General features: G+C 42.6%; 114 protein-coding genes (1 of these 114 running past the window's edge). 74 read left to right on the top strand and 40 right to left on the bottom strand.

The genetic code is table 11. The features are described from left to right. From CJD30_RS00570 to rho, 6 genes are all read right to left on the bottom strand, one after another. Positions 1-22: the beginning of a cupin domain-containing protein gene (locus CJD30_RS00570; protein WP_294915250.1), read on the bottom strand. It extends 338 nt beyond the left edge of the window; the window shows 22 of its 360 coding nt (coding positions 1-22); it begins with the start codon at positions 20-22; the stop codon falls past the left edge of the window. A 67-nt stretch (positions 23-89) separates the two neighbouring features. Continuing rightward, positions 90-275 carry a hypothetical protein gene (locus CJD30_RS00565; protein ID WP_294915248.1) on the bottom strand — a complete coding sequence of 62 codons (186 nt, stop codon included), beginning with the start codon at positions 273-275 and terminating at the stop codon, positions 90-92. A gap of 96 nt (positions 276-371) precedes the next feature. After that, positions 372-590, bottom strand: a complete 219-nt coding sequence (locus CJD30_RS00560; protein ID WP_294915244.1) for a cold-shock protein — start codon at positions 588-590, stop codon at positions 372-374. A 189-nt stretch (positions 591-779) separates the two neighbouring features. Beyond that, entirely contained in the window at positions 780-2,435 is a 1,656-nt protein-coding gene (locus CJD30_RS00555; RefSeq protein ID WP_294915240.1) for a DNA polymerase III subunit gamma/tau, read from the bottom strand. 17 nt (positions 2,436-2,452) lie between these two features. Next, positions 2,453-3,241, bottom strand: coding sequence for a glutamate racemase (gene murI, locus CJD30_RS00550; protein ID WP_294915237.1), 789 nt, complete (start codon positions 3,239-3,241; stop codon positions 2,453-2,455). A gap of 104 nt (positions 3,242-3,345) precedes the next feature. Beyond that, positions 3,346-4,671 (bottom strand): transcription termination factor Rho, encoded by a 1,326-nt coding sequence (rho, locus tag CJD30_RS00545; RefSeq protein WP_294915234.1) that lies wholly within the window; start codon positions 4,669-4,671, stop codon positions 3,346-3,348. 212 nt (positions 4,672-4,883) lie between these two features. Between rho and CJD30_RS00540 the strand changes: the two genes are divergently transcribed. Together CJD30_RS00540 and CJD30_RS00535 are read left to right on the top strand one after the other, a co-directional pair. Beyond that, positions 4,884-6,509, top strand: a complete 1,626-nt coding sequence (locus CJD30_RS00540) for a methyl-accepting chemotaxis protein (protein ID WP_294915231.1) — start codon at positions 4,884-4,886, stop codon at positions 6,507-6,509. 86 nt (positions 6,510-6,595) lie between these two features. Beyond that, on the top strand, positions 6,596-7,399 hold the full coding sequence (locus tag CJD30_RS00535) for a formylglycine-generating enzyme family protein (RefSeq protein ID WP_294915228.1): 804 nt from the start codon (positions 6,596-6,598) through the stop codon (positions 7,397-7,399). 1 nt (position 7,400) lies between these two features. On the opposite strand, the gene CJD30_RS00530 is transcribed toward CJD30_RS00535, so the two are convergent. Then, positions 7,401-7,799 (bottom strand): YchJ family metal-binding protein, encoded by a 399-nt coding sequence (locus tag CJD30_RS00530; RefSeq protein WP_294915225.1) that lies wholly within the window; start codon positions 7,797-7,799, stop codon positions 7,401-7,403. 62 nt (positions 7,800-7,861) lie between these two features. Between CJD30_RS00530 and CJD30_RS00525 the strand changes: the two genes are divergently transcribed. After that, on the top strand, positions 7,862-9,169 hold the full coding sequence (locus tag CJD30_RS00525; protein WP_294915222.1) for a DNA recombination protein RmuC: 1,308 nt from the start codon (positions 7,862-7,864) through the stop codon (positions 9,167-9,169). Here CJD30_RS00525 and CJD30_RS00520 read toward each other — a convergent pair. Then, on the bottom strand, positions 9,166-9,714 hold the full coding sequence (locus CJD30_RS00520) for a CDP-alcohol phosphatidyltransferase family protein (protein ID WP_294915220.1): 549 nt from the start codon (positions 9,712-9,714) through the stop codon (positions 9,166-9,168). The two genes, CJD30_RS00525 and CJD30_RS00520, sit on opposite strands and share 4 nt — an antisense overlap. A 139-nt stretch (positions 9,715-9,853) precedes the next feature. Here CJD30_RS00520 and CJD30_RS00515 point away from each other — a divergent pair, with 139 nt between their 5' ends. Genes CJD30_RS00515 through CJD30_RS00445 form a run of 15 tightly spaced genes read left to right on the top strand, consistent with a single transcriptional unit; the run spans position 9,854 to position 26,167 of the window. Continuing rightward, positions 9,854-11,056 (top strand): OprD family outer membrane porin, encoded by a 1,203-nt coding sequence (locus CJD30_RS00515; RefSeq protein WP_294915217.1) that lies wholly within the window; start codon positions 9,854-9,856, stop codon positions 11,054-11,056. Between the two features lie 9 nt (positions 11,057-11,065). Continuing rightward, positions 11,066-11,305, top strand: a complete 240-nt coding sequence (locus CJD30_RS00510; RefSeq protein ID WP_294915214.1) for a FeoA family protein — start codon at positions 11,066-11,068, stop codon at positions 11,303-11,305. Further along, positions 11,295-13,406 (top strand): ferrous iron transport protein B, encoded by a 2,112-nt coding sequence (feoB, locus tag CJD30_RS00505; protein WP_294915211.1) that lies wholly within the window; start codon positions 11,295-11,297, stop codon positions 13,404-13,406. Before CJD30_RS00510 ends, feoB begins: the two co-directional genes overlap by 11 nt. A 34-nt stretch (positions 13,407-13,440) precedes the next feature. Next, on the top strand, positions 13,441-14,103 hold the full coding sequence (locus tag CJD30_RS00500) for a response regulator transcription factor (protein WP_294915209.1): 663 nt from the start codon (positions 13,441-13,443) through the stop codon (positions 14,101-14,103). Beyond that, positions 14,104-15,402: an ArsS family sensor histidine kinase gene (locus CJD30_RS00495; RefSeq protein ID WP_294915206.1), complete on the top strand. Its 1,299-nt coding sequence runs from the start codon at positions 14,104-14,106 to the stop codon at positions 15,400-15,402. Continuing rightward, complete coding sequence (surE, locus tag CJD30_RS00490) at positions 15,403-16,170, top strand: 5'/3'-nucleotidase SurE (RefSeq protein ID WP_294915204.1); 768 nt, start codon at positions 15,403-15,405, stop codon at positions 16,168-16,170. Beyond that, a complete protein-coding gene (locus CJD30_RS00485) occupies positions 16,167-16,805 on the top strand; it encodes a tRNA threonylcarbamoyladenosine dehydratase (protein ID WP_294915202.1) in 639 nt (212 codons plus the stop codon). Before surE ends, CJD30_RS00485 begins: the two co-directional genes overlap by 4 nt. 35 nt (positions 16,806-16,840) lie before the next feature. Further along, positions 16,841-18,595 (top strand): GGDEF domain-containing protein, encoded by a 1,755-nt coding sequence (locus CJD30_RS00480; protein WP_294915200.1) that lies wholly within the window; start codon positions 16,841-16,843, stop codon positions 18,593-18,595. A gap of 51 nt (positions 18,596-18,646) precedes the next feature. Beyond that, positions 18,647-19,144: a transcription elongation factor GreA gene (gene greA, locus CJD30_RS00475; protein WP_294915198.1), complete on the top strand. Its 498-nt coding sequence runs from the start codon at positions 18,647-18,649 to the stop codon at positions 19,142-19,144. After that, positions 19,131-20,144, top strand: a complete 1,014-nt coding sequence (gene argC / locus CJD30_RS00470; RefSeq protein ID WP_294915195.1) for an N-acetyl-gamma-glutamyl-phosphate reductase — start codon at positions 19,131-19,133, stop codon at positions 20,142-20,144. The genes greA and argC overlap by 14 nt, the downstream gene beginning before the upstream one ends. Continuing rightward, positions 20,134-20,877, top strand: coding sequence for a metallophosphoesterase (locus CJD30_RS00465; protein ID WP_294915193.1), 744 nt, complete (start codon positions 20,134-20,136; stop codon positions 20,875-20,877). The genes argC and CJD30_RS00465 overlap by 11 nt, the downstream gene beginning before the upstream one ends. Further along, positions 20,874-21,818 (top strand): chemotaxis protein, encoded by a 945-nt coding sequence (locus CJD30_RS00460; protein ID WP_294915190.1) that lies wholly within the window; start codon positions 20,874-20,876, stop codon positions 21,816-21,818. The genes CJD30_RS00465 and CJD30_RS00460 overlap by 4 nt, the downstream gene beginning before the upstream one ends. Before the next feature lie 10 nt (positions 21,819-21,828). Beyond that, positions 21,829-24,333, top strand: a complete 2,505-nt coding sequence (locus tag CJD30_RS00455) for a chemotaxis protein CheW (RefSeq protein WP_294915188.1) — start codon at positions 21,829-21,831, stop codon at positions 24,331-24,333. Between the two features lie 2 nt (positions 24,334-24,335). Continuing rightward, entirely contained in the window at positions 24,336-24,830 is a 495-nt protein-coding gene (locus CJD30_RS00450) for a chemotaxis protein CheW (protein WP_294915185.1), read from the top strand. A 29-nt stretch (positions 24,831-24,859) separates the two neighbouring features. Beyond that, complete coding sequence (locus CJD30_RS00445) at positions 24,860-26,167, top strand: aminopeptidase P N-terminal domain-containing protein (protein ID WP_294915181.1); 1,308 nt, start codon at positions 24,860-24,862, stop codon at positions 26,165-26,167. Here CJD30_RS00445 and CJD30_RS00440 read toward each other — a convergent pair. After that, complete coding sequence (locus CJD30_RS00440) at positions 26,158-26,583, bottom strand: hypothetical protein (protein WP_294915178.1); 426 nt, start codon at positions 26,581-26,583, stop codon at positions 26,158-26,160. The two genes, CJD30_RS00445 and CJD30_RS00440, sit on opposite strands and share 10 nt — an antisense overlap. Then, positions 26,583-27,062, bottom strand: a complete 480-nt coding sequence (locus tag CJD30_RS00435; RefSeq protein WP_294915176.1) for a hypothetical protein — start codon at positions 27,060-27,062, stop codon at positions 26,583-26,585. The genes CJD30_RS00440 and CJD30_RS00435 overlap by 1 nt, the downstream gene beginning before the upstream one ends. Before the next feature lie 74 nt (positions 27,063-27,136). Here CJD30_RS00435 and CJD30_RS00430 point away from each other — a divergent pair, with 74 nt between their 5' ends. From CJD30_RS00430 to CJD30_RS00420, 3 genes are all read left to right on the top strand, one after another. Next, positions 27,137-27,835: a DUF445 domain-containing protein gene (locus CJD30_RS00430; RefSeq protein WP_294915174.1), complete on the top strand. Its 699-nt coding sequence runs from the start codon at positions 27,137-27,139 to the stop codon at positions 27,833-27,835. A gap of 76 nt (positions 27,836-27,911) precedes the next feature. Then, positions 27,912-30,491 (top strand): AAA family ATPase, encoded by a 2,580-nt coding sequence (locus CJD30_RS00425; RefSeq protein ID WP_294915171.1) that lies wholly within the window; start codon positions 27,912-27,914, stop codon positions 30,489-30,491. 8 nt (positions 30,492-30,499) lie between these two features. Beyond that, entirely contained in the window at positions 30,500-30,853 is a 354-nt protein-coding gene (locus CJD30_RS00420; RefSeq protein ID WP_294915168.1) for a hypothetical protein, read from the top strand. Here CJD30_RS00420 and CJD30_RS00415 read toward each other — a convergent pair. After that, the gene (locus tag CJD30_RS00415) at positions 30,850-31,374 is read right to left on the bottom strand and encodes a hypothetical protein (RefSeq protein WP_294915165.1); all 525 of its coding nucleotides are present in this window, start codon (positions 31,372-31,374) and stop codon (positions 30,850-30,852) included. The two genes, CJD30_RS00420 and CJD30_RS00415, sit on opposite strands and share 4 nt — an antisense overlap. A 144-nt stretch (positions 31,375-31,518) precedes the next feature. Here CJD30_RS00415 and rpmH point away from each other — a divergent pair, with 144 nt between their 5' ends. Genes rpmH through ruvX form a run of 7 tightly spaced genes read left to right on the top strand, consistent with a single transcriptional unit; the run spans position 31,519 to position 36,451 of the window. Then, positions 31,519-31,653 carry a 50S ribosomal protein L34 gene (gene rpmH, locus CJD30_RS00410; RefSeq protein ID WP_013459438.1) on the top strand — a complete coding sequence of 45 codons (135 nt, stop codon included), beginning with the start codon at positions 31,519-31,521 and terminating at the stop codon, positions 31,651-31,653. 11 nt (positions 31,654-31,664) lie between these two features. Beyond that, positions 31,665-32,009, top strand: a complete 345-nt coding sequence (gene rnpA, locus CJD30_RS00405; protein ID WP_294915163.1) for a ribonuclease P protein component — start codon at positions 31,665-31,667, stop codon at positions 32,007-32,009. Continuing rightward, entirely contained in the window at positions 31,987-32,319 is a 333-nt protein-coding gene (gene yidD / locus CJD30_RS00400) for a membrane protein insertion efficiency factor YidD (RefSeq protein ID WP_294915160.1), read from the top strand. Before rnpA ends, yidD begins: the two co-directional genes overlap by 23 nt. Continuing rightward, complete coding sequence (yidC, locus tag CJD30_RS00395; RefSeq protein ID WP_294915158.1) at positions 32,313-33,926, top strand: membrane protein insertase YidC; 1,614 nt, start codon at positions 32,313-32,315, stop codon at positions 33,924-33,926. The genes yidD and yidC overlap by 7 nt, the downstream gene beginning before the upstream one ends. Beyond that, on the top strand, positions 33,913-34,710 hold the full coding sequence (locus tag CJD30_RS00390; protein ID WP_294915155.1) for a Jag N-terminal domain-containing protein: 798 nt from the start codon (positions 33,913-33,915) through the stop codon (positions 34,708-34,710). The genes yidC and CJD30_RS00390 overlap by 14 nt, the downstream gene beginning before the upstream one ends. Next, on the top strand, positions 34,704-36,053 hold the full coding sequence (gene mnmE, locus CJD30_RS00385; RefSeq protein WP_294915734.1) for a tRNA uridine-5-carboxymethylaminomethyl(34) synthesis GTPase MnmE: 1,350 nt from the start codon (positions 34,704-34,706) through the stop codon (positions 36,051-36,053). The genes CJD30_RS00390 and mnmE overlap by 7 nt, the downstream gene beginning before the upstream one ends. Then, a complete protein-coding gene (gene ruvX, locus CJD30_RS00380; RefSeq protein ID WP_294915153.1) occupies positions 36,053-36,451 on the top strand; it encodes a Holliday junction resolvase RuvX in 399 nt (132 codons plus the stop codon). Before mnmE ends, ruvX begins: the two co-directional genes overlap by 1 nt. On the opposite strand, the gene CJD30_RS00375 is transcribed toward ruvX, so the two are convergent. Then, positions 36,436-37,071, bottom strand: coding sequence for a hypothetical protein (locus CJD30_RS00375; RefSeq protein WP_294915151.1), 636 nt, complete (start codon positions 37,069-37,071; stop codon positions 36,436-36,438). The two genes, ruvX and CJD30_RS00375, sit on opposite strands and share 16 nt — an antisense overlap. A gap of 165 nt (positions 37,072-37,236) precedes the next feature. On the opposite strand from CJD30_RS00375, the gene ilvC reads away from it, so the two are divergent. The 3 genes from ilvC (at position 37,237) to CJD30_RS00360 (ending at position 40,201) form a co-directional block, all read left to right on the top strand. After that, the gene (gene ilvC, locus CJD30_RS00370; protein ID WP_294915148.1) at positions 37,237-38,259 is read left to right on the top strand and encodes a ketol-acid reductoisomerase; all 1,023 of its coding nucleotides are present in this window, start codon (positions 37,237-37,239) and stop codon (positions 38,257-38,259) included. A gap of 63 nt (positions 38,260-38,322) precedes the next feature. Beyond that, the gene (locus CJD30_RS00365) at positions 38,323-39,354 is read left to right on the top strand and encodes a divergent polysaccharide deacetylase family protein (protein WP_294915145.1); all 1,032 of its coding nucleotides are present in this window, start codon (positions 38,323-38,325) and stop codon (positions 39,352-39,354) included. Between the two features lie 70 nt (positions 39,355-39,424). Beyond that, positions 39,425-40,201, top strand: coding sequence for a DNA-processing protein DprA (locus CJD30_RS00360; protein WP_294915142.1), 777 nt, complete (start codon positions 39,425-39,427; stop codon positions 40,199-40,201). 10 nt (positions 40,202-40,211) lie between these two features. On the opposite strand, the gene CJD30_RS00355 is transcribed toward CJD30_RS00360, so the two are convergent. From CJD30_RS00355 to hemW, 6 genes are all read right to left on the bottom strand, one after another. Continuing rightward, complete coding sequence (locus CJD30_RS00355) at positions 40,212-40,535, bottom strand: sulfite:cytochrome C oxidoreductase subunit B (RefSeq protein WP_294915138.1); 324 nt, start codon at positions 40,533-40,535, stop codon at positions 40,212-40,214. A 9-nt stretch (positions 40,536-40,544) separates the two neighbouring features. Beyond that, a complete protein-coding gene (locus tag CJD30_RS00350) occupies positions 40,545-41,771 on the bottom strand; it encodes a molybdopterin-dependent oxidoreductase (protein ID WP_294915135.1) in 1,227 nt (408 codons plus the stop codon). Between the two features lie 51 nt (positions 41,772-41,822). Then, entirely contained in the window at positions 41,823-42,848 is a 1,026-nt protein-coding gene (gene queA / locus CJD30_RS00345) for a tRNA preQ1(34) S-adenosylmethionine ribosyltransferase-isomerase QueA (RefSeq protein WP_294915732.1), read from the bottom strand. Next, positions 42,844-43,626, bottom strand: a complete 783-nt coding sequence (gene tatC / locus CJD30_RS00340; RefSeq protein ID WP_294915133.1) for a twin-arginine translocase subunit TatC — start codon at positions 43,624-43,626, stop codon at positions 42,844-42,846. The genes queA and tatC overlap by 5 nt, the downstream gene beginning before the upstream one ends. Then, complete coding sequence (gene tatB / locus CJD30_RS00335) at positions 43,619-44,014, bottom strand: Sec-independent protein translocase protein TatB (protein ID WP_294915130.1); 396 nt, start codon at positions 44,012-44,014, stop codon at positions 43,619-43,621. Before tatB ends, tatC begins: the two co-directional genes overlap by 8 nt. 62 nt (positions 44,015-44,076) lie before the next feature. Next, positions 44,077-45,138 carry a radical SAM family heme chaperone HemW gene (gene hemW / locus CJD30_RS00330; RefSeq protein WP_294915127.1) on the bottom strand — a complete coding sequence of 354 codons (1,062 nt, stop codon included), beginning with the start codon at positions 45,136-45,138 and terminating at the stop codon, positions 44,077-44,079. A 71-nt stretch (positions 45,139-45,209) separates the two neighbouring features. Between hemW and CJD30_RS00325 the strand changes: the two genes are divergently transcribed. The 9 genes from CJD30_RS00325 to CJD30_RS00285 all read left to right on the top strand — a co-directional run bounded on the left by CJD30_RS00325 (position 45,210) and on the right by CJD30_RS00285 (position 52,646). Further along, positions 45,210-45,680 carry an RNA pyrophosphohydrolase gene (locus CJD30_RS00325; protein WP_294915124.1) on the top strand — a complete coding sequence of 157 codons (471 nt, stop codon included), beginning with the start codon at positions 45,210-45,212 and terminating at the stop codon, positions 45,678-45,680. After that, on the top strand, positions 45,680-46,891 hold the full coding sequence (locus CJD30_RS00320) for an aspartate kinase (RefSeq protein WP_294915121.1): 1,212 nt from the start codon (positions 45,680-45,682) through the stop codon (positions 46,889-46,891). The genes CJD30_RS00325 and CJD30_RS00320 overlap by 1 nt, the downstream gene beginning before the upstream one ends. Next, positions 46,892-47,440, top strand: a complete 549-nt coding sequence (locus tag CJD30_RS00315) for a HobA family DNA replication regulator (RefSeq protein WP_294915119.1) — start codon at positions 46,892-46,894, stop codon at positions 47,438-47,440. After that, positions 47,427-48,050 (top strand): DNA polymerase III subunit delta', encoded by a 624-nt coding sequence (locus CJD30_RS00310; protein ID WP_294915116.1) that lies wholly within the window; start codon positions 47,427-47,429, stop codon positions 48,048-48,050. Before CJD30_RS00315 ends, CJD30_RS00310 begins: the two co-directional genes overlap by 14 nt. Then, a complete protein-coding gene (gene folP / locus CJD30_RS00305; RefSeq protein WP_294915113.1) occupies positions 48,040-49,179 on the top strand; it encodes a dihydropteroate synthase in 1,140 nt (379 codons plus the stop codon). Before CJD30_RS00310 ends, folP begins: the two co-directional genes overlap by 11 nt. Positions 49,180-49,181: 2 nt before the next feature. Further along, positions 49,182-50,333, top strand: a complete 1,152-nt coding sequence (locus CJD30_RS00300) for a cation:proton antiporter (protein ID WP_294915110.1) — start codon at positions 49,182-49,184, stop codon at positions 50,331-50,333. A 103-nt stretch (positions 50,334-50,436) separates the two neighbouring features. Beyond that, positions 50,437-51,207: a flagellar motor stator protein MotA gene (gene motA, locus CJD30_RS00295; protein WP_294915107.1), complete on the top strand. Its 771-nt coding sequence runs from the start codon at positions 50,437-50,439 to the stop codon at positions 51,205-51,207. A gap of 12 nt (positions 51,208-51,219) precedes the next feature. Next, positions 51,220-52,068 (top strand): flagellar motor protein MotB, encoded by an 849-nt coding sequence (motB, locus tag CJD30_RS00290; RefSeq protein ID WP_294915104.1) that lies wholly within the window; start codon positions 51,220-51,222, stop codon positions 52,066-52,068. Further along, positions 52,068-52,646: a class I SAM-dependent methyltransferase gene (locus CJD30_RS00285; protein ID WP_294915102.1), complete on the top strand. Its 579-nt coding sequence runs from the start codon at positions 52,068-52,070 to the stop codon at positions 52,644-52,646. Before motB ends, CJD30_RS00285 begins: the two co-directional genes overlap by 1 nt. Positions 52,647-52,659: 13 nt before the next feature. Here the strand turns inward: CJD30_RS00285 and CJD30_RS00280 are convergent, their stop codons facing one another. The 8 genes from CJD30_RS00280 to CJD30_RS00245 form a co-directional block, all read right to left on the bottom strand. Beyond that, the gene (locus tag CJD30_RS00280; protein WP_294915099.1) at positions 52,660-54,135 is read right to left on the bottom strand and encodes an inorganic phosphate transporter; all 1,476 of its coding nucleotides are present in this window, start codon (positions 54,133-54,135) and stop codon (positions 52,660-52,662) included. Between the two features lie 128 nt (positions 54,136-54,263). Continuing rightward, positions 54,264-54,797, bottom strand: coding sequence for a peptidylprolyl isomerase (locus CJD30_RS00275; protein ID WP_294915096.1), 534 nt, complete (start codon positions 54,795-54,797; stop codon positions 54,264-54,266). 33 nt (positions 54,798-54,830) lie between these two features. Further along, complete coding sequence (locus CJD30_RS00270) at positions 54,831-56,279, bottom strand: hypothetical protein (protein WP_294915093.1); 1,449 nt, start codon at positions 56,277-56,279, stop codon at positions 54,831-54,833. Positions 56,280-56,412: 133 nt separating this feature from the next. Then, entirely contained in the window at positions 56,413-56,697 is a 285-nt protein-coding gene (locus tag CJD30_RS00265) for an HU family DNA-binding protein (RefSeq protein ID WP_294915091.1), read from the bottom strand. Between the two features lie 100 nt (positions 56,698-56,797). Further along, a complete protein-coding gene (locus tag CJD30_RS00260; protein ID WP_294915089.1) occupies positions 56,798-57,037 on the bottom strand; it encodes a hypothetical protein in 240 nt (79 codons plus the stop codon). Next, a complete protein-coding gene (locus tag CJD30_RS00255) occupies positions 57,034-57,279 on the bottom strand; it encodes a helix-turn-helix transcriptional regulator (RefSeq protein ID WP_294915087.1) in 246 nt (81 codons plus the stop codon). The genes CJD30_RS00260 and CJD30_RS00255 overlap by 4 nt, the downstream gene beginning before the upstream one ends. Before the next feature lie 308 nt (positions 57,280-57,587). After that, the gene (locus CJD30_RS00250) at positions 57,588-58,253 is read right to left on the bottom strand and encodes a hypothetical protein (protein WP_294915085.1); all 666 of its coding nucleotides are present in this window, start codon (positions 58,251-58,253) and stop codon (positions 57,588-57,590) included. Positions 58,254-58,308: 55 nt separating this feature from the next. Next, positions 58,309-58,965: a hypothetical protein gene (locus tag CJD30_RS00245; protein WP_294915083.1), complete on the bottom strand. Its 657-nt coding sequence runs from the start codon at positions 58,963-58,965 to the stop codon at positions 58,309-58,311. Positions 58,966-59,109: 144 nt separating this feature from the next. Between CJD30_RS00245 and pyk the strand changes: the two genes are divergently transcribed. Both pyk and cmoA read left to right on the top strand, forming a co-directional pair. After that, positions 59,110-60,606, top strand: coding sequence for a pyruvate kinase (gene pyk / locus CJD30_RS00240; RefSeq protein ID WP_294915081.1), 1,497 nt, complete (start codon positions 59,110-59,112; stop codon positions 60,604-60,606). 107 nt (positions 60,607-60,713) lie between these two features. After that, on the top strand, positions 60,714-61,430 hold the full coding sequence (cmoA, locus tag CJD30_RS00235; protein ID WP_294915079.1) for a carboxy-S-adenosyl-L-methionine synthase CmoA: 717 nt from the start codon (positions 60,714-60,716) through the stop codon (positions 61,428-61,430). A 4-nt stretch (positions 61,431-61,434) separates the two neighbouring features. Here cmoA and CJD30_RS00230 read toward each other — a convergent pair whose 3' ends face one another. Together CJD30_RS00230 and nth are read right to left on the bottom strand one after the other, a co-directional pair. Further along, positions 61,435-61,650 (bottom strand): hypothetical protein, encoded by a 216-nt coding sequence (locus CJD30_RS00230; protein ID WP_294915077.1) that lies wholly within the window; start codon positions 61,648-61,650, stop codon positions 61,435-61,437. A 14-nt stretch (positions 61,651-61,664) separates the two neighbouring features. Next, positions 61,665-62,315, bottom strand: a complete 651-nt coding sequence (gene nth, locus CJD30_RS00225) for an endonuclease III (protein WP_294915075.1) — start codon at positions 62,313-62,315, stop codon at positions 61,665-61,667. 108 nt (positions 62,316-62,423) lie between these two features. Here nth and CJD30_RS00220 point away from each other — a divergent pair, with 108 nt between their 5' ends. The 8 genes from CJD30_RS00220 to CJD30_RS00185 all read left to right on the top strand — a co-directional run bounded on the left by CJD30_RS00220 (position 62,424) and on the right by CJD30_RS00185 (position 72,440). After that, a complete protein-coding gene (locus tag CJD30_RS00220) occupies positions 62,424-64,364 on the top strand; it encodes a response regulator (RefSeq protein ID WP_294915073.1) in 1,941 nt (646 codons plus the stop codon). Between the two features lie 9 nt (positions 64,365-64,373). Beyond that, positions 64,374-66,290, top strand: coding sequence for a response regulator (locus tag CJD30_RS00215; RefSeq protein WP_294915071.1), 1,917 nt, complete (start codon positions 64,374-64,376; stop codon positions 66,288-66,290). A 92-nt stretch (positions 66,291-66,382) separates the two neighbouring features. Further along, entirely contained in the window at positions 66,383-67,225 is an 843-nt protein-coding gene (locus CJD30_RS00210) for a peptidyl-prolyl cis-trans isomerase (RefSeq protein WP_294915070.1), read from the top strand. A 204-nt stretch (positions 67,226-67,429) separates the two neighbouring features. Next, positions 67,430-68,863, top strand: a complete 1,434-nt coding sequence (locus CJD30_RS00205; RefSeq protein WP_294915068.1) for an efflux transporter outer membrane subunit — start codon at positions 67,430-67,432, stop codon at positions 68,861-68,863. After that, the gene (locus CJD30_RS00200; protein ID WP_294915065.1) at positions 68,850-70,985 is read left to right on the top strand and encodes an FUSC family protein; all 2,136 of its coding nucleotides are present in this window, start codon (positions 68,850-68,852) and stop codon (positions 70,983-70,985) included. The genes CJD30_RS00205 and CJD30_RS00200 overlap by 14 nt, the downstream gene beginning before the upstream one ends. Beyond that, positions 70,976-71,176, top strand: a complete 201-nt coding sequence (locus CJD30_RS00195; protein WP_294915063.1) for a DUF1656 domain-containing protein — start codon at positions 70,976-70,978, stop codon at positions 71,174-71,176. Before CJD30_RS00200 ends, CJD30_RS00195 begins: the two co-directional genes overlap by 10 nt. Positions 71,177-71,185: 9 nt before the next feature. Then, on the top strand, positions 71,186-72,094 hold the full coding sequence (locus CJD30_RS00190; RefSeq protein ID WP_294915061.1) for an efflux RND transporter periplasmic adaptor subunit: 909 nt from the start codon (positions 71,186-71,188) through the stop codon (positions 72,092-72,094). Between the two features lie 49 nt (positions 72,095-72,143). Further along, on the top strand, positions 72,144-72,440 hold the full coding sequence (locus CJD30_RS00185; RefSeq protein ID WP_294915059.1) for a hypothetical protein: 297 nt from the start codon (positions 72,144-72,146) through the stop codon (positions 72,438-72,440). Positions 72,441-72,484: 44 nt separating this feature from the next. Here the strand turns inward: CJD30_RS00185 and fbaA are convergent, their stop codons facing one another. Next, a complete protein-coding gene (fbaA, locus tag CJD30_RS00180; protein WP_294915057.1) occupies positions 72,485-73,567 on the bottom strand; it encodes a class II fructose-bisphosphate aldolase in 1,083 nt (360 codons plus the stop codon). Between the two features lie 77 nt (positions 73,568-73,644). On the opposite strand from fbaA, the gene CJD30_RS00175 reads away from it, so the two are divergent. The 3 genes from CJD30_RS00175 to CJD30_RS00165 all read left to right on the top strand — a co-directional run bounded on the left by CJD30_RS00175 (position 73,645) and on the right by CJD30_RS00165 (position 76,636). Next, on the top strand, positions 73,645-75,018 hold the full coding sequence (locus CJD30_RS00175; RefSeq protein ID WP_294915055.1) for a M23 family metallopeptidase: 1,374 nt from the start codon (positions 73,645-73,647) through the stop codon (positions 75,016-75,018). Positions 75,019-75,048: 30 nt separating this feature from the next. Then, positions 75,049-75,906 (top strand): HAMP domain-containing protein, encoded by an 858-nt coding sequence (locus tag CJD30_RS00170; protein ID WP_294915052.1) that lies wholly within the window; start codon positions 75,049-75,051, stop codon positions 75,904-75,906. A 172-nt stretch (positions 75,907-76,078) separates the two neighbouring features. Next, positions 76,079-76,636: a methyl-accepting chemotaxis protein gene (locus CJD30_RS00165; protein WP_294915730.1), complete on the top strand. Its 558-nt coding sequence runs from the start codon at positions 76,079-76,081 to the stop codon at positions 76,634-76,636. On the opposite strand, the gene CJD30_RS00160 is transcribed toward CJD30_RS00165, so the two are convergent. Further along, positions 76,626-76,934: a cupin domain-containing protein gene (locus CJD30_RS00160; RefSeq protein WP_294915049.1), complete on the bottom strand. Its 309-nt coding sequence runs from the start codon at positions 76,932-76,934 to the stop codon at positions 76,626-76,628. The two genes, CJD30_RS00165 and CJD30_RS00160, sit on opposite strands and share 11 nt — an antisense overlap. A gap of 62 nt (positions 76,935-76,996) precedes the next feature. On the opposite strand from CJD30_RS00160, the gene CJD30_RS00155 reads away from it, so the two are divergent. The 11 genes from CJD30_RS00155 (at position 76,997) to CJD30_RS00105 (ending at position 88,968) form a co-directional block, all read left to right on the top strand. Next, positions 76,997-77,509, top strand: a complete 513-nt coding sequence (locus CJD30_RS00155) for a shikimate kinase (RefSeq protein ID WP_294915047.1) — start codon at positions 76,997-76,999, stop codon at positions 77,507-77,509. Further along, positions 77,506-77,919, top strand: a complete 414-nt coding sequence (locus CJD30_RS00150; protein ID WP_294915044.1) for a DUF255 domain-containing protein — start codon at positions 77,506-77,508, stop codon at positions 77,917-77,919. Before CJD30_RS00155 ends, CJD30_RS00150 begins: the two co-directional genes overlap by 4 nt. A 13-nt stretch (positions 77,920-77,932) precedes the next feature. After that, a complete protein-coding gene (gene hisD, locus CJD30_RS00145) occupies positions 77,933-79,225 on the top strand; it encodes a histidinol dehydrogenase (protein WP_294915042.1) in 1,293 nt (430 codons plus the stop codon). 233 nt (positions 79,226-79,458) lie between these two features. Then, positions 79,459-80,097, top strand: coding sequence for a 4Fe-4S dicluster domain-containing protein (locus tag CJD30_RS00140; RefSeq protein ID WP_294915040.1), 639 nt, complete (start codon positions 79,459-79,461; stop codon positions 80,095-80,097). Further along, positions 80,097-80,996, top strand: coding sequence for an NrfD/PsrC family molybdoenzyme membrane anchor subunit (nrfD, locus tag CJD30_RS00135; RefSeq protein ID WP_294915038.1), 900 nt, complete (start codon positions 80,097-80,099; stop codon positions 80,994-80,996). The genes CJD30_RS00140 and nrfD overlap by 1 nt, the downstream gene beginning before the upstream one ends. Before the next feature lie 13 nt (positions 80,997-81,009). Further along, positions 81,010-84,399 carry a molybdopterin-dependent oxidoreductase gene (locus CJD30_RS00130; protein WP_294915036.1) on the top strand — a complete coding sequence of 1,130 codons (3,390 nt, stop codon included), beginning with the start codon at positions 81,010-81,012 and terminating at the stop codon, positions 84,397-84,399. Positions 84,400-84,492: 93 nt separating this feature from the next. Further along, positions 84,493-85,104, top strand: coding sequence for a molecular chaperone (locus CJD30_RS00125; RefSeq protein WP_294915034.1), 612 nt, complete (start codon positions 84,493-84,495; stop codon positions 85,102-85,104). A 7-nt stretch (positions 85,105-85,111) separates the two neighbouring features. Then, complete coding sequence (locus CJD30_RS00120) at positions 85,112-86,209, top strand: 4Fe-4S binding protein (RefSeq protein WP_294915031.1); 1,098 nt, start codon at positions 85,112-85,114, stop codon at positions 86,207-86,209. Continuing rightward, positions 86,191-86,646: a hypothetical protein gene (locus tag CJD30_RS00115; RefSeq protein WP_294915029.1), complete on the top strand. Its 456-nt coding sequence runs from the start codon at positions 86,191-86,193 to the stop codon at positions 86,644-86,646. The genes CJD30_RS00120 and CJD30_RS00115 overlap by 19 nt, the downstream gene beginning before the upstream one ends. Next, positions 86,643-87,134 (top strand): hypothetical protein, encoded by a 492-nt coding sequence (locus CJD30_RS00110; protein ID WP_294915028.1) that lies wholly within the window; start codon positions 86,643-86,645, stop codon positions 87,132-87,134. Before CJD30_RS00115 ends, CJD30_RS00110 begins: the two co-directional genes overlap by 4 nt. A 25-nt stretch (positions 87,135-87,159) precedes the next feature. After that, the gene (locus CJD30_RS00105) at positions 87,160-88,968 is read left to right on the top strand and encodes a diguanylate cyclase (protein ID WP_294915026.1); all 1,809 of its coding nucleotides are present in this window, start codon (positions 87,160-87,162) and stop codon (positions 88,966-88,968) included. Between the two features lie 9 nt (positions 88,969-88,977). Here CJD30_RS00105 and CJD30_RS00100 read toward each other — a convergent pair whose 3' ends face one another. From CJD30_RS00100 to CJD30_RS00070, 7 genes are all read right to left on the bottom strand, one after another. Beyond that, positions 88,978-89,658 carry a response regulator gene (locus CJD30_RS00100; protein ID WP_294915024.1) on the bottom strand — a complete coding sequence of 227 codons (681 nt, stop codon included), beginning with the start codon at positions 89,656-89,658 and terminating at the stop codon, positions 88,978-88,980. Beyond that, positions 89,658-90,644, bottom strand: coding sequence for a DUF4118 domain-containing protein (locus tag CJD30_RS00095; RefSeq protein ID WP_294915021.1), 987 nt, complete (start codon positions 90,642-90,644; stop codon positions 89,658-89,660). Before CJD30_RS00095 ends, CJD30_RS00100 begins: the two co-directional genes overlap by 1 nt. A 25-nt stretch (positions 90,645-90,669) precedes the next feature. After that, positions 90,670-92,490: a KUP/HAK/KT family potassium transporter gene (locus tag CJD30_RS00090; RefSeq protein ID WP_294915018.1), complete on the bottom strand. Its 1,821-nt coding sequence runs from the start codon at positions 92,488-92,490 to the stop codon at positions 90,670-90,672. Positions 92,491-92,618: 128 nt separating this feature from the next. Beyond that, on the bottom strand, positions 92,619-93,125 hold the full coding sequence (locus tag CJD30_RS00085; RefSeq protein WP_294915016.1) for a phosphatidylglycerophosphatase A: 507 nt from the start codon (positions 93,123-93,125) through the stop codon (positions 92,619-92,621). Positions 93,126-93,133: 8 nt separating this feature from the next. After that, positions 93,134-94,324: a sulfate adenylyltransferase gene (locus tag CJD30_RS00080; protein ID WP_294915014.1), complete on the bottom strand. Its 1,191-nt coding sequence runs from the start codon at positions 94,322-94,324 to the stop codon at positions 93,134-93,136. Continuing rightward, positions 94,302-95,189: a response regulator gene (locus CJD30_RS00075; RefSeq protein WP_294915012.1), complete on the bottom strand. Its 888-nt coding sequence runs from the start codon at positions 95,187-95,189 to the stop codon at positions 94,302-94,304. Before CJD30_RS00075 ends, CJD30_RS00080 begins: the two co-directional genes overlap by 23 nt. Further along, the gene (locus tag CJD30_RS00070; protein ID WP_294915010.1) at positions 95,186-96,307 is read right to left on the bottom strand and encodes a bifunctional 2-C-methyl-D-erythritol 4-phosphate cytidylyltransferase/2-C-methyl-D-erythritol 2,4-cyclodiphosphate synthase; all 1,122 of its coding nucleotides are present in this window, start codon (positions 96,305-96,307) and stop codon (positions 95,186-95,188) included. The genes CJD30_RS00075 and CJD30_RS00070 overlap by 4 nt, the downstream gene beginning before the upstream one ends. Positions 96,308-96,524: 217 nt before the next feature. Between CJD30_RS00070 and thiC the strand changes: the two genes are divergently transcribed. The 3 genes from thiC (at position 96,525) to CJD30_RS00055 (ending at position 100,994) form a co-directional block, all read left to right on the top strand. Continuing rightward, positions 96,525-97,901, top strand: a complete 1,377-nt coding sequence (thiC, locus tag CJD30_RS00065) for a phosphomethylpyrimidine synthase ThiC (RefSeq protein WP_294915009.1) — start codon at positions 96,525-96,527, stop codon at positions 97,899-97,901. Positions 97,902-97,931: 30 nt separating this feature from the next. Then, positions 97,932-99,095, top strand: a complete 1,164-nt coding sequence (locus tag CJD30_RS00060) for an Mrp/NBP35 family ATP-binding protein (RefSeq protein ID WP_294915007.1) — start codon at positions 97,932-97,934, stop codon at positions 99,093-99,095. 105 nt (positions 99,096-99,200) lie between these two features. After that, on the top strand, positions 99,201-100,994 hold the full coding sequence (locus CJD30_RS00055; RefSeq protein WP_294915005.1) for a GGDEF domain-containing protein: 1,794 nt from the start codon (positions 99,201-99,203) through the stop codon (positions 100,992-100,994). A 79-nt stretch (positions 100,995-101,073) separates the two neighbouring features. Here the strand turns inward: CJD30_RS00055 and CJD30_RS00050 are convergent, their stop codons facing one another. From CJD30_RS00050 to CJD30_RS00040, 3 genes are all read right to left on the bottom strand, one after another. Further along, complete coding sequence (locus CJD30_RS00050; protein WP_294915003.1) at positions 101,074-102,912, bottom strand: GGDEF domain-containing protein; 1,839 nt, start codon at positions 102,910-102,912, stop codon at positions 101,074-101,076. 105 nt (positions 102,913-103,017) lie between these two features. Then, positions 103,018-104,832, bottom strand: a complete 1,815-nt coding sequence (glmS, locus tag CJD30_RS00045) for a glutamine--fructose-6-phosphate transaminase (isomerizing) (protein ID WP_294915001.1) — start codon at positions 104,830-104,832, stop codon at positions 103,018-103,020. Positions 104,833-104,834: 2 nt separating this feature from the next. Further along, positions 104,835-107,342, bottom strand: a complete 2,508-nt coding sequence (locus tag CJD30_RS00040) for a DUF294 nucleotidyltransferase-like domain-containing protein (protein WP_294914998.1) — start codon at positions 107,340-107,342, stop codon at positions 104,835-104,837. 132 nt (positions 107,343-107,474) lie between these two features. Here CJD30_RS00040 and CJD30_RS00035 point away from each other — a divergent pair, with 132 nt between their 5' ends. The 7 genes from CJD30_RS00035 (at position 107,475) to CJD30_RS00005 (ending at position 115,260) form a co-directional block, all read left to right on the top strand. After that, positions 107,475-108,413: a GGDEF domain-containing protein gene (locus CJD30_RS00035; protein WP_294914995.1), complete on the top strand. Its 939-nt coding sequence runs from the start codon at positions 107,475-107,477 to the stop codon at positions 108,411-108,413. A 51-nt stretch (positions 108,414-108,464) separates the two neighbouring features. Next, positions 108,465-109,526 carry an aminofutalosine synthase MqnE gene (gene mqnE, locus CJD30_RS00030; protein ID WP_294914992.1) on the top strand — a complete coding sequence of 354 codons (1,062 nt, stop codon included), beginning with the start codon at positions 108,465-108,467 and terminating at the stop codon, positions 109,524-109,526. Between the two features lie 9 nt (positions 109,527-109,535). After that, complete coding sequence (locus tag CJD30_RS00025) at positions 109,536-110,105, top strand: aminodeoxychorismate/anthranilate synthase component II (protein ID WP_294914990.1); 570 nt, start codon at positions 109,536-109,538, stop codon at positions 110,103-110,105. Next, complete coding sequence (locus tag CJD30_RS00020) at positions 110,102-111,289, top strand: hypothetical protein (protein WP_294914988.1); 1,188 nt, start codon at positions 110,102-110,104, stop codon at positions 111,287-111,289. The genes CJD30_RS00025 and CJD30_RS00020 overlap by 4 nt, the downstream gene beginning before the upstream one ends. Positions 111,290-111,380: 91 nt before the next feature. Beyond that, positions 111,381-112,697 (top strand): ATP citrate lyase citrate-binding domain-containing protein, encoded by a 1,317-nt coding sequence (locus tag CJD30_RS00015; RefSeq protein WP_294914986.1) that lies wholly within the window; start codon positions 111,381-111,383, stop codon positions 112,695-112,697. 10 nt (positions 112,698-112,707) lie between these two features. After that, on the top strand, positions 112,708-114,525 hold the full coding sequence (locus CJD30_RS00010; RefSeq protein WP_294914984.1) for a citrate/2-methylcitrate synthase: 1,818 nt from the start codon (positions 112,708-112,710) through the stop codon (positions 114,523-114,525). A 111-nt stretch (positions 114,526-114,636) separates the two neighbouring features. Further along, positions 114,637-115,260 (top strand): hypothetical protein, encoded by a 624-nt coding sequence (locus tag CJD30_RS00005; protein ID WP_294914982.1) that lies wholly within the window; start codon positions 114,637-114,639, stop codon positions 115,258-115,260. Positions 115,261-115,343: the final 83 nt, after the last annotated feature.

The raw sequence follows: 115,343 nt of genomic DNA, 5'->3' as shown, positions 1-115,343 counted from the left end.
CAAGGTGTTTGTGCAAATACATACGTGCCTCGCAAGGTAAGATGCGTTAGAGTAACACAGAAAAAATATAGGGGAGTTAAAAGGGAAACTCAGTCGCGGAGATTGAGCCATGAAGGAGGATTATCGAAACATAACTCACTTTCGTGCCAGTCGGTTTTTTCATTGCTGCGTGCGTGGAGTTGTCCTGCGATCAGTGTATATTGTAATCCTGTGACGTTACTGGTAAGTTTTTTACCCTCTTTGAGAGCCTTTAAAACAGCTTCTTTGCTTTCCATGGTGTATTCCTTTTAAATCGATTCGGAAAAACACCCAATAGTGTCTTAGTAAAATGATTTTGGGAGAATAGGCAGAAAAATCTGCCTAAGAGGAAGTTATAGAGCGGTAACGTTTTCGGCTTGTGGACCTTTTTCGCCTTGACCGACTTCGTAAGTCACTTTTTGACCCTCTTCAAGGTTAACACGGCCGTAACCTGAACGGTTTACTTGGCGAAAGTGTACGAATACATCTTTACCGCCGTTATCTTGTTGGATAAATCCAAACCCTTTTTCGCTGTTGAACCATTTAACAGTTCCGTTTAGTACTTCTGCCATAATATGAGCCTTTTGGTGGTATACACTCCGAAATCGGAGTGGTCGAAAATATAAAGTGGAGCGTTCTTATGGCAGGTCGTACTGATAACTAAAAGGTCTTCAATAAAAAGCAAACCAAAGATGAGACTCTAAATCATCTTTCTATGGAAGATATTGTAGCTGAATAAAAACTTAATAGCAAGCGGAGGCTCAAACTTTCGACTGTACCGTGATTTTCGTGGCCTCAAAAAGGGTTGCCGCTTTTTCAATCATCGGCTCTTTTAGGATATCGCTTCCGTCAAACTCTTTGTTACTGCTCTCATCGCATTGGCTGACACAGCTTCCGATACCGATTTCCACCTCTTCGATCATGGAATCTGCAGGGATCTCTTCGATAGGATCTATCATGGAAGATTCTTCGGATTCGGATACACTAAACGGTTCTTCCGGAACACGTAGTGCAGGCTCTTCGGCTACTTTCGTACATCCGTTCGATTTGATCTGTGTTGTGAGCCCGTAAATTTCACGGACAAATTGACGGATGATACCGAAACTGTTTTTGAGCAGTTCTTTATCCTCCCCCTCCGCACAGCTCTCCCATGTGAGAGTGTCATTCTCATACGCGATAAAGGTAACGTTGTTTTTAAAACATTCTCCCAATTCGGCACTGCGGTCGCTGATTCGCTCACACAACTGCTCAAACGGTGATTTGACTACAGGTGCAGTAGGGGTGACGTGGATTGTCGGAATTTCTGGCTCTGATACATTCCGAGTTGGTGCCGGCGTTGATGGGTGAAGCGTAACGCGGGATTCGAGCGATTCGATCATATCATCGATCTCTTTGATTTTGAGGGCTTCGATCATTTTAAACAGCGCAAGGCTTACGACAAAACCGCCATCGGCATTGATTGCAAATAGGGTTTTCGCATCGCTGAGTATTCGGAAAAAACGCTCGATTACCAGTGGACTGAAACGATGATCCCCCTCATATAAACGCTCTTTGAGATAGGCGATCAGTTCATCGATCACCATCTCTGACTCATAAGATTCGAGTTCTTGGAGCATTGCGGTCAGTGCATTTCGATCTTTCGCGAAAATGGAATCGAATAGACGACTGATATAATCCGGATCAAGGAGCCCCAACATGTCGGCAACGGTTTTGACATCGACGAACCCTTTCGAGTAGATGATTGCTTGATCGAGGAGAGTGAGGGTGTCACGTAGACTTCCCGAACCGCTGCGCGCCAAAATATCGAGTGCCTCGTTTTGGTACTCGATATTCTCCAAATGGAGAATATGGCTGAGGTGATGGACGATGTTGGGATGGCTAATACGTTTGAAACGAAAGTGCTGGGTACGGCTCAAAATCGTCGGAGGAAGTTTGAGCGGATCGGTAGTCGCGAGGATGAACTTAACGTATTCCGGCGGCTCTTCGAGGGTTTTAAGCAGGGCATTGTGCGCCTCTTTGGTGAGCATGTGGACTTCATCGATGATGAAGATTTTGATGTTGGCACTGGCAGGGCGGTATTTGGTATGTTCGATTAGATCTCGGATATCGTCAATTTTGCGGCTGGATGCGGCGTCCATCTCAATGATATCGATATGGCGACCTTCATTCGCCATGACGCAGTGGCTGCATACGTCACACGGTGCGGAGGTGGGTCCGTTTTCGCAAATGAGCGATTTGGCGAAAATACGTGCGGTAGAGGTTTTCCCCGATCCTCGAAGTCCGGAAAAGAGGTACGCATGAGAGAGACGTTTAGAGTCGAGTGCAAGGGAAAGCGTCTGAGAAATACTCTCCTGACCGATCAGCTCTTCGAAACGTCTCGGACGGTATTTCAGTGCTAAAACTTCGGATGTGCTCATAAAACCTCTTCGCGTTTTTAATTTAAAGAGTTTATCACGGATACCCTAAAATTTTCGCCTAAAATCGTCTCGACCATTGTGGTATCAATCGGACCGGTAGAGAAGAGGTGCAGAGAGGTTTTACCGTGGAATTCATGCCCTTTTTCGCTTAGCAGATAGATCAGTCGTTTGGTCACCCCTTCGGCACTGTCGATGAAGGTGATCGAGCGACGCATTACTCTTTGAATACTCTCTTTGACCAGCGGATAGTGGGTACATCCCAAAACAATGGTATCGACGTTATGATCGCGCATCGGGGATAGCCATGTTTCGAGCATTGAGAGGGTTTTATCGCTCGTTGTTTCTCCCGATTCAATCTGTTGCACAAGACCGGGGCAGGGCTGCTCAAACACCTCTACGTGGTAGTGATTGCTCAGCATCGCGACAAGTGCTTTGTATTTTTCACCCTCGAGTGTTGCTGGGGTGGCTAAAACTCCCACTTTTTTCGTCTCGGAGTGGGAAATGGCCGGTTTAAGACCCGGTTCGGTTCCCACAATAATAAGGTTGCTATAGCGTTCGCGCAGTTCGATAATAGCAGCGGAGGTGGCGGTATTGCATGCGACGACGAGGGCATCGATGTGGTGGTGTTCAACCAGATAGTCTGTGATGTGTATGGAATAGTTTAAAATTTGTTCTTTGGTTTTTTCACCATAGGGGGCATTTGCAGTATCGGCGATGTAGATAATGTTCGCTCCCGGTAATTGAGAGCGCATAGTAGCAACGATCGTGAGACCTCCGAGTCCCGAATCGAATACCCCAATGGTCATGGTATTAATTTATCTCCGGCAGACGTGCCGGTAGCTTCAGGGGGTTGCAAGGGACAAACTTGTCCCTGCTGCTAAAATGGGCTTTGCTCATTTTAGTATTTCCATTATTTGGATTCGGCGTTCATGCTTTCAAGAAATTCGATATTGGATTTGCTTTTGAGCATTGTATTATAGAGGAAGCGGAGCGCTTCAACTTCGTCTTCTTGCTTATGAAGCATAGAACGAAGAACGAATACTTTTTGCAAGATTTCAGGGCCGATGAGAAGCTCTTCTTTACGTGTTCCCGATTTGAGAATATCGATTGCAGGGAAGATACGGCGGTCGGAGATTTTACGGCTGAGGACAATCTCGGAGTTACCGGTCCCTTTGAACTCTTCGAAAATAACTTCATCCATTCGGCTTCCCGTTTCAACAAGCGCAGTCGCAATAATTGTTAAACTCCCGCCGTTTTCGATGTTACGGGCAGCACCGAAGAATCGTTTTGGTTTGTGCAATGCATTGGCATCCACCCCACCCGAGAGGACTTTTCCGCTCGATGGTGTGACGGTATTGTACGCACGGGCAAGACGGGTGATTGAGTCGAGGAGGATCACAACATCTTTACCAAGCTCGACGCGGCGTTTTGCCCGCTCGATCACCATTTCAGCGACTTTGACATGGTTTTTTGCCGGTTCATCAAACGTTGAACTGTACACTTCTCCTTTGACGGAGCGCTCCATATCGGTTACCTCTTCCGGACGCTCATCAACAAGAAGAACCATCAACTCGATTTCAGGATGGTTATTGGTGATACCGTGTGCAATCTCTTTCATAAGTTCAGTTTTCCCTGAACGCGGAGGTGCGACGATCAATCCGCGCTGCCCTTTACCGATCGGAGCGAAAAGATCCATCATACGGCCGGTGAGTTTGGTTGGTTGATACTCGAGTTTGATTTGCTCCAATGCATAGAGTGGTGTGAGGTTTTCAAAGAGTGGACGTTTTTTAGACTCTTCGGGCGGGAGATAGTTGATCGCTTCGACTTTGAGGAGAGCGTAATAACGCTCTTGGTCTTTCGGTGCGCGCACTTGTCCTGTAACAATATCCCCGTTACGAAGAGCAAAGCGGCGGATTTGGGTACTGGATACGTACGCATCGTGCATCGAGTCACTGAAAGATTGATCGACGGCGCGCAAGAAACCATACCCGTCTTGCATGATTTCCAAAATACCGGTAAAGAGGATGAATCCCCCTTGTTGAACCTGTGTTTTGAGAATTTCAAAAATCAAATCTTGGCGTTTTAGTTCATTGGGGTCTTCGATGTTGAGTGACGCAGCAATTTCGAGGAGATCTTCAAGCTTTTTGGTACGGAGTGCTTCAATTGTGAATCCGTCAACTGGTATGTGGGTACGATTTTTCGAGTTATTACGGGGAGTTTTTGAGTTTTCGCTCATGCGGTGAATGCCTTACTATAGAGTGTGGATTAAATCGGCGAGTTTTGGGTGAGATGTCATTGACAGGTCATTTTTTAATAACGACATTATAAACTATCCCTAAGCAGGTTGTCAAGAAAAAGGCAATTTCAGAAAGAATTTAGTAATTATTGGGGAGTATGTAGCCAAGAATATTCTAAGAAGAAAAACTTATATAAAAAGGGTGGCAGTATATGGGCTGGTTGTATCAGATCTCGATTCGTACGATGTTGAAAATTATTTTGGGGATTATCGCTTTTTTCCTCGTTCTAAGCAGTGTGAATATGTATATGAACGCGTCAGAAATGGGCAAAAAACTGGAAGTACAGAGCAAAGAGACGATTCCCCAGGCAATGAACTATATCACTTTGAAAATCGATGTTATCCAGATACAGCAGTGGTTGACCGATATTTCGGCAACACGGGGAGCCAAAGGGTATGATGATGGGTTTAAAGAAGCTGAGAGTTATTATCAAAGCGCAAATGCTCTTTTGGATCAAATGATTGCAGCCGAAAAAAATGACGGTGCCAAAAAAAGGGAGTTGGAGCAGTTCAAACGAGATCTAGCGGAATATTACGTCATCGGGAAAAAAATGGCGGATGCGTATATTGCCGGAGGGCCTGATGCAGGTAATGCATGGATGGGAAAAGTGGATCCGTATGCCGAAAAACTAAGTACCCAATTAAACAGCTGGAGTGATGCACACATCAAAGACGTTGAAAACGGATCGGTTCAACTCTCAAATAATGCCGATTCGGCAAAGAATTCGAATTTTTTATTTTCTTTCTTGGTTTTAGCGGTGGTTGTCGTCGGATTTGGGTTGATCGCTTTGGTATTGGATGAAGTAACTCCGCTTTTGTCTCAAATCAGTCACATTGCAGCACTGAATTTGAGTGAGCCGTTTAAGGCCAAAGGGAATAACGAACTCTCTCGTATTACGGTTCAGATAGAAGATCTCCGGTTAAAACTTAGAAAGTTTATCGGGGAAGCTAAAAATACATCGAATGAAAACGCCTCTGTTGCATTTCAGCTATCATCCTCATCGACTCAAGTCGGAAAAACGGTTGAACAGACGGTTGGTGTCATCAATCAAGTTGCAAATGAGATCGGTGAAATAAACAAAGACACTCAGCATATTATTGAACAAGCCGATCGCAATAAAGGGGAGATCGTTGCCGTCGGCAGCGCTCTGAGCAAAACAGCTTCTAAGATAACCGCGTTGACGACACAGGTAGAAAAAAATTCTCAAACAGAAAATGAGATGGCTGATCGCATCCATCAGCTCAGCAACGACACTAAGCAAGTCAAAGAGATTCTCGAAATCATTTCCGATATCGCCGAGCAGACGAATCTCCTCGCCCTAAACGCAGCGATTGAAGCAGCCCGTGCCGGTGAACATGGTCGAGGCTTTGCGGTAGTTGCCGATGAGGTGCGTAAACTCGCGGAACGAACGCAAAAAAGTTTGGTCGAGATCCAATCCACGATTAATGTCATTGTCCAAGCGATCATTGAAACCAGCGAAGAGATGAATCTAAGCTCTAAAAACATGAACGAACTCGCAAAAATATCGAATGAAGTAGAAGATGAGATTTCACGAGCGTCATCAACAATGATTGTGGCAACCAAAACAACGGAAGAGACAGTTTCGATTCTCGCACATACAGCAGAGATGATTGATGTGATCAACAGTGAAATACATCAGATCAATAAACTAAGCGGTTCCAACGCCCGCAGTGTAGAAGAGATCGCGTCTGCGGCTGAACACTTGAGTGCTATGACCGAAAATCTCAATACCCATATGAATCAGTTTAAAGAGTGAAAATAATAGGTTTGAAATAAGATGTGAACGATTTTTGCTATAAGGTTAGATAGTAAGATAAATAAACATGTTTCAAAAGGTTCATCTTGTTCGATTTTTTAAAAAAGAAAAATGAAGCAGCTTCATCTGCAGAGGCGGTAGAGACTCCCAGAGACTTTACCAATTCGATCGGAATGGAGTTTCTTTATATCGATGCCGGTGAGTTTATCATGGGACGAAATCCCCGCTATAATGAAGGCGGCGATGTTGAGTCTCCTGAACACCCGGTAAAACTGAATGGATTTTGGATTTCGAAATATCCTGTAACGCAGGAGCAGTATTTTAAACTAACCCGCGTCAACCCTTCATTTTTTAAAAACGATAAAGTAGAAGAAGAGAATTCCCGCCGTCATCCGGTAGAGCAGGTGAGCTGGTTTGATGCTAAAGCGTATGTTGAATTGATCAACCGCTATGAGGGTAAGACACGTTTTTATGCTCTCCCTACCGAAGCACAATGGGAATACGTCGCCAAAGCGGGGGGAAATACCCGTTTTACGTTTGGAGATTCCGAAGCACAGCTGGATGATTATGCGATCTATGAATATACCGCAAATATGCGAACGGCAGCGGTCGGGTCGAGACAACCTAACCGTTTAGGTATTTATGATCTGCTCGGAAACGTTTGGGAATGGTGCGAAGACGACTTTTTTGCCAACTATAACGGAGCCCCCAATGATGGCAGTCCCCGTATCGGGGGGGCAGAGGCCGAGTCGTTTAAAGTACGACGAGGCGGGAGCTATAAAACGGGATATATGTGTCTGCGCAGCTCATTTCGGGGATATTCGCGACCCGATTACGCTTCCAATGAAACGGGGTTGCGTCTGGTCATCAACGGGGATCCGTTTAAATAATTTAGCTAAAAAAACCGCTTTCGTAAAGCCATTTATTCTCAGGTTTTAAAAAGCGGCTTTTCTCTTTCAAAATACCGTGATCCAATATCGCTTCAAACGTTACAAACGCTTCGCTATCCCCATCAATAAACTCAATAATCTTCAAGTCGATGAATCGTGTCTGTTTGGAGAAATCAAGGATACTTTCTCTCCAAGCCTCACGTGCATCCGTGTAATCGGGATTATTCGGATGGGTTGTGCTCATAATATACTCTGCCAATCCCAAAGCAAAAGCGCTGTAGCGTGAACGCATGAGCTTTTGAGCATTTGCGGGGTATATCCCTTTATGATAGGGTTGGCAACATTTTTTGTATTTTTCGCCGCTGTGACACGGGCAGGGAGCATTTGCAGATACTTTCATACGTATATCTTACAGAATGCCAACTTTTTTACCTCTTAGCTCTCATGGGTTATAATCACCCTATGATATACGAAATAGCAACAACACTAGGCTTTATCGCCGCCGGAACATTCGGATGGATGTGGAATCAATCCCGTCAAAACTATGCCCTTCTTGAAGCACGTGCATTGCAGCTGCAAGAATACTGCACGCAAGAGCAAACACTCAGATCAAAGATTCAAGCGGATTTAGAGAATGCGCAAAAAGAGTATCATGCACTTGAGCGCGATTATGCGGTACTCCATACCCGTCACGAAGAGTCGTCTCGGGGATTTGAAGAAAAAATCCGTCTTTTGGACGAAGCCAAAGTGCAGATGAAAATGCAGTTTGAACAACTTGCTGCACAGATTTTCGAGCAAAAAGCGAAAACATTCGATGAAGCGCACACCAAAGGATTGGATCTGCTGCTCAAACCGTTTCGTGAGCAGATCGCCCAATTCGCAACCCAAAGCAAAGAGCAATTTATCCACGATGCCAAAGAACGCCAAAGTATCAAAGATGAAATAGTGCGTCTAAAAACCCTCAACGAACGTCTCAGCCAAGATGCGATCAATCTCACCCAAGCGCTCAAGGGGGAGAATAAAACCCAAGGAAACTGGGGAGAAATCGTACTGGAACGTATCCTTGAAGAATCTGGATTGCGTGAGGGGCATGAATATGAGATCCAAAGTACGCTGAGTGATGAAGAGGGGAAAAAATTTCGTCCCGATGTGATTGTTCATCTCCCGCAAAACAAAGACATCATTATCGATTCCAAAGTCTCATTGATTGCTTATGATGCGTTTATCCGTGCCGAGAGTGATGAGGAACGAGCTCATGCGCTCAAACAGCACCTTCTCTCGATCCACAGCCATATCAAAGGGTTGAGCAACAAACGTTACGAGCAGCTTAGCGGTGTACGAACTCTCGATTTTGTATTACTGTTTATGCCGATAGAGGGGGCATTTTTATTGGCATTGGAGCAAGATAATACGTTTTTCAAAACGGCATATGAGCAAAATATCGTTGTGGTTTCTCCCTCTACTTTACTCGTAACGCTCCGTACCATCGAGCATATCTGGCGAAGCGAATATCAAGAGCGTAACGCCAAAGCGATAGCTGAATCGGCTGAAGCGTTGTATGAGAAACTGGTGGCGTTTGTCGAGGATATGGAGAAGATCGGCGAACAGATCGCCCGTACTCAGAAAAGTTATGAGGGGGCGATGAATAAGCTCAGTAGCGGAAAAGGCAATCTCATCCGCCGTGTAGAATCAATGCGAAAGCTGGGATTGAAGCCTAAAAAACTTTTACCATCATCGTTGATCGACGATGGTGAAGAACTTGAGAGTTAAAGGTGAGGAATTTTCACTTTTGAATTGAGCAGTGCGCCGATGAGTATCATCAGCACCAAAACTCCTATCCATCCGATAAATCCTGACCCCAACCATACAAGCCAGAGCAAAATAGCCCCTAGCGGGGTTGGAACACCGACAAAATATTTTGCTACCTCTCCTGCATCTGCATTGATATTGAATTGAATAAGACGGCGTAAACCGCTGATGACATAATAAATGGACGCTATCGATGCGATGATGAGAGGGATTCCCGAAAGATCTGTGTAGACCCCTTGGAAAATGAAAAACGTCGGTACGAGGACAAAGCTGAGAAAATCGGCGAATGAATCAAGCTGAATGCCGAATTCATTTGAAAGACCGTATTTACGAGCCACTTTACCGTCAAAAATGTCAAATGCCCCTCCCATCCATGCGAGGACGACGGCAATGACGAATTTATCTTGGGTAATGAAGTAGGTAGCAAGAAGTCCGCAGGTGATGTTGGCCATCGTGATGAGATTGGCAAGGTTGAAATGACTGGTAGAACGCCAGAGAAATTGCATAAAAGTCCTAGTGGTGTATTATTTGATTTGAAATTATAGCTAAAGCAGAGAAAATGGTCTAATTGAAAAGAGTTATCATTATTAAGGATGGTATAAGTTGATAACGAATATCATTCTGCAGTAACTCAAGGGAAAGACCATGAAAAAAGCAATAGGTATAAGTATCATAGCGCTCAGCGTATTGAGTGGAGCAAGTATCGAAGATGCATTGAGTGCAGGGAAGGTAAGCGGAGAACTTCGTGCAGCCTACATCGGACAAAACAATGCAGTCGATACCGATACGTACGGAACATCATTGGGCGGTCAGTTGAAATATGAGACAGGAAGCTGGAACGATCTCAAAGTAGGGGCGGCACTCTATATTAGTCAAAAGATTGCTTTTGCCACGGGTGATGTGAGTGAGGGTAAAGCAAATAACGATTTGTTTGCGAATAATGCTGGGTCGTATGCGTATTTGGGTGAAGCCTATATCGATTATAGTGCGAATGATTTTAGTGTACGCATCGGGCGTCAGCAAATCGATACACCGCTTGCCGATACGGATGATGTCCGAATGCACCCTAATACGTTTGAAGCCCTCATGGCAACCTATACGGGATTTGAAAAAAATACTCTCATCGGCGGATACGTGAAACGGTTTGCAGGATACGATTCAGGCAATGACATCTCCGAATTTAAACGCCTTGATGGTGTGGATAGCCATGGAACGGCACTCTTTGGCGTCGTGAACGAAAGCGTTGAGAACCTGGCGGTTCAAGCGTGGTATTATAAAATTGATAATATTACAAATGCGATTTATGCAGACGGCGTCTATACGGCCGCGATCGATAAAACACTCCAAATCGAGTTTTCGACACAGTTTTGCTATTTTAGTGAAGAGCAAAACAGCAATATTGAGGGGAACGTATACGGCATCGGTGCAAAAACGACCCTTGGACTGTTGAGTATCGGAGTCGCATACAATATGACAACGAACCCTAATGGGAAAAAAGTGATCAACGGTTTTGGCGGAGGCCCTTATTTTACATCCATGGAAGAGATGACCATCGATAGTATGGAAGATGCCCGCGCATATCAGCTCAATGCGCAGATCGACATGAGTGAGATGGGTATCGAAGGCCTAACACTGGGTGCGATGTATGGAAATTTTAAAAGTACTCCGATGAACTGGAATGTCAAAGAGAGCGATTTTATTGTCGCGTATCAGATCAATGATGCACTCTCAGCGCAGATGAGTTATGCTATGATCAATGATAATAATAAAAATACATTAAACAATGGCTCAAGCGATTACGACGGTGGATATGATCGTCTTTTCTTGCGTCTAAGTTACAACTTTTAAGGATAGTAGATGAAAACGATGACACTCCTCAGTGCTTGTACCAAAGGGGGAAGGGCGACTGTAGCGAAAATCAATGCGGCCGGTGCGCTCAAACAGCGTCTGATTTCATTCGGATTGATGAAAGGAGCAGAGATTATGATGCTCGAGTGCGGTCTTACCAAAAGTACGTTTGAAATAAAAATCGGCAGTGTCAATATCGCATTGCGCAGAGAAGAAGCTGAATTAATAGAGGTAACAAATGTCCACTAAAAAAATAACGGTTGCACTGGTCGGGCAGCCAAACGTCGGGAAGAGCATGCTGATCAATTCGATCGGCAATGCGCGTCTTCATGTTGGAAACTTTACAGGGGTGACGGTTGAAAAAACGGTTGTTACCTTTGATCATGAGGGATATGAATTCAGTGTCGTTGATTTACCCGGAACCTATGCGTTTACAGACTATTCTATCGAAGAGAGAGTTACGCACGATTATTTGTGCAATGAAACGTACGATTTGATTATCAATGTCCTCGATTCCACTAATATGGAGAAAAATCTTCAGTTAACGGCTGAATTGATGACGATGAGCAAAAAAATGGTGATTGCTCTGAACATGTCGGATGAGGCCGATAAAGAGGGGATAGAGATTAACGCACCCTATCTCACTCAGCTTTTAGGCATTCCGTGTGTTCGTGTTTCTGCAGCTGCAAAAACGGGATTGAATGAACTGATGAAATCGGTGATTGAGGCACATGAGACACCGTTGCAAGAGCAAAAACTGGTATTTAGCGAAGCGGTAGAAGAAGAGCTGAAACAAATCGCCGAATATTTGGATCGGCATAAATTCAAAGCATCGATCAGTAACCGTAATATTGCAATCAATTTGTTGCAAAAAGAGAAAAAAACGTATCGCACGTTGCATGACAATCCGATTTGGACAGAGCTGCAGCCGATGTTGATAGAGGCGGATCGTCATGTCTTGCTTCATCACGATACCGATGACATGAAAGAGGCATTGGCGGAGGAGTATCTTTCTTACAATCGCGGAATTATCGCAGAAGCGGTTAAAGTGAAGCCGAAAATACGGCAAGTGAAGACAACGACTGAAAAGATTGACAGTGTTTTGATCCACCCGATTGCGGGGATCCCTATCTTTTTGTTCTTTATGTGGGGGTTGTTTCAGTTAACCTTTGAAATTGGATCGATTCCGATGGATTGGATCGATGCGTTTTTCGGATGGTTCGGTACGTTGGTCGGTTCAACGATTGCGAATGAAGAGATCCGCTCTCTTGTCGTAGATGGTGTCATCAGCGGTGTCGGTGCGGTTGTCCTTTTTGTTCCGAACATTGTGATTTTGTTTGTGGGGATCGCATTGCTCGAGTCAACGGGATATATGTCACGGGTTGCTTTTCTCCTCGATGGATTCTTCCATAAATTTGGGCTTCACGGTCAATCGTTTATTCCATTGGTCTCAGGTTTCGGGTGTTCAATCCCCGCGTATATGTCGGCACGGATCCTGAAAAATGACCGTGATCGCCTTTTGACCTTGTTTGTTATCGGATTTATGAGCTGCGGTGCGCGTTTGCCGGTTTATGTCCTCTTTACCGGGGCATTTTTTGGTCCGGAGATGGCGGGGAACGTATTGTTCGGTATCTATATCTTGGGTGCGATGATCGGTCTGGTAGCGGCAAAAGTACTTAAAATGACGGCGTTCAAAGGTTCGGATGAGCCATTTGTTATGGAGATGCCGAAATATCGCCTCCCATCCGTCAAATTGATTTGGCATACCGTTGTAACGAAGACGATGATGTACCTCAAAAAAGCGGGAACATTCATTGCGGCCGCGTCACTGTTGATCTGGTTTTTGAGTACCTACCCGAAAAATCCGGCTTTGGATGAGGTGTATGCATCAAAAATAGAAGCCGCAGTATCCGAAGAAGAGAAAAAAAGTCTTGAAAATCAGTTGGCAGAAGAACAGTTGTCTCAAAGCTTTTTGGGGAATGTAGGGCATGCGATCGAACCGGTATTCGCACCTTTGGGATTTGATTGGAAAATGGCGGTAGCATTGCAAACCGGATTGGCTGCGAAAGAGGTTGTTGTATCCACGATGGGAGTATTGTATTCTCTTGGAAGCGACGCTACGGAAGAAGATCGCTCCCTAATCAGCACGATCAGCTCGCAAATTCCGTTTGCTTCGGCGGTGGCGTTTGTGATGGTAATTATGACCTACTTGCCGTGTCTGGCCGCATCGGTTGTCTTTACCCGTGAAGCGGGAGGGATCAAATATTTCGCGTATTTATTTGTCTTTACCTCTATCGTAGCGTATACGTTGGCATTTGTCGCCTATCATGCAGTGCTGTGGATGAGTTAGGAAATCATTAACTACACTTCGTTACAATGATGCCATGAATAAAATATTAATGATTGAAGATGATCTAGAGCTTGCCGAGATCCTCACCGAATTTTTAGAACAGTACGAATTTAAAGTGACGACGGAAGACGATCCGTTCAAAGCACTCAGTATCCTCAAATTGGAACCGTTTGATGCGGTCATTTTGGATCTGACATTGCCGGGGATGGATGGGCTGGAGGTATGCGAAGCGATTCGTGCACGTCAAAACATCCCCATCATTATCTCTTCAGCCAGATCGGATGTCACCGATAAAATCAATGCGCTCGAACTCGGAGCCGATGATTACCTCCCTAAACCTTATGATCCGCGAGAGCTCGTATCACGGATCCATTCGGTGCTTCGTCGATACGATGCGGCGTCAGCTGCCGCTTCCGAGAGTGCCTGTGATTTTAAACTCAATGAATCGGCGATGCAAATCAGCTATAAAAATCGCCCTTTAGAGCTAACGAACGCTGAATACGGCATTTTGGCCCATATGATCAAAAAACAGGGGATGGTCGTTTCGCGCGAAGATCTGATTCACAATGTTGCCGCGATCAATGAAGATTCATCTAACAAAAGTATCGATGTCATGATGGGACGGATTCGTAATAAACTCGGCGATAAAGCGCTGATCGAATCGATCCGAGGCATCGGGTATAAATTGCTCAAATAAATGGTAAAGAATAACGCCGTTTTAGCAACCGTCATGTTTGCACTTGTCGTGTCGGTGGCAAGTGTAAGTTTTACGTTCTATCAGCTCTATGAAAACAATCGTGCAAAACATATCGACAGCATTTTTTCCAAACATGCACTTATCAGTCAGATTTATCACTCCTACATCAATAAACAGATTTCTCAACCTATTTTTGAGGCAAATTTGGCGTTTTATGATCTCGAAGAGATCAATCATGAAGCTTCATATACAGCGATCATCCGACAAGGGAAAGTGTTAAAAAGCGATGCGAGTGCGGAAGAGGTAGCCGGGCAATATTCGCTCTCCGACGCATCGTTTGAGATGCATCCTCAGCAACAGATTGTTACCTCAATGATTGAATACCAAGATAACATTTACTTTTGGGTTGAATCGTCACGTCATAATGTTCTTTTGATTGATCGGGCGCTTGCTCCGTACCATCCGGTTAATTTGATGTCGGCATACATAACGCTGATCAGTGTATTGAGCATTGCATTTGTATTGATCATTTACCGGTTGCACCCGCTCCGCCGGCTCCGTAAACAGATCGCCCGTTTCGGGGAAGGGGACATGGGGGTACGATTTGGGATTGACGGCAGTGATGAGATTGCTTTGATAGCTAATGAATTGGAGTCGACGCAAAATAAAATCCGTTCCTTGATTGAATCGCGCACCCTCTTTTTACGCAACATTATGCATGAGCTTAAAACGCCCATCGCCAAAGGGCGTATTGTCGCTACGATGCTGAGTGATGAAAAACAACGCGGACGATTTGAGGGGATTTTCGAGAGATTGGAGTCACTGATCGGTGAATTTGCACTAATCGAAGAGATCACCTCCGGAAATCAATACCACGAAAAAAAAGAGTATCGACTGATTGATATCATCGACGGTGCAATCGATATGGCTATGGTCGAATACGATGCGGTAGAACGTTCTATCGATCCGACGATTAAAATCGAAGTCGATTATCGTTTGTTTGTTACTGCTATCAAAAATTTGATCGACAATGCGATTAAATATTCTCCTGAAAAAAAGATGGAAATTTTGATGGAAGAGGGGGAAATCATCTTTGCCAATGAGGGTGAAGCATTGAAAGAACCATTAAGCTACTATATCGAACCTTTTACCAAAGAGCATCCGACCAAAGACAGTTTTGGGTTGGGACTTTACATTGTCGATGCAATTTTAAAAGAGCATGATTATGTATTGGCATATGAGCGCAGAGAGAGTAAAAATTGTTTTATCTGTGTACCAGTAAAAACCAAAAGGAAATAGATGAAAAAAATTTTGATTACCAATGATGACGGATACGAATCGGCTGGACTTTTGGCACTGGTCGAAGCGCTGGAAGGGCTGGGACAGATTACCGTGGTAGCCCCATCGACTGAAAAATCGGCATGCGGGCATTCCTTGACATTGACGCGACCGCTCAGTTTTATCGGAGTCGGAGATGATTTTTATAAACTTGATGACGGGACGCCAAGCGATTGTGTCTATTTGGCGCTTCATTCGATGTTTGAGGAATCTAAACCCGATTTGCTGATCAGCGGGATCAATAAAGGCTCCAATATGGGAGAAGATATTACCTATTCGGGAACTGCGGCGGCGGCGATGGAAGCGGTACTGCATGACGTTCCCGCTATTGCTATCTCGCAGGTGATGGATTTTACACAGCCCGTCGGTGATTTTGCTTTGGCAAAACGTGCCATCCGCCAACTTGCAGAGAAAATTTTAAGCGGATCTTTTCCGTTGAACGAACGGGAGTTTTTAAATGTCAATGTCCCTTATGAGGTTGATGACCTAGAATTTGAGGTTACGTATGCCGGGCATCGTTATTATGCCAATGATGCCCATCTTCATCGTAACCCTCGCGGAATGGAGTATTACTGGTTAGGGCTTCATCCGCTGGAATACAAACCCAGAGAAAATCGAAAATCGCGATGTGATTTTGAGGCGATTGAGGCGGGAAAAGTCTCTCTTACCCCGATCAAACTCGATATGAGCGCCTATAAATCGATGCAGAAATTGAGAGAATGGCTGTGAGACACGTTCGTACAAAACTCGTTTTTGGAGAAGAGGCGTTTGATAGACTTCAAAATGCAAAAATTTTGCTTTTGGGTGTCGGCGGGGTAGGAAGCTTTTGTTTGGATTGTCTCTATCGCAGCGGTGTCCGTCATATTACGATTGTCGATTTTGATCGCTATGATTCGAGCAACCAAAATCGGCAAATGCATTCCGAACAGCACGAAGGGGAGCTGAAGGTTGAAGCCCTCAAAACCCATTATCCCGAAGTAATCGCCATAGCGGATAAAATCACCCCTGAATGGGTTGAAGAATTTGATTTCGAGCCCTATGATCTGATTCTCGATGCGATTGATGATATGCGTGCCAAACTCGCTTTGATCCAAAAATGTTATCCCAAACTTATTGCTTCGGTCGGTTCGGCCAAACGCCTCGATCCGACCAAAATTGAAGTTCGTTCGATCTGGAAAACTGAGGGAGATCCGTTTGCGTCAAAAATCCGTAATGAACTCCGTAAACGAAAATTCAAAGGCGATTTTAGCTGTATCTGCTCTTCCGAACTTCCGCGCATCAAAGAAAAAGGGAGCTTCGTCGCTGTGACCGGATCGTTCGGTTTGGCAATGTGTTCACTCGCATTACGTCGTATAGGTCTGTAACCTTTTTGTGATGAGGGAGTTTTATACTCTCTTTCATGGAACCTTTGCACCCCCTGTATTATCACTACCTTACTATCTTGGATATCGCGTTTCAGCCGATTGTAGATATCCACTCCGGAAAAATATTTGGTGTCGAAGCACTGTTGCGCGGTACTGAAACTCTCGGTTTTGAATCAATTGCAGCTTTTTTCGATCGGTTGTATGAGGAGAATATCCTCTACACGTTTGATATTCGGCTTCGCGAAAAAGTGCTTGAGAAGTTTTGTACGATCCAAGGATATAAAAATCTCAAACTTTTTTACAACCTCGATAACCGAGTGTTGGAGATGACCGATTTTTCAAAAGGGAATACCTATCGGCTTCTCAACCGTTTTGATCTTGACCCAAAATCGATCGTCTTTGAACTCTCAGAACATAACGAGATTCTCAATATTGATCATTTTACACGCTTGATGCACCACTATAGTGATGAGGGATTTTGTATTGCGATTGATGATTTCGGAATCGGTCAATCGGGATACAAGCTGCTCTATCACTGCACCCCGAATATCCTCAAAATAGATCGGTTCTTTTTGAACGCCATCGATACCGATCCGAAAAAAAAACTGCTGGCGCGCAATATGGTACAGTTGGCAACATTGATGGGATGCCGTGTCGTCGCCGAGGGAGTTGAGAGTGAGCGGGAGCTAGCTGTATGCAAAGAGATCGGGTCACATCTGGTTCAAGGCTATTTTGTTCAGCGGCCGACTACGGATTGCACCCTTATTGCGGAGCATTATCTTGTCCAAACATTGCCATTCAAAGAAGAGAGACGTTCTCCGACCAATCAAAAGATTATTTTGAAACGGCTTGAATCGCTCAAATCGATCATGTTGGGTGATTCGATAGAGACATTGCTGGATATCTTGAATGAAAAAGAGAGTTATCTCGTTCCCGTCGTGGACAATGCGATGCATCCAGTAGGTATTATCCATGAACACAATCTCAAAGCGATTGCATGCTCGCCGTATGGTCGTTCATTGGCGCAAAACCGCTCGTCCAATCTCTCTGCATTGGAGACCTATATCGAGCCGATACCGGTTGTTGATTTGACGATGCCGCTTGAGACGATGATCGAGCTCTTTTCGCTGTCGGAAAATGCTCCTGGGGTATTGATTGTTGAATCTTCCCGTTATATCGGATATTTGAGTGCCAGAGAGATGATCGAAGTGGTACATGAGCGCAATCTCATCCGTGCACGGGATGAAAATCCTCTTACAAGATTACCGGGGAATTTTAGAATCAACGAGTACATCGCGAATGTGATAGCATGTCAAAGCGATGCCGCAGTGATCTATTTTGATTTTGACCATTTCAAACCCTACAACGATTGTTACGGCTTTCGCAACGGTGATCGGGTGATCTTGCTGTTTGCGGAGCTGATGCACAAAGTGTTGTCTCCGGAGTATTTCAAAGGGCACATCGGGGGTGATGATTTTTTTGTCGGAGCCGTTGTGGATGAAAAACATCCGTTTGAAAAAATATGCGAAGAGATTGAGAATCTGATTGTGACATTCAGCGATGCGGTACAGGCATTTTATGAGCTCTCTGATCGTGAGCGCGGATGCATTGTCTCAGAAGATCGAGAGGGAAATATCCGTGAATTTAAACTTCTCGGTGTGAGTGCGGTGGTGATTAAACTGGGGAAAGATTCAACGATAGAATCGGGCGAACATTTACAACGAACGTTTGCGATGGAGAAAAAAACCGCTAAAAAATCGCCCAACCATATGAGCATCATCGGCAATTGAGACGTTAGCTTTGGTATAATGCTCTATTAATACTATATTTCGGAGCAAACAGTGGAACAAAAAGAACCGATGACCAAATACGGGTTTCAAAAATTATCGGACGAATTGAATACCCTAAAAACTATCGATCTTCCGGCCGTAAACGTCGAAATAGACCGTGCCAAAGAGTACGGAGACCTCAAAGAGAACTCAGAATATCATGCAGCCCGTGAAAAACAGGCATTTATCGGAACTCGTATCGCAGAACTCGGGGATATGATTTCGCGTGCACAAATCGTTGATCCGAGTGAACTTGAACATGCCCGTATCAGTTTCGGTTCAACCGTCGTATTGTGCGATTTGGAAAGTGATAAAGAGGTTACCTACACGATTGTCGGAGGGTGTGAGAGCAATCCGGATCGGGGTTTGATTTCGTTTAATTCCCCTTTGGCAAAACAGCTTCTTGGACGGGAAGAGGGGGATGAATTCAGCGCAAAACTCCCCGGCGGAGCGAAAAACTTTGAGGTTATCGAAGTGAAATATCAGGAGATCGTCTTTGAATCGCATTAATGTCGGTATTATCGGTATCAGCGGCTATACGGGGTTAGAGCTGGCAAAAATGCTCATCTCCCATCCGGTTTTTACCCTAACGTATTGCGCCAATACGGAGGGAGAAACAACTCTTGGAGAGTTGCATCCTTCTTTGGTCGGTGTTAGCGATTTGCGAGTGGATAAAGTCGATTTGGATCGCGCTAAAGCGTTATGCGACTTGGTATTTTTGGCACTTCCGCATAAAACAGCAATGCAAACGGCCAAAGGGTTGTTGGAAAGAGGGATTAAAGTCGTTGATCTCTCAGCCGATTATCGCCTCAATCAAGAAAACTATGAAGCGTTTTATTGTGAACATGAGGATTTGGATAATCTCTCTCATGCGGTCTATTCGATTCCCGAACTTCATGGTGATGTGGCCAAAGATGCCAGACTTATCGCAAATCCGGGGTGTCATGTGACGGCATCCTTGATGGCATTGGCTCCCTTTTTAGAGTATATAGATACCACTCATCCGATTTTCATTGATTCAAAAACGGGTGTTTCGGGGGCAGGCAAATCCCCGAGCGCAACGGTGCACTATGTGAGTGTGAATGACAACATCAATTGCTACAACATTATCAAACATCGTCATGCGACCGAGATAGAGCAGCACGCTTCGGCGTTATGTTCTGAGAATGTCAAGGTGACGTTTGTCCCCTCGCTTGTTCCGATGACACGGGGGATGCTCGCGTGTGTCTATGCGACGCTCAAAAATGATTGTGATCCTTTGGATGTCATGAACGCTTTTTATCAAAATAAGCCGTTCGTTCGTGTCCGTAATGCTCCTCCTCATACGAAAATGACATCAGGAACAAACTTTGCGGACGTTTATGCCGCAAAACATGGAAACGCTTTGGTCGCTATGTGTGCGATCGATAATCTGATGCGCGGAGCGAGCTCTCAGGCGTTGGCAAATGCCAATATCATGATGGGGCTGGATGAAACCCTCGGAATCCCTAAAATTTCCTATGTCCCATAATACTCTCAAACCCGGAGCGATTCTCATCGCCGACGCGCACTGTGCACCATGGCGGCGAGATTTTATCGATTTTCTATACGCCCTTGAATCCGGTACTATCGTTACTCCCCAGCTCATCTTGATGGGTGATGTTTTTGATATGCTCTACGGTCCGATACCGCGAACCTATGAGTATAATACCGAAGGACTCGATCTTCTCAATCGCCTTTCCGAGAAAATCCAAATCATCTACTTAGAGGGAAATCATGACTTTTTATTGGGTAGATTATTGCCCAATATTGAGGTTATAGCGCGTGAACATCAACCTCTCATTTTAGATTATCAGGGGAAGAATGTAGCGTTATCTCATGGGGATCAAATCATGGGGATGGGATATGAAATTTATACGGCATTGATTCGAAGCCCCTTTATTTTGGGGATACTTCGTATGATCGATACGATTGGAAACGGTTTTATTGTTTCAAGACTTGAGCGGATGATGAAACGAAAAAAACATTGTCGCCCCATCGAGCATTTTGAAACGCTGATTGAGAACCGTTTGAATGATCTAAAAACAGAGGGTTTTGACGTATTGATTGAAGGTCATTTTCACCAAAATCGCTTTTTTGAAAGCGCCGATTTGCACTACATTAACCTTGCCGCTTTTGCTTGCAATGAAAGATACTTTACTGTACAATCAACCTACAATATGCCATTAGTGTACGAGTCAGTTTTTCGCAAGGAGCCCCTATGAAGGGACAAGGAGAGATATTAAAAGTCGGTAGCAACGAGATGGAGTTGGTCGATTTTCGTATATTCAAACGTGAAAACGGTGAGATATACGAAGGGATATACGGGATTAATGTCGCTAAAGTACGCGAGATTATCCGATTCCCAAAATTGACCGAATTACCGGGCACCCCTCCGTTTATTGAGGGGATTTTCGATTTGCGTGGTGTTGTTATTCCTGTCGTCAATTTGGCTAAATGGATGGGTGTTGATACTCCGGATGAGGTAAGTAATGAATCTCGGGTCATTATTACTGAGTTCAACAATATTCTGATCGGCTTTGTCGTACACGAAGCAAAGCGTATACGCCGAATCAACTGGAAAGATATTGAACCGGCATCCTTCGTTTCGGGTGAGGGCGGTATGGATAGCTCGAAAATCACCGGTGTTACCCGAATTGAAGATGATGCGGTACTATTGATTTTGGATCTTGAGAGCGTTGTTCAAGAGTTGGGATTGTATCAGCCATCAAGCGGAAAAATCGAAGACGGGAAATACCATTTTAGCGGATATGTTTTATTGTTGGATGACAGTTCAACCGCCCGTCGCATTATCAAAGAAGCATTGGAGCAAATGGGATTTGATGTCATCGAAGCGACTGACGGTCAAAAAGGGCTTCAAGTCTTAGAAGATTTATACGCTAAATACGGCGACGATATCGGCTCCAAACTTCGTCTCATCGCATCAGATATCGAAATGCCGTTGATGGACGGATTTCACTTTGCAGCAAACGTCAAAGCTGATCCGCGCTTTAAAATGGTTCCGATTGTCTTTAACTCGTCTATTAGTGACCATTTCAGCGAGATTCGCGGAAAAGAAGCGGGTGGAGAGGCGTATTTGGTTAAATTCGATTCCAATTTATTTTACGATCAAGTAGCACGTGTCGTGCGTGCTCATATTCAATAGGGGTTAAGCTATGGATGAATTTCAAGAGATATTACAGGACTTTTTGGTTGAATCATTCGAACTGATTGAACAGCTTGACCAAGACCTTGTTGAGCTCGAATCACGACCGGATGATTTGGATTTGCTCAATCGTATTTTCCGTGTTGCGCATACCATTAAAGGGGCGAGTTCGTTTTTAAACTTTGACGTTTTGACCCATTTGACTCACCATATGGAAAACTTGCTTAATATGGCGCGTCACGGTGATTTAGTCATCGATGCGGACGTTATGGACGTTATTCTCGAATCGATCGATTTGATGAAAGCACTTTTGGGAAGAATCCGTGATTGTGGTGAAGACAGCGGTCTTGAGGTTGAACCGTGTGTTCTTCGTCTTGACGCCGTAGCCAATGGTACTGCAATCCCTTCATCAGCTCCGGCCGTGGCACCTGCACCGGAACCTGTTCCTGAGCCTGTAGTACAGAATGTTTCTGAAGAAGAAGCGGACTATTCAGGGATGAGTGAAGAGGAAGTTGAAGCGGAAATTGAACGACTGATTGCCGTTCGTCAGGCTGAAGACGCAGCAAAACGGGCGAATAAGGCTCCAAGTGCTTCTTCTGAAGAAGAACCGGATTATTCAGGGATGAGCGAAGAAGAAGTTGAAGCAGAGATTGAGCGTCTGATTGCTATACGACAAGCTGAAGATGCTGCCAAACGTTCGAATAAGGCAGCTACAAACGAGAGCGAAGAGAAAAAACCTGAACCGGTTGCATCTGCTCCGGTTCCTGTCAGTGCTCCTGTTGTTGTGGCAAAACCTGAGCCGATTGCACCAAAAGCAGCGCCGGCTCCGCGAAAAGTTGAGTCAAAAGATGAGGGTGAAGGGCGTGGCGGTGCTTCGGCAGTAGAACAAACAATCCGTGTTGACGTTAAACGTCTTGATCACTTGATGAACTTGATCGGGGAATTGGTTCTCGGTAAAAACCGTTTGATCAAAATTAATGATGATGTTGAAGAGCGCTATGAGGGTGAGGCGTTTTTGGAAGAACTCAACCAAGTTGTTTCTATCGTCTCATTGGTAACGACCGATTTGCAAATCGCCGTTATGAAAACACGTATGCTTCCAATCGGAAAAGTATTCAACAAATTCCCGCGTATGATTCGGGATTTATCGCGTGAATTGAACAAAAAAATCGAACTTGAAATTACCGGTGAAGAGACGGAACTCGATAAATCGATTGTTGAAGAGATCGGTGACCCGTTAGTACACATTATCCGTAACTCGTGTGACCATGGTATCGAAACACCGGAAATCCGTCTCGCAGCAGGCAAAGAAGAGATGGGAACCATCCAGCTCAAAGCGTATCATGAAGGTAACCACATCGTCATTCAAATCATCGATGACGGTAAAGGGCTTGATGCGGAAATGCTGAAACTCAAATCGATTGAAAAAGGGATCATTACCGAAAAAGAAGCTGATACGATGTCTGAGAAAGAGGCATTCGGGCTTATTTTCCGACCGGGATTCTCAACTGCTGCACAAGTAACCAGCGTTTCAGGACGCGGTGTCGGTATGGACGTTGTTAAAACCAATATTGAAAAACTCAACGGCATGATCGATATCGACTCCGAAGTGGGACGCGGAACATCGATGAAATTGAAAATCCCGCTTACGTTGGCGATTATTCAAGCATTGCTTGTCGGTGTTCAAGAAGAGTACTACGCGATTCCTCTTGCATCGGTTCTTGAGACTGTTCGTATCAGCAAAGACGAGATATATACGGTTGAAAACCGCTCCGTTATGCGTTTGCGTGATGAAGTTCTTTCCCTTGTCCATATCGGTGATATTTTTGAAGTCGAACGTGTATTCGACAATAGCGAACATGCATACGTTGTTGTACTCGGTCTTGCTGAGAGCAAAATCGGGCTTATCGTTGATTCATTGGTCGGACAAGAGGAGATCGTTATTAAATCGCTTGGGGAATACCTCAAAGGGATTGACGGAATCGCTGGAGCAACCATTCGCGGTGATGGCGGCGTAACTTTGATTGTTGATGTCGCAGCATTGATGCAGATGGCAAAATCGGTCAAATCGACTGTTGGGCAGGAGAGTGCCGAGAGTAAAAATCGTTCGGGTGCTAAAAATTCCGCAAGCGATTATTGTGTCATGATCGTCGATGACTCAAAAACCGATCGTACGATTATGCGCAAATCGATCGAGCCGATGGGGATCACGATCGTTGAAGCTACAGACGGTGTCGAAGCATTGAATATTTTGAAACAGGGTGATCATAACTTTGATGGAATGCTGATCGATATTGAGATGCCGAGAATGGACGGATATACGCTTGCAGCAGAGATCAAAAAATACAACAAGTATAAAAATCTTGCTTTGATAGCGGTAACATCGCGTACTGGAAAAGCAGACCGAATGCGCGGCGTCGAATCAGGAATGGTTGAATACATCACCAAACCGTACTCTCCTGAGTATCTGATGAGCGTTGTCAAACGTAATATTAAGTTTAACGAGGGGCTATAACCATGAGTGAAAAACTGCAGCAAATTATCAACAAACAGCATAAAACCCTCTCGGGAGATGATGTAAAAATCGATGAAGTGATCCAACTGGTCGGCTTCATCGTGGGTGATGAAGAGTTCTCGGTACCCATTTTGAGCATCCAAGAGATCATTAAGCCGATCTCTTGGACACGTGTACCGCAAACGCCTAATTATATTTTGGGTGTATTCAATCTGCGTGGTGCCGTTATTCCGTTGATCGATTTACGTTCCCGTTTTGGATTGGAGACGATCAAACATACCGAAGAAACCCGTTTTATCGTTATGAAAAACGGAGATGACGTTGCAGGATTTGTAATCGATCGTTTGACTGAAGCGATACGTTTGCCGAAAAAAGATGTTGGACCTGCACCGGATACGATCAATGAAGAAGACAGTATGATTGACGGTGTCGGTAAACAATCGGATCGTATCATTACGATTCTCAAGGTCGATAAACTTTTGGAGAGAAATTTCTAATTTAGCTCCATTTATGGCACAATATCGCCATGATAGAAACACACTTTGCCCACCGCCGGACCCAACTCCTTGATATGATGGAGGAGGGGGTAGCGATTATTACCTCTGCTCCTACTCAAACCCGATCAAACGATACTGAATACCCTTATCGTCAAAACAGCGATTTTTATTATCTTTGCGGATTTAACGAAGATAATGCAATTTTAGTATTGATCAAAACTGCTGAATCAACCAAGTCGATCCTTTTTGTCGAAGCCTATAATGCGGAGCATGCATTATGGAACGGTGATCGCTTGGGAGTTGAGGGCTCACGGGAGCGATTTAACGTTGATGAAGTGTATGATGTGGCTACATACACGGATATGGTCCAAGAGCTTTTGCGAGAACATATCAATCTTTATATTGATCTCTACAGTGAAGACTCCCGATTGAATGAGGCTAAAAGGTCCGCACAATCGCTTCACTCCACACGAGGTATTAAACGTCATATCCGTGCTATTCGTGATGTCACTTTTCTTATCCGAAAATTACGTCTGATAAAATCACCTGAAGAGATCGAGACGATTAAAAAAGCGATTGCACTCACTGCTGAAGCACATCATCAAGCAATGCGAGTATGCAAAAGCGGTATGAAAGAGTACCAGCTTCAAGCTGCAATGAACTATGTGTTTTTACATAGTGGTGCATCTGCTGAAGCATACGGCTCTATCGTAGCAGGAGGCAATAACGCCAATACTTTGCACTACATCGATAACCGCGATGAACTCACGGATGGAGAGTTGGTACTTATCGATGCGGCGTGCGAGTGGGAACTCTATGCCAGCGATATAACCCGTACCTTTCCGGTCAATGGAAAGTTCACTGACACTCAGTGTGAAGTCTATAATGCGGTTTTGGATGTGCAGCTTCGGGTGATCGATGCGATCAAACCGGGAGTAAAACGTGATTGGCTGCAGCATTACAGTGAAGAACTTTTGTGTGATGCGTTAATAAATTTGGGAATTTTGAGCGGTGAGCGTGAAGCTCTTATGGATGCCAAAGAACACAAAAAATACGCTCCGCATGGTATCGGGCATTGGATGGGGCTGGATGTTCACGACCCATGCCCCTATGTCGATGAAGCAGGTGAATCATTAGCATTCGTACCTGGGATGGTGATGACGATTGAACCGGGATTGTACTTTAGAGCTGATGATGAGTCGGTACCAGAATGCTATCGTGGGATCGGTATCCGTATCGAGGATGATATTCTGATTATCGAAGAGGGGTGCGAAAATCTCTCTTCTATAATCGCCAAGAGTGTGGAAGAGATAGAGCGCTGCTGCAATCAGTTGTAGCTATAACTCCATCCGCTTAACCCTTCTTTCGCCTCTTTAAACTCTTCCGAATCCCCTAAAAAGTCAATAATATGAAGCAATACCCATGGGATAGTGTTGGCTTCAGTATCATCGATGATGTGTTTTGGCATAGGGGTTTCTTGTGTCGTATGTGCAAAAGCAATTCGTTCACGATTACTTAATACATGGCTCGTTTGTGTAATCTTATACTCACGGCAAAATTTTTCTAAAATGAGCGGTTTGATCTCTTCTGGAATAGTTTCTGATGTATTTAAAACAATGGTGAAATGGAGTGGGAGCCCTTTGGAGATCAAAGAAGGGGATGCCATTATAATATATTCGACTCCTTCAAGATGCGTTGCGATTTCACTTTGAGAAAGATAGCTGTGAACTTTTAACGGTTGCATTTCTTGCATTAGATTTTTCCTTCGAGGATTTTTGTGATCAGTGACGTCATACCGATATGGAGGTTGTAATTCGTTTTGGGAAAATCGACCATTTCATTTTCGAGATTGACGTTGTAACTGCTTAGATATTTTCCCAATATCTCCAAATCGATCGGTTTATAGGCATCGGTGCTAATTTTGGTACGCACAAGTGTTCCAAGATCGTTGCTTTTAGCTAACGTAAAAGCAAGAATTTTGAGGCTGTAAAGATCACACCAGCGTAAAAAAAGCTCAGAGGTAAGTTTTAGATAGGGATTTCCCTCCGGATCAAAAAGGAGATTTTGCTCTCGTAAAGGGATCAAGACACTTAAAATAGCTTCGCACAGCGGAAGACTTTTTTGCCGCCAAAACGGTGCCTCATCGCTTCGTTCCAATCCCGCAGCTATAGCAGCTAATATCGCGGGTTGATCACCCGATTTGAGGAGTGTATCCATAGAGTGTAAAATCATCTAGTCCCCCTTTTTTTGGATGTAACTTTAACCTTTTTTGTATAATACGCGTATTAACAATAGGAGTCGAATAGATGGATAAAGGATGGTTGACCAATTACGTATCGTTAGGAGTCGTCGCAGCATCTTATACACTGGACGGGACAGTCGGCTCGGTTTTGCGAAGTGCAGGGCTGTTTGCTTTATCGGGTGCTATTACCAATCAGCTTGCGATCCATATGCTTTTTGAAAAAGTCCCTTTTTTGTACGGATCGGGGATCATTTTGGATCGCTTTGAATCGATACGAGAAGCATTAAAAGTACTTATTATGGAGCAATTTTTTACTCCCGAAAAAATAGAAAATTTTGTCCAAATGCAGGAGAAGAGTATAGATCTTTCCCCCATTATCGAACAAACCGATTTTACACCGGCATATGAAGCGTTGGTAAAAAGCGTTATGGAATCACCCATGGGAGGGATGATAGGGATGTTCGGCGGTGAAGCGATCATCGGTAAGCTAAAAGAACCTTTTTTAGAAAAAATCAAAATTTCTACCGTTGAAATAGCACAGAGCGAATCGTTTAACAATGCGCTGAATGAACGTCTTCATCAAGGAAGCGGAGATTTGGTATCGACGATTGAGAGTATCGTAGAGAGCCGATTGGCTGAGCTTACACCGGTTATGGTCAAAGAGATGTTGCATAGCCTGATGAAAGAGCATTTAGGTTGGCTTGTTGTCTGGGGCGGTGTATTTGGAGGCTTAATCGGATTGCTGGGAGCTTTTCTAATCTAAGCAATCTGATTTAAAAGACTTGACATTAACCGACTCAAAGTATTATAATTCTTGTAACTCAATTTAGGAGAATTTTATGTCAGCAAATATTTTTGAAAAACTTACCCACCAAATGACAGAGATGATCGAATCTTCGATCTCTTTAGCGTTACATAACAACAACAGCGAAGTAGAATCTATCCATTTTTTATGGGCGTTGCTTGCGAATAGCAACTCAGCGTTGAATCAGGCTCTGGTAAAAATGGGCGTAGACAAAACGGCTATCGAACTAGACGTTAAAAGTGCTGCAAAAAAACTTTCAAGCGCTTCTAATGTTACCAAAGAAACGATTCGTCTTTCACGAAATTTTCTTCATGCGCTTGAACGCAGTTCGGCTGAAATGGCAGTCAATGGAGATCAGTTTATTGCCATTGATACTTTTTTAATGGGAAATTTGAATCACTCTCCGTTCAAAGAGATTTTAGAAAAATACATTAATGTTTTTGAACTTCGCAAAACGTTTGAAGCAATGCGTGCCGGACAAAAAATTGAATCACAAACCGCCGATGAGACATTGGAATCGCTTTCAAAATACGGAATCGATTTAACCAAAGAAGCAGCGGAAGGGAAACTCTCTCCGGTCATCGGTCGTGATGAAGAGATTGGGCGAATGATGCAAATTCTGATCCGAAAAACGAAAAATAATCCGATTTTGCTGGGGGAACCCGGGGTAGGTAAAACGGCTTTGGTTGAGGGCCTGGCACAACGGATTTATAACAAAGAGGTACCGCTTAGCCTCCAAAACAAACGGGTTATTGCGTTGGACATGAGTGCGTTGATTGCAGGGGCAAAATATCGCGGTGAGTTTGAAGATCGACTTAAAGCGGTCATCGATGAGGTGAAAAAGTCCGCAAATGTTATCCTCTTTATTGATGAGATTCATACGATTGTCGGTGCGGGTGCATCGGAAGGATCTATGGATGCGGCCAATATCCTTAAACCGGCTCTTGCTCGTGGAGAGTTGCATACCATTGGAGCGACGACACTCAAAGAGTACCGTAAGTATTTTGAAAAAGATGCAGCTCTTCAACGCCGTTTTCAACCGGTCAATGTGGATGAACCGAGTGTCAATCAATCATTACAGATTTTGCGCGGGTTAAAAGAGCGTTTGGAAGCGCATCACAATGTGACAATTATCGATTCGGCACTTGTTGCGGCGGCCAAACTCTCCGATCGTTATATCAATGATCGCTTTTTACCCGATAAAGCGATCGACTTGATCGATGAAGCAGCGGCAGAACTCAAAATGCAGATTGAATCGGAGCCGAATGCACTGGCGAGCGTGAAACGTCGTCTTACTCAGCTTCAAGTCGAAAAAGAGGCGTTGAAAATGGAAGAGTCGGTAGCCAACACCAAACGGCTCGAAGAGATTGAACGTGAATTGGCAGATGCGAATGAAGAACGTCGCACTTTGGAATCGCAATTTGCCCATGAAAAAGAGGTTTTTGAACGAGTCGCAAAGATCAAAGCTGAAATAGAAGCCAAACGCCGTGAAGCCGAAAGTGCAAAACAATCTGCTGATTTTAACAAAGCGGCAGAGATCGAATACGGTCAGATTCCAAAGCTTTTCGAAGAAGAAAAAGCGCTCCAAGAGAAATGGAAAGAGATGGTTGCGGTTGGCACCTTGCTCAAAAACAATGTTGATGAAGCCTCGATTGCGGGGATTGTAAGCCGTTGGACAAAAATCCCGGTGAATAAAATGCTCCAAAGCGAAAAAGAGAAAATTCTCCATATCGAAGAGGAACTTAACCGCGATGTTGTAGGACAAGACCGTGCAACACATGCCGTAGCGCGTGCGATCAAACGAAATAAAGCGGGGCTCTCCGATAAAAGCCGTCCGATAGGATCATTTTTGTTCCTCGGGCCTACCGGTGTCGGTAAAACGCAAACGGCAAAAACGCTTGCAAAATTTCTCTTTGACAGCAGTGAATCGATGATTCGTATCGATATGTCCGAATATATGGAAAAACACGCGGTGTCACGTTTAGTCGGTGCTCCTCCGGGATATGTCGGGTTTGATGAGGGGGGACAACTCACTGAAGCGGTGCGCCGTAAACCTTACAGCGTTATTTTATTCGATGAGGTCGAAAAAGCGCATCCCGATGTGTTTAATGTCCTCTTACAGGTACTCGATGATGGTCGTTTGACCGATAACAAAGGGGTGGTAGTCGATTTTACTAATACGATCATTATCTTGACCTCGAATATCGCAAGTGACAAGATTATGGCGCATCACGGCGATCCTCAACTCGAGGAGATGGTACTCGGTGAGTTGAAACAGCACTTCAAACCTGAGTTTTTGAATCGTTTGGATGATGTTGTGGTCTTTAATCCACTGGGTGAAGCTCAAATTCTTAGTATTGTCGATCTCTTCTTTAGAGACATTGCAGCAAAAGTGGAAGAGCGAGACATTACCCTCAGCCTCACAGATGCAGCAAAACGTTATATTGCTCAAGCGGGCTTTGATCCGGTGTATGGAGCGCGTCCATTGAAACGGGCGCTATATGAGATCGTTGAAGACCGTCTTGCCGATTTGATCCTCGGCGGAGAAGTTGATGAGGGTTCATCCGTGACATTTGATGCATCAGGTGAAGAGATTAACGTAACTGTGGCATAATCCGTTTTATGAAAACGATCATAGTATTTTTTATCTTTTTATTGCCGTTGTGGGGATGTACGGGTGATTGTATGACCTGTCATCCTTCTTTATTGAAAAATATTGATGCGGATAAACGGCATAAACCGATGACCATGTGTATCAAATGTCACAGTGCTGATCCGGCTAAAATGGCAGATTGCGGAAGCGATTGTTTTGCATGCCATCCGGTGGCTAAGATCGAAGGGATACGGGTGGCTGAGCATGCGGTAATCCGCGAGTGCCGTGATTGCCACATGAAGCTCAAAGTGAATTTGGATTTACAAAGTGCCCCGAAAGGGCAATCGGTGATGCCGACGTTGCGGGATTTTTTAAAGCCTTAGGCGTAGAGAGGTTCGAATTTTTTATCGAACGCGTCCAGTATTTTTTTTAGAAGCTTTTGGGCTTCATCGATCATTTTTTCGGTTGTCTTGACCTCTTTTGCCGCATTATCGAATAGATGCACAATCCCCTTTTTAGTATCATTTTTGACATTTTCATCACCGTTTTTGAGATTTCCGATCAGTTTTGTCACATCTGAAGCGATTTTATTAACAGGTGTTGTCTGATTTTGATCTTCCAACTCTTTCATAAATTTGTCAATATAGGGTTGCGCTTTTTTCATGAAAGCATTAATCTCTTGTTGATCCTGTTCCGAGATACCGTTACTTTCCATTTTAAAAGAAAATGCTTGCATGGATGAGAAAGAGAACGCTTGTTCTTTTGAATTTGCGGTTGTTTTTTCATCCAATGAAAGGGATTGTTCATTTTGAAAATTTAATGACAAAGTATCACCGCTGCTGGTTTTCATTTGAATGGATAATTCATGAGAACGGTACGCATCGAGTGAAGCAGAGGAGATCATGATAAAGCCTTTTATTACTATTGAATCTTAGTGACAATATCGGACAAGGTTGGAAAAACTTTAACAAGCTTTTATTTAGCTTAACCCTTCTTTAAGTAAGATTTGTCTATTATTGCGTGCTAAAAATTTCTAAAGGGAATGGCTATGAAAAGAACATACCAACCGCATAATACGCCACGTAAACGTACACATGGTTTCCGTGCACGTATGGCGACTAAAAACGGCCGCCGTGTATTGAATGCACGTCGTGCTAAGGGTAGAAAACGATTGGCTGTCTAAATAGCTTTTCGATGTTGAAGCTTCACAGTGAGTTTCAGCGTGTTTATCAGCGCGGCAAGAATGCCCATAGTACTTCTATCGCGTTGTTCTATCTCCCGCTAAAGGGAGAAAAAAAAGTTGGATATACGGCCAGTAAAAAAGTCGGAAATGCAGTAGTGAGAAATCGATGTAAAAGACGCTTGCGAGCGCTTTTCGATGAACTTTCTCCTAATGTACAAGACGGATGGTACGTTTTTGTCGCCAAAAAAGGGTTGTTTGACAACCCTTTTGAAAATGTGCGACGCGACTGCAAATATGTTTTAAAACGGACGGGTGCTATGGCAGGAGCAGGTGATGATAAGAATCTTCTTTCTTAAACTCCTCTGGCTTTATCGGCACTCATTCTCTTTGGTGACGCGAGGTTCGTGTCGTCATTACCCCTCATGTTCAGAATATGCGCTATGGCAGTTTGAACGAAATACACTTCTCCGAGCATTTACTTCCACATTTTTACGTATTTTACGATGTAATCAACTGTTTCCTGGCGGAATAGATTATCCGATAATCAGCAAACCGATATTAAAACCCTCCGAACTCTCGATAAATACGATAAAATACTGGTTCGTTCCATATCAACAGAATTATTTTCTGATAAAAAATTTTAAGTTTAAAGGGTCACAGTGTTAGAAAAGTTTACTCCAAATCAGCGACTTCTCGTTGCAGTCGCTTTATCTTTCGTCTTTTTTATAGGTTATACGACGATTTTTCCTCCAACCGCAGCGACAAAAAGTGAAACAAATAGTACAAAAGTTAATCAAGCCAAAACGACAGAAGTACAGCCGACAGCTTCAAATGCAGTAACAGATGGTAATGCTTCAACTGCTTCTGTTGTGAAGACGGTTTCAACCGATACGCTAACAACAATCACGGCAAAAGAGTTTACACTCAAAATCGATACACTAGGGCGAATCTCTTCGGTTATTCTCAGTAACACCAAACACAATGGAAAAGACGGAAAATTAGCTGAACTGGTTTCATCTGCAGGTGCGAAACCGCTTCAAATCCGTTTCACCGATGCAGCGTTGAATGAAATTGCTGCTAAAACACCGTTTACAAGCGATATGTCAAATATCACTTTGGGTGAAAATGGTAAAGCGACTGTGGTATTGACACAAAATCTTCCACAATTGACACTCACGAAGACCTTGACGTTTTATGCGGACGGTCATTACGATGCAAAAGTTGCTTTGTCTAATGAAAAACGCTATTCACTCTACCTGGGACAACACCCTCAAATCATTGAACAAATGATGACCGTTGTTGGTAATATGGTTTATTCGGGTGATAAACTTACCACAATTTTTCAAGATAAAGATGTAGAAGGGCGTTCACTATTTACCGATGTCCATTTTGTATCGGCATTTGACCAATACTATGCATCAATTATTTATGGATTTGACAAATCGACTCAAGTAACGGTTGAACGCGATACAAACAGTAATCCTGTAACGTATTTGGAAGGGTCTCAAAACTTTACCTTTAACGGATATATCGGACCAAAAGAGCATAAGGCTCTCGAAGCGATCAATCCGGTGTTGGTCAACGCGATTGAGTACGGCTGGTTTACATTTGTAGCGGCACCGATTTTCAAAATTTTGATGTGGCTCCACGGTGCATTAGGAAACTGGGGATGGGCTATTATTGCTTTGACCGTTATTATCCGTATTTTCCTCTACCCTTTGACACACAAAGGGATGGTTTCTATGCAAAAAATCAAAGAGATCGCACCGCGTATCAAAGAGGTTCAAGAGAAATATAAAGGTGACCCTGCACGCATGAATGCGGCAGTGATGGAGATGTATAAAAAACACGGTGCTAACCCGCTTGGCGGATGTTTGCCGTTGTTGCTTCAAATTCCTGTTTTCTTTGCAATTTATCGTGTTCTTTTGAATGCGGTTGAGTTACAAGGTGCACCGTGGATTATGTGGGTACAGGATCTTTCACGTATGGACCCGTATTACATCCTCCCTATTTTGATGGGTGCGACGATGTATTATCAACAAAAAATTACACCGAGCAATTTTACCGATCCGTTGCAGGAAAAAATCTTTAAATTTTTACCGGTTATTTTCACGTTCTTCTTCTTTACATTCCCGGCAGGGCTTGTGTTGTACTGGTTCGTGAACAACTTATTCTCGATCGCACAGCAATACATGGTAAACAAACAGTTCGAAGCAGCCCGTGCGGCACGCCATGAAGCTCATCTCGCGGAAAAGCATCATGAAAAAGATTGAAGCTCCGACATTAGAACAGGCATACGCGCAAGCAGCACGCGAGTTTGAGTGTTCCGTAACAGCGCTTCAGGTAGAAATCGTTCAATTTCCTTCAAAAGGGGTACTTGGACTTTTCAAAAAATCGGCGATTATTATTGCTAATTTACCGCAAAGTGCTGCTCCGGTAACGGAAGTAGAACCTTCATCTTCTGTAAAAGAGGATGGAATCTCTGAACCTGTATCGTATGAGCCAGAAGAGTTGGTTTTGGGCGATGAGTTTTATGAGCAGGCAGACGATTTTGAAGAAGAGAGAGAGTTGGATGATGATATGTATCAACTCTCAGCGCAAGAGTGTGCAGATGAAGTAAAAGAACAAATCAATATTCTCTTTAAAGATATTTGTTTTGATATCAATGAAATCGACGTTAGCGTTTATGATGACAATACGCTTCTCGTTGAGTTTACGGGTCCTGATGCCGCATTGATGATCGGCAAAGAGGGGTATCGCTACAAAGCGTTATCCTATATGCTATTTAACTGGATCAATGCCGTGTATGGAATGCAGTTGCGTTTGGAAATTGCTGAATTTTTGAAAAATCAAGAAGAGTCGATTTCCCGTTATCTGATCAATGTGTGTGAGATTATTGACCAAGAGGGACGTGCACAAACCAAAGTATTGGATGGTGTTTTGGTTCAAATTGCCCTTAAACAGCTTCGTGATCGTTATCCTGATCGATATGTAGCTATCCGCTCTACCCGTGATGGCGGTAAGTTTATCATCATCAACAGTTACCACGAATATTGATGAATGAGACTATCGCTGCCATTGCCACCGCAAATGGTATTGGCTCTATCTCCATTCTCCGCCTTAGCGGAGAATACTCATACGATATTGCATTAAAACTCACCCAAAAATCTCAGCTTCAGCCCCGTTACGCAACCCTTACCTCTTTGCATCATCAGGATGGAACATTGATCGATGAGGCGATCGTCATCTATTTCCAAGCACCACGCAGTTTTACCGGAGAAGAGGTTGTTGAATTTCAATGTCATGGCGGCTATGTCGTTGCCGAGTCAGTATTGCGTGCCGTTCTGAGCGAAGGGGCACGTTTGGCTGAACCGGGAGAGTTTAGCAAGCGTGCATTTTTAAATGGACGGCTAGACCTTACCCAAGCCGAAGCAACTGCTGCGCTTATCGAAGCCAAAAGTGATGATGCCGCTCGGATACTCGCACGGCAGATGAAGGGAGAATTGCGCGGATACGTCGAAGGCATCCGTGATGCTTTGCTCGAAATATTGGCATACTCCGAAGTGGTTATAGATTATGCAGAAGAGGATCTGCCGCAAGATGTTGTGGAACAGATAGAAGTTAAATTAGAAAAGATCAAAGCAACACTTTCCAAGACACTTGAGTCAAGCCGCCGCCGCAGCGGGTTGATGCAAGGGTTCCGAGTCGCTATCATCGGTAAACCAAATGTCGGAAAGAGTTCGCTTCTTAATGCGTTGCTCGATTATGAACGTGCTATCGTTAGCGATATTGCAGGGACGACCCGTGACACGATCGAAGAGCAGGTGCGTATAGGTACCCATCTCATCCGTTTAGTCGATACGGCGGGAATACGCAACGCTCACGATGAGATTGAGAGGATCGGGATTGAGCGCTCCATCGCTGCGATTGAAAATGCCGATGTTGTAATCGCTTTGTTTGACTCTAGCCGAGTGATTGACGATGAGGATCGTTCTATAATCAATTTGATAGAGCGTTATCGTGAGGAAAAACCGTTTATCTGTATCTTGAATAAATCGGATTTGCCTCAGTCATTTGATTCGACAATGATAGAACGCTATACTCCGATTCGTCTGAGCTGCAAACAAGACACCCAATTGCTTGTTGAGACACTGAGTACGTTGATGGATCAGGAAAATGACGGCGAAGAGATGATGCTCATATCAGCGCGTCAGATCAGTGCGACTGAAAAAGCTGTCTATGCTATCAACGAAGCATACGAACCGCTCCATGATGGAGAATTGGAATTCTTTTCATTTCATATCAATAGTGCAATTCGTGCCGTCGCTTCTATCAGCCGACCGTATGAACTTGATGAGATGTTTGATAAAATGTTCGGACAATTTTGTCTGGGGAAATGATGGGCGCAATAATTGCAATCGATTTGGGGCTAAAGCGGATCGGATTAGCGCTCAGTTACGGAAACGGTCTCGTAACGCCGCTCCCGGCCATAGAACGTAAAAACCGCAACCAAGCGGCCAATGACGTCAAAAAAGTATTGAGCGAATATGAGGTGAGTGTAGTGGTTGTCGGTATTCCGATGGGAAGCACCACCGAAGATGAGATGCGCCGTCGTGTAGCTCACTTTATGAATCTCGTCGAATTTAGCGGAGAGATCGCTTATCAAGATGAATCGCACAGTTCTCAAGAAGCCGAAGAGCTGATGCGAGGCGAAATTCGTTACAAGCGTGATGGGCGGATCGACTCCCTCTCAGCAAAAATTATTTTGGAGCGCTATCTCACTCAGCTCAAAAAATAATTTTTAGCTTCCTCTTCATCATCGGTGAGGGTCGTATAGTCCTCATCGTTTTCTAGTTTGTCTTGAATCACACGAACACAGTATTCAAATGCAACTTTACGTGCATGATCAAGATCAAAAAGGAATCCAAGTCCGCTAAATTGGTAAGGTTCATCTTTTTCGATGCAGATCAAAATCCCCTCGCACCGCTCTTCAAAGTGTTCAACGATTTCACGATAACGGATATTGAACTCTGTCGCATTCCATCCGATGTCTTCGAGTATTTTATCGGCGAATTCAGCAATACCATCGCCCGATGTATCATCATACATCGCACGTTTTTGGTTGTATCCGATAATGCTTTGCCATGCACCGAAAGCTTTGATCAGCAATCGATCATCATCCTCCACAATACGGTACGTATTGCCAAGCATTGTACTAATCGGACGGGATCGGTCGGTGCTCAATGGGGAGATCGGAGGGATTGAACCTTCAAAGATACTGATGAGTGAGTCATCGAAAGGTGCATAAACGATTTCGCCGGTATAAGCTATCGCAAACGGTTTCGCCGAATTGGCTGCACGTAAAAAATCATTTTTGTCTACAACGATAATTTCGTTAAAAAGGTTAAACTTTTTCATCCGAACCATCCTAATTTTTGGGTGAATTGTAACACGCGATCGATTATGCACCCTTAGAAGTCGATTTAGGAGAACGATCTAAGGGTGCGCTAATAAATTTTTATGCAAAAGTGGAGTATAATTCGCCAAATTTTAAGCCTATGAGCTTACTCTAAGGACACCTTTATGGCATTGAACGTTTACTACGATAGAGATTGTAATATCGAAATTATCAAAAGCAAAAAAGTGGCAATGATCGGTTTTGGATCACAAGGTCACGCACACGCAGAAAACCTACGCGACAGCGGTGTTGAGGTTGTTATCGGTCTTCGTAAAGAAGGTAGCTCATGGGCTAAAGCAGAAGCAAAAGGCTTCAAAGTAATGACGGTTGCAGAAGCATCTGCATACGCTGATGTAGTTATGATCCTTCTTCCGGATGAAAACCAAGCTGAAATCTATAAAAATGAGATTGAACCGAATTTGAAACAAGGTGCAACCATCGCATTCGGTCACGGGTTCAACATCCATTACGGGCGTATTCATCCGCGTGCAGATATTAACGTAACGATGATCGCTCCAAAAGCTCCGGGTCACACGGTTCGGTCAGAATTCGTTCGTGGCGGAGGAATTCCGGATTTGATCGCTGTTGGACAAAATCCGAGCGGTACAACTAAAGAGTTGGCGCTTTCATACGCTTCAGCTATCGGTGGCGGACGTACGGCAATCATCGAAACAACATTTAAAGATGAAACTGAAACTGACCTTTTCGGAGAACAAGCGGTTCTTTGCGGCGGTGCTGCATCACTTGTACAAGCAGGGTTTGAAACATTGACAGAAGCTGGATATGCTCCGGAATTGGCGTATTTCGAATGTTTGCATGAGTTGAAATTGATCGTTGATTTGATGTTCGAGGGTGGAATCGCTGATATGCGTTATTCTATCTCTAACACCGCTGAGTACGGTGACTACGTTTCTGGTAAACGTGTTATCAACGAGCAATCAAAAGCGGCGATGAAAGAGATCCTCAAAGAGATCCAAGATGGTCGTTTCGCAAAAGATTTCATCCTTGAAGGTCAAGCAGGATATCCACGTATGAACGCTGAGCGTGCAAATGCACGTGCATCATTGATCGAGCAAACGGGTGTTAAACTCCGTACTATGATGCCATGGATTGCAAAAAACAAAATCGTTGACCAATCTAAAAACTAAAACTCTCCAGATTCAGAGCTTAGAGCTCTGAATATATCTATCCTCAAGAGGTTTTTTTTCATCATGCATAAACAGCCTCTTTTCCAAAAATACTTCACTTTAAGACGTTTAGCGATCGGACTGATCAGCGTATTGATATTTTTGCTTGCGATATTTATCGGGTATTTTTTCGGATTTCGACAAGCCGAAAAAGAGCTTGCTGCCGAACGCAATCAAACCCAAAAATTAGTCCAACAGATCAAATCACTGAGCAGTATCGATGAGAATAAAACACACGTAAAATCGGAACAAACTCCACACGACAAAGAAATACGACGGATTAAAAAAGAGCTTGATGATATGCTTGAGCGCGAACGAATATCAGAAGAGGTTAAAGCGCATCATGAGTATGCACCGGATAATAAAAAAGCGCCTCCGCCTCCCCCGCCGGCACGTGAAATTCGTCCCAACGGTGCAGAAGCGAAACTGGTCATTATCATGGATGATGTGTCATATGCTCGTGATGTCAAAGCGATACAATCCACTGGATTGCCGATTGTGCTGTCTTTTCTTCCACCTAGCTCGCGGCATCCTGATTCGGCAGCTTTAGCAAAGCAACAATCAAAATATATGGTTCACCTGCCGTTGGAAGCCATTGCCTTTCACGATGAAGAACCCAATACCATCCATATCGATAGCAGTGAAGAAGAGATTGAAAAACGGCTCGATGCGCTCAAACAGCTTTATCCCAACGTCCATTATATGAACAATCACACAGGATCGAAATTTACATCCGATTCAGAAGCGATGGACCGGTTGATTCGAGTCATGAAAAAAGAGGGGCTTCAGTTTGTCGACAGCCGTACAATCGGTACGAGCAAAGCACGTGAAGCTACGGGAAGATACGGAATGCGATATTTGACACGCGATGTTTTTCTGGATGATCAAGACGGTGTAGCGAATGTGAAAAGACAGATAAAAGAGGCGGTTGTTAAAGCTAAACGATACGGAACTGCAATCGCTATCGGTCATCCCCGTGTGGATACGATCAGAGCTCTCAAAGAATCAAAAGAGCTTTTGAACGGAGTGCAACTCGTCGGTATCGATCAAATCTGACAATTTGTCAGATTTTCATCCCTTTTTTTCTATTTGGATATTGTGTTACAACTTTTAGATTGAGTTGACTATGGACAATATAATTTCATTTTCTATTCCTGAACTTTCAACGATGAAGCGCTATCCTGAAAAACTCTATTATCGGGGTGATCTATCATTATTGCAACGCCCGAAAATATCTATCATAGGCACTAGACGACCAAATCAATATTCTCGTGCGATGACACTTGAACTCTCCAAAAAATTAGCACTCAGCGGTATGGTGATTGTCAGTGGTGCGGCTATGGGGATAGATTCCCTTGCCCATCAAGGAGCCGGAGCTGAAAATACCATAGCGATATTGCCCTGCGGAATTGATATCCGATATCCTGCATCAAATTTTGAGTTGATTAAATCCATAGAAGCAAACGGACTTACTCTAAGCCAGTTTGAATGCGGATTTGAAGCACGCGACTGGAGTTTCGTTGTTCGGAATGAGATCGTAGTTGCTTTGGGAGATGCACTGATCGTGATGGAAGCGGATAGTGGCAGCGGAAGTATGCGCAGCGTCGAATATGCATTGGAAATGGGGAAAGCTATTTATGTTTTACCGCATCGTATCAATGAAAGTGCTGCTACACGTCAGCTTGTAGCAGAGGGAAAAGCAACGGCAATCGATAATATTGATCGTTTTGTCGTAGAGATCACACAAAAAGGGAAAAATGCTTTAGTAGACTCTCCCTTAATCGCATATTGTCGTAGCAATCCGACGTATGAGGATGCACTGGCTCGATATCCCCATGAGATTTTCGAAGCGGAACTCAAAGGTTTGATAGAAGTGAGAAATGGAAGAGTATCGGTTCTTTGAGAATCAGGACTTAATGTCCTGATGGATTAGGCTGAGATTCGTATCCGTAGTGTTTCACAAGATAATTTACAATGATTTGTTGATCCTCTTTTCCGATAGGGGCTTTGAACTCATTGACCATTTTTTGTACTGTCCCTTTCCAGTATGGACGGCTTTTTTTCCCTTGATTGAGAACATAGCCGAATGAATGACAAATGAGACAGTACTGTTGTACGATTTCATCATGATCACCCGATTCGATCGGATACTCGACGTAGGGCATTTCAATCGGTTTAGAGACTTGTGCAAAAAGGGTAGAAACTGCCAGTAAACTAAATAGGAGTATTTTTTTCATTTTTGCACCTTATACGATTTTAACGTTGACGTTATCAACGGCATTGTATTGGTATCCACCGGCATTCCAGCCGATTTCATCCGGGAGAGGCTGAATGTTTCCGATTCTGTTGATTGCACGAGCCATAATCGTAAAGTCCCCTTTTGTTTTCGGTTCCCACTCAAAACTCCATGGACGGAATGCAAACTTGCCGTAATCTTGTCCGAGTTTTGCCGCACTCCAGCTTTTTCCCCCATCAAGAGAGATCATGACCTCTTTGATCCCTTTTCCCTGATCGAACGCTACTCCTGCAATTTTGACACGAGAGCCTTTTTTAATGAGAGTATCCGGTGATGGATATCCGATCACTGATTTGACTTTCATGGTGGCAATAGGTTTGCGTTTGTATTCAAAATCGCTTCCCGATACGACACATTCACAATCGTTGTCCGGTACCGTATAGGCTACATCCATAAAAAAGCTTTTACGGTAGGTGTCCATGACCATAATCTCACTGAGCATTTTCACCCAGCTGTCTGAGAAATGCCCTGGAATAACAAGACGGATTGGGAACCCGTTAAGGTATGGTAAATCTTCGCCATTCATTGCATAAGCGACAATGATTTGGTCCTGAAGGGTTTCTGCGATTTCCATTTCACGGAAAAAATCGGGAGTTTCGTCCATCGCAGGTTTTTCTAATCCATTCAGTCCGACCCATGTCGCAGACTCTTTTACGCCTGCACGGTTGAGGATGTCTTTGAGTTTGACCCCTTTCCAGATCGCACAGCCCATTGCGCCGTGATCCCATTGGACGCCGTGAGTTGCTTGTCCGGTTACCGCATAGTATTTACGGCTATTACCGCCACATTGCAATACGGCAGCTACTTCCGTCGGCTCGAATTTGGATTTTAGATCATCCACACTGAGTGAAAGAGGTGTATTAACAGATCCTTTTACCTCTAAGCGAAACTCATTGAGATCAATATGCGTTGGAATATCCGGAAGATGCCAACGGACAAAGAATTCATCATTCGGGGTAATGGCTTGGGTGAAAATTTCACGACCTTTGGCCGATTTGAGCAGCGGCGGACGATCAGAAATAGCTACCATCGGTTTCTTCTCAGGAAACGCTATGATAGGCGGAGTGTATTCTTGCGGAATAGCGATAGGTTTTGACGGTGTCTCTTTACCAAGGAGCGCGGATGCCCCCAGTAATAAGCCTGCACCTAAAAAATGTCTGCGGTTAAGATGTCTCATGATATCTGCCTTCGATTATGGTATCACTATTTTATCATAATTTGAGATAATTTAAAGAATAAGCATGGCATCACCGTAAGAGAAAAAGCGGTAATGTTCTTTTATGGCTTCATTATAGATTCGATGGGTCTCTTCTAGCCCCACAAATGAAGCGACGAGCATCAGCAGTGTCGATTGCGGCAAATGAAAATTGGTGAGGAGATGATTGATTCGCATCGGTGGATTTTTTGGATGCAAGAAGAGGTTCGCTTCGCCTCTCAATTTGTGGTTTCGTACATAATACTCTACGGTTCGTGTTGAAGTAGTCCCAATACTTAGAAGCGGAGTATCGCTTTGTATCAGGTTATGAGCATTAGGGCTAATATCAAAATATTCCGAGTGCATCGGATGATCGGTGATGACCTCGGACTCAACCGGTTTGAAGGTGCCGGAACCGACATGCAAGGTGACGAAAGCATGAGTATGATGGGAACATACTGCATTAAAGAGCTCATCGGTAAAATGAAGTGACGCGGTAGGGGCGGCAACGGCACCCTCATGGTGGGCAAAAACGCTTTGATATTCTCTTTCGTCTTCGGAGTTGTCTTCTCTTCCCAAATACGGAGGGAGGGGAATGTGTCCTACTTTGTCTAAAATAGGGAGGAGATCTTCAAAACGGATAAGATTTTCATGCAAATAAAAATGGACATCGCGTGAACCGTCATCGTGCAGAGCGATGACACGAGCACGCAGTGTTTGATCAAATATCAAAAGGGTGTCTATTTTAACGCGTCCTCGAATATAAACATTTATCGTATGGGCATTATGTGGGCGATTGATGAGCAGCTCAATTGCCCCTCCGCTCTCTTTGTGCCCATAAAGGCGAGCTTTTATAACTTTCGTATCATTAAAAATAATGCCGCATTGTGGAGGCAAAAAATCTTCCAGAGCATCGAATCGACTGTGGATGATACTTTTATCGATACGGTTGTAAACAAGAAGTCGAGCATGATCTCTGGGATGAATCGGATGGGTAGCTATAAGCTCTTCTGGGAGCTCATAGTGGTAGCTGGAGGTGAGGAGAGGGTCGAGATTAATCAATCGTCTCTTCTTCATCTTCTTCGATGTACGGCTCCTCTTTCGGTGCAGGGTTGACCACGCGTACGATCAAGATTGAAATCCCATACAGGAGGATCAACGGAACCGCCATCATGATTTGGCTCAAAACATCCGGTGGTGTCAGGATAGCGGCAATAATAAAGATCAATACGATGGCATAGCGGAAGAAATTGATCATCATCCGATCATCGATGAATCCCAGAAGGGCAAGAAAATAACAAAATACCGGCAATTCAAATGCCAAGCCGAATCCGAAAATGATTTTAGTAAAAAAGTCGACATATTCGCTGATATTGTACATAGGGACAAAAGAGGCACTACCGAATTCGATAAAAAACGCAAATCCGAGAGGGGTAACGAAATAGTACGCAAACGCCCCACCTGCAAGAAACATAACACTTCCGCCGATGACGATAGGGATGATCATCTTTTTCTCATTTGCGTACAGGCCCGGTGCGATAAAAAGCCAAATTTGAGCTAAAATCACAGGGATTGCCGCGATAAGACCGCCGAAGAAAGAGACTTTCATCGCCACAAAAAATGCTTCGGAGAGCTCTTTGGTTACCAACATCCCTTGTGCCGCTTTTGGAGAAATCTTACCGACAGAGGTGAGTGCGGTAATAAGCGGTTGGGTTATCCATCCAAGAATCGCATCATGAAAGTTCCACATGACGATAGCCATGATTATGACGGCGGCAACACTAATACCGAGTCGTTTACGCAGTTCAGCTAAGTGAGGTTTTAAATCTTCAAACATCCGTTTTCTCTTCTACAGGTTTAATCTCTTTTGGTTTAGGGGTGAATGTGATTACTTCAGGCTCTTTCGGTGCTGAGGGTGCCGAAGAAGCGACAGTGCTAAGATCCAAATCATTTTTGATTACGTTCAATTCTGATCCGATCTCGGTTACATTGGTCATTCGTTCCAACTCCGCACTTGCTTCTGTTAGCTCTTTTTTATAGTTCAGTGCGCTCTCTTTGAGCTCTGAGAACTTCATCTCTTCTTCAAGAGTCGCTTTGGCGGAATTAACCGTCCCTTTGACACTTCGGAAAAATTTAGCGATTTGAACCATCGTCTCCGGGAGCTTATCCGGTCCCAGAAACAAAACCGCAACTATCGCAATCAGAAAGATTTCACTTAAACCCATACCAAACATTGTGTTATCCAAAAATCAAATTTTAAAGTGATGGCAATTCTATCGAAAGAAAGTTAAAACCCCTCTACACTTAGAGCAATTTCATCCGCCAATAGAAAATCGGTATTAAAAAAACGGTTATTTTGATAGATCAGGAGCTTTTCATCACAGAGCATGATGGCTTTTTGTTTTTGTTTTGGGTCCAAAATAGTTTCATCGACTCCGATCGCACTACGAAAACCTAAAAAGAGTTTTTCACTGGTCAATGCATCGGACTCTATTATTTCAGTATAGATTTCAAGAGGATTGTAAATGTATGTTTCTACTGATGCAGAGGGGTAAAAACGACGATCTTTTAAAAAACCGACGGCTCCGGAACCTACTCCGATGTAATCTTTATGCTCCCAATAGCCTAAATTATGACGTGAACGATATTTACCGAAGTTGGAAATTTCATACTGTTCGAATCCCCGTTCTTTTATTTGTTGGAATAGCCATTGGGTAAGCTTCAACTCCTCTTGTGCCATCTGCGGTGTTTTCTCGAAGGCTGTTTTTTCTTCTATTGTTAGTGCGTAAAGGCTAATATGATCGATAGGAAGAGAGAATGCCTGTGCTATATCAGCCTGAAGGAGTGCTTTTGTGTCTCCCGCTACAGCGTAGATCAGATCAATGCTGAGGTGTTGATAACCGATTGTAGACGCACTTTGGATCGCTTGGATCGCATGCCCGGTATTGTGTGCTCGTCCGAGAGATTTTAATTTTTCATTATTAAAACTTTGGACACCGAAACTCAATCGATTCACTCCGAGTTTAAACATCCCCTCCAACCACGAAGATGTTGCACTGTTCGGATTTGCTTCGGAGGTGATTTCACACTCTTCACTCAAATAAGGCTCAATCAGCTCAAAAATCGGTCGATACATGTACGGATCAATGGTCGATGGGGTTCCTCCTCCGATAAATACCGTTTCGATCGGATTTTGAGGCGAAACGTTGAACCGTTGCAGTTCGTATGTGAGTTGATGCAGCATGGCATCCATATAGGCTTGACGCAGAGAGAATTTATCGACATACGAGTTGAAGGCGCAATAGGAACATTTACTGTCGCAAAAAGGGATATGAATATATAAAAGCATGAGCGGATTATAGTATTTTTAATAGCGAATAGTTTACAATACCTCTTTAAAAATAGACTAAAAGATGGTGAATGACCGAAAAAAAGTTCTACCGACCGAATGTGGCGGCGATTATTGTCTCTCCTGAGTATCCTGAGACAAAAGATGTTTTTATCGCCGAGCGGAGTGATTTGGAAGGGGTATGGCAGTTTCCTCAAGGGGGGATTGATGAGGGCGAATCGAGCGAAGAGGCACTATTCCGTGAACTTGGCGAGGAGATCGGTACTGCGAAAGTAGAGATCATTGCTGAGTATCCAGAGTGGATCGCATACGATTTTCCTTCCCATGTTGCCGCCAAAATGGCTCCGTATGCGGGACAAAAACAGCGCTATTATTTAGTACGTTTGAAAAAAGGGGCGAAGATCGATCTTGATACGAAGCATCCGGAATTTAAAACGTATAAATTTGTCAATATTGATGAACTGTTGAGTCATGTTGCCCATTTTAAAAAACCGGTGTATGAACGTGTGATTTCTCATTTTAGAACCAAGGGGTACCTGTAATGCTAATTGTCCAAAAATTCGGCGGCACCAGCGTCGGTGATTTGGAGCGAATCCAAAACGTCGCCAATCGTGTCTCACAAACGCTTCAAGAAGGGCATCAAGTTGTTGTTGTCGTATCAGCGATGAGCGGGGAAACCAACAAATTGATCGCTTTTGCGGAACACTATACCGCGACTCCGGAGCGCAGCGAAGTTGATATGCTTCTAAGCTCAGGAGAGCGCGTGACAGCGGCATTGTTGTCGATTGCACTTAATGCTATGGGACATAAAACGGTCTCTATGAGCGGACGCCGTGCGGGGATCGTAACCGATAGTATTCATACGAAAGCACGCATTGAGAGTATCGATCCGAGTGCAATGCATGCAGAACTCTCTGAAGGGAAAGTTATCGTTGTTGCAGGATTCCAAGGTGTAAGCGAGACCGGTCAAGTCACTACACTCGGGCGTGGAGGATCGGATCTCTCTGCCGTTGCGGTTGCCGGAGCGCTCAAAGCCGATTTATGTGAGATTTATACCGATGTTGACGGTATCTACACGACCGATCCTCGTATTGAACCAAAAGCGAAAAAAATGGATCGCATCAGCTACGATGAGATGCTTGAACTCGCATCATTGGGGGCAAAAGTCCTTCAAAACCGTTCAGTTGAACTTGCAAAAAAATTAAACGTTAATCTTGTTACCCGTTCCAGTTTTACAAATGCGGAAGGGACACTTATCACAAAGGAAGAGAATATTATGGAACAACCACTCGTTAGCGGTATCGCACTCGATAAAAATCAAGCACGTGTATCTTTGAGCGGCGTCATCGATCGTCCGGGAATCGCATCGGATATCTTTACCCGTTTGGCAGACAACAGTGTTAATATCGATATGATCATTCAAACATCAGGACATGACGGTAAAACGAATCTTGATTTTACCGTTCCTAAAACTGAATTGATCGATGCGAAAAAAGTGGTTGAAACCTTTATCGCCGAAGATGAAATTTCTGAGGCATCGTACGATGAAAATATCTGCAAAGTCTCTATCGTCGGAGTTGGGATGAAATCGCATACGGGTGTTGCGGCAAAAGCATTTCAAACAATGGCACGTGAAAACATCAACATCATGATGATCTCTACTTCTGAAATCAAAGTATCTATGGTAGTAGATGAAAAATACGCCGAGCTCGCGGTTCGTTCATTGCACAGCGCCTACGCATTGGATCAATAAGTGCGTCATTTTGATCAATGGACATTAGAATCGATTCGCTCCGAGGGGGCATCGATGAGCTGGTTCGAAGAGCAGCGTTTCGAATGGACACCGCCTCTTGCTAATGCCATGGATCAAATGATGGGGGGAAAAACGGTTGTTCTGATTACGGATCATGATCGAAAATGGTTCATTCACTATATTATGTCCTCCCTCAACAAACGGACGCAAGACCGTCCGATGATTCCAATTGTGTGTATTGACTCTTTATACCCCCATTACGATCACATAAGCGGCGGAGAGTCAATCGATATGATCAGCGATATGCTCGATATCGCCTACAAAGGGGATTATTTTTTTTGGTATATCGGTCGCGGTGATGATCGCAGAGCCGATATCGCCAAACGTAATGCGAACTCATTATTATGGATCATGGATGAGCGGTTTCAAAATGCTCTTGTTCTCCGATCGCATGATCCCCTCATTGACATAAAACTTTTGCAGCTTTATCGCCTGTTTAATAAAACTCTCAATGCCGTACTGTTCGGGGAGATCAATGTTCGAGAATGAACGGGGCGGTATTCTTATAACGCATGAAATGGAGGAGAGGGCTAAAGAGATCGAAGCCTCTCGTCACCCTCTGCGATGCGTAACCTTTATGCGTGATGATTTTAAAATCGAAGATGCCAAAGAGGTAATTGCCGAAGCGTATAAAAGTGAAGAGCGAATTAAAACATTGATTCTCGGAGCAAAAACTTTTACCGTTCCGGCGCAAAATGCTTTGCTCAAAATTCTCGAAGAACCTCCGCAAAATATTGTTTTTATCCTCATCGCACCGAATAAAAGTACTTTTCTTCCAACGGTTCGCTCTCGACTGAGCCTAAAACAAGAGCATACGGAACGTCACTATGAAGTATTGCCGATTACCCTTAAAAATCTTGATCTATCGGGATTGTTTGCCTTTGTCAAAGAGTATGATCGATTGAAAAAACATGAAGCAAAAGGGTTGGTAGAACAATTAATGTATCAGGCGATACATATTGAAAAACTATTGTTGACTTCTGTACAGCTCGAGGGGTTTGAAAAAGCACTTCGACTCATTGAACTCAACAGCAGATTCCAAAGTGTTTTGGTGATGGTATTGATGAACTTTTTACGTGAGGTCAAACGTGGTCGTTGAAAAACTCTCCAACAGCATTGATCTGCATCGTGAGCTTAAATCGTTAGGGGTGGATAGCGGCGGAATATCGATATTGGAAGATAAAGCCAGGCACCATGTAATCCGTATTCGTGATTTACATGTGGGTGCTGCCAATATTCTCAAACAAGATGCCCTCAGTATCGGTGCTGATGTCGCGGTTCCTCGCGGAACAGTGATAGCATCTATGCCCCGTGTGGATGTTCTTTTGATTGCAACAGAGCGACAGTTACAGACATTGGTGAAAAAGGAAAAAGCTCAGCCTTTCGGACTGAAACAATTGTCCCATGAACTGGATCGTTTTTGCCGATTACACTATCCGCAGAGCGTTTCCATTATGGGGATACTCAATGCCAATGAAGATAGCTTTTATCATGCAAGCCGGTTTCAGGGCAATAAGGCAATCGATCGGATAGAGACGATGATTGAGGAAGGTGCAGAGATTATTGATTTAGGCGGGGTTTCAAGCCGTCCCGGATCGATAGCGGTAAGCCCGGAAGAGGAACTTGCCCGTGTCTCTCCGATCATTGATGCTATTTATGCACAGCGCCTTTTTGAAAGAGCAGCTTTTAGTCTGGACAGCTATGAGCCCTCTGTCATCCATTACGCGCTTGAGAGAGGATTTAGCATTGTCAATGATATTACAGGTTTAGAGAACGATGAGGTGGCACGCCTATGCGGAACGTATAACGCCACCGCAATCATTATGCACATGCAGGGAACACCGCAAAATATGCAGGAAAATCCGTCGTATTCTTCTGTTATTAACGATGTCGAATCCTTTTTTCGCGAACGGATTGCCAAAGGGGAATCATTCGGGATCAAAGAGATCATCTTAGATTGCGGCATCGGATTTGGAAAACGTCTTGAGGATAATTTGGCATTGATTACCCACCAAAGTCATTTTCTTGGATTGGGGAAAAAACTTCTGGTCGGTGCGAGCCGCAAATCGATGATTGATGCGATTTCTCCTTCAACAAGCGATGAACGTTTGGCAGGAACGCTGGCAATCCATCTTAAAGCTCTGGATGAGGGTGCTTCAATAGTACGGGCACATGACGTCAAAGAGCATGCCCAGGCAACCAAAATCTGGAAAGCATTGAGAGGATAAAGATGGGCAATACGGTTGTTATCATTACACTCTCAATGTTGGTTCTCCTCTCACCGTTTTTATCCCGTGTCACCAAAGTCCCTGTAGTCGTTGTCGAGATATTATTGGGAAGTTTGGCGGCTTATTTTGGATTGCTGGTTGAAAATGATCTTTTTAAAATTATTGCAAAAGTCGGGTTTTTATATCTGATGTTTTTGGCAGGGATGGAGGTCAATCTCAAAGCGTTCGGATTTGAAAAATCCTCCTTGCTTCGTCGTACGGTACTGTATTTTGCGATGCTGTACGGGTGTTCGTTCACGTTGTATCTCTATTTTGATCTCAGTTCCGTCTATCTTGTCGCTTTTCCGATTTTTTCATTGGGAATGCTTATGGCACTTGTCAAAGAGTATGGTAAAAAGAAACCGTGGCTTGCGTTGGCTTTGAATATCGGGATTATTGGAGAATTAGTCAGTATTATGGCATTGACGATTCTCAGTGGAGGTCTTGAATACGGTTTTAACCGAGAGTTTGTGTTCGTTTTGGGAGGATTATTTCTCTTCTTGATCGGATTTATCCTATTCTTCCGAGGGATCCGAATTCTATTTTGGTGGTATCCCGGTCTAAAAACATTGATTATGCCTCATGAAGACAGTAAAGATCAGGATGTCCGTTTTTCAATGGCACTCATGTTTATTATGATCGCGATGATGCTCTATCTGAAAATCGATGTGGTTTTGGGAGCATTTTTAGCGGGGATGTTTATCGCGACATATTTTAAACACAAAACAGAGTTGCCAGAAAAACTTTCCTCTTTCGGTTTTGGATTTTTGGTTCCGATCTTTTTTATCCATGTCGGTTCTACACTTGCGCTTGACGCATTTACGGATGTTAAAATTCTTCAGTCGGCTTTGTTCATCGCCAGTGCTATTATCGGAATACGTCTTATCAGTTCCTTGGTTGCGTATGGGGGGTATTTGGGACTCAAAAATACGATATTGTTCTCATTGAGTGACTCTATGCCACTTACGTTTACGGTTGCGATTGCGACTTTGGGATACAGTGCGAATGCTATAACGCATGATGAATATTATTCTTTCATTGTTGCAAGTATGGGTAGCGGTATATTTTTGATGCTTTTGATTAAAATACTCTATGTTGCTTTTAACAAAAAATAAAAGCTCAGCACGGATTTTCAGTAAAAATAAGGTACAATCAAACCAATACCAAACGGCAAATTGCAAGGATGCAGCGTAATGAGCCAAAACGAGAAGGAGTCACGTGGATTTAACGGTTGTTTTAGGGATATTAGGGGCAATTACTACTATTTCTATCGGGGACTTGATGGAGGGTGGAAACCCTGTACACGTTGTTCATATTACATCTCTTATTATTATTATGCCGACGACTCTCTTGGCATCAATGGTTAGTACTGACGGTGAGCATATCAAAGGTGCCTTCAAAAGTCTTCCAATCATTTTTAAAAAATCTTCGGTTAATCTTCATGAACGCATTCATCAAATTATCGAATTATCAACAATGGCACGTCGTGATGGTCTTTTGTCTTTGGAAGCGAAAGTAGCACAACTGGATAATGAGTTTTTGAAACAAGGACTCAGTATGGCGGTTGATGGCAATGAAATCGAAACGATTGAAGAGACTCTTGAACTTGTTATCGAAGAGACGGAGCACTACTATCACGGGTGTGCCCACTATTGGATTCTTGCAGGGGAGACTTCTCCCGTTCTTGGGCTTGTCGGGGCTGTTTTGGGACTTATTCTTGCACTTCAAAAATTGGATAATCCAAAAGAGATGGCTGAAGGTATTGCAGGGGCATTTACTGCGACCGTAACGGGGATTTTTAGTGCGTACGTTCTCTTTGGGCCAATGGGGAATAAATTGAATAAAAAAGCGCATCATATTGTTAAAGAACAAAAATTAATGTTAGCGGGAATAATAGGAATCGTTCATGGAGATAATCCACGTACACTTGAAGCAAAATTACTGAATTACCTCTCACCGGCTGAAGAAAAACATAGTCAGTTTAATTAATAAAGAGTAGCTATGTCCAAGAAAAAATGTAAAAAGTGCCCTGAATGTCCCCCTGCAGAAAAATGGGCGGTTCCGACGGCAGACTTCTTTAGTCTTCTCCTAGCACTTTTTATTGCACTTTATGCAATTGCATCCGTTAATAAAGAGAAAGTTAGAGCATTAAAAGAAGAGTTTGTTAAAATTTACGATTATGCCCCTGTTCCTGACTCCATGACACCGGTTGTGAACATGGTCACAGAGACAAAACCGACACCGGATGCAACAGCCAACCCAAAAGGGGCTGTTCCAGTATCAGATGGAGGAGCGGTTTTGGTTGGTTCTCCGCCGACTCCAACGACAACAGCAGTTTCTGATGCGGTTAAAAAAATTCAACAAGATTTGAAAAATGTCTCAATGGGGGCAGGGCCTCTTGATCAGAGTATGGATGGAGTATTGTTAAAACTCCCTACATCTGTTCCGTTCCGCGGAGCAAATGCAACGATTGATAATGAAGAACTCCATCTGTTTTTGAGACGGGTAACGGATATTATCAATTCACTTCCTCCAAGCGTCAATATATCGGTTCGCGGTTATACCGACAATCAGCAGCTTCCTGCAGGTTCGCCGTACAAAGACAACATCGAACTCTCTGCAAAAAGAGCTGAAACGGTTATGCGAGAGTTGATTAAAAACGGTGTTGCACCTGAGCGTCTTTCAACCGCAGGATTCGGATCAGCGAAACCGGTAGCCGAAAACATCAGTGAAGAGAACCGTGCAAAAAATCGCCGTGTCGAGTTTTATATGTACGTCTCCAACGATACCCCGCTTGATCAAACGAAACAAAACAATATTTTGGATGCTCTTAGTAAATTGCAAAAATAATGAACCGAATCGATAATTACCGATTTTATGCTTCCGGTATTATCGAACACGGCTTTACGCCTCAAGGGCTCCATTGGCACTCTCAAGATTCCCAACAAATCCGATTTGATCAACTTCTTTCGTTATTGCCAAATAACGTCATATCCATTGTTGATGCCGGATGCGGATTTGGTGATTTGTATCATTATATAACCCAAAGAGGGGATAAATCAATAGAAAACTATATTGGTCTTGATTCGCTTGATATGATGGTACATGAAGCATCTATACGGACAGGACAAACCATCATGCAATGCGATATACTCTGCGATCCGTTGCCGGAAGCAGAGTATTATCTGTGTAGCGGGGCACTCAATATCCTGACTCGAGAGGGAGCTTTTTTATTTATTGAGCGTTGTCTTCATGCGTCGATGCAGGGAATGATTTTTAATTTTCTAGAAGGGGATAAGGAATCAAAAACCTATAATTACTTGAGAGAAGAGAGTATTAGGAATTTAGCGAGGAGATTAAAAGCGGAGGTCGTATTCCGCCGTAACTACTATCAAAGAGATTGTACGGCGGCTTTTTATAAAAAATAGAGGTATTAAGTCTTTATTTCGCAATAAAACTGAGGCAGTAATAAATTCCGGCACTCATCAATGCTGTAATCGGCAATGTAAAAATCCACGAAAGCAAAATGGTTTTAATCATCCCTTTTTGAACACCGCCGTCAGGTTCTGCTACCATTGAACCAGCAACCGAACTTGAAACGATATGGGTCGTACTAACAGGTGCATGGGCAAAGTTTGAGAGCAAAATAGTAATCATCGCGATCGCTTGTGAAATCGTCCCTTGCATATAATTGATAGGGTTCGTACCAATCTTTTCACCGATGGTATGTACGATTCTTTTATATCCGATCATTGTCCCGATACTGATAGCCAATGCAACGGCAATGATAACCCAATACGGTATATATTCTGAAGCGTTAACGAGTGTTTTACGCTGACTTGCAACATAATCGGATTTATCTTTATCGACAGATTTTTCAACTTGGCTGAAAAAATTGTCAGTACACAAAATAGCGGTGTGCACATTCCAACGATCTGTCGGAGAAAGTTCTGAATACGATTTCACACCGTCAAATTTTTCGGCAATGAGCGTGGTGGTTTGTTGAACTTGATTCACATCACATTCAGCAATCGTATTTTTAACCTTTAAAGCGCTAGTGAGATGTTTATCGGTTACCAATTGGTTTAATGTCGCATTGTTTTCAGAATAAAAATTCGAAAGATTTACCGCACTGTCATGTGTTTGTTTGATTTTATATTCATGAGAACTCATATCCAACGCATAGTAGGTAGGGAGAAGACCGATCAAAATGATCATGATCAAACCCATCCCTTTTTGTCCGTCATTCGAACCGTGCGCAAAACTGACACCGGCACCTGTAGCGATAATACCCATACGCATCCAAAAGTTTGGACGTCTGCGTTTTGTCTCATCTTCAGGTGATTTATAAAATTTAGGGTTTGTAATAAATTTTCGTGCCGCTTTCATCATCAAATAGGCAAATCCGAAACCTACAATCGGTGAGAGTGCCAGCGCCGTCAAAACTTTGTATACAGCAGACCAGTTAACACTTTGTGAAAAATCAAAGCCGTGCATCATACTAAATGCGATACTGACCCCGATAAGTGATCCGATAAGCGAATGTGAACTTGATACCGGAATACCGAAATACCATGTTCCGAAGTTCCAAATAACGGCTGAAATAAGCAATGAATAAATCATAACCAAGGTAGCGTGCTGATTTGAGGAAACAATGATATCCAAGGGAAGAAGATGGACGATGGTATAAGCAACACCGATCCCTCCGAGCATAACACCAAAAAAGTTCATGACCCCTGCCATCAAAACAGAGTGACCTGGTTTCAAAGAATTGGTATAAATGATCATAGATACGGCATTTGCAGTATCATGAAATCCGTTGATCATCTCATAAAATAGGGCAATCCCTAAAGAGAGTAGCAACAAACCGAGGGTAATTGCATCAATATTATTAAGTGCTTCCCAAAGTACAGACATGGCATTTCCTAAAGTTAAAAATATGAAGTGGAATAATATTACGAAACCATTACAAAAAGGTTACGGAATTATTACATTATGCCCGTTTGTCTCTTTGAAGAGACTTTGACGGACAAAAGATAAGGGGCTTAGGGGAGAAGAGTCGCTTTGATGATTTTTTGTGTTTGAAGAGGTTTGTCTCCTCCGTATTGACCATTGGTCTGAACATTGTTAAGTTTGCTTAATACATCCATTCCGCCGACAACACGACCGAAGATTGTATGATATCCATTGAGCCAAGGGGTAGGTGCAGTTGTGATGAAGAATTGGCTTCCATTCGTTTTTGGTCCTGCATTTGCCATCGCTAAAATACCGGCTTTATCGAATACCACTCCGGATTTAAATTCATCTTTAAAAGGCTTTTTCCAGATAGATTCGCCACCTGCACCGGTACCGGTTGGATCACCGCCTTGAACCATAAAGTTTTTGATAATTCGATGAAAAGTTAAACCGTTGTAGTAGCCGTTTTTTACATGCCCTGTAAAGTTTTCTACCGCTAAAGGGGCTACGTCTTCATACAGCTCTAAAGTGATATCTCCCTGTGTCGTTTGAAGGAGAACTTTTGGGTGGGAAGCGGCAAAGGAAAGTGCTGCCGCAAACAAAAAGGTGATAATTAAACGCATTCAGACTCCTGTGTCTATGGTGTTCATGAGGAGTTATTCCTCTGAAAGATTTGAAAAAGAGATTATAGTCGCACTTTCTGATGCACGGCTTAGTGCATAGGTATAATTCTCCTCTTCTTCGGGTACAATCAAAAAAACATGAGGGAAATGCAAGCCGTAGGTGAACTCAGACATAGTTAAAAGGATTGTGTCCAAGCTTTGGTATTGCAAGCTGAAATCTTCTTTGATGATACGAGTATTTAATCCAAAATATTCATCAATACTCTCTTTGTATCTTTCTAGTTGGGAATAATCAGAGAGAATAATCATGATGTTGTCTTTAGCTGTGCTTGGCATAAGGGAACGGAGTTCAACGAGCAAAGTCATAAGGGTATTTTTGATCGTGGTAGTGACTTTTTTGACAGGTATGTTTTTTTGATAATGGTTATAGAGGATAAAGGATGAACCGCTGATCGGGACATAGTTGTTATACATGGAAAGAAGAAGCCAACGATCTTCTTTGTGTTGAATCAAAGAATCAACAGTATGTTTGCTGATCAAATGGGAATCGTCACATAAAATGGCGGTTGCCGCCTTAAAATACTCGGTTTCTTCAATTTTTTCAGCATCATTAGGGGTATAAAATCGTAATGAAGAGTGCTCGATTTTAAGTGCGCTGTATTCTAGGATGGATATGAGCTCATTGCGCAGGATTTCACCGCCGACGATTGTTGGGGTGATAATAAGGATGTTGTTTTCAGGATTTTGCAATAGAAGTAACAGTGCTTTACGAACGATTAGCGTGCTTTTTCCGCTGTTATGTTCACCAAAAAGGGTTGTAACGATATCGTTGAAATCCGATTCAAGGAAATTTTGTTGCTCTTCTGAGAGCAATTGTCCATAAGGGTATTCTTGTGAGGGGAGAATAAGGGTATGTGATTGAAGAGAACCAATGATTTTATGATATTCATAGCGAAGATCGGATAAAGGTGCCAAAGTATTTAATTTATAGAGAATCGATTCATCCGAAGAATCAGAGAAGATCAGTTTTTCTTTGGGGAGGAGTTCGTGAAATGACGGATCAAGTGAATCAAACTCTTCTTCTTTGAGTCTGTTGAACCAAAGAAATCGGTTGCATGGTGTGGCATCGAAAGAGAGAACATCTTCAAGTTTTTGTCGAATGGCAGATTCGATAGCGTTTAGATACGTTGTTGATGGGGTTTTACTTTGCTGGGTAAAGGGTTCAGCATGTGCTCCTTGAAGCATCTCAAAATCCCATTCCAATTTTTCGGCAAAATAAATTCCGCGGTCTTCTGAAAAGAAGAGAAGAGGAATAAGTATTTTTCGATCCCGATAATAAAGGGGAAAGTTGTCAAACAAGAATGCATTTTCAAGCGCTGCAATACGTTGTAACTGGTTGATTTGGTACTGAGAATCAAATGTACTGTTTGGTTTAGATAGAGAGGATTGACGTTTAAAGAGGTTTAAAAAAGAGGAAATCACGTTCATCCCTGAGTAAAGTGAAAATGTGTTATTGAAAATTATAACGAAATTTCATCCTAAGAGAGAAAACAAAATAAACTATGAAGAAATAGAGGAATAAGCCGAGGGGAATTCCTCGGCATATTAAGGGTATTTATTTACCAGCTTCTACGCTGTCTTTAAGACTTTTGCCTGGTTTGAATTTAGGAACCATTTTGTCTTGTGTGCTGTAAGTTTTGTTTGTACCTGGAACTTTACCGCTTTTCCCTTTTTGAAGAGAAGATGAAAAGCTTCCGAATCCTACCAATGACACTTCTTCTTTTTGTACAAGAGCTGCAGTTACCGCTTCAGTGAAAGCTTTGATAGCCGTTTCAGCTTCAACTTTAGTTTTGTAACTACCACTTTTTTGAACCAATTCTACGAATTGTGCTTTATTCATTTATTGCCCTTAATTTAGATATGCGAATAACACTCAGAATCTCCGCACTTATTGTGTATAGCGAAGTGAAATGTTTTAGCCGCGAATACTTTAATATCTCTTACCTTAAATTTTTCTTCTTTTTTTCGATTTTAGTGAATAGTTTGGTTATTTTGTGGTTTTTTAGACCGTTTTTTAGCCAATTCTTTGAATGACGTGAGAGCGGCGATAATGAAGATGTTTTTTTAGGTACTAAGGTTTTGCCCCATAACGACCATTTTTCAAAGAAACCTCGAGATGGAGATATGGATAAAAAAACTTCCTCTAAACCGATGCGCTCTTGTTCACTCAAACTGCTCATGATGTTTGTCCTAATTTATTAATTTTGCGTACGACGCGAATAATTTCATCATCTTCAAGCATCCCTAGCATTTCAAGAACCGCTTTTGCCGCTTGGGGTTTAGCATTGCCTAGCCGCCAGTCCTGATACGTTCGCATGGAGATACCCAGTTCTTGAGCCATATCTTTTTGGGATATCTTCTTCCCGTTGCGTTGTGCCTCCACCGCATTGTGAAGAAGATTAAAAAGATCACTCATTTCCATCGCTCCATTGTAATATCCTTTTCTTAAAATAAACATTAAAACGTATAAAATATACTTAAAAATATGTATAAATATCATATATGCGTATTGAATAAACACATTAATCGTCATAGCAAGAATTATTCCAACTATAAAACAAATTAAAATGTTTATAATATACAGAAAACCGTATTAAGATTTGTCTAGAAAATTTACGGAAATGGCTCAAATGAAGTGGGTGAAATGTAAAATATCAATAAGATGGGATTGAAAAAAAGAAATGTAACGAGGAGGATAAGATTGGAAAGAGGGGAAACCCCTCTTATGCGTTAGGAAAGAAAATCGGTGTAATCGTAGCGAGACAGATCGACGTAAAATTCCCCTTCTTTTTGAATAACACGGACATCGCTCCCGTAAGCGAGTTCAAAGCGTCGTTTGACGGCTTTACGTTCGTCTGAACCCATTCCGATAAATTTAAGGTAGCGTTTGAGTTCAATAACTCCTCCGCTAGAAGGTTGAGGTGCGGCGGTTATTGGGGTCGCTGAGATATCGACGTCGTGTACTTTATTCTCATGGGATAAGAGGAGTTTGGTATTAATCACTTCAAAGAAGTTTTTGAGCTGCTCGTCTTTGGCGGTATATATCTCTTCGATACGTTCGCGTTCGGCAATGAGCATTTGTTCTTTGTCGTTGACCAAACGATCGATTTTCGCTTCGAGCTCTTTGATTTTGAGTTTCAGCTGCTGATTCTCTTTTTGATAGAGGGCGATAATCATCCCGACCGTTGTTTTTTGAGGAGCCGGAGCAGAGAGTGAAGTTTTGGCGGTTTGAGTCAGTTCACGGTGTTTTTCTTCATCCAAAGAGCTTCGAGGAACGATGATATAGGTAACACCGCCTTCTATAATATAGTTAAGCCGTTTTGTCCGGAGTTTATTTTGGATCATCTCTTTGGACATTTTAAAAGTTTTAGCGTATTCATCAACCGTAAAACGCATACATCCTCCTTAAGGATAGTGTGGTTGTTATCTTATCTAAAAAAAGCTTTTCTGATTACGATTTTTTAGGAGGTGTGAGCCATGTCGGACGCGGTGGAGGGATGATTCCCCCTTTTCTCATCCAAATCAGATACCCGTGGTGGGTAATGTGATGTTTGTCTTCAAAAGAGTGGATGGAACTATGGCGAAACTCGCATTGAGCCAACAGTTGACGGTAATCACTATGTGCTTCTAGAAAGGTTTCCAAGGATGCGAAGGCTTTATCCGAAATAATCACCGTATTGTTATTGGCTAGATTTTTATTTTCAATGTAGCGGGCACATTCGTTCAAACCGTCTCCGATAAAGTTTTCATGTCCCAAAATATCTTCGAAACGGTGTACTTTTCCGGTATGGACTCCGACACGAATCCCCTTGAAATAAGGGTATTCTTTGGCAATAAAATCGGAAAAATGGAGAAATGATAGTCCAAGAATAGGTCCAAATCCACGTAATGATGGGTGCAATATGCAATAAAAACCATCTCCTGTCGGAATCATCCCTTGCACCATTTTCTCCATAGGTATACCGGAGGCTTTGAGCATTTTTTGGATCATCTTTTTATAGGTCAATGAGAGATAGGAGATGATTTCCAACTGCATATCCATCCCCAAACGGGAAAAATCGACGATATCAATAAGAACAATGTCAGTATGAATCGCTTTTTTGCTCATGAGCGAGTTGGACCCTTTTTTGATGAATAATTCTATTGTAGTCTAAAAAACCTAAGAGTGGTTAAAACTTCCCTGTTTGTGTGTTAATTATGAGATTAAAGTGTGTTACCATTTCCAAAATTTAAATATATGGGGATACGCAGTATGCAAAAACGGACTAAAATTTTAGCAACCGTCGGTCCTGCATCGGATAATGTGGAAACTCTTGCAAATTTGATTCAAGCAGGGGTGAATGTCTTTCGTCTCAATTTTTCTCACGGGACGCACGAATATCATTCGCAAGTCTTAGCCAATATCCGTGCGGCCATGCGTCAAACGGGATTGATCGTCGGTGTGATGCAAGATATCAGCGGTCCTAAAATCCGTGTGGGAAAACTCAACGAAGAGTTTAATCTCGAATATGGGGATTTGATCGATTTTTATTATGAGAGTTGTGTGGGCGAAAAGATCGGGGAAAATCATTATCGACTTTCGATCAATCAGCCTGAAATTTTACGGAAGTTAAATATTTCGGATTCAATTTATTTGTATGATGGATTGATTCGTGCGCGAATCGTTGATATGAATGTGCAGTATATTCGGGCGGTTATTGAGAATAAAGGGAAGCTCTCTTCAAACAAAGGGATTAATTTTCCTAATACCCGCTTAGATATTGAGATTTTAACGGAAAAAGACAAAGCCGATATGAAATGGGGCGTTGAAAACGGCATAGATTTTATGGCGATTTCATTTGTTCAAAATGCACAGGATATGATGCATGCACGTGAAGTGGTTCAATCGTACGGCGGCGATGTGCAATTGATAGCTAAAATTGAGAAGTTTGATGCAGTAGAAAATATTGATGAAATTTTGCGTCATTCGGACGGTTTAATGGTTGCGCGAGGTGATTTGGGAATTGAAGTCCCTTATTATCGCGTTCCTACGATTCAAAAAATGTTGATTGATAAAGCAAATTCCCATTCCAAACCGGTGATTACCGCGACGCAAATGCTGTTGTCTATGACCGAAAAGGAATCTGCCACGCGTGCAGAGATCAGCGATGTAGCAAATGCCGTATTGGATGGAACGGATGCCGTGATGCTCTCAGAAGAGAGTGCGATTGGGCATAATCCGGTATTGGTCGTAGAGACCATGGTAAATACGATTCGCTCTATCGAAGAGATATATCCGTATGAAAAATTCAACTTTGGATACGATGATGCTATGGATATGGTGAATGAATCTGCGGTACGTCTGGGAGATTCGCTTGATGCTGAGGGAATTATTGCCATGACGTCTTCTGGTCAATCTGCGAAAAAACTCTCTCGATACCGTCCGAAAATGACCATTTACGCTGCGACGCATGAAGAGAGAGTTGCACGGCTCCTTACTTTGGCGTGGGGCGTGGTACCGGCGTATCTGATCAAAAAAGGGCGTATTGAAGATATGCTCAGCGATATTATCCAAAGCGGATTGAAGCGCAATATTATCGACAAAAACAATACCTATATTTTCACGGCGGGATACCCTATCGGCACCCCCGGAACAACGAATATCATCCGTATTTTGAGAGAAAATGAGATTACGTTTTTCGGAGAGACAAAATCTCAGCCTGCAAAAGCAAAAAAAAGTGAAGAGAGTGCAATTCCCACCCTTTTTTAAGGAGTGGACTGAAAATTGCTTTTGATGCGGCTGAGGGATACCGCCATTTTGTTTCGTCATCAAAGGTGTCCCTCAAAACCTTTTCTCTTTACGCTACAATATCTTTTATGAAAACCGATACACTTTTTACGAAACCGATCTCCAAACAATTTGAATTTGATGCCGATGTGGCTGCCGTATTTGACGATATGCTGATTCGGTCTGTCCCTTTTTACAAAGAGTCGCAGTCGCTGACACGACGATTCGCACTCAATGCTTTAGAAAAGGGGGGGATCGTTTATGACCTTGGATGCTCTACGGCATCATTACTGCTGGAAATCGAACGATCGATTGATGAGAGATCGGCTATCCGTCTCATCGGAATCGATAACTCTGCTGCGATGATTGAACATGCCCGCAAAAAAATAGAGGCCTATGGATCGGGAATTGAACTGTACGAAGGGGATATTTTATCGTTTCCCTATGAAAAGGCGCAGGTGATTGTCAGCAATTATACGTTGCAGTTTATCCGTCCGATGCTCCGAGATACGTTAGTTCGAACGATTAGCGATGCGTTAGATGAGGGTGGTGTTTTTATTTTCAGCGAAAAAGTGGTCAGTGAAGATCCGAAACTCAATAAAGAGCTGATCGATTGCTATTATGATTTCAAAAAAGTGCAGGGATACAGCGAGTATGAGATCGTCCAAAAACGCGAAGCGCTTGAAAATGTATTGATCCCTTATACGATGAATGAAAACATTCTAATGGCAAAAAACAGCGGGTTCAAGACATGTGAAGTCCTTTTCCGCTGGGCTAATTTTGCGACATTCATCGCCATAAAATAAGGGCTTAGCGAACGCTGCCTCGGGTAGGGTTTTGATTGGACTCCAATGCGTTGGTAATATCTGCGTAGTCGAAAATATTTTTATCGCATTTTTTGTGATAATACCCTTGTACGTCATAGTACTCTTCACAATTATTGTAATATTTTAGACTTACCCCACGCTCATTAACACATCCCGTAAAAAAGATCGGCAGTAAAAGTAATAGTGAATATCGTTTCATTTGATTATTGTATCTTATCTGGGTTTAAACCCGTCCTTGCTTTTACAAAATTGAGATAAAAAACACTCTGTATCGCATTTGGGGTTTTTCGCGGTGCAGATATAGCGACCGAAGAGGACCATTCCCTGATGAAGTTGGTGAAGATCGGATTTGAATTTTTTGACCAATGTCTCTTCGGTTGCGATAGCGGTGAGATCATCGCTCAGACCTAATCGATGGCTTACCCGAAAGACGTGTGTATCGACGGCCATCAAATTGGCGCCGGTGTATTCGATCAAAACGACATGCGCTGTTTTTTGTCCTACCCCCGCTAAGGTAACAAGCTCTTTTTCATCAAGCGGTATCTCTCCTCCGTAAATTTCGACTACCCGTTTTGCCATAGCCAGGAGATTAATCGCTTTGTTGTTGAAAAATGAGCAGCTTTGGATCAGAGATTTTACATGTTCGATATTGGCCTTGGCAAGAGCGTAGGGTGTAGGGTACGCTTCAAACAAAGCGGGTGTGATAAGATTCACCCGTTTGTCGGTACATTGCGCAGAAAGGGCTACGGCTATAACGAGCTCATACACATTGCGGTAGTTCAATTCAGTAACGGCGTTATTATAATGGGTTAAAAAAGCACTTTTTATGGAGTCGATCTCTTTTTTCGTTGCTTTTTTAACCATTATGCATTCCGTTCGTTTTTGCGTATTGTAGCATTTAAAATGCTATCCGATAATTTTTGTGTTACAATAAGCCATTTCTGTATAAAATCGTTATTTTAAGGGGAAAAATTGGGAGTATTCGGATTTATAAGTTCCCTTTTTGGAAGCAATAAACACCATTTTTCAGTTGAAAATGATCAAACGATAAATAAAGAACTTTTTTACAAAGTCCTTGATACGGACGCCGATCCGATACTTTTTTTTACAAAAGATCACGGATGGATTGGTGCGAATAAAGCTTTTTTTGATCTTGTTCCTCTTCAAAATATCGAACAACTCCGACATAACTATGAAAGTATTCGTGAATTGTTCGATCATGAAGATGAGGAAGTTTTTACCGAATTTGATAAAAGCTGGTTAGATTATATCCGAACCCATTGCCCCGGCGGATACGGAATCGGGATTGTGGATGCATCGGGCAAAACGCATAGGATGATTGCAACCGCAACCCTATTGCAAGAGGGGGGAAAAGATCTCTATCTTCTTCGTCTGGAAGATCAAAGCAAATTGGTAGATTTAAAAGAAGAAGTGCTGAAGGTTGAGCAGCTTAAAAGTAAGTTTTTAGCCAATATAGGTCATGAATTCCGTACTCCGATGAACGGTATTTTAGGGTTTGTCGATTTACTTTCGAAAACCTCTCCCAATGAAACACAGCTTGAATATATCCATTCGGTACAAGGATCAGCCCGTAATCTGATGTCCAATATCGAAAATCTTCTCGACTTGGCGCAGATGCAAAACGGTAGATTGCATGTCAATAATAATGAATTCAATATTGTTGCCGAGATGGAGGAATTGGTATCCGAAATTCTCCCTATGGCACTGGATAAAGGGGTAAAAGTTCAGTTTTTTATCGATCCGAAACTCCCCACATACATCACCGGAGATGTCCGTAAAATCAAGCAAGTGATCAATAACCTATACAATAATGCTCTGAAATTTACCCCAAGCGGCGGACGTATTTATGTCGAGAGTAAACTTTTGAAGCGCAATACGTCGGGGACATGTACGATCGGATTTACCATCAAAGATACCGGCAAAGGGATCAGCAAATCAGAACTCATCAACATTACTCGCCCCTTTGTCTCCGGAGATCATGCGGATAATCGCTTGGGAATTGGACTGAGTCTTTCCCATGGCTTGATCTCTTTGATGGGAGGCGAACTCAAGATCACGAGTGAAGAGACCAAAGGATCGACATTTAGTTTCGCGATGAATCTTGAAGGTTCATCAGATCAAGCGATGAAAATGATTAATGCACACAGTGTGAAAGTGGTTTTAGTGGATGAGAAAAAATTGGACGATGCAAATCATTTGACCAATTACCTGCGTAGTTTCGGTGTCAATGTGACAAAAATGCAAACGATCGATGAAACTATTTTTAATGATACCGAAGCGGTTTATTTCATCGGTTCTCAGGATAAAAGTGATTGGACAATGACCCTCGCGAGCATAAAACGCAGTTGTAAAACTATCTTGCTGATGGATGAGCAAGAACGGCTTCAGGCAAAAATGCTTCATCTGATCGACTTTCCGCTCGCAAAACCTTTGCTCCCCAGCACGCTATTAAAACATTTAAGCGAAATCTTCAACTTGCCGCATGTTATTGTATCTACCGCACCGCAAATACAGCGAGGTGTAAATGCTTTGGTAGTAGAGGACAATCTGATCAACCAGCGGCTCATCAAATTATTGCTCAAAGAATACGGTATCTCTGTGGTGGCCGTTTCCAATGGGGATGAAGCGGTTGAAATGTGCCGAGAAAAAACATTTGATATCGTTTTTATGGATATCGATATGCCGATCAAAGATGGTATTTTAGCAACGCAAGAGATCAAATCCGAAGATCGTGCAACAAAACGGATGCCGATTATCGCATTAACGGCATTGGCGATGGAAGGAGATCGCGAATATATTTTGGAACGCGGTTTGGATGATTATCTCTCTAAACCTCTGACCCGTGAAAAGCTTGAGTATGTATTGCAAAAATATTTACATGTTCGGATATAAGGAGAAGGGATGATTTATAGAGAAAGTTTTATCGATGAACATGCTTCGCACATTGAACTGATGACATCGTGTGCCAATCTACACTCTGACCCTATGATTTATACCGATCTATCAGGTCATATTGTTGCTTGTAACGAACCATTGTTAGAGTTGTTAGATGTTGGAGTGCTCGAGGATATCGCGAGGGTTGAAGAGTGGTTTGATCCGCAAGGGGTCAATTTATCGTATCTTCTTTCAAAATCGGGACAATATCGGGGGAAAGTTCGTACCCACTCCCTTGAGTATGATGTCGCAGTTAAATCCGAAGTATTCGTATTAGATGAGGAACCGATTGTCGGAGTGGTTTTTCGGGATACTTCGGTGATTGAACGTGCTCGTGCCGCCGAACGCTATTTTGAAAATTTCAAAAACAAATTTTTAACCAATATCTCACATGAATTTCGGACGCCGATGAACGCTATTATCGGATTTAGTGATTTATTAAAAAGTTCCCCTTTGAGTTCGTGGCAGCAAGAATACGTTGAAATGAGCAGTCGAAGTGCCCACTCTATGATGCGCAATATTGAAAATCTCTTAGAGTTGATGCAAGTCGAGAGTGGAAGTGTTCATACGAATTTCGAGCTTTTTAATCCACTGGAAGTGTATGAAAATTTTTCAATGCAGTTTTGCGATTTCGCCCGCTCCAAAGATATCCGATTGATGTTTTTAATGGATCCGCATTTGCCAAAAACAATTATCGGAGATCAAGACAAAATTCTTGCCATCATGCGTAATCTCATACAAAACGCGCTCAAGTTTACCGAAGAGGGGGGAAGTGTTCTTGTCGAAATTCTAATCGTCAAGGAAGAGGGAAATTTTGTCGAAGTTGAATATGCGGTGAGCGATACGGGGATCGGAATCGAGCATGAACGGGTTAAAACGTTGCTTCGGCCGTTTGCCTCCGCATGGGAAAATCAGCGTAAAGGGAAAGACGGATTGGGAATCGGGTTGAGTCTGAGCCATAAATATGTTGATATGATGGATTCTCATTTGATGCTGGCATCCGAGAGTGGGAAAGGGTCTCGTTTTTCGTTTCGAATTACCCATCAAGTCAATGAAGAGGGCGTTTATGACTTTGTTGAAGGGACCCGTGCTGCAATCTACACATCGGAACATCAACTAACGACACAAGGTGCATTGCTCTATAAATATTTGGAACTTTTTCATGTAGATGGAAAAGTGATTCATGATCTGATCGGGAGTGCATTGCAGGAACGGGATGTTTTGTTTCTGGATGTTCCTCATTTGGCAAAAGCACAGGTCGAGGCATTAAAAATGACCTATCCGCATCTGCAGATTGTCCCTATCATGAAACAAAATTATGGGGACAAAGCGGATGCAATCATTACCTCCGTTGCATCCATTGTAACATTGCCGATTTTGCCGAGCTCGTTGCATAAAACATTGGCCGTTGTTTGGAATACGATGCCAAAAGAGTATATTTCACACTCTCCTGAAATACAGAGTATTCCTGCGACAGAGAATCTGAAAATTTTAATTGCGGAAGACAACCTGATCAATCTCAAACTCTTGGAAACCATATTGTTGCAAGAACATTTCCGAGTTGTAGCGGTGGATAACGGCCAAAAAGCGGTTGACGCGTATCTCAAAGAGAAATTTGATTTGGTATTGATGGATATCGATATGCCGGTGATGGACGGACTGATGGCAAATCGTTTGATCAAAGAGATTGACAAACGTGATTCACGAGGCTATGTCCCTGTAATCGCTCTTACTGCACATGCATTGATCGGAGACCGGGAGCGAATTGTTGCTGCGGGATTGGATGCCCATCTGGCCAAACCGATCGATAAACATTTCCTTTTGCAAACGATGCAGCGGTATTTAAAAATCGCACAACAGAAGCGGCAAGGAAATTTTGTTTAATATTGATTGTTTTTTGCATACTATACTCTCAAATGTATTATAATGCCGAGATCAAAATTCCCCTTGGAAAGAGGGGAAACACAAGGATAGCAATGAAGCGATATTATGCCGCTTGGATTTTAGGTTTATTGTTGAGTGCTACTAGCGCATCTGCAGCTGTTTTAGCAACGGTTAATGGTGATGAGATTACCTCGGATGAAGTTAATAAAGTATTGATGGAAGGGACGCAAGGACGTTTTGATACCCTTCCGGCCGATAAACAAAATGAATTGCGCCAACGAATTATCGAAGGGATGATCGCACAAGAACTTGTATACGATGATGCTCAACGAACCGGTGTTTTGGACACGAAAGAGTATAAGCAAGAACTTGAAGCACTTGTTAGTCGATTAAAAGTTCAACTTGCCGCAAAAGTGTGGGAACAGCAGCAGTTTGAAGCAATCAAAGTGGATGCTAAAGAGGTGAAAGCTTATTATGATGCCAATCCGGATGAGTTTGTTGATAAAGAGAAAATTCGTGCACGTCACATCTTGGTAAAAAGTGAAGCGGAAGCACAAGCGATTATCAAAGGTTTGAAAGGGCTTAGCGGAGATAAACTCAAAAATGAATTTATTGCACAAGCTAAATCAAAATCGACCGGACCGAGTGCTGCAAAAGGGGGCGACCTTGGCTATTTCCCTCGCGGACAAATGGTACCGTCATTTAATGATGCTGCATTTGCGATGAAAGAGGGGACAATCTCGTCGGCTCCGGTACAAAGTCAATTCGGATTCCATGTAATTTACATCGAAGATAAAAAAGCAGCAAAAAAACTTGGATTTGATGAGGTCAAAAATTTCATTGAACAACGTTTGAAAATGGATAAGTTCAAAGCAACGATGGAAAAAAAGATGTCCAATCTTCGTGAAAAAGCAAAAATTATTTACGCAAAATAATTCTCTCTATACGTATGATGTTCCCGATAATACGGGAATATCAATCTCCATAATTTAGAAAATCCCTTATCCTGTAATTTAGAAAACGTGCTTGGTTTAAATCCAAAAAATATAGCCAAAATATAATTATATATATAATAGTTATCATAATAACTATTTAAGCTCGCCTGCTCTACAATCCCGAAAATTTTACACAAGAATAACATGATGGATTTTCGAAACTTTTTGATTGCGTGCACTGCGTCGGTTCTTTTAGCAGGATGTGTACCCGTAATGCAAAAAGCGGCTCCTATGGACAATGCACTTGTGAACGCTGAATTTGACAAAATAACAGGGTTGGTAGAATACGGTAACTCTGCACTTGATCGTGAGTGGTGGCGAAGTCTGGGTGATACCCAATTGAACCGTATTGTGGAAGACGCATTGCTCAAATCACCTACACTACAGGCAATGCAAGCTCGTTACACTCAAGCCAATGCAATTATCGCTTCGATCGAATCACGTAATGTTCCTCATATCACTGCCGATGCGAGTGTTGTTCGGGAACGTTTCAGTGAAAATCATATTTTTCCTGCACCGTTGGGAGGGAGTACTAATAATCAGTATATGCCTCAACTGATCTTGGATTATGATTTTGATTTTTGGGATGCGAGACGTTCTCGTGCTTCTGCCGCATTGAATTCGGCTTTGGCTCAGCGTGCTTCTATTGAATCGGCAAAGCTCGCCTTAACGAGCGGGATCGTTGAACTCTACGTATCATGGGATTATGATGAAGAAAAACTTGATCGATTGAGTGAAATCGAAGAGATAATCTACCAAAAGCGTGCCATTATTGAACGGCAATACCATCTGGGATTGATTGACGGTATCGCAATCAATGATAACAAGAGTGCACTTTATCGGATTCAACAACGTAAGGAGGAACTCAAACGATCGATTGAAGGAAAAAAAGAGGCGTTATGTATTTTGGGAGGATTTCTCCCCTCTTATTGCGATGCTCTGAACCGGCCCAACATCACTTCAGTAGAATCATTGCCTGTTCCTAAAGAGGTGGTATTGAATCTTTTGGCACATCGTCCGGATATTACATTGGCTAAATATACGGTTTTGAGTAAAAATTTTACGATCGAAGAATCAAAAACGCACTATTATCCCAATATCAGCCTCTCCGGTGCATTCGGATTTACATCATTTAGTTTTTCCAAACTGATTGATCACTCCTCTTATACCCCATCGCTTGGAGTTGCTTTGTCGCTTCCGCTTTTTGATGGCGGGGAGAGAGATGCCCGACTTCAAAACAGTGTCAGCGATTATAATGCCTCTGTTTTTGAGTATAACAATGCACTCATCAAAGCAGCGAATGAAGTTGTGATGTTGTTGAAACAATCCAATTTGATAGATGAACAGCAGCGGTTTCATCAGCGTGAAGTGCAAGCAAAAGAATCAAATCAAGAGATAGAGAGAAAAAAACTCCTTCAAGGGTTAAGGCATAAACTTCCTTATCTTTCGGCACAAATGCTGGTCAAAGAAGCGGATATAGATGCTCTATCGATACGCGAAACCAAAACGCTTCTGCGTATCAATTTGATCAAAGCACTCGGTGGCGGATACCGTGAGGATAGCAATGCTACTCACTAGCCAAAATATGAACTTCATACGAACCCTCCCGTGGGCGCATACGTTCCATGAGTGGATCAGAATTGACGCGCCGGTATTGATCTACATGGTCAAAGTGATCATTGCGGCTCTTTTGGCGCTATGGATTTCGATGAAACTCAATTTGCCAGATCCACGGACAGCTATTTTTACCGTATTTATTGTTATGCAGCCTCAGAGCGGATTGGTATTTTCAAAAAGCTATTATCGTGTTTTGGGGACGATCGCCGGTATAGGGATGTCACTTGTTATTATAGGGATGTTTTCTCAAGATCCGATTTGGTTTATTGCTTTTTTTGCTCTTTGGATTGGTTTCACCACTGCTGCAGGATTCAAATACCGTAATTTTCAGTTTTATGGATTTGTACTGGCAGGATACACATTGTGCATAGTCGCTTTACCCGTCATTGAAACTCCCTTAGAGGTATTTGATATAGCGGTTTCGCGTTTTTCCGAAGTGGTTGTCGGTATTATGAGTGCGACGGTGATTAGCGATATCATTTTTCCTCGCCGTCTGTTGGACTCTTTGATTTCCAGCGAGCAGGAACGGTTTCATAACGTCCTCTCAACTTTGGCGGATTCACGCGCAGTATTTGCTCCATTCGATGAGAGTAACCCTGCAGTATCCCGCTTTTCAAGCGGTGTAGTCGGTCTCAATGCCGTTCGGATCAATAGCAGTTTTGAGAGCGGAAGCGATCAAAAAGAGCGGCAGCATTACAGTCATTTAAATCATGAATATATGAATCTCTCTACAACTTATCATTCACTCAAAAGTATAGTTGCACCGATTGAGAAAACCGAGCTTATGGATGCATTGGAATATCTATATGCCCCAATTGTAACGGCATTAGAAACACGGCCTGAGGGTGCGGTCAATCCGGAGGATTTGAGTCGTATGATTGGAGAGCTTGGAAAAGCAAAACAGGAGGTTCAAAATCGCTTTGAATCAGAGCATAGTCATTATAAAGAAAATGATCTCTATATCTCGGCAGCGTATCTGATTATACGGCTTTTGAATGAGTTGCATAACCATTGTGCGACGTATCTTTCCTTGTTAAAACATCGCTTATCGGGGGCGGCGTCCAAAGAGTTGAGCCGATACGTCCGTTTTTCTACCCATACCGATAATGTTTTGGTCGCATTGGCAGCTCTTCGAGGAAGCGGAGTATTGCTTTTTACGATGATGTTTTGGATATGGACGGCATGGCCGTATGCGACACTCACGATTACGATGGCAGTTGTTATCGGATTGTTGCTGGGAACATTGCCAAGCCCGATTGACGGGGTCAAAGATTTTTTCAAAGGGTCTGTTCTAGCCCTCGTATTTGCGGCAGTGTATGATTTTTATGTTATCCCTGCCTATACATCAGACCTGTTGACATTGGGAATTGTCCTAGCCCCTACCTTGGGATTTGTCGGTTGGATGACAACTCGTCCGAAACTTCCCATTTTTTCTTTTGGATTTGTATTTATGTTTATGAGCCAATGTGCACTTGATCCGTATTACAAGATTGAACCGACCAAGTTTTTGGAAAGCTCTTTGGCCGCATTGATAGGGGTGATTTTTGGTGGGATGGCCTATTTGCTGGTCAATTTTTGGTCGTGTTCACTGACACAGCAACGGGTTTCAAAAATTCTTCGACAGCAAATTGTGAGTGCTTGTGATGGAGCATTAAACATTGAACGAAGCGCTTTGGAGAGTACAGGTCGAGATTTGGTCCAACAGTTTTCGACACAGGGACGGCTCAATATGCGTTCAAGCCGTTTGGTTTTTGAGTGGCTTTTGGCGACGCTTGAAATCGGACGTGCAATTTTAACCATCCGCCGAAGCCTCAAACGGCTTCAGGAAGATTTTCATTCGATTCATTTCACCATGGCTTTGGAATCGATAAAGCATTTTTTTGAATCACCATCCCAGATATACCGTGAAACGCTTTTGGAACGTTTGGATGCCGCGCTCATGGTGTTGCGTCGAGGTACATTTCCAGAGGAGAAAGGGCAGCGAAGACGCTATGAAACGCTCATCATCGAATTTGCTTTGATTCGGACGATTGTTTTTAACTCGACGACCTTTCCGCTTCTCAAGGAGGAGTCATGCCGTTAGATATTACACTTTTTGGTATTCAAATGCCGACATTACTCCCTATTTTTGTAATTGCTGCAGTTGTGCAGATATTGATTGATCGCCTGATGGCGGATGGAGGGCTTTATAACTATGTTTGGCATCCCGGATTGTTTCGTACGGCGATATTCGTTTGCTTGTTTACGATTCCATGTTTATTTATTTATCGCTAAGGAAGTCTTATGAATAAAAATATCAAATGGGTCAAACTTCTCCGTTTTGCGATTACGTTTGCGGTTGTTTCGTTAGCGGTTTTTTTTGGGTTGATGTTATGGGATAACTATATGAACAGCGCATGGACCCGAGATGGTCGTGTACGTGCTGATGTCGTAATGGTGGCACCTGATGTCGGTGGATTGGTGAGCCGTATTGCTGTTGTGGATAACCAGTTTGTTCATAAAGGGGAATTGCTCTATCAAATCGATGAAGAGCGTTTCCATCATGCTCTTACAGAAGCTCAAGCGATTGCCCAGACACGAAAAGCCGAATATGAGATGAAAAAACATCGATCCTCTCGCCGAAGCAGTGCTGATGCGGAAACGGTATCAAGTGAAGAACGTGATGATGCTCTCTATGATGCTCAAATTGCCCGTGCAAAATATGAGGAGGCTTTGGCACAGGTTGAGACCGCAAAACTCGATTTAGAACGCTCTGCCGTTCGTGCACCGAATGATGGATGGGTATCGAACTTACTCCTTCGTAAGGGTGATTATGTTCAAGCAGGTGAAAAGAGAATGGCACTTGTGACGGAAGGATCATTCTGGGTATATGGGTATTTTGAAGAGCATAAACTCTCTTTGATCCATATCGGAGATAAAGCTCAAATGAAGATGCTGGGAACAAAGTATGTTCTCAAAGGACATGTTGAAAGTATTGCTCGCGGAATCAGTGACCGTGACAACGTTACAGATGGAAGACTTCTGGCAAATGTCAATCCGATTTTTACTTGGGTTCGGTTGGCTCAGCGTATACCGGTGCGTATCCATATTGATGAGATTCCAGAAGGTTTTAATCTCAGTGCGGGGATGACATGCTCGGTAAGTATAGTACCGGCACATCCTATCAAAGGAGAGCCTTTGGGAAATCGTTAATCGGCATAACAACTTTTCATAAAACAGTAACAAAAAAAGGAAAAATCACATGAAAACAATAGTAGGATTAATCATTGCATCAACTGCAACGGTCTGTTTTGCGGATGCATTGAGTGATGGGAAAATGGCATTGGATCAAAAACGGTATTTAGACGCGGTGAGTGCATTTAACCTCTCGTGTGATCAAGGGAATGCAAAAGGGTGTTTGAATCTTGGTATGATGTATGAAAAAGGGGAGGGGATCGCTCAAAACAAATACAAAGCGTCTACCTTGTATGCCCAAGCATGCCGTGCAAAAGAGTCTCTGGGATGTGCCAATATGGCTCTTTCGTACGATACTCCATGATAAAAGAGGAGATCGATTTTCCCGCGAAAGCGGGAAAATAAAGATTAGTTTCTATCGATAGCGTTCAAATCTTCAAACGCTATTTTGACACGATTAACCAACGTTTTTTGTCCGTCACGGAGCCATTTACGCGGGTCATAGTATTTTTTATTCGGCTTTTCTTCCCCTTCTGGATTTCCGATTTGTCCTTGGAGATAATCTTTGTATTTTTCGTAGTAATCTTTTACCCCTTCCCATGTTGCCCATTGGGTATCGGTATCGATGTTCATTTTGATAACACCGTAGCTGATCGCTTCTCGGATCTCTTCATGGGTAGAACCAGAACCGCCGTGGAAAACGAAATTGACTGGTTTATCGGATGCGGTTGCAAAATTTTCTTTGATGTATTTTTGTGAGTTGTCCAAAATGATCGGAGTGAGGACGACGTTACCGGGTTTATAGACACCGTGAACGTTTCCGAATGATGCAGCAATTGTGAATCGATTGCTTACTGCGCTGAGTTTCTCAAACGCATACGCAACATCTTCGGGTTGAGTATAGAGGAGGGCGTTATCGATGTTGGAGTTATCAACACCGTCTTCTTCACCGCCGGTAACACCCAACTCAATCTCGAGGGTCATACCGATTTTATCCATCCGTTTCATGTACTCGACACACGTTTCAACGTTCTCTTCGAGTGATTCTTCAGACAAATCAAGCATGTGGGAACTAAAAAGCGGTTTTCCGTATTGCGCATAATGTTTTTCACCCGCATCAAGCAACGCATCGATCCATGGAAGAAGTTTGCGAGCAGCGTGGTCCGTATGCAAGATGACAGGAATACCGTACGCCTCCGCCATCATGTGAACATGCATCGCTCCGCTGATTGCACCGGCAATAGCTGCTTTTTCATCATCATTGCTAAGCCCTTTTCCGGCAAAATAGCTTGCCCCACCGTTAGAAAACTGAATAATTACCGGTGAATTGACCAGTTTAGCCGCTTCGAGGACACCATTGATGGAATCTGTGTTGACTACATTGACCGCAGGGAGTGCAAATCCCTCTTGTTTTGCAATTTCAAAGAGTTTTTGTACATCATCGCCGAAGAGGACTCCCGGCTTCATTACATCTAAGATTTTTACGGACATTGTTTACCCCACTGTTAAAATTGACGATATTATAACGTTAGAGGAATAATGATAGAATTAAATAAAAAGAGGTTCGGGTGAGACGTATTGGCATATTTGTTTTTGCGTCGTATGGGGTTTTATTTGCCGCTTCGAGTCCGCTTCTATACAATTCTCTTGCAGAACCGCTTCAAAAAAGTAGCGTTTCGATTGAAAAACTGAGCCAAAAACCGATCATGGAACCCAACAAACAGCTATTACGCAGTTTTTTGAACCGGATGGAAACAACATTGCTTATGGGAAAAGAACTCTCCGATTCCGAGCATGCGGATGACAAACGGATGAATGCATATCTGCAAGATTTGCGTGAATTGTCCCGGACAAAAGAGTCTATTGATCTGTTGTATCGCAAATCTCTGGATACTGCGATGGCCAAAGCGGATAAGAAAAGCTTTGAGGATTTGATCTCTGTGCCGCTGGATCCGCTCAAACACCCGCGAATCCGTTCTGAAGTGATCGCGTTTTATCAAAAAAACTATCCGCATCATTCGATTCGCAGTATCGATGCGTTATGCGATGAACAGGAATTGGAAGAAAAAAGTATCAAGATCGCCATCGAACAAGAACAAGCGTATGAAGAACATTTACGTATTCTAAAACGTTCTGAAGTTTCGAACATCAAAAAAACAGCTCAAACAGGCTCACGCAATAGCGTGATATTGAGCGCTGAAGCTACCGGATCCGGGGGATTTGAGTTTGAAGCGGAAAATTTAAATCCGTATACGGTGACGATGAGTATCGATTTTGAGTTGTTGAGCAATCTCAAATCCTCTGGCAAAATCCCCCTTTTTATTGAGATCCCCGGTCGGAGTAAAAAACGGGTTTTGGAACTCACCCGTATTGCGCCTGAGTTGCCGGTAAATTATCGATCTTCGTATGGATGGGCAAGAGGCTCTGCTTTTGCCGTACATCAGGATAGCTATATCTATAAGCTCCCTTTTAGCTCCGGATCGGTTGTCAATGTTTCGCAAGGTTACAACGGGGAATCAACACACAAAGGGTTCTCTGCGTATGCGGTCGATTTTCCGGTTCCGGTCGGAACTCCCATATATGCAGCTCGGGAGGGGATAGTCGTTGGCTCAGAAGGGAGTAGCAATTTCGGCGGTGTAGGGGCTGAATATCGCCAATATGCCAATTACGTTATTATCGAACACCGTGATGGAACGATGGGAAATTACTATCATTTAAAACAAGGGGGAGCCCTTGTGGCGATTGGGAAAAAAATTGCAAAAGGGGAGTTGATCGGCTATTCAGGCAATACAGGAAACAGCAGTGGGCCACATCTTCATTTTAGTGTCAGCAAGGTGGATCCCGTATCAATGCGTCGGCCGATGAATTTGCCGGTAAAACTGCAAAGTTTAGAAGGAATCGTTACATTACCGCAAAAAGGTGACCGATATACGGTACAATAACATACACCGATAATAACAGTGGAGCTTTGGATGTTAAATACTGTCAAATCAAAAATTATATTCTCAACGTTGATGTTTAGTTTTATGGGGTTAGGGGCTATCTATTGGTATCTGACCACTACCTTTAACGAATTTTCGAACGATACGGCCAAACGATCATTGACGATGTTGAGCGAGTCAATTTTTCAAACGCTAACGGGCAGTATGCTTGCCGGTGATCCTGCTATCGTTGCCGATACGATTGCAAAAGCACAAAAAATTGATGGAATCGATGGGTTAAAAGTTGAAAAATCTCAAGCGGTTATCGATTTATTGGCACCTGAAGCCAAGTTCAGCGATGAACCGATGATTCAAGAAGTATTTAAAACAAAACAGCCTCAAGTTATTGAAAAAACAACGGACGGAAAACATACGATTCGTCTATTGCAACCGCTTATCGCAGAACAGCGTTGTCTTTCGTGTCATACCAACATTGAAGTAGGTCATGTTCTTGGGGTGATGGATTTAGTGATCTCTCTTGAGAAGAATGATGAAGAAATTGCTAAAACACAAACCGTATTGTTGATTGCGCTTAGTGTTGTTGTTATCGTATTTATTGCTGTCATGAACATTTTCTTTGGAAAAGAGGTTTTAAGTCCTCTGCAAGAATTGAGAAATCGCACAAGAGCCCTTGTAAGTGGTGACAAAGATTTGACAAAACGTCTTGAAGTGACCAAAAAAGATGAATTCTCAGATGCCGCAAGAGCAGTTAATAATTTCGTTTCGATGGTTCAAGAGACGGTCCGAAGTCAAAGATTTAGGGCGTCAAAACTCTACGATCGCGACAACCATCACGGAGGCAACTCATACGATTTCAGGCGGGGTAGAACAAGAGCGTCAAATTGTTGAATCGACAACGCAAAAAAGCCAATCGATCAAAGATATTCTCTCCGGTGCTATTGCGATTTCAGAACAAACACAGCGTAATGTTGCCAATGCAAATGAAGAACTGGTGACGGCAAAAGATGCCTTGTACCGTCTTGTTGAAGAGGTTGAAGGGTTTATTGAAACGGAACAAGAGATGTCTTCCCAACTTGTATCACTGCGTAATGATGCCGATCAGGTCAAAAATGTTCTCGGTGTTATCAAAGACATCGCGGATCAAACGAACCTTCTTGCCCTCAATGCGGCAATTGAAGCGGCCCGTGCGGGTGAGCACGGACGAGGGTTTGCCGTTGTCGCCGATGAGGTGCGCAAATTGGCAGAACGTACTCAAAAAAGTTTGACCGAAATTGAAATCAGTGTCGGAACCATTGTACAGTCGATTAATGACGTGAGCGATAAAATGGGTGAAAATGCGAAAAACATGAACGCTTTGACCGTTATTTCGAATGAAGTGGAAGAGAAAATTTCAGCGACATCTTCAGAGATGGAACGCTCTGTCAGTGTTGCGCAACGCTCTTATAACGATTCTGTTGAAGTCGTTGGACATATTGAATGGATTATTGAAAAAATATCACAAATCAATGTCGTATCTGAATCGAACAAAAAAAGTGTTGAGCAAATTCAAAACGATTCCGCGCAGTTGATGCAGGTCGCACAATCGCTTTCGGCCCGTATTAACGAATTTAAGAGCTAAAGATACCGATCCAAAGGGCATCTTTGGACGTCGAATGTACCCTGTGTGGGGTATGTTTCGGGATAAATAGATAATCGCCTCTTTGTAAGTTGAGAATTTGATTTTCGACTTCAAGCTTTGCTTCCCCTTCTATTAACACTACCCATTCGTCTTGTTCTTGATTGTAGAGTTCTCCCGGAGTTTTGAGCCAGGATCGGATTGCTTCAATTCTCAAACTGCCGTTATCCAAAATGGTCGTAAAATGTTCACTGTTTTGATCGGGGCTTGGGGTTTGATGAAGATTGCTTACATGAATCAAGAAAATACTCCTAAGTTTACGCATGATATGATGTCACATTATAAACCAAGAGTAGAGAATTTATGAAAAACATCGTCTTAATCGGTTTTATGGGAGTCGGTAAAGGTTCCGTAGCGCGAGAGATCGTCAAGGTCTCTAAAATGGTAGCGCTGGATACGGATGATATTATCGAGAGCATGGAAAATCGCCGTATCAAAAAGATTTTTGAAGAAGAGGGTGAGGAATACTTCCGTGCCTTAGAACGCAAAGTCGCACGTTGGTTGAAAAAAAGTGTGGAAAATACACTCATTTCAACCGGAGGGGGATTTTATAAAGTTCCCAATCTCAAAAAAGTAGGTACGGTCGTTTTGTTAAATGCACCGTTTGATGTTATCTATCAACGAATTTTAGAGCATCCAAATGCCGAGAAAAAACTCAAAAAAAGACCGTTGTTTCAAGATCTGGAGAGAGCACGTGCACTGTATGAAGAGCGTTTTCCTCTTTATCTGAAAGCAGCCGATATCGTGATTGATGTCGATGGTAAAGAGATTCCTAAAATTGCCAAAGAGATCCTCAAAAAGGTAAAAGCAAAATGATCAAAATCATATTAGCGCTTGCATTAGCGATTCTTTCGTTGTCTGCGGCAGAAGTAAAATGGGAAAAAGATATCACTTCTGCGGTTGAACGTTCCGTAAAAGAAAAAAAACCGTTAATGGTATTGGTAACTAAAAACGGCTGTCGATGGTGTGAAGTTCTCAAACAAAAAACCCTCAAAAACCAAAAAGTGGTTGCTGTGCTCAATCGTGATTTTGTTGCGTATGAAGGAGTCGTTGATGAGGGGAGTGTCCCTCCGTCATTGATGACTCCCGGAACCCCGGCAACGTGGTTTATAAAAGAGAGAACACCGATGTTTGAACCGATTATGGGTGCTATAGAGAGCGATGAATTCCTCAAAGCGCTTGATATCGTCAAACAAGAATACAAAACCAATACGGCGCAAAAGTAAAAAGGATAAGACTATGACGTTGATACATACAAAAGAATCTAATTTTCAATCCGTTTTCGACGAACTTTTAGGACGTGGGAAAATGGATATGGAGCATGTCTCTTCGATCGTTAAAGGGCTGATTGATGATATCCGAACCCAAGGCGATGCAGCCCTAATGGCGCATATTGCAAAATTTGACCGATGGACTCCCTCTGAGGGTTCAGATCTTCGAATTGATGCCGCAGAGATGAAAAGAGCGTATGAAGCGTTGAATCCTACCCTCAAAGCATCGCTGCATTTAGCGTATGACCGCATCAAAGTGTATCATGAAAAGCAATTGCCGAAAAGCTGGTTTGATACAGAAGCCAATGGGACGATTTTGGGTCAAAAAGTGACGCCGGTCGATCGAGCGGGTCTTTATATCCCCGGTGGAAAAGCAGCGTACCCGAGTTCGTTGTTGATGAATGTGATTCCGGCTCAGGTAGCAGGAGTTGAACACATTGTCGTCACAACACCGACACCGGACAATGAACCCAATGAACTCCTTTTGGCAGCATGCCATTTATGCGGTGTTAGCGAAGTGTTTAAAGTGGGTGGAGCCAGTGCTATCGCTGCGATGGCATACGGAACGGCAACGATTCCAAAAGTGGATGTCATCACCGGTCCGGGAAATATATTCGTTGCAACAGCGAAAAAAATGGTGTTTGGAGAAGTCAACATCGACATGATCGCAGGACCAAGCGAGATCGGTGTATTGGCCGATGATTCAGCGAATCCATCGCATATTGCTATCGATCTTTTATCACAAGCGGAACACGATGAGATGGCAAGTTCAATTTTGATTACCCCATCACAAAAATTTGCGGATGCGTGTGCACAAGAGATTGAGGTATGGTTAAAAAAACTTCCGCGTGAAGAGATTGCCCGTAAATCCATCAATGAACGTGCGGCAATTATCGTCACCGAATCGATGGAAGAAGCGGTGAAGCTGATGAACGAGATAGCTCCGGAACATCTCGAAGTCGCAACTGACAACCCTTTTGCATTGTTGCCATCAATCAAGCATGCCGGAGCGATTTTCTTGGGTCACTACACCCCTGAAGCGATCGGGGATTATGTAGCAGGCCCGAATCATACCCTTCCAACAGGTGGAACCGCAAAATTCTATTCACCGCTCGGTGTTGAAAATTTTATGAAAAAATCTTCTATCATCTCTTTTTCACGTCAAGCGATCAATGAGATCGGTGAAGCATGCGCTCTTATCGCAAATACCGAAGGTTTAGGAGCTCATGAAGCTTCTGTCCGCTGCCGCTTAGACCTCTAAAATCTCCTTATTATTAAACTCTCTAATGACGAGAGTTTATTTTTACAAACGGTAACATATCAAAAAGTTATAGCAAAATGCGTTTTGCATTTAGTTTTGGTTTATTCTATTTTAGCTATCATCAACCCAGCAGAAATGCCGTTAAATGCCTGTAATCACGGCATCAAATAAAGATTATTCATGCAGCTTATGACATGAATGGCAGCAACGTGAATCAGGAATAAGGAGAATATATGCAGTTAGGTTTCTTGGTAGACCTTCATCTCTGTATGGGATGTAAGGGCTGTGAGATCGCGTGTAAAGTGGAAAACGAAGTTCCACTCAGTACATGGCGTCTACGTGTTAAATATGTCGATGTAGGGACTTTCCCTGAAACAAAACGGACGTTTACCCCGCTTCGCTGTAATCACTGTGCGAATGCACCGTGTGAGCGTATTTGTCCGGTTAGTGCATTGCATTATCTTGAAAATGGTATCGTCAACATCGATAAAGAACGCTGTATCGGATGTGCAGGGTGCGTTATGGCATGTCCATACGGTGCGATCTATATTGATCCGCAAACGCAAACTGCAGATAAATGTACCTATTGTGCTCACCGTGTTGCAAGTGCAATGATGCCATCATGTGTCGTAGCCTGCCCGGTGCAAGCAAATATTTTCGGTGATTTGGATGATCCGACCTCAGATATTAGTAAATATATTCAACAACATCAAGGGAATGTTCAAGTCCGTAAACCGGAAAAAGGGACAGATCCTCACCATTTCTATGTGGGTGGCGGCAATGTAACATTGAATCCTCTTGCATCGTTCCGCGGTGAAGGGCACAACCTTTTCAATAATCTCAAACATATTCCTTTAGGAGGACATCACTGATGGTACACGAAACACTTGCGGCAACCAACGCGATTGTAGTTCTTGACGTTGCCCTTCCTAGCGTATTTTGGGGTTGGATCATTACCATGAACATGTGGGCAAAAAGTATCGGAACCGGTATTATTTTTATCGCATTTTTCTTGTTGAAAAAATATCCTGAACAAACAGGATTCGTCCGTTTTCCTGCAGTGGTGATCTCTATTGTATTTATTCACCTATTCTTGTTTTTTACGGTCATCGATTTGCATCAAATGTTCCGTTTCTGGCATATCTTTTTCTATCCGCATTTGACATCGGCGATTACTATCGGTGCGTGGATGGCGACAGGATTTGTCGGTCTTTTGTTCGCGATGGCGTATGCGATTTATTTGAAAAAAGATGAAGCCATGTATGACAAATACTTGGGATGGACAACATTGTTGGCGATCCCGGTTACATTGTATACGGCAGGTTTGATGGCGGAATCAACGGCGCGTGAATTATGGCAAATGCCTACCGAATCGGCACAAATGATTTTGGCTGCATTGTTGGCAGGATCTGCAACGATGATTCTTCTCGGCGGAAACAAATTTTCTGATGCTATCAAAAAAGATCTTGCGCTTGTATTGGGCTTGAGTGCAGCAGCAGCATTTATCCTCTATATGTCAGAGTACATTTTTGGTGGAATGAAGGCAGAAGAAGTAGCTGCTACTTTGGCATTTATCAAAGGCGGTGAATACACTGCGATGTTCTGGATCGGTCAAGTAATGGCATTCTTGGCTCCGATGGCATTGGTTTGTTTGAGCTTGAAAAACAAATCGTACTATTTGTTGAAAATCGCAGCCGTATCGGCGTTGGTCGGTTTGTGGGTGAGCAAACATGTTTGGCTCGTTATTCCACAGTTGTTAAATATGAGCTAAGAGGTAAATTATTATGTATTTAGAAAGTAGAAGAACATTTTTAAAAGGTACCGCAATTACAGTTGCAGGTGCTGCTATTGCAAAAGGGGTCTTTTCAACCGATGCCGCTGCTGAGTCAGTCAAAGCGAGCAAATTTACCAACACCCCTGATACGCTGTCATTTTACCCTCCACTGGATCAATGGGAACATTTCCAAGAGCTCAGTGGTGTAGACTGGAAGCGTGGCGGTATTAATCGCCATGGTGTTCAAAGCGAAGAAAATCCGGATGGTATTTATGTCAATGATTTTATGATCGTTCCAACCGCATGTTCAAACTGTGAAGCATCATGTGGGATTACAGCATGGATCGACAAAAAAACATTTACGGTAAAAAAATACATGGGGAACCCTTTACACCCAGGTTCACGTGGTCGTAACTGTGCGAAAGGATACGCTGTTCAATCACAAATGTATGATCCGGATCGTATCCCATTCCCACTAAAACGTGCTCCGGGTTCTAAACGCGGTGAAGGTAAATGGATCCGTACAACATGGGATGAAGCGATGAGCACTATCGGTAAAAAAATGGCCGATACAATCCGTAAAGGGGATCTTCTCTCTAAAAAATCGGTTATGTACCATGTCGGACGTCCAAACGAAAATGGGTTTGTTCCACAAGTATGGGAGACATTAGGTCTTGATTCATACAATTCACACACAAATATTTGTTCATCAAATGGGCGTACTCCGACTATCTGGACTGCAAATGATGACCGTACAAGTCCAGACTGGGCAAATGCTAAATTGATTTTCTTGAATTCATCACACGCAGCAGATGCAGGGCACTATTTTGCCCAATCGGCAGCGTTTATCGCCGATGCCCGTAAAAAAGGGGCAAAAATGGTCGTAATGGATCCACGTATGTCGAACTCTGCAGGGATGTCAGATCTTTGGATCGCTGCATGGCCTGGTACGGAAGCCGCAATTTATCTTTATCTAGCAAACCGTATTTTGAATGAAAATATGGTTGATAAAAAGTTCGTCAAGAAGTGGTTCAACTGGGAAACTTTGATGAACGATTCTGAGCATCTTAATTTCATGCTTGAACAAAAACAAATCTCAAAATTCCCTGCAGGAAGAGATTTTGATAGCTATATTGAGCTTTTAAAAGACATGTATGCTCCGTATACTCTTGAGTATGCAGTAAAAGAAACGCATGTTCCAGCCTATAAACTTGAAAAACTCTACGAGATGTTCATTTGGGCTGGCGATGCTATCTCTACGTACATCTGGCGTGCAGCTGCAGCAGGTAACCGTGGTGCATGGATGGGTGGACGATCTGCTTATTTCGCATTAGGTCTACGCGGTGCAATCGGAACTGAGGGGGGAACATTCTTCCACCACTGGCATGTTATTTCTGTCTCGGGTAAAGGGGGAAGTGCTACAGTCGGTCAAGGGGTTTCCGGTGCCGATGTACCGAAAGTTCAAGCATGGAACGAACTCACATGGCCGCCTGAATGGCCGTTATCAACGTATGAGCTGTCATATCTTTTACCACATCTTTTAAGTGACAAAGAGTGGCAGAAAAAATGGAATGATCGCGGCTTGACAGTACCGAGCAAATTGGCGGTATACATTCCTCGTATGTACAATCCGGTTTGGATTAATCCGGATGGATTCCGTTGGATCGAAGTTTTGAAAAATGAAGAAATTATGGAACTTACCATGAACCTCTCACCAGTTTGGTCAGAGACGAACTGGTATATGGACTATGTTCTTCCTGTAGGGCTTGCAGGTGAACGCCACGACCAACACTCAGAAGCGACTATGCCGGCACGCTGGACATCATTCCGTCAACCGGTATTGCGCGTAGCATTGGAAAAATCGGGATGGAAGCCGAAAAATCCAAACCGTGCTACTCTTGAAGCCCATATCAAAGCAGGTCTAGGAGAAGTGTGGGAAGAGAATGAATTCTGGTTCCAACTTTGTACCGATTTTATCGATCCGGACGGAAGCCTCGGAATCAAAAAAATGTGGGAATCGAAACGCCATCCAGGTAAACCGGTTACTATCGCTGAGTGGTATGATGCAGCATTTGGTGATAACTTGCCGAAACTTAAAGAGACTGCTAGCAATGATCCACGCTATATGAATGAAGAATTCCCGGTTTATGCATATCTTCGTGATCACGGAGCATGGATGGAAGAGGATAAAATCTACCACGCGATGGAGAGAGAACTGAAATTTGAAGACGGTGAAGTTATTTCTCACGGACACAAATTTGCTGCTTCGACGATGAGCGTCGGGGCAGGCGGTGTTATCACTGCTAAAGATCACCATGGCAAAGATACTAAGATCGGTATTGAAATCGACGGTAAAAAAATGGAAGGGTTCGCAACGCTTACCAAAAAGTTGGAATTCTATACTCAGTGGGCAACCGATTGGCATTGGAGAGAGTACGCTATGCCGTTCTATCCTCGTAATGACGATGAGAAAAATCAGTATGTTCACTTGGTATCGCATGTTAACCACAAATATATGACTGAAGAGAATGCATTTGCTCTCAATACAGTGTTCCGTTTGCCGTATAACATTCATACCCGTTCAGCGAACTCAAAACACTTGATGGAGATCTCTCAAAACCATGACCCGATTTGGATCAGTACGGTCGATGCGAAACGTCTCGGATTCAAACGCGGTGACGCGATCCGTGTAAAAATTGTTGATACGGTTTCAGGATTGGAAAGCGGACATTTCGTGGCTATGGCAGTTCCTACAGAGGCTGTATTACCAGGAACACTTGCATGTTCACATCACGGTGGTCGCTGGAAATTGACCAATGCCGTTACGATTCCAAACGGTGTCAGTGACGGTAAAGTCGCAACGGGAAGTGCTCCGCGTGATCTGAACAGTAAAGAGTTCTTGGCAGAATCACCGGCAAATGCTGGTAAAGCCGGAGCACAAACCATTATTGACGATTACGAGGGGACAACAGGGCTTAATAGTTTTGGGGTACCGGTTGCTGAAGTTCAAATGGACGGAAAAGAAGGTAAACTCAAATACGTTGAGGGGATCAAACCTTTCCATACGAATCGTTTCGGTGATTATAACCGTGATTCTGAAAACATCTGGTGGGATGGTTTGAGTGGTTCATGGCAGAATGCTGTTGCCGCTCCACACCCAGACCCGGTTTCCGGTATGCACTGCTGGCATCATAAAGTTCTTCTAGAACCGGCACAGGCAGGTGACAAAATCGGTGATATTTTCGTTAATTACGATAATAATCTCAAAGTGTATCAAGCATGGAGAGATAAACTGTCTCGCGGATTGGACTCTAATTCAACACTTCGTCGCCCTCGTCATATCAAACGTCCGTGGGTTAATCTTGATCCATCGGTCTACGATGTAACTATCAAGGGATAAAATCTCTCTTCACTTTCTAATAAAGGCTACTAAAGGGCTTTTCAGCCCTTTAAGCTACAATCTTACAATCACATTTTAAAAGGCCTGACCGTTATGGACGAAATCATTGCTCGAAGCAATATATATGGGTTGCTTTCTCGAATATTACTCCAAGAGATAGATGAAACGCTGTTAGAAACATTGAAAAACGATGCGACTATTTTAGAGTTTTTTCCGAACTGGGAGTCATGGGAACTACGAAAAAATCTTACGAATAAAGAGATTATAGAAGGGCATTTGAACCCTGATTTTGTCAATTTGTCGTTATTGCATTTGGTACCCTACGAGACATTCTATACCCGAGACGATCAGATGATTGAAACGGGGGGCGCGAATCCGGTAACCGATTTTTACAGTGCGTATGATTTCGTTGTAGACTATGAAGTAGCAAGAGTTGTATCGGCGGATCATATCGGAATCGAATTGGAATTTATGCACCATTTGTGCGAAGCACAGCAAAAAGCGATGGAAGAGAATGATACCGAAGCCGTTGATGAACTCAAAAAAGTACAACACCGTTTTCTTAACACCCATTTACTCAAATGGGCACCTTTGTATTTGATTAACATGAAATACGAATCACGTACACCGCTTTATTATGATCTGGCTGAGACGACGTTAGAGTTCATCCTCAGCGATAATGAAACGCTAAGCCAAGAGGTTTAAAGCAATTATGGGACTGCTCACCTTATCTCCGGCAAAATGTGTACGCGCACTGAGTACGAACTCAATGTGTACCTTATGTACAGAGGTATGTCCAACCAACGCGATACTTATCAGTAATCGGCTCCCCTCAATCAATCAAGCAATGTGTGTCGGCTGTGCGGGATGTGTCGCTTTATGTCCGACCGAAGCATTGCATTTGGACGATTTTAATCCTACCGAGTTCTTTTTCTCTTTTTTATCCGATGAAGAGAATCTTCTCTCTTGCCAAAAAAATATTCCCTGCATCGCATCGCTTGGGAATGAATATCTAATTGCGTTGTCAGGGATGAAAAAAGGGCTTCGTGTAGATATCGGACATTGTTCACAATGCTCGATCGGAGAGAAAGTACTGCGTGAGTTTAAATCACGGGTGGAGAATGTCAATTACGCCCTTGAAGCGATCGAATCTGAGGGAGATGTACAATTCGTAGTTGAGGGATATACCGCAGAGGAAGAAACCCTGACAAAAGACCGACGGGATTTTTTCAAGACGTTTCATGTGCATAAGCTCGGTGCGGTAAAAGCGAATTTCGAACGTGAAATTCAACTAAGTACGGATGAATTTATTGCGCATACAACCGATAGCAGTCATACTCAAGAGTTGCGTACAAAAAAAATCACCGATCGCAGAAAACTATTTTTTACGACGCTCAAACGTCTTCAAAAGCCATCTGTATATCATGTTGTTGAGGGAGATAAGATTTCCTTTACCTCTCAAAAATTGATGGATGAATCAAAATGCACTGCATGTGAGCTGTGCTATCGGATTTGCCCTACCGGAGCGCTTTCATCTGATATGCGCAATTCTAAAATTGATTTTGACCCGTTCTTATGTGTCAAATGTCATTTGTGTCATGATGTATGTGAGAGTAATGCAATCACTGTATCCTCTTCGTATAATCTGAAAGAGTGGTATGAACCCTCAGTACAAAATTTGGTGATGTTCTCGGTTCGTCGATGTGATGAGTGCGGTTTAGTATTTAGTTCGCCGCATGGTGAGCCAATTTGCCGGCGTTGCCGTTTGGAAGAGGAAGAAGCTATGGAATTATGGGGATTGAATCAATGATGAACAACGATAACTCGATTACACTCGAGACGAAACTGTTTGGGTTTATTGCCGAAGAGGCGCATAGCAATCGATTCTCATCAATGGTTAATAAACTGTTCAAAGAAAATGGTGTGAATGCGATGGTGATTCCGATGAATATCCGTCCGGATGATATTGTGTTTACTTTGTCTCAAATGCGAGAATCAAAATTAAGCGGTGCTATCATCGCATCCGAGTATCAAGGCGATGCTATCAGTATTGTCGATCAAACTTCAGCCAATGCGCAAGTGCAAGGTTTGGTTGATTTGATCTGGATTGAGAATGGGAGTTTGTATGGGGATTTGATAATGCCTGAAGCATTAACCCAATACGCTGAAAGTAGTGATTTTAAAGACGATATTGCTTTACGATCGTTGAGTTGCTATTTTTATGATTTAATAGAAGGAAAAAAATGAAAGATAACGATTTTAGCAGCTTGCGGGCTGAATTTGATCAATTTGTCCGAGAAAAATGCGATACTGGAACCTGTGAAACGACGGCTGAAGGTGAAAATACCGAAGAACCGGTTCCGGGGTTTGTCGATGAACTGGCTGATAAACTCTTAGCACCTCATTACTGCGGTGCCTATTTCTCCCGTTTGGATATCAAACGGATTGCTGAAGCGATCGATGAGTCGATTCCGATCAAAGAGCGCAAAAAAATGATCAAAGCTCTTTTCCGCCACACGACGAGCAAAGAGTATTTACGCAAGGCCTTTGATGAATTCAATCGTCATTTCGGGGGTCGAATCTTGATTTATCAAGAGCTCTCGGAAGCTTTTCCAGCTTCGAAGGGTATTTTTGATGAGTATACAGATAAAATAAAAAAAACACAGAAGATATTAGATCAGATGGTGTTGGATTTTGAAGAGATAGAGCCTACTGATGAACCGATGATGATATGAAATTTTTATAGAGAAGAGATATGAGATGAGTATCAAGTTACGCGCCCAGTTGATTATTGCTTTTATTGTACTGATGGTGTCGGCGACACTTACTTTTTACCATCTCTCTCAGGAAAGAAAATACGTCAAAGAACGTACGGAACACTCCTCAGTTAATATCAGACACGCGTTTGGTGCCATCATTCAAGATACCGAACATCTGTATCGGTTTCGTACCCGTGCGACGCTTGGTGTCACCGGAGTAATAGACGCTGTCGAAAATAAAGACACTCAAGCGCTCTATAATGCCATTCTCCCCCGTTATAATGCATTGAAAGAAGAAAACCCTTATTTAACAGTCATGCAGTTTCATGCATCGGATGGACGTTCGATTTTGAGGGTTCATCTCAAAGAAAAATTTGGTGATGATATTGCATCAAAACGTCCGATGCTACGAGAAGTCCATAAAACCCATAAAATGGTGAGCGGATTTGAGGGGGGACTTGGCGGAATTGCGTTTAGGGTTATTATGCCTATCTTCAAACAAAACCGTTATATTGGCGCCGTAGAATTTGGGGTCGACGCAGAATATTTCGTCGATCGGATCAAACATTTGACAGGATCAGATAGTATCGTGCTCATCAATAAAGAGTCTATCGGTGCGGCGGATGCTGAAAAATATTCTGATGGAATCGGTCATTACTTTTATACATCAGATCTAAAAGAAAAAAAAGAACTAATTGAACAGTTTGCGTATCAAAATGCTCGGTTGGAATCACGCCATCTTGAAATCAATTCCAAAGCGTATGAAATTAATCCGTTATTTTTAAAAGATTCTAGAAATAGAGATCTTGGGGTTATTATTTCGATCAACGATGTGACCGGAATCAGTCAGAATATCCACGATGTTTTATTAGGCAGTTTAATGGTCACAATAGGGATGATGATTCTATTGTGGAGTCTGTTTGAGTATACTTTTGGTGCATTGATCGGCAAAGTGAATCTGCAAGAGCGTTATATCAATACGATTTTAGACTCTCAAAAAAATATCGTCATTGTAACGGACGGGTATGACATAATATTTGCCAACCGTGCTTTTTATGATTATTTCGGATTTGAAAATTTAGTGGCGTTTAAACGGGAGCATTCGTGTATCTGCGAGTATTTTGAATCGGATGAATCCGGGCGCTATATTATGCCATTGGTGGATGGGACAGTATGGACTGAATATCTTATAGAGCATGAGAATGAAGAACTTCAGGCAAAAATGACGGTCAATGCGAAGACATCGATTTTTACGGTTACGTCCAAAAGGATGGATTATCGAGGGAAAATACGCCATGTTGTTGTTTTTACCGATATAACACGTATTAATGAACTCGCAACACAAGATGTATTGACCGGTGTCGCAAACCGCTTTCAGTTTGATAAAGTGCTTGGGCACACGGTCCGTATGGCACAGCGATCTCAACGCGGGCTATCACTGATGTTGTTGGATATCGACTACTTTAAAAAAGTCAATGATACTTATGGCCATTTGACTGGTGATGAAGTGTTAAAACAATTTACTGCTATTTTGACACAAAATGTCCGTAAAACCGATACGGTAGCTCGATGGGGTGGAGAGGAGTTTGTGATTTTATTTCCTGATACCGAACTTTCTGCAATTGTGAAGCTGGCAGAATCGCTTCGTCAAAAGATAGAGGCTTACAGCTTTTCTCCGGTTGAGAGGGTAACGTGTTCGATTGGTGTTGTTGCTTGGAATGAAGGGGAAACGATAGATGAATTACTAAAACGGGTAGATCAAAAACTGTATTTGGCAAAAGAGCTTGGACGTAATCGGGTTGAGAGCTAAAAAGCTGTTTTATTCGATAAACCGATACCCTATACCTGTTTCAGTAATGATCCGTTTTGGGCGAGTCGAATCTGTTTCGATCTTTTGTCGGAGCTGATTGATAAAAACTCGTAAGTAATGAGTTTCATTTTGATATCCTACTCCCCAAACTTCTTTGAGTAACCATGAATGGGTAAGAACTTTTCCCTGATTCTGTATTAAAATTTTTAGAAGATCAAACTCTTTTGGAGTGAGCTTTAACTCTTGATTATCCAATTTTGCCGTATGAGATGCAATATCCATAAAAAGATTATCGCTTATCAGTCCTGATGGTGAATTCCCAATCCCACCGCTTCGGCGAATAGCGGCTTTGATTCGGGCAAGAAGTTCACCTGTACCAAAGGGTTTTGTGAGGTAATCATCACATCCACCCTCTAGTGCGGCTATTTTTTCACTCTCTCCCGAACGTGCTGATAGGACAATCACCGGGGCTTGACTCCATTCACGAAATCGAAATAAAAACTCTTTTCCATCCATATCGGGTAATCCCAAATCGAGAAGCACAAGTGAATAGGGTTCAACGGCAGCTTTATTTAATCCTTCTTTGGCCGTGGAGACGGCTAGTGGATGATATCCGGCAGCACTAAGTGCAACTTCGAGAAGCTTTCGAATAGCACTGTCATCATCAATAATCAAAATACTCTCACTCATCACCCTTCTCCCTTTAGCGGCAATTTCATTGTGACACAAAATTGTACTCCATCACTCATGGTCTCTATGGTACCTTTATGCATGTTTGCAATTCGATAGGCAACGTAGAGCCCTAATCCAATCCCTTCTTCTCCACGGACGTTACTGAGTCGTGAAAAAGGTTTCCATGCCATTGATGCTTCATGGATCGGTGGAATAGAACCAGTATTGCAGATGTGTATGATAATTCCTTCTGGATGATTCGAGAGGGTTACTTTGACACTATCACCATACTTAAAAGCATTATCAAGAAGATTATGGAGGGCAAGCTCTATGAGAACTGCATCTCCGTGAATAGGCATGATCTCAGGATCAATAATGAGAGAAGCGATTTTCGAATTTTCAGTTTTTGACAAAGCACTGCTAAGCAGTTCCCTTAGATCACATTCTGCTATTTTGAGTTTGAGCATTCCACTTTGAATCCGTGCAGTATCGAGGAGATTATTAATCAAACGCTGCATCCGATCAGAACCTTGATCAATCGTCGTATAGAGGTCCTTTTTGTCTTCTTCACTAAGATTCAGTTCATGTGAAAGTAATCCGGAAGATGCTCCTTTGATTGCAGCAAGAGGAGTACGCAGTTCATGAGAGAGTGATCCGATAAGCGTTTGTTGTAATCGTTCGGATGTCTCTAGCTCTTTTGCCAATGCCGCTTTATGACTGAGCCATGCGACTAGTTGACCTATGAAAACCATCATTCCAAAACTAACAATGTAGCGTGTTTCATGCACATTAAAAGAGTGAAGAGGATGCATAAAAAAATAACTCAAAACAGCAATGCTAAGTAATGAAACTACCATCGCATTGATGTATCCGAATCGCATTGCACCATATAGTATAGGGATTAGATGAAGCATGACGATATTGACAATATGCAATTCGTCTTTGACAGACCATGATAGTGCACTGATGAGTCCGAGTAAGAGTAAAGGTTCAAGAAATTTCATAGTACTATTATAATCAATATATAAATTAGATTTTTGCTCTTCGTGCAACTCCGATGAGCTTTTCATGCGGAAAATTATAAAAACTTACAAAACTCGGAGAGAGTTCTTTAATCATTGCATACATTTTCCAAAAAATATTATCTGAAATGATCTCTTCGTCTCCATAAAAAATAGTACGTTCATTAATATGACGTTCTATTAATAATTTTTCTACATCAAGCTGTTCCATATAACCAGGCTGGATGATCAACAAATCAAGAGCTTCACCTAATGGCGAAAGATGGCTAGTAATACCGTGCGGTTCGTGAGAAGTTTTGATGATGACAATAATATTGTAATCATAAATGATACCATTTTGAAACATGGTTTTTGCTATGTAAGCGGGGATCGCATTGGCTTGTCGTGCAAAAAATAAAGCGGTTCCATTAACATGATTAGCGTATCGATACCGTTTGGAATACTCTTCTAAAAACTCATCTTTATCAACCGGGATTAATGCTTTGTAGAGTTTTTTTTGCCCTTTTGTGTAAAGTAGAATGATAAACAGAGGTATCGAAGCGATAATTAGTGACCAATACCCGCCGTGAGGAATTTTGAGCCAACTGGAAAGAAAAAATATGATGCTCATCAAACCGGTAATGATGGCAATAGACATTTTGAAATACTCTTTTTTAAACAAAAAGATCATGGAGATTAATATTCCGGTAATACTCATCGCTCCTGATACCGATAATCCATAGGCTGAAGCTAATTTTGCTGATTCTTGAAAATCAAACAGCATTAAAACGACACAAATAAATAAAAACCAATTGACTGACCCTACATAAATTTGGCTACGCAGTTCATTTGAAGTATAGTTGACGTTGAAGTGAGGAAAAATTCGTGTTGTCATCGCTTGATATAAGACCGAAAATATTCCACTTATCATTGCTTGGGAAGCGATAACGGTTGCAAAAATTGCCAAAATGACTAAAGGAATATACAGTGATGGAGCGAATACGTGAAACATTTCAAAAAACGGACTTTTAACAGATTCCGGATGTGACAACAAAAATGCACCTTGTCCATAGTAGCACAAGATGAGAGCTAAAGAGGCAAAAAGCCACCCTTTGAGAATAGGTAATCTTCCTAAATGACCCATATCAGCGTAAAGAGCTTCGCCACCGGTAGCACATAGTAAAACGTCCGCTAAGATTACAAAAGAGATATAGGGGTGCTCTTGTATAAATGATAATGCATAGAGCGGTGAAAGGGCATGTAAAACTTCTGTATTTTGTAAAATAAAATATCCTCCGACAATACCGAGTGAAAAAAACCATACAACCATAATAGGACCAAATGCTGTTGCTACATTTTCTACCCCTTTTTTCTGTACCATAAAAAGAGCAAAAGCAATGAGTGCTGCTATCAGTAATAGCGTCATGCGTGAAGTCTCTTCGTATCCAGGGATAAGATTTATGCCTTCTACAGCGCTTAGAATACTAATTGCGGGTGTGATGACGCCATCTCCGATCATCAACGATATTCCAACATAGCCTAAAGCAGTAACTAATGCAGTGAGCCTTGCTCCTTTTAAATAAGGTAGAAGCAATTGGACCAGCACGACTGTACCGCCTTCTCCGCGTCTAGAGAGACTGGTTGCCAACCATGCGTATTGGACAGTTACTAACATGGTAAGTGTCCATAAAATCATGGAGAGAATTTCAAATATTGTTTGTTTTGTAGGGTCTAATAACAGCAAAATGACGGCAAAGGTATAGATCGGACTGGTTCCAATATCACCATAGACAACTCCTAATGCCTTGATAACCATCATCTCATTTTTGATACGTTCGCGTAACGTCATAACTCACCTTATGGATAGTTTCAGAAAGGGTGTATTATAGATGCTAATGTATCAGTGAAGTATCAGTATTGTACAAAGAGGTATAAAGAAAGTATAAAGATGATTTCTCCCAAAGAGGAGATGCAAAATTAAGGCAACAATCCGCTTTTAAGTATCGCTTGCCAGATGATTGCAGAGGAGATACCTGCGGCAAATCCGGCGATTATATCATCACCCATTACACCTAATCCCCCTTTTGTTTCACGATCAATTCTACCAATGATCGAAGGTTTCTTGATGTCATAGATTCTAAAAAAGATAAAACTCAAAACGATTTGCAAAGCGATACCGTTTGTCCATGTCATAAGAGTGGAGAGATCAAAACCGATACCGGGTGCGATAGAGAGGGCAAACCAGATTCCGACCAGCTCATCAATGACAATTCGGCTATCATCATGCTCGTTGACGATGCTTTCGTGTTTATCGATCGCTTTGATAGCAATCAGCGTAATCAAAATAGTTGCCATAAAAAGGGTTTGCGGTCCGAAGTACAAAAGTATAGCGATCCCTAGAGGAAGGGCTGCAACCGTCCCCATAGTTCCGGGAGCTTTTGGGAAAAGACCGCTGTATCCGACGGTGAGAAAAAACCAATTCATTAAATCCCTTACGTTAAAGATGTTGTCTGATATAAGCGCATTAACGCTACGTAAAAATCCTTTTCCGTATGTTCTTCGAGCAAACCGTTTACCGGCATAATATCGTAGTAGAGTTTGGAAAGATTTTTAAATCGATTCGGATAGAGCGATGCCACGATCATCGATGAGATCTCTTTACGAACCAAAACAGCCGGTGGAAGAAGCCCTTGCTGCATGAGTTCCAAAATGGACTCTGAATGGTATGAAATATGATGATGGTGTCCGTGCGGGCAGGTTTGAACACTCACGAGTGTTTTACACTGATTGCAGTAGACGTATTCACTTGAAATTCCCACTTCGATATCGATTCCGACGAGACGGTCAACGATCGATTTGTTGGCATTGTGATCGTAATACATCCCAATACCTGCATGATTTTGTCCGATCATCAGACGGTCACAACCGTAGTTTTTCGCCACGATCGCATCGAGAATGACTTCATTGCTTCCGGCGAAAATATAGCTGCTCTCCAACGGTACAATGACGACACGGTTGCGCGGCAAAAAGTTGTCAATAAAATACTGAAGAGCTTGATGGCGAAGTTCATATTTTAAATCGGCCGAATTATAAGGCTTGTGCAAGAAAATGACGATGAGGTCCGTTCTCTCCAAGCTTTGGCGGATGAGGCGCTCATGGGCACGATGGAGCGGATTGGCAGCCATAAACATGGCTGTCGTATGTTTCGCTCCGATTTGTTCTTTTGCTTCGATAATCATGTTCTGGAGCGATTGTACCGGAGAGAGGTCGATGGAGTATTCTCCGCACACGGCATATTTACCGAGCCGTTTATAGGTTGCATTGACCCCTGGATGCGAGAGATCTTCTGTTCCGTAAATTTGGCGTAGCCGTTCACGAGGATCGATAGGATAGACTTCATCAACGCACAATTCGCCGATAAAAACGTTATCACAAATCAGATCGAGGATTTCTCCCTTTTGCGCGGAGGTCAAAATGGTTTCATTCACTTTTCCGCTGGGAGAGAGGATGAGTGGAAACGGGAACGTTTTACCCATAAACATTCCGCTGCTCAGAACGTCCTGACTTTGTTTTTCATTCATCAGCGCCGTTACGGGGCTGAGCATTCCGGCTTTGAGTAACGTCAGTGCCGAAACCGCTTCTTGGTCGATATAGAGGGCTCTATTTTTTCTTGACGATGCCATATTTCTTTCTCTTTTCCCATAAGCTTTTACGTGATATTCCCAGTTTTTTCGAGAGTTCGGTATCCGGGAAACGATTTTGGAAATGGATCATTATGTATTTGACATACTCTTCGATCGGTAAAATCTCCCCTTGATCAAAGAGATTGTTGTCACTTTCGATTTCAATCAATTTGAACGGAGCATTATCGACCGGTTCGGTACTCGAAACAATACATTTTTTTCCGCTGATGAGTTCATAAAACGCTTTGTGGTCCGATTTTTTGAGATTTTGGAAATCGGTAATAAAGATGATTGAATCATCGTTCTGTGCCGCTATGTCGCTGAATGCTTTTGCAGAGGATAACGAGATAAATTGGAGAGTCTTGTCATGATGAGCCGCATAACGAAATGCGAAAGCATCGGCGTATTTTTGGTAACCGCTGCAAATGATAAGCGGAAGTTCTGTTTTATCCAAGTCTTCATCGACATTGATGCTATTGAAGGTATGGGTGAGATAGCGTTCGTACGTTTGATTTTGACGACGGAGACGTTCATGATTTTGGAAATGTTGGATTTTACGGATCAACTCTTCAATCATAAACGGTTTGAGAATATAGTCTTTTGCCCCTGCTGCAAGAGGTTTTGAAACCGTGTCATTACTCACGTAACTGACCATCAAAATAACGACGGCATTTTTATACGCTTCGATAACCGGATAGATATCTTGACCGCTGATATTGGTTGAGAGGAGGACGACATCATACGGTAATCCTCGTAATCCCTCTTTCGTCGAGCTTGAAATATCGCAGTTATGACTGAGATCACTCAGTTTTGAAGCGATGCTTTGGGCAAGATAGATTTCATTTTCGATAATGAGTATATTCATCCGTTTTTCCAATCAAAGTAGTGTACTGAAGCAGTGGCTAATACGCCAACTCCTTCTTTTCGTCCGATAAAGCCTAAATGTTCCGTTGTGGTGGCTTTTACATTAACCCGTGTAACAGGAATAAGCATGATTGATGCCAATGTTTGACGCATATCGTTTTTGTAAGAGCCGACTCTTGGTGTTTGGGCAATAATCGTGATATCGGCATGGGCGATTACAAACCCGAAATGGTGGAGTTTCTGAACACAAAGTCGAAGTAACTCTTTAGAATCGATATTTTCGTATGCAGCATCTGTATCGGGGAAAAGCATCCCGATGTCGCCCAAACATGCAGCACCGAGCAACGCATCGATCAATGCGTGAATAGCGACATCCCCGTCACTGTGCGCTTTGAATCCAAACGGACTATCGATGGTAACTCCACCTAAAACCATCGGTTTATTCTCTTCAAAACCGTGAACGTCAAACCCGTTACCGGTGAACATCATAGGTGAAGGATCAAGGAGGCACTCTAATCCTGCGGTATCTCCGGCGTGGGTGATTTTTGCCGCATGTGCATCCCCTTCGACAAACAACCGAGTCCCTCCAAAAGCGACAATAGCGCTGCTTTCATCGGTAAACTCTTGAGATGTTTCCAAGGCTTGACGTAAAACTTCAGTTCGTGAAAGCTGAGGGGTCTGAATCCGTTTGACCTGTTCACGCTCGATAGTCTCATTGGCATACACAACGGTATCGTGAACATCCAAGGCCGGAACAATCGTATCCGCAAGATTTTTAGATGCAATCAATCGCTCGATGAGAGAGGGATTAACACACGCTCGGGCAATATCCGTTACCAGAACATAGGGGGTTTTGACCTCTTTGAGCGCATTTTTGAGCGATTGCTGCCGTGTAGCACCGCCTTGAACGATTCTAAAATCACATTGGATTTGCATAAAAGGGATTTCATCGGCATGAGCCGCAAGGACGATAGGTGCATTGGGAAGTGATGCTTTGATACGGTTAGTAACATAAAACCATAGTGGATCATGTCCGATACGTAGCCATTGTTTCTTTACCGGAACTTTGAAACGAGTTGAGTTACCTGCTGCAAGTAAAACAAGGGTAAAATCAGACAAAATGTATCCTATTTTGAAAACTGTTACGAAATTATACACTCAAAAAGCTTTTTTTTATCTTGTTTGCGATAAATTATAGAATATGTCAATGGGGAGTTGCAGGATCCTTTTCCTAAATCCTCTTGAAATTTTTAATTTACATGAAAAGCGATACGCCCCTTTTAGGGGCTCTTATTTATAAGTCCAAATAGCTTTCGGAATTTAAGGAGCACACACTATGAGAACAGAATGGGTCGGCAAAAGAGAAAACGACACGGTCCGAACTCAGATGTATTATGCCAAGCAGGGCATTATTACCGAAGAGATGGCTTATGTTGCAAAAATAGAAGAACTTGATCCTGAACTGGTTCGTTCCGAAGTGGCACGGGGACGCTTGATCATTCCGGCGAATGTCAACCATAAAAATTTGGAACCGATGGCAATCGGTATTGCCGCACGCTGTAAAATCAACGCCAATATCGGCTCATCCGCTATCGCAAGCGATGTACAAGGGGAAATTGAAAAGATTCAAGTTTCTCAACATTACAAAGCGGATACGGCAATGGACCTCTCGACAGGAGGAGATTTGGATGAAATCCGCCGTGCGGTAATCGCCAACTCCAAAATACCGATCGGAACGGTACCAATTTATCAAATTTTACATGATGTCAATAACAAAATTGAAGATCTTACTATCGAGAAGATGCTTGAAGTGTTAGAACGCCAAGCACAACAAGGGGTGAGTTACTTTACGATTCATGCCGGATTTTTGTTGGAGACGATGCCAAAAGTTGCAAAACGTAAAATGGGAATTGTCAGCCGCGGCGGATCGCTTATGGCGGCGTGGATGATGCATTATCATCGTGAGAATCCATTTTACACCGCGTATGATGAGATTCTTGATATTTGTGCTCGCTATGATGTTTCCCTCTCTCTAGGGGATTCACTCCGTCCAGGATGTTTGGCGGATGCATCGGATGAAGCGCAGCTCGGAGAACTCAAAGTTTTAGGAGAATTGACACTTCGCGCTTGGGAAAAAAATGTTCAGGTCATGATTGAAGGGCCGGGACACGTTCCGCTCAATCAGATTGAACGTAACATGAAAATTCAGCGCGAATATTGTCATGAAGCACCGTTTTATATCCTTGGACCGTTGGTAACCGATATTGCGGCTGGCTATGATCATATCAGCTCGGCAATCGGTGCGGCAGTCGGTGGATGGCACGGTGCGTCGATGCTTTGTTACGTCACACCAAAAGAGCATTTGGGACTTCCAAATGCCGAAGATGTTCGAGCAGGGATCATTGCGTACAAAATTGCGGCACATGCGGCAGATATCGCACGCGGACGAAAAGGTGCCCGTGACATTGATGATGCGATGAGCGATGCACGCTATGCGTTTGATTGGAACAAGCAGTTCGAGTTGGCTCTTGACCCTGAACGGGCGCGTGAATATCACGACGAGACATTGCCGCAGGATGTATTCAAAGAGGCAGAATTTTGTTCGATGTGCGGACCGAAGTTTTGCTCGTACAAAATCACGCAACAAATTATGGATAACCCAGAGGCGATTGCACAGATAGCCCAAGAAGCTAAAGCAAAAAGTGCAAGCTAACTACAAATAAATTTATAAGAGGAAATCGTTATGACAGAAGAAATTGTAAAATCGGCTCTTTCAAAAGTGACCTATCCGGGATTCACAAAAGATATCGTTACGTTTGGATTTGTAAAAGAGATCAAAATCGATGGGACCAATGTGAGCGTTACCGTCGATATCACTTCCAGCGCTCCCGAAGTGGCCCACCAAATTACAGTTGAAGCAACGGAAGAGCTTAAACGTTCCGGTGCATCGGATGTAGTGATCAATATCGCCGCTCCGAAAATGCCGCGTGAGAGTTCTTCAAAAGGGAAAAACATTGCTCCGCAAGTGAAAAATTTCATTATGGTAAGCTCTGGTAAAGGGGGCGTAGGAAAATCGACAACTTCGGTTAACCTGGCGGTCGCTCTTGCAATGCAAGGGAAAAAAGTAGGACTTTTGGATGCCGATATTTATGGACCGAATATCCCAAGGATGCTTGGCGTTGATGGGATCAAACCCGAAGTGGTAGGAAACAAAGTTCTTCCGATCAAAGCGTACGGGATTGAGATGATGTCAATGGGCTCACTCATGGAAGAGGGGCAATCGCTTATCTGGCGCGGTGCGATGATCATGAAAGCGATTGAGCAATTCTTGCGCGATATTATGTGGTCAGATTTAGATTGTTTGGTTATCGATATGCCTCCAGGCACCGGAGATGCACAACTTACCTTGGCACAAAGTGTTCCGGTAACGGTTGGTGTGACAGTAACAACGCCGCAAATGGTATCTCTTGATGATTCACGCCGAAGTCTTGATATGTTCAAAAAATTGCATATCCCGATTGCGGGTGTTGTGGAAAATATGTCAGGATTTATCGCTCCGGATACGGGTGTTGAATACGATATTTTCGGTAAAGGGACCTCCAAAGCAATGGCAGATCAGTTTGAAACAACTATCCTTGCTGAGATTCCGATCGAGCCATCTATCCGTACAGGTGGAGATGAAGGAAAACCGGTAACATACTATGCACCTACGTCTGAAACAGCGAAACGTTATATGAAAGCCGCAGAAGATCTTTGGGCGACAATCGAAAAAATTAATGAAGAGGGGGGCGTAGATAATCAAGCAATTCAACCAAATACCCCTCCGGGTGTATCTGCATGTTCGACGGCTGCAGCACCAAAACAAGAGAGTAGCGGTAGCTGCGGTACCGGCTGCGGTTGTCACTAATACAGCTCCTTTCCTCCTCTAAAAGAGGGGGCTTCCTCCCTTTTTATTACTCTTAATCTTTTTTTCAGTATAATCGATCTATTTACACCAAATAAGTCGGGAATAATGAAACAAGAGAAAACCTTTTTTACTCTAGCAACTACAATTATTATCATTATGGCTCTTTTTGTTGCCGTTTTAGTGGGAACGTTTCGCTATATGACGTTTGAATCTGCACAAAGCAAAGCAAATACAGCAGCGGATATCGTACGTGAGTCATTAACGGCTCATATGATCACCGGAAGTGCTGATTATCAGAATGATTTATTGAAACAAATCGCTTCGGTCGATGGGATGAAACGTGCATGGGTTGTTCGTTCTGATGAATTGAGTCATCAATACGGCAGAGGGATTCATCCGCAAGATCCGGTAGATGATATTGATCGCGCTGTTTTGCGAAGCGGTAAAAAAATGGATGAGATGAAAGGAAGTCTGTTTTCCGATACTCTGTATAGATTTTCTATCCCGTATGTTGCAACTGAAAAAGGTAAAATCGATTGTTTGAGTTGTCATGATTCAAAAGCAGGGGCTGTATTAGGGGTAGTCTCCATCGAGATGGAGATGAATGATCTCAAAGTGAGCGGATTGATAGCCATCGCATTGGTCATAACGAGCATCATCGTATTAACCTATTTCCTAATTCGGAGTATTTATCGTTTTATTACTTCGTACAAAGAGACCCTCCATGCGGTTGCTCAAACGATGGAACAAGCAGAGGGGGGTGATTATTCCCACCGAATCATACCGAGCGATACCTTGGATGCGTACAATGCAGCGATGTGGACAAATTCAGTGATGGAAAAAATTGACAGCGCATTGACTATCAGCGGTAAAAAAATGGCATCACTCATTCGTCTGGATCAAAAAAACAGTGATCCACTCAATACGCTTCAAATGGGAATACACCAATTGTATGAAGTAGAACGATTTCGTACCGAAATTGAAAAAGACCAAAATCTTGAAGAGGTGTATGCACGTATCATTGCACTGCTTCGAACCCGCTGGAATTTGAGCAATTTCAACATTTTAGAGTTGAATCCTCTCGATAAAACGACATCGGTTATCCACTCGGAGAAGACACTTTTGTGTGATGCGCTAAGCGGTTGTCGTGCCGATCGTACGAGCGGGATTGTTGATTCGAGCCAATGTGAAGTGGCATGTCCGAAAATGATTGATCCCTCAGCCCATTATGTCTGTCAGAGTTATCCGATTGTTGATGATTTGGATATTGTAATTTCATTGGTGACGTATGAAGCGCATGAGATCAAAAATATTCGTCTCGCCCTTGAACAACTTGGAAATTATATCAACGCTTCAAAACTCCAGATTATCAATAAAAAATTGCAACAAACCGTTCGTATCGATCCAATGACGCAACTCTATAATCGGGCGTATCTAGAAGAGATCGCAAAATTGATCGTAGCTCAGTCGACAAGAACGATGATACCGTATGGGATTTTATTCGTCGATATGGATCAGTTTGATCAGGTGAATCATGCGTATGGTACGGTAGTAGCCGATGAAGTGATTAAAGCAATGGCACATAACATCCATGAAAATATTCGTCAAGGGGATATCCTCATCCGTTACAGCGGAGATACTTTTGCTGTTATATTATACGATTATAACCGTGATGAGGTGGATGAAGTGGCAGATGCAATTCGTCTTTCATTCAAGAAAAAAATCAGAGTCAATACCTATGCTATTTTAAAAACAGTGAGTGTCGGAATTGCTTATTTCCCGGAACAAACACCTGATTTAATGCAAGGGGTTGAGTTTGCGAAAAGAGCCTTGCTGGAAGCAAAACATCAAGGCGGCAATATAGTGCTTGCGTATGATGTAAAATCGATGCCGCAATAATATTCTTAATATTGTGGAGGATGCTTTGAAGCGTAACACTTGTTCTTTTTAATAGAAAGAAATCAATGAGGAGTCAATATTAAAATTGATCTCCTCCATTAAACATGTGATCTTCGAATTCAACAACACGGTTACGTCCGGTGTGTTTCCCTTCATACAATGCGATATCGGCAAACTTAATCACTTTCCATATTGAATCAGCTTGGGATGGGAAGTGGGCGATTCCGATACTCAGCGTTTTTTGAACCGTATCATGACCGAATTGGAATTTCTTCTGATTAAAGTGCATACGGATCTTTTCAGCGACACCAAGCGCTCCGGCAGTTGTGGTATTATGAAGCAATACCAAGAATTCTTCTCCACCATACCGTACCGGCAAGTCGGCTTTTCGGATGTTATGCACTAAGATTTCAGCCAGAGATTTGATAACGACATCACCTGCGTCGTGTCCGTAGGTATCATTCACCATTTTAAAATAATCGATATCAATCATCAATACGGCATAAGAGATGTTGGAACGGGCTGCTTGCTCAGAGCTTTTATCAATAAATTCCTCCAAGAAACGGCGGTTATACAAACCGGTTGCACCGTCTCGTAGGGATGAATCTCTGAGTTTATCCATCAGTGTGCGACTCTCAATAACCGCTTTTGCCGCTTCGAAATAGTTGCGGATACTCGGAAGAGCAAGGTTCATCGTTTCAATGGTATCGGCATCTTTGGCTGAATAGGAGAGGATTAAGGACAAGTCGTCATTAATATTGAATGGAATACAAGAATACTCTTTTTTATCGGCACAATTGACACATATATCCGGAAAGTCGGTAGAGTAGACATCGCTTGCTGTTCGGTAAGCACGACACTCATTCGCATCTTTGTCTACCGCAGGAAGACAAAAACTTTTATGATCGGTGATATAGATCAATTTGCGCTCTTTGGTTGTTTTGTCGACTTCATAAAGAGCGAAATGGTTGAAATTGAACTTCTCTTTTAGGATAAAGATAAAACGTTCATAAACGGCATCTTTATTGGCATCGTGTTCGATGGTCTTTTTAAATTTATAGACATCCGAGAGCTCTTGAATGATAACTCCGGCAGTACTCAGCGGATCCGATGTCGAGATATTGGAGCGTGATGCGAATGTATTGAGATTGTGTTTAATTCCCCCGAACGTATCTTCCATTTTCTGAAAGAGGGTATTCATTTGATCCGCCACTTCACTTCCGGCATCTTTGAGCGTAGTTGTAAATCGGAAACTAAAATCTCCGGTACGGGCACGTTTGATACCGTTTTGGAGGTTTTCAAACAGTTTCATATATGGTTTGAAATAATAGTGTGTTACCCAAAGAGCAATGATAATAAAGACAACATTGATTGCAAAGATTTTGGCAATGGTCATAGCACCCGTTTGTCGGATATCATTGATATTGAATTCCATACTGATCGCACCCAGAACATCACCTTCTTTGGCATTATGACATGCAAGACAGTTCGGATTTCCATAGGCGGTTGCGATATAAGGGATTGTAACGCGAAGAACAGCGTTCTGTGCATCTTCATGTATTTCACGAATGATTACCCCCTCTTTGAGAACTTTTTTATCGATTTCGTCTCGAGGGTGTTCGTTTTCTAGCCCTTCTCCATGTTGTTTGACAACATTATCGGAACGGACGATCCAGAGCTTTTGAACATCTTTGATATTGGCGATATTTGAGAGGAAAAACTCACGTTTGTCCATGATCCCGTTGACCATATGAGCCGTTAGTCCATCACGAACAATTTCCGCTGTCATTTTTGATTTTTCAACGGCATTGTTAAAGCCGTAATCTCGGAAGTTGAGAGCAACGTTTGTAATAGTAGCTACGGCAAGACCGATGAGCATTAATGCGACTATGAAGAGTATTTTCCGATTTGCATTCATATTGTATTACCTTATAGTACAGTGAGAAAAATGAAGATTAATAATTTAAAGACAATATCTAAATATTTTTTAAATTTTGATGAAAGTATGGGGAGGTATAACGGTTTATTCGACCGTTACACTTTTTGCCAGATTGCGCGGCATATCGACGTCGTTTCCAAGACGGATAGCGATTTCCATCGATAAAAGCTGTAAGACAACCATCATTTCGAAGAATTCAAGCATATAGTCTTCTCTATTGAGAGTACGAATGTGATCGTCCGCTTTGTCAAAATCGAGCGGACTGATGGAACAAATCGTCGAATCACGTGCACTGAGCTCTTCAACATTGCTTTTGGTTTTATCATAAAGAATATGTTGTGGCAGCAATGCTATGGTGAAGAGTTCAGGGTCTGCAAGGGCGATAGGCCCATGTTTCATCTCACCGCTTGGGTATCCTTCGGCGTGGAGATAACTGATCTCTTTGAGTTTGAGTGCTCCCTCCAGTGCCAATGGATAGAAAACATCGCGTCCGATAAAGAAAAATCCATGCCCGTGAAGATAGCGTTTTGAAAGTCTGCGCAGTTGCTCATGCAATGCGGTATCAACATTAACGGTTGAGGGGAGGGTACGCAATAGCTGAATTTGACGTTTGATCTCTTCTGTTGAGAGTGTTTTCTTTTCCCCTGCGAGATAGAGACTCAACATCCATAATACACATACTTGTGTTGCAAATGCTTTGGTGGATGCAACCCCTTTTTCGATGCCCGCGCGGGTGAGGATAGAAGCATCAGCTAACCGCACCATGGAAGAGTTGTCGACATTACAGATAACCATGGTTTTGAGGTTATTGCGTTTCGCCATTTTAAGGCTCTCCAACGTATCGGCAGTTTCTCCGCTTTGGGAGATAACGACAAAGAGGGTGTCTGAAGTGAGAAGCGGCTCGCGGTAACGAAATTCGCTGGCGATTTCAACGGACGTTTTAATTTTGGCATGACGTTCGAAAAGGTAGCTCGCCACAAGCGCAGCATGGTAACTGGTACCGCAAGCACAGAATTTGACTTCTCTAATGCCATCAAAGAGGTTACTGTCAAGTTCTTCAAAGTAGACGCTCTCATCACGCAACCGTCCCAAAAGAGTATCAGCGAGAACGCGGGTTTGTTCATAGATCTCTTTTTCCATAAAGAAGCGGTATCCCTCTTTTTGGGCAGAGAGTTTGTTTTCAGAGAGAGGGGTAAAACGGAGTGATATTTCTTGATGACTTTCGTTGAAAAGTGCAATTTTATCTGCTGAAGCGTAACCGTATTGACCATCTTCGAGATACATTACTTCATGACATTTCCCTATCAATGCCGCATCTGAAGAACCAAAAAGTGTTTCATTCTCTGAATTGCGTCCAATGATCATCGGTGAGCCGTTTTTCGCAAAGAAAATTGTCCCTTCGGTATCCGCATTGACTAAAAGGATCGCATAGGCACCATGGAGCTGTGCGAGTGTTTGTTCAAATGCTTCAAACGGTGTGGATGCTGTTTTGAGTTGATACTCAAACAGATGGACGATCACTTCAGTATCGGTTTGGCTTAAAAAATGGATTCCGTGCCCGGTAAGCATCGTTTTGAGTTCCTGGTAGTTCTCGATAATACCGTTATGGACAACGTAAGAGTTCTGTCCCAAATGAGGGTGTGCGTTCAATTCAGTCGGCTTGCCGTGAGTCGCCCAACGGGTATGTCCGATACCGACAGAAAAGCCCGTGCTTTCATAGCTTTTTGCTTTTTCTTCAAGATTAACCAATTTTCCGACTGCTTTAAAGAGGGAAAAATGCCCCTCTTGCAATACGGCAATTCCGGCAGAGTCGTACCCTCGGTATTCGAGTTCACGAAGCCCGTCGATCAAAATTTGTTTAACTGGCTTAACCCCGATATACCCGACGATACCGCACATAGTTACTCTCCTACTAATTTAGCAATTATTTCCCGCGCATTATCGCACATTCTGTTTTGTTTTTCAATTAAGAAGTGATCGCGAGCCATATTTTTGTTGGTATGGATTTTTGCGGTGGCAATATTGATTTGTGCTTCATCAAATAATTGGACAAAATATGCCAAAAGACCGCGTTGATTTGTTGTGTTTAAATTTAACTGTGCGTAATGGATGGAGTGATCACAATCGAGTGTGATTTCATCTGATTTGATGACCGGTTTTGGGAGAGTGAGTTTTTTCGTCATATCAAATGCTTCTTCGATGATGATTTCAACTTGATCCATTGTATCTTCTTGTGGGCGCTGCAAAAATTCGATTTTAAAGTATTTGATCCCGTCAAAAAGTGTAAATATATCCATGGAAGCTACATCCAAATAGCTTAGCTTTCCTAGTAAATAGCCTAGATTCAGCGGGATACGTCGGAAAATATGGATAACAAGACCTCCCTCAATATTGAGTTGATAGGTGAATGATTTACAGGTAAATGCCTGTTTTGAGATCTGAATGATTTCGCTTGATGTATTTTTGAAGAAAAACAAATTGGATTCGATGGAGAGCACTTTTTTCTGCTCGATTTTAGAGAGCTGCATAAATTCAGGGTCATGAACCAGCCGTTTCTCTTTGTTCGCGCGTTTAATAGCATCGGTTATACGATCGTTTTGGGAAGAGATCTCAAGTGCCGCATCATAGAGTTCATGAAGCAAATTGGCACCGAAACTTGTATAAGTACCGTTTCCGACACCGTTGATGTCGGCATAGGTTAAGATATACAGAAGCGTCAAGTTTTCCGATGTCTTAACTTTGGACATGAATTGATAGAGGGTTTTTTCATTGTAAAAATTTTCACGGTAAGCGACATGGCTCATCACAACATGATGCCGAACGAGCAAGGCACCCCGTTCTAGCTGATGGATCGGCAATTTGAGATTTTTTAAAAATGGGACGATGAGTTTTGCCCCTACTTCCGAATGATCTTGTTTTCGCCCTTTACCGGTATCATGAAGCAAAATGACGGTTTTAAGCAACAGTTTGTCAGAGGCTGAGAGGGGAGTATACAGTGCTTCTACATAAGGATCTTGTATTGATTCAAGTGCTTCAATACACTTGACAGAATGTAAATCAACCGGATAATGGTGGTAGCCGTCAAATTGAGGTAAATGGAGAACTTTTTTAAAGGCCCCGATAAGTTGATGTAAGATCCCCGCATCGTACATCAGTTTTGCAATCACATAAAAATGGTTTCGTTCAAAAAGTTTACGCATCAATAGATACGTTTTTGCTCTTAGAGGATGTTTGATCTGAGTATATGTGAAATGAAATAAGACGCTTGAATCGAAATGCCATTCACGATCTTCCAAATTCACGAGTAACTCAAGGAGTGTGTCTATCGGAGGCGGTGTTATGTTATAGGAAGCATACAAGGTGCCATCAACATGATAAAATCCTTTTTGAATTCTCCCTTCACGAAGCGTTGAAATATCGGTTGCGTTCACAAGATAGTGGCGCGCCATTTTTTTGACATAGATCTGTGTGAAGTTATTGACACGCCATTGTGCTTCGAGGAGTCTACTAACGAGTTTGCGTTCATCACTAAAGCCTAGCATATGAGCAATACGGGGCATATAATCGAGTACAAGCTGGTCTTGTTGTTTTCCGCTGATCAGATGCAGTGCACTTCGGACGCGAAACAACAGCTCGAGTGCAATTCGATACTCGCGATACTGTTCGTCACTGAACAATTCACCGCTGAGTTCTTTTAAACTATTGACGCCATAAATTGTTTTTGCAATCCAATAGAGCAGTTGAGAATCTCGCAGCCCTCCAACTCCCTCTTTAATATGCGGTTGCATAGAGAACGGAAATTTTTGGCGACGTACATCGGCTTCCTCTATTTTGGCCATAATGAATGATTTGGGATCATTGTTTCGTATAGCGGTAAGATGGTTTTGTGTTGCACTCCATGTAAAGGGAGAACCTATAATGAGGCGGGATTCCATCATTGCCGTTTTGATAGTTATATCTTCTTTGGATGCACTTAGTAAATCAGTGACATCATGGACACGATGCCCCAGTTTAAGCCCTGCATCCCAAGCCAAATAGAGAAATTTTTCAATGATTGCTGCAGTATTGTACCCTTCATTTTTTTCGTACACAATCATGAGATCGATATCACTATGAACACATAACTGCTCACGCCCGTAGCTTCCCAATGCGATAAATGCGATGGGGATATTACTGCGCATAGGGAGATAATTCCCAAACATGCGGCGTAGAACCGTTTTATACATTTGTGAAATGATGGAATCGAGAGTTTTGGTATGGATAACAAGAAAATCTTTCCCTTGATTACGTTCAAAAAGTTCCGCAAGAGAATTTTTATAATCGGTAATATGGGATTTGAATAATTTCGATATCTCAAAATCGCTTGCTTTGCGTTCGATGAGGTCTTCTATTTGTTCTGTAATACTCATAGTACTGCTTTTTGTTTTTATTGTAGCGTAGAATCATTTTTTCTGAGAAAATAGGTCGCTTAAAAAAAAGGCAATTGTTTAAATCTGATGAAAAAAAATGTTACAATCTTCATCAAAGCGAGGAAATTTAGTATGGATAACAGTAGAAATTACCAGAAAGTCGTCGAGATTCATGATCACGCGATGGGGATTTTGCGTTCAATGAAAATTCCTCCCTATCCTTCACAATACAAGAAATTTTTTGATCAGCTTTTTGCGGAGAGTGCCGATGAGGCTCTTCGCAAAGATCAAGAAAATGTGGATCAGAAAATTCTCGGCGATTCCAAGGACGATGTCGGAAAATATCTCGATATGGTTGAAAATTCGGTTGTTTCGTTTATCGAGTCACATTCGGGAATTGCTTCGGTTGCAGAAATACAGCGTCAGCATATTCAAAATGCCCCTTCAGACTCAACTGAAAAATTTGTGAACTTTATTGAAGAATTGAATGCTTTGCACCAAAATATGGTTCTTGAACTTGAAAAAGCACAAGTCAAGATTGATGAATTGAATCATGATCTACAGGAAGCTCGTGCCACACTGACAACGGATTTGTTGACAAAAGTAGGGAACCGTCAAGGGTTTATGGAAGATATTGAACCTGCCATCGAAGCGGGAGCAAGTAAACCGCTTTCGATGGTCCTAATCATGATAGATGTCGATAATTTTAAATTCTTGAACGATGAATTCGGTTATGTCGCAGGGGATAAAGTCCTTTTTTTTATTGCTCAAACCATCAAATCAATGATACGAACCGCAGATAAAGTGTATCGCTACGGCGGGGAAGAGTTTGCAATTGTTTTAAATCGATGTGATGTCTCTCAAGCACAGTCGGTAGCGGAAAAAATACGTGCCAAGATAGAGCAGAGCAAACTTCTTTATGCCGGGAAAAATGTGCATGTAACCGTTAGTGCCGGTGTAACGGTTCATAAACAAGGGGATACCCTTGACTCTTTAATTGAGCGTGCCGATAAAGCATTGTATTGTGCGAAAAAATCAAATAAAAACTGCACAATGTTATTTGACTGGTAATTTATTTCTTTTGCTATAATGCGCGTCAAAATAAGCAGTTAAAGATTTTACATGAATTTGATCGATAAAGTAAAAAATCATGAGCGCTTGAGTGCAGAAGAAGCCGTTGCGTTGTATGATTTGGACCTCTTTACTCTCGGTGAATTGGCCGATGAACGGCGTAAGGCGTTACACGGCAAGCGCACCTATTTTAATATCAACCGCCATATCAACCCGACCAATATCTGTAAAGACGTGTGTAAATTCTGTGCCTACAGCGCAAGCCGTAAAAATCCCAACCCTTATGCAATGAGTCATGAAGAGATTTTAGCGATTACGGATGATATTGTGTCTCGGGATATCAAAGAGGTGCATATTGTCTCCGCACACAATCCCGATACAGGATTAGAGTGGTATCTTGAAGTATTCAAAAAAATCAAGGAACGCCATCCGCAGCTTCATGTCAAAGCCCTCACGGCGGCAGAAGTCCATTTTCTCGCCGAAGAGTATGGAAAAAGCTACGATGATATACTCGATTTGATGATCGAGTACGGAGTCGATTCAATGCCGGGCGGCGGTGCGGAAATTTTTGACGAGACCGTACGCGATTATATCTGTAAAGGGAAGGTAACTTCACAGCAGTGGCTTGATATCCACCGCAAGTGGCATGAGAGAGGGATGAAAAGTAACGTTACAATGCTTTTTGGGCATGTTGAAGAACGACGTCATCGGATCGATCATATGATGCGAATCCGTGATTTGCAAGATAGCACAGGGGGCTTTAACTGCTTTATCCCACTGGTATATCAGACGGAGAATAACTATCTTAATGTTAAAAAAGCTATTACCGCACATGAGATTCTCAAGACGATGGCAATAAGCCGTATCGTCTTGGATAACGTTCCCAATCTCAAAGCGTACTGGGTGACATCTACGGTAAATTTAGCACTTGTAGCACAAGAATTCGGTGCAAACGATCTCGATGGTACGATTGAAAAAGAGTCGATCAATTCGGCTGCCGGTGCGAAAAGTGCTCATGGTGTCAATCTTCAAGAGTTTGTTGCCCTGATTAAGAACAGCGGATTTGCTCCTGTTGAGCGCGATAGCTTGTATAATACGATCAAAGCATGGTAAGGAATTGTAATGATTTTAATGATTGATAACTATGACAGCTTTACCTATAACATTGTTCAGTATTGTTTAGAATTGGGAGCTGACCTTAAAATTATCCGTAATGATGAGATGAGCGTTGAGGAGATCGAAGCTCTTCATCCTGAGAAGATTATTATCTCTCCGGGACCTGCAACTCCGGATGATGCAGGGGTAACTCTTGACGTAATTCGTCATTTTGCCGATAAAGTTCCGATCTTCGGGATCTGCTTGGGACACCAGAGCATTGCACAGGCATTTGGGGGCAATGTCGTACGGGCAAATCGAATGATGCATGGTAAGACATCAAAAATGGTACGGGAGGGAGAAACTCCGATTTTCAATAAATTGCCGGAGATATTTACGGCAACTCGCTACCATTCATTAATTGTCGAGCAGAAAAATCTTCCCGATGTGATTATTCCGACTGCGTTCAGCGAAGATGATCATGAAATTATGGCATTGGAAATCAAAGACAAGCCGATTTACGGTGTTCAATTTCACCCCGAATCGATTATGAGTGAATTCGGACATGAGATACTGAACAACTTTTTGAAATTATGAGAGAAAGAGCCCTTTTCCTAATACTCTTAGGAATTAACTTTTTAGTTCTATTGTTGGAGATTAAAGGGCTCTCCATAAGTTACAACGAAGCGAAGATCATCTATTCGGATCATCTTTCTTTTTTAGGTTCACTGATAACCTCTTCCCTGCACATTTTTGGTCAAAACGATTATGCTCTCCGTCTTCCGATGATTGGATTGCATCTGCTATCGGTTGTATTGCTCTATAGTATATCAAAACACTATGTCTCACGGTCGAGTGATCGATTGTGGATTGTCCTTATTTATGTCCTTCTTCCCGGTGTCACTAGCGCTGCTTTGGTTGTTGATAATGCAGGCTTGATCATTACGCTGTTATTTCTTTTTGTCTATCTGTATATCAGATTTGAGCGGTATGCGTTGATATTGCTCCCTTTTATGATTCTTGTTGATCCGTCTTTCGTGTATCTTTTCTTTGGATTGATACTTTTTGGAATATATCGTAAAGACTATGTGAGCTCTTTTATCGGTTTTATCGCATTAGTCATCTCTCTTTACGTTTACGGAATTCATATCGGAGGGTTGCCGGAGAGTCGATTTTTAGATGTACTAGGAGTCTATACCGCTATTTTTTCTCCGATTGTGTTTATCTATCTCTTTTATGTGTTGTATCGTCGGATGATTGCCCGAGAATGGGATGTGATCTGGATGATATCAATGAGCGCATTCATCGTATCGTTGCTTCTCTCTTTTCGTCAAAAGGTAGAGGTCCAAAGTTTTGCCCCTTATTTGCTTATAGCGTTGCCGCTTGCCGCACAAACTTTTTTCCATACGTATCGTGTCCGGTTACGTGAATTTAGAAAACGATATCGATTTTTATTTTACAGTGCATTCACATTGTTGATTGCCAATGCGTTGGCAGTCTTCTTTAATCACTATCTTTACCATTTTCTTAGTAATCCTATGCGCCATTTTTCATATCCTATGCATATAGCCAAAGAGCTTTCTCATCAATTGCACAAAAACAATATTCACTGTGTTGATGCAGAAAATGATAAGCTGCAATTACGTCTGCGTTTTTACGGTATCACACAGTGCGAGAATTATCGTTTAAGTGAAAAAGCTGCAAGAGGAAGTAAGAAAGTTACAATAAGTTACACTGGAAAGCCAATATATTTTATATATGTTACTAAAATACACAAATAGATGCTATATTCTCATTCCATAGCGTATAGATAACAATCAAATTCCTTAGAGATGATATAATTTTCGTAAATAGATTTTCGAAGGAGTTGCAATGGCTCAAAGAGCGATTCGTGAATACGACGGTAAAGCAATTTTCTCAAAACATTGGGAAAAATACTTTAGTGGTTTTCATTATGGTTTCAAATCGGTATTGGTTACCAATGGGGATGAATTGCGTGCATGTGCGCAAAAACATGGTTTTGAATGGTTGAAACAAGAAGCGCTTGTTGCAAAACCGGATATGTTGTTCGGAAAACGAGGTAAAAATGATCTTGTATTATTTCGTACCAATAAACCGGGTGATGTAACTCTCGAAGATGCAGCAAAATGGATTGACGAAAAAATTTCACATGAAACAACTTTGCTTTCCGGACAACACGGAACATTGACCCATTTCATTGTTGAGCCGTTCACTCCGCACTCTCAAGATCAAGAGTACTATATCTCAGCAACAACCGTCGGTGAAGACGATGTTCTTTATCTATCTGCTGAGGGCGGTATGGAAGTTGAAGAGGGATGGGAAGAGAAAGTTAACGAAGTTCACATCCCTATTACAATGGATGATGCAAATATCGCACATTTGATCCGTGCCAATGTTCCATCAGGCATCCCGGCTGAAAATAAAGAGCGTTTTATTGCATTTGCAGAGCAATTTTACAAATTCTACCGTGATTTGAATTTTGCTTATCTTGAAATTAACCCAATCGTTATGATCGGTAACGATATGCATATTCTTGACCTTGTCGCACGTCTTGATGATACTGCCGGATTTATGATGGGTGATTCATGGTGTGATGCTGAATTCCCTACCGCTTTTGGTATGGAAGATCAATCGCCGGAAGAAAAAGCAATCGCAGAAGCGGACTCAAAGTCGGGTGCTTCATTGAAATTGACCATTCTCAATCCTATGGGGCGTATCTGGACGATGGTAGCGGGCGGTGGAGCATCGGTTGTTTATGCTGACACGATTGCTGATCTCTCAGGAAACGTCGCTGATCTTGCCAACTACGGTGAGTATTCTGGTGGACCGACTACGGGTGAAACAAAATTCTATGCGGATACTGTTTTGGATTTGATGACGCGTCATAAAGATCCTAAAGGGCGTGACAAAATTCTCATTATCGGAGGAGCGATTGCAAACTTTACGGATGTTGCGAAAACCTTTACCGGTATTATCCAGTCATTCGAAACGTATGCGGATCGTATGAAAGAACACAATACCCGTATTTATGTACGTCGTGGCGGACCGAACTATGAAAAAGGTCTCAAAGATATTAAAGAAGCGGCAGACCGTTTAGGTCTCTATATCGAAGTTTATGGGCCAGAAACACACGTAACGGATATCGTACGTATGGCTTTAGAGAAATAAGGAGAAAATAATGGGTGCTCTATTTACAAAAGATACACAAGCGATTTTCTGGAACAACAATGCAAGCGCTATCCAACGTATGTTGGATTACGATTATGTTATCAATCGTACGAAGCCTTCGGTTGCAGCGATCGTAGCTCCGACATCAGGAAATAAATTCGAGAAATTTTTCTACGGTCCGGATGAAATTATGGTTCCGGTTTACCGTAATACAAAAGATGCGGCAGCGGCGTTCCCGAATGCAGACGTTTTATTGAACTTCGCATCGTTTCGTACAGCATATGATGTTACGATGGAAGCGTTGTCACTAAAAGGACAATTCAAATCAATCATGGTAACTGCCGAAGGTATTCCTGAGCGTATGGCACGTAAAATGAATCAAGCAGCGCGTGATGCCGGTGTCATTGTTATCGGACCGGCAACCGTCGGCGGTATCGCTCCGGGTGCATTTAAAATTGCAAACGTCGGTGGAACAATCGAAAATATTATCAACTCTAAACTGCACCGCGCAGGTTCATGTGGACTTGTAACCCGTTCGGGCGGTTTGTTCAATGAACTTTCAAATATTATCAGTATCAACGCTGACGGTATCGCTGAGGGTGTTGCAATCGGTGGAGACCGTTTTGTCGGTTCAGTATTTATCGACAACCTTCTTCGTATGGAGAGTAACCCTGAAGTAAAATATATGGTTCTTTTGGGTGAAGTAGGCGGTACAGAAGAGTACAAAGTAATCGAGGCAGTGAAATCGGGCAAAATCACCAAACCGATTATTGCATGGTGTATCGGTACCATTGCAAAACATTTTAGCTCTGGTGTTCAATTCGGTCACGCGGGTGCTTCGGCAAATGCGGATGCAGAAACCGCAGCAGCAAAAAATGAAGCGATGGCTGCAGCAGGTATTTATGTACCGACAAGTTTCAATGACCTTCCAGGTAAGATTGCTGAAGTCTATGGAAAACTTCGTGCAGAGGGAGTTATCGGAGAAATCGCTGAGCCTGAACTTCGTGCGGTACCAAAAGTACGCCGTAAAAAAGAGTTCATTTGTACGATTTCTGATGATCGCGGTGATGAAGCAACGTATGCAGGTTACCCGATCAGTGCGGTTGCAACTCCGGATACCGGTTTTGGTATCGGTGATGTTATCTCACTTCTTTGGTTCAAAAAACGTTATCCAAAATGGGCTACCGATTATCTTGAAACGGTTATCAAAACTGTTGCTGACCACGGTCCGGCTGTTTCGGGTGCACACAATGCAAAAGTTACTGCACGTGCAGGAAAAGATGTTATCAGTTCACTTGTAACAGGACTTTTGACAATCGGACCACGTTTTGGCGGAGCGATTGATGATGCGGCAAAATATTTCAAATATGCAAATGACCGTGGAATGTCTCCGGCTGAGTTTATTGATTATATGAAAAAAGAGGGAAAAACGATCTCTGGTATCGGTCACCGTATTAAATCGGTTCGTAACCCAGACCTTCGTGTATCGGGATTGAAAAAATACGCTGCTGAGTACTTCCCAAGTACTCCGTTGCTTGATTTCGCTCTTGAAGTTGAAAAATTGACCACCTCTAAAAAAGATAACCTTATCTTGAACGTTGATGGTACAATCGGTATTTTGATGGTTGATATGTGGCGTGCTCTTGGGTACTCTGAAGATGAAATCGATGGTTTCATCGAAGCGGGTGCGTTGAATGCATTCTTCGTTGTCGGTCGATCAATCGGATTTATCGGTCATATATTGGATGAAAAACGTCTTGGAATGCCAATGTACCGTCATCCTACAGATGATATTCTTTATAATGTCGAGCTTGCTGACGAAATTTAATCTTTCATTGACTTCCCGCTTTTGCGGGAGGTAATACTTTTCTCTCTTATCTTTCTTCTTTTTTGTTATAATCATTTTAAATATATTTTGTTTTATTAAAAGGTTTCACTGATGAAACGTTTTGCTTTTACTATGTTAGAACTGGTCTTTGTTATTATTGTGGTAGGAATTATTGCTGTTTTGGCTATGCCGAATTTATCAACAAACCCTTTACAACAAGCAACTGAACAAATTGCCGGACATATACGTTATACACAACACCTTGCGATGATCGATGATAAATACAATGATAAAAATTCAACATGGTTTTCTTCAAACTGGCAAATATGGTTTCGTATTTATCAAGGCAGATACTATTACGAAGTTTTTAGCGATCAAGACCAAGAGACCAATTCAGATAGCAATGAAGAGGCTATAGATCCTTTAACACATAAAAATTTAGGCAATGGGAGTAGTGGGGTTGGATTGCCTGATAATAAAGATGTCAATATAACAGGTAAATTTGGAATAACCGAAATGGCATTTTCAGCAAACTGCAAATTAGGTCAAGGGGGAAAAATAGCATTCGATAATTTAGGAAGACCTTATGGCGATGTTTCATATGACCCGAATGATCGATACTATAAATACCTTACTCAGCCATGTATAATGAAGATAAAACACGGTGCCAGCGATCAAAATGCAACCTTAACCATACAACCGGAAACAGGTTATGTATCGGTTGTTTACAACTAAAAAGTGAAAATTTTCACTTTTATACAAATTCTTTAGGAAAGGTCTTGACATTATTGTTAATTTCCCCTATAATTCCCGTCCAC

The sequence above is a fragment of the Sulfuricurvum sp. PD_MW2 genome (assembly GCF_002633015.1).
Taxonomy (GTDB): Bacteria; Campylobacterota; Campylobacteria; order Campylobacterales; family Sulfurimonadaceae; genus Sulfuricurvum.
Note: the sequence above shows the minus strand (reverse complement) of the source record. Positions and strands in the feature narration are given on the sequence as shown.

Bases quoted from the DNA above. Each gene is read 5' to 3' on its own strand.
- CJD30_RS00165 (WP_294915730.1), top strand. From the start codon at position 76,079: ATGTCTTCCCAACTTGTATCACTGCGTAATGATGCCGATCAGGTCAAA.
- hisD (WP_294915042.1), top strand. From the start codon at position 77,933: ATGACGTTGATACATACAAAAGAATCTAATTTTCAATCCGTTTTCGAC.
- CJD30_RS00050 (WP_294915003.1), bottom strand. From the start codon at position 102,912: ATGAATGCAAATCGGAAAATACTCTTCATAGTCGCATTAATGCTCATC.
- CJD30_RS00375 (WP_294915151.1), bottom strand. From the start codon at position 37,071: ATGAAAAAGTTTAACCTTTTTAACGAAATTATCGTTGTAGACAAAAAT.
- CJD30_RS00020 (WP_294914988.1), top strand. From the start codon at position 110,102: ATGAGAGAAAGAGCCCTTTTCCTAATACTCTTAGGAATTAACTTTTTA.
- CJD30_RS00565 (WP_294915248.1), bottom strand. From the start codon at position 275: ATGGAAAGCAAAGAAGCTGTTTTAAAGGCTCTCAAAGAGGGTAAAAAA.
- CJD30_RS00460 (WP_294915190.1), top strand. From the start codon at position 20,874: ATGAAGGGACAAGGAGAGATATTAAAAGTCGGTAGCAACGAGATGGAG.
- CJD30_RS00100 (WP_294915024.1), bottom strand. From the start codon at position 89,658: ATGAGTGAGAGTATTTTGATTATTGATGATGACAGTGCTATTCGAAAG.
- CJD30_RS00115 (WP_294915029.1), top strand. From the start codon at position 86,191: ATGGGGATTGAATCAATGATGAACAACGATAACTCGATTACACTCGAG.
- CJD30_RS00230 (WP_294915077.1), bottom strand. From the start codon at position 61,650: ATGAAACGATATTCACTATTACTTTTACTGCCGATCTTTTTTACGGGA.
- CJD30_RS00515 (WP_294915217.1), top strand. From the start codon at position 9,854: ATGAAAAAAGCAATAGGTATAAGTATCATAGCGCTCAGCGTATTGAGT.
- CJD30_RS00480 (WP_294915200.1), top strand. From the start codon at position 16,841: ATGGAACCTTTGCACCCCCTGTATTATCACTACCTTACTATCTTGGAT.
- CJD30_RS00015 (WP_294914986.1), top strand. From the start codon at position 111,381: ATGGCTCAAAGAGCGATTCGTGAATACGACGGTAAAGCAATTTTCTCA.
- CJD30_RS00195 (WP_294915063.1), top strand. From the start codon at position 70,976: ATGCCGTTAGATATTACACTTTTTGGTATTCAAATGCCGACATTACTC.
- CJD30_RS00260 (WP_294915089.1), bottom strand. From the start codon at position 57,037: ATGAGCAGTTTGAGTGAACAAGAGCGCATCGGTTTAGAGGAAGTTTTT.
- CJD30_RS00280 (WP_294915099.1), bottom strand. From the start codon at position 54,135: ATGTCTGTACTTTGGGAAGCACTTAATAATATTGATGCAATTACCCTC.
- thiC (WP_294915009.1), top strand. From the start codon at position 96,525: ATGAGAACAGAATGGGTCGGCAAAAGAGAAAACGACACGGTCCGAACT.
- CJD30_RS00415 (WP_294915165.1), bottom strand. From the start codon at position 31,374: ATGATCTCCTCTGCTTCACTCGATGCGTACCGTTCTCATGAATTATCC.
- CJD30_RS00125 (WP_294915034.1), top strand. From the start codon at position 84,493: ATGGACGAAATCATTGCTCGAAGCAATATATATGGGTTGCTTTCTCGA.
- CJD30_RS00495 (WP_294915206.1), top strand. From the start codon at position 14,104: ATGGTAAAGAATAACGCCGTTTTAGCAACCGTCATGTTTGCACTTGTC.
- CJD30_RS00155 (WP_294915047.1), top strand. From the start codon at position 76,997: ATGAAAAACATCGTCTTAATCGGTTTTATGGGAGTCGGTAAAGGTTCC.
- CJD30_RS00455 (WP_294915188.1), top strand. From the start codon at position 21,829: ATGGATGAATTTCAAGAGATATTACAGGACTTTTTGGTTGAATCATTC.
- CJD30_RS00120 (WP_294915031.1), top strand. From the start codon at position 85,112: ATGGGACTGCTCACCTTATCTCCGGCAAAATGTGTACGCGCACTGAGT.
- CJD30_RS00420 (WP_294915168.1), top strand. From the start codon at position 30,500: ATGAAAACGATCATAGTATTTTTTATCTTTTTATTGCCGTTGTGGGGA.
- CJD30_RS00500 (WP_294915209.1), top strand. From the start codon at position 13,441: ATGAATAAAATATTAATGATTGAAGATGATCTAGAGCTTGCCGAGATC.
- motB (WP_294915104.1), top strand. From the start codon at position 51,220: ATGTCCAAGAAAAAATGTAAAAAGTGCCCTGAATGTCCCCCTGCAGAA.
- CJD30_RS00080 (WP_294915014.1), bottom strand. From the start codon at position 94,324: ATGGCATCGTCAAGAAAAAATAGAGCCCTCTATATCGACCAAGAAGCG.
- rho (WP_294915234.1), bottom strand. From the start codon at position 4,671: ATGAGCGAAAACTCAAAAACTCCCCGTAATAACTCGAAAAATCGTACC.
- CJD30_RS00425 (WP_294915171.1), top strand. From the start codon at position 27,912: ATGTCAGCAAATATTTTTGAAAAACTTACCCACCAAATGACAGAGATG.
- CJD30_RS00060 (WP_294915007.1), top strand. From the start codon at position 97,932: ATGACAGAAGAAATTGTAAAATCGGCTCTTTCAAAAGTGACCTATCCG.
- CJD30_RS00245 (WP_294915083.1), bottom strand. From the start codon at position 58,965: ATGAGCAAAAAAGCGATTCATACTGACATTGTTCTTATTGATATCGTC.
- feoB (WP_294915211.1), top strand. From the start codon at position 11,295: ATGTCCACTAAAAAAATAACGGTTGCACTGGTCGGGCAGCCAAACGTC.
- CJD30_RS00075 (WP_294915012.1), bottom strand. From the start codon at position 95,189: ATGAATATACTCATTATCGAAAATGAAATCTATCTTGCCCAAAGCATC.
- cmoA (WP_294915079.1), top strand. From the start codon at position 60,714: ATGAAAACCGATACACTTTTTACGAAACCGATCTCCAAACAATTTGAA.
- fbaA (WP_294915057.1), bottom strand. From the start codon at position 73,567: ATGTCCGTAAAAATCTTAGATGTAATGAAGCCGGGAGTCCTCTTCGGC.
- hemW (WP_294915127.1), bottom strand. From the start codon at position 45,138: ATGCTTTTATATATTCATATCCCTTTTTGCGACAGTAAATGTTCCTAT.
- CJD30_RS00435 (WP_294915176.1), bottom strand. From the start codon at position 27,062: ATGATTTTACACTCTATGGATACACTCCTCAAATCGGGTGATCAACCC.
- CJD30_RS00130 (WP_294915036.1), top strand. From the start codon at position 81,010: ATGTATTTAGAAAGTAGAAGAACATTTTTAAAAGGTACCGCAATTACA.
- CJD30_RS00140 (WP_294915040.1), top strand. From the start codon at position 79,459: ATGCAGTTAGGTTTCTTGGTAGACCTTCATCTCTGTATGGGATGTAAG.
- CJD30_RS00450 (WP_294915185.1), top strand. From the start codon at position 24,336: ATGAGTGAAAAACTGCAGCAAATTATCAACAAACAGCATAAAACCCTC.
- CJD30_RS00355 (WP_294915138.1), bottom strand. From the start codon at position 40,535: ATGAAAAAAATACTCCTATTTAGTTTACTGGCAGTTTCTACCCTTTTT.
- CJD30_RS00095 (WP_294915021.1), bottom strand. From the start codon at position 90,644: ATGAAATTTCTTGAACCTTTACTCTTACTCGGACTCATCAGTGCACTA.
- CJD30_RS00110 (WP_294915028.1), top strand. From the start codon at position 86,643: ATGAAAGATAACGATTTTAGCAGCTTGCGGGCTGAATTTGATCAATTT.
- CJD30_RS00350 (WP_294915135.1), bottom strand. From the start codon at position 41,771: ATGAGACATCTTAACCGCAGACATTTTTTAGGTGCAGGCTTATTACTG.
- tatC (WP_294915133.1), bottom strand. From the start codon at position 43,626: ATGTTTGAAGATTTAAAACCTCACTTAGCTGAACTGCGTAAACGACTC.
- CJD30_RS00430 (WP_294915174.1), top strand. From the start codon at position 27,137: ATGGATAAAGGATGGTTGACCAATTACGTATCGTTAGGAGTCGTCGCA.
- CJD30_RS00320 (WP_294915121.1), top strand. From the start codon at position 45,680: ATGCTAATTGTCCAAAAATTCGGCGGCACCAGCGTCGGTGATTTGGAG.
- CJD30_RS00010 (WP_294914984.1), top strand. From the start codon at position 112,708: ATGGGTGCTCTATTTACAAAAGATACACAAGCGATTTTCTGGAACAAC.
- CJD30_RS00390 (WP_294915155.1), top strand. From the start codon at position 33,913: ATGAAAAAGATTGAAGCTCCGACATTAGAACAGGCATACGCGCAAGCA.
- CJD30_RS00185 (WP_294915059.1), top strand. From the start codon at position 72,144: ATGAAAACAATAGTAGGATTAATCATTGCATCAACTGCAACGGTCTGT.
- CJD30_RS00250 (WP_294915085.1), bottom strand. From the start codon at position 58,253: ATGCGTTTTACGGTTGATGAATACGCTAAAACTTTTAAAATGTCCAAA.
- CJD30_RS00190 (WP_294915061.1), top strand. From the start codon at position 71,186: ATGAATAAAAATATCAAATGGGTCAAACTTCTCCGTTTTGCGATTACG.
- CJD30_RS00040 (WP_294914998.1), bottom strand. From the start codon at position 107,342: ATGAGTATTACAGAACAAATAGAAGACCTCATCGAACGCAAAGCAAGC.
- CJD30_RS00055 (WP_294915005.1), top strand. From the start codon at position 99,201: ATGAAACAAGAGAAAACCTTTTTTACTCTAGCAACTACAATTATTATC.
- CJD30_RS00150 (WP_294915044.1), top strand. From the start codon at position 77,506: ATGATCAAAATCATATTAGCGCTTGCATTAGCGATTCTTTCGTTGTCT.
- CJD30_RS00285 (WP_294915102.1), top strand. From the start codon at position 52,068: ATGAACCGAATCGATAATTACCGATTTTATGCTTCCGGTATTATCGAA.
- mqnE (WP_294914992.1), top strand. From the start codon at position 108,465: ATGAATTTGATCGATAAAGTAAAAAATCATGAGCGCTTGAGTGCAGAA.
- CJD30_RS00530 (WP_294915225.1), bottom strand. From the start codon at position 7,799: ATGAAAGTATCTGCAAATGCTCCCTGCCCGTGTCACAGCGGCGAAAAA.
- nth (WP_294915075.1), bottom strand. From the start codon at position 62,315: ATGGTTAAAAAAGCAACGAAAAAAGAGATCGACTCCATAAAAAGTGCT.
- CJD30_RS00090 (WP_294915018.1), bottom strand. From the start codon at position 92,490: ATGACGTTACGCGAACGTATCAAAAATGAGATGATGGTTATCAAGGCA.
- nrfD (WP_294915038.1), top strand. From the start codon at position 80,097: ATGGTACACGAAACACTTGCGGCAACCAACGCGATTGTAGTTCTTGAC.
- CJD30_RS00255 (WP_294915087.1), bottom strand. From the start codon at position 57,279: ATGGAAATGAGTGATCTTTTTAATCTTCTTCACAATGCGGTGGAGGCA.
- CJD30_RS00560 (WP_294915244.1), bottom strand. From the start codon at position 590: ATGGCAGAAGTACTAAACGGAACTGTTAAATGGTTCAACAGCGAAAAA.
- glmS (WP_294915001.1), bottom strand. From the start codon at position 104,832: ATGTGCGGTATCGTCGGGTATATCGGGGTTAAGCCAGTTAAACAAATT.
- CJD30_RS00540 (WP_294915231.1), top strand. From the start codon at position 4,884: ATGGGCTGGTTGTATCAGATCTCGATTCGTACGATGTTGAAAATTATT.
- CJD30_RS00360 (WP_294915142.1), top strand. From the start codon at position 39,425: ATGGACAATATAATTTCATTTTCTATTCCTGAACTTTCAACGATGAAG.
- CJD30_RS00215 (WP_294915071.1), top strand. From the start codon at position 64,374: ATGATTTATAGAGAAAGTTTTATCGATGAACATGCTTCGCACATTGAA.
- ruvX (WP_294915153.1), top strand. From the start codon at position 36,053: ATGGGCGCAATAATTGCAATCGATTTGGGGCTAAAGCGGATCGGATTA.
- CJD30_RS00445 (WP_294915181.1), top strand. From the start codon at position 24,860: ATGATAGAAACACACTTTGCCCACCGCCGGACCCAACTCCTTGATATG.
- pyk (WP_294915081.1), top strand. From the start codon at position 59,110: ATGCAAAAACGGACTAAAATTTTAGCAACCGTCGGTCCTGCATCGGAT.
- CJD30_RS00310 (WP_294915116.1), top strand. From the start codon at position 47,427: ATGTTCGAGAATGAACGGGGCGGTATTCTTATAACGCATGAAATGGAG.
- CJD30_RS00035 (WP_294914995.1), top strand. From the start codon at position 107,475: ATGGATAACAGTAGAAATTACCAGAAAGTCGTCGAGATTCATGATCAC.
- CJD30_RS00085 (WP_294915016.1), bottom strand. From the start codon at position 93,125: ATGAATTGGTTTTTTCTCACCGTCGGATACAGCGGTCTTTTCCCAAAA.
- CJD30_RS00440 (WP_294915178.1), bottom strand. From the start codon at position 26,583: ATGCAAGAAATGCAACCGTTAAAAGTTCACAGCTATCTTTCTCAAAGT.
- CJD30_RS00210 (WP_294915070.1), top strand. From the start codon at position 66,383: ATGAAGCGATATTATGCCGCTTGGATTTTAGGTTTATTGTTGAGTGCT.
- CJD30_RS00365 (WP_294915145.1), top strand. From the start codon at position 38,323: ATGCATAAACAGCCTCTTTTCCAAAAATACTTCACTTTAAGACGTTTA.
- CJD30_RS00005 (WP_294914982.1), top strand. From the start codon at position 114,637: ATGAAACGTTTTGCTTTTACTATGTTAGAACTGGTCTTTGTTATTATT.
- murI (WP_294915237.1), bottom strand. From the start codon at position 3,241: ATGACCATTGGGGTATTCGATTCGGGACTCGGAGGTCTCACGATCGTT.
- surE (WP_294915204.1), top strand. From the start codon at position 15,403: ATGAAAAAAATTTTGATTACCAATGATGACGGATACGAATCGGCTGGA.
- ilvC (WP_294915148.1), top strand. From the start codon at position 37,237: ATGGCATTGAACGTTTACTACGATAGAGATTGTAATATCGAAATTATC.
- CJD30_RS00200 (WP_294915065.1), top strand. From the start codon at position 68,850: ATGCTACTCACTAGCCAAAATATGAACTTCATACGAACCCTCCCGTGG.
- CJD30_RS00170 (WP_294915052.1), top strand. From the start codon at position 75,049: ATGTTAAATACTGTCAAATCAAAAATTATATTCTCAACGTTGATGTTT.
- CJD30_RS00555 (WP_294915240.1), bottom strand. From the start codon at position 2,435: ATGAGCACATCCGAAGTTTTAGCACTGAAATACCGTCCGAGACGTTTC.
- CJD30_RS00265 (WP_294915091.1), bottom strand. From the start codon at position 56,697: ATGAATAAAGCACAATTCGTAGAATTGGTTCAAAAAAGTGGTAGTTAC.
- CJD30_RS00325 (WP_294915124.1), top strand. From the start codon at position 45,210: ATGACCGAAAAAAAGTTCTACCGACCGAATGTGGCGGCGATTATTGTC.
- CJD30_RS00510 (WP_294915214.1), top strand. From the start codon at position 11,066: ATGAAAACGATGACACTCCTCAGTGCTTGTACCAAAGGGGGAAGGGCG.
- yidD (WP_294915160.1), top strand. From the start codon at position 31,987: ATGATAAGAATCTTCTTTCTTAAACTCCTCTGGCTTTATCGGCACTCA.
- CJD30_RS00525 (WP_294915222.1), top strand. From the start codon at position 7,862: ATGATATACGAAATAGCAACAACACTAGGCTTTATCGCCGCCGGAACA.
- rnpA (WP_294915163.1), top strand. From the start codon at position 31,665: ATGTTGAAGCTTCACAGTGAGTTTCAGCGTGTTTATCAGCGCGGCAAG.
- CJD30_RS00300 (WP_294915110.1), top strand. From the start codon at position 49,182: ATGGGCAATACGGTTGTTATCATTACACTCTCAATGTTGGTTCTCCTC.
- CJD30_RS00465 (WP_294915193.1), top strand. From the start codon at position 20,134: ATGTCCCATAATACTCTCAAACCCGGAGCGATTCTCATCGCCGACGCG.
- tatB (WP_294915130.1), bottom strand. From the start codon at position 44,014: ATGGGTTTAAGTGAAATCTTTCTGATTGCGATAGTTGCGGTTTTGTTT.
- CJD30_RS00105 (WP_294915026.1), top strand. From the start codon at position 87,160: ATGAGTATCAAGTTACGCGCCCAGTTGATTATTGCTTTTATTGTACTG.
- CJD30_RS00275 (WP_294915096.1), bottom strand. From the start codon at position 54,797: ATGCGTTTAATTATCACCTTTTTGTTTGCGGCAGCACTTTCCTTTGCC.
- CJD30_RS00520 (WP_294915220.1), bottom strand. From the start codon at position 9,714: ATGCAATTTCTCTGGCGTTCTACCAGTCATTTCAACCTTGCCAATCTC.
- CJD30_RS00205 (WP_294915068.1), top strand. From the start codon at position 67,430: ATGATGGATTTTCGAAACTTTTTGATTGCGTGCACTGCGTCGGTTCTT.
- CJD30_RS00025 (WP_294914990.1), top strand. From the start codon at position 109,536: ATGATTTTAATGATTGATAACTATGACAGCTTTACCTATAACATTGTT.
- rpmH (WP_013459438.1), top strand. From the start codon at position 31,519: ATGAAAAGAACATACCAACCGCATAATACGCCACGTAAACGTACACAT.